Below are 112,502 nucleotides of genomic sequence, written 5' to 3'. Positions count from 1 at the left end.
CCCTGCCGGGCAAGGGCGCCGATCACCAGCGAGGTGGAGTTCGCGTCGCTGGCCCCGCCCGCGGTGTAGCCCCAGCCGCCGTCCTTGTTCTGTACGGACTTCAGCCAGCGCACCGAGTTGTTCACGATGTCCCGGTGCCCGCCCACCTCGACGAGCGCCTGGACGGCGGCCGCGGTGGCATTGGTGTCCAGCACGGTCTTCTCGGTGCACGGCTGGGAGACATCGGGCCGGTACGAGGCGTAGGCGCCGTTGCCGCACTGCTGGGCGATCAGCCAGTCCACCGACTTCGTGGCGGGCGTGACGCCCTCGACCCGCTGGGCGAGGAAGGCCAGCGACTGCCGCCAGACACCGTCGTACGTGGGGTCCTTCGTGCCGTACAGCCCGGAAGGCAGTGCGACGGACGGCGAGGGCGACGGGGACGGCGCTGCGACCGCGACCGGGGCAGCGGCCGCACAGAGCATGGTGGCGGTGGCGGCGAGCGTTGCTGCGCTGCGGCGTACGGTCATGGCGGGCGGGGCCTCTCCTGCGGGGGAACCGGGCACAGGCACGCTCACGCACCAGGCTCCGGCTCCGTATACCTCGACGGTGCCGACCACCGGGGTTCCGGTGGTGCGAGCCGGTCACGACCGCGGACAGGGCATTCCGACTCACCGTCTCCCACGACGGTTCACGGCTGCGTGGTCAGTGCCGGATTTGCACCGGCTTCCCCCTGAACGGGCATGATGACGACTCGCACACTCTACCGGGCGGGTTCGGACGGTCTCCGAGCCGGGAGGAGCGCCGCCCCCGTCCTCCCGCCCACCGGCGCGGGAGTCCCCGTCACACCGCGATGTACGTCACCGGCCCGCTCCCCGCCACCGCCTCCGCGCGCCCCAGCTTCACCAGCCGCCGCAGATGGGCCTCGGCCTCCGAGACGGCGATGTTCCGTGATCCGTGCGGGATCTGCTCCCAGGGCCGGTTCCACTCCATCCGCTCGGCCAGCTGCCACGGCGTCAGCGGGGTCGCCAGCAGCTTGAGCAGCCCGGTCAGCCGCTCCTCGTGATGGTCCAGGAGTTCCTGTACGCGCCCTGCGGCATCCGCGAACGCGTACTGATGGGCGGGCAGTACTTCGGCGACCCCGAGCCTGCCGATGCGCTCCAGTGAGTCGAGGTAGTCCCCGAGAGGGTCGGTCACGGTCGCGTGGTCCGGGTCCTCGTACAGCCCGATGTGCGGGCTGATCCCCGGCAGCAGATGATCCCCGGAGAAGAGCCGGCCGCGGCCCGGCAGATTCCTCGGATGCTCCTCCTCCAGATGCAGGCAGACATGGCCGGGTGTGTGCCCCGGCGTCCAGATGGCCCGCAGTTTGCGGCCGGCCAGACCGAGGAGTTCACCGGGAACGATCTCCCGGTCCGGAAGTGCGGCCCGCAGTCCGGGCAGCGTGCGCATCCGGCCCCCCTTGGCCGCGGCCGCCCGCAACGGCGCCAGGTGCTCCTCGGGCGCACCGACCGCGGTGAGCTTCGCCGAGAGATACGTCAGCCAGGTACCCGGCCGGGACTCACGGGTCCGCCGCACGATCGCGGTGTCCGCCGCATGCATGGCGATCCAGGCCCCGGACGCCTCGCGCACCTGCCCGGAGAGGCCGTGGTGATCGGGGTGATGGTGGGTGATGACCACACCGTGGATGTCGCCGACATCCACACCTGCGGCGGCGAGTCCGGCGTTGAGCGTGTCCCACGCCTCCGGATCGTCCCAGCCCGTGTCGATCAGGACCGGCCCGCGATCGGTGTCGAGGACATGCACAAGGGTGTGACCGAGCGGATTGTCCGGGATGGGGACCTTGATGCTGTGCACGCCGCCGCCGTGGTCGGTCACCTGCGTCATGGGCTCCCCATCTCTCTCCGCGGCCTGGTCGGCGTACCGACGTACGACTGTGCGGTGCGCCGCGCCCACTGTAACGAGAACTTGTTCCAGTAGTAGCCCCGGTCGACCATCTATTCGCTCGGAGGTGCTTCTCGGCTGTGCGGCGGCCCGGGCCGATCGGTCGGCGGCCCGGGTGGGCGCTGTCGCAGCCGTGGACTCCTGGAACTGGAACTGGTATCAGTTCTGACACAGAGTCAGACAATGAGTCGGGTAACGCGCCGGGTCGCGGGAGGCAGCAGCCATGACCGAGCTTGTCGAACACGGAAAACTGTTCATCGGCGGGGAGTTGGTCGATCCGCTGGGCCGGGATGTCATCGAGGTCATCTCCCCGCACACCGAACAGGTCATCGGCCGGGTCCCGCACGCCTGCGAGGCGGATGTGGACCGGGCGGTCGCCGCCGCCCGGCGGGCCTTCGACGAGGGACCCTGGCCGCGGGCGTCCCTCGACGAGCGGATCGAGGTGATCACCCGGATCAAGGACGCGTTCGCCGTACGGTACGAGGAGATCGCCCGGGTCATCAGCTCGGAGAACGGCACCCCGTACACGTCCGGCGTCATGGTGCAGGCGCTTGCCGCGATGATGGTGTGGGACGCGGCGATCACCGTCGCCCGCAGCTTCCCGTACGAGGAGCGGCGGGACGGGGTGCTCGGGCCGCTGCTGGTGCGCCGGGAGCCGGTGGGGGTGGTCGCGGCCGTGGTGCCGTGGAACGTTCCGCAGTTCACCGCCGCCGCCAAGCTCGCGCCCGCGCTGCTGGCCGGCTGCTCCGCCGTGCTCAAGGTCTCGCCCGAATCCCCGCTGGACGCCTACATCCTGGCCGAGATCGCCGCCGAGGCCGGGCTGCCGGAGGGGGTGCTGTCGATCCTTCCCGCCGACCGCGAGGTCAGCGAGTACCTGGTCGGGCATCCGGGCGTCGACAAGGTGTCGTTCACCGGGTCCGTGGCCGCGGGGCGCCGGGTGATGGAGGTCGCCTCGCGCAACCTCACCCGGGTCACGCTGGAGCTGGGCGGGAAGTCCGCCGCCGTGATCCTCCCCGACGCCGATCTGGACACGGCCGTCGCGGGCATCGTCCCCTTCGCCTGGATGATCAACGGCCAGGCGTGCGTGGCCCAGACCCGCATCCTCGTTCCGCGCTCCCGCTACGACGAGATGGCCGAGGCGTTCGCCGCCGCGGCGGGTGCGCTGAAGGTCGGCGACCCGCTCGACCCCGCCACCGAACTCGGCCCCCTCGTCGCGCAGCGCCAGCAGCGGCGCTCGCTCGACTACATCCGGATCGGCCAGCACGAGGGCGCCAAGATCCTTACCGGCGGCGGTCGTCCGGCGTCCCAGGAACGGGGCTGGTACGTCGAGCCGACCCTCTTCGGAGACGTCGACAACTCCATGCGCATCGCCCGCGAGGAGATCTTCGGCCCCGTCATCTGCCTCCTGCCGTACGGCGACGAGGCCGAGGCCGTACGGATCGCCAACGACTCCGACTACGGGCTCAGCGGCAGCGTCTGGACCGCCGACACCGAACGCGGCATCGACATCGCCCGCCGGGTCAGGACGGGCACGTACAGCGTGAACACCTTCAGCCTCGACATGCTCGGCCCGTTCGGTGGCTACAAGAACTCCGGTCTGGGACGGGAGTTCGGCCCCGAGGGATACGCCGAGTACTTCGAGCACAAGATGATCCATCTGCCGGCCGGATACGAGGGGGCGTGATGGGGGACCGCTGGACCGTGGAGGTCGACCGCGGGGTCTGCATCGGTTCCGGGATGTGCGTGAACCATGCCCCGGGCGAATTCGCGCTGGATTCCGCCCGGCAGTCCCACCCGGCAGCCCCGGAGACCGACGTCAATGAGAAGGTCCTCGCCGCGGCCGAGGGATGCCCGGTCGAGGCGATCACGATCACGCTGACCGGATCGGGGGAGGTCGTCTTCCCGCCGGAGGAGTAGCGGGAGGAGCAGACGGGAGGGTGGGGAGGGCGACGGTCAGAAGTCGATCCGCATGACGACCCGCGGTCAGCGGGGCGGGAACGGGGCCAGGCAACGGTCCCATTCGTCCGCCGCCCGCCGCAGTCCTTCAGCGGTGGTCCTGATCTCGATCACGCACGCATCAGAGCTCTTGCCGCCCGCCCGCCATGCAGGCGCTGCTTCGTAGCAGAGGTGCACTCGCAGTGCCCCGGCGCCATCGCCCCCTGCGGCGTGACTGAAGGACAGAACGGGTTCGAGGAAGGAGAGATCCGGCAGTGTGCCCGTCAGCGTCCGTCCGCCCGCGGCCCGCAGCCACGGCGAGATCTGGCGTGCCTCTTCGGTCAGCAGGCATGGGTCGGTGAAGGACCAACTGGCCTCGGGCGTGGTCACCTCGCCTTCGACGACCAGCCAGTTGTCGTCGTACCGGTCGCCGATGACCGCCGGGAACCGGTAGCGCAGCGGGCGCAATTCGATGCGATGTTCCTGATCCGTGAGCAGCACCGCCCAAGGGTGCCACGCACCGTCGCGCACACCAACGTGAATGAATGCGGAACAAGCCGAATGTCAGGCGCCGTGTATCGCAGGCAGGGCTTCACCTCGTACGTGGTCGGCAGCGTTGCGGGCCGGGAAGTTGCCCCGCACATACCCCGGCTCTTCACCGGCTGCAGTCCGCCTACGTCGCGCACCCGCTGTCCGCGATCACGAAGTATCCCGCCGGTGACTCCTTCAGGGTGTGCGTGACGAAGACGTTGTACAGGCCCATGTTCTCGTTCGAGCCGTTGGCGTACACATGGCCGCCCGTGGTGTGCGCCCTTCCCGCGGTCACCTGTGCGTAGTTGGTCGCTGTGAAGCACTGCCCGGCTGTGGAGCCGGTCGTGGTCGCCGTCACCTGGGGCGAGGTGGTGCCGGGCGTGCCCGATCCGTCGATCGCTGCCACCGTGTACCGGTAGGCGGTACCGGCTGTGAGGCCCGTGTCCGTGTACGTCGTGGCGGTGGGGGAGGCGACCTTCGTGCCGTTGCGGTGGACCGCGTACGAGGCGGCGTCCGGGACGGCGTTCCACGACAGTGAAACGCTGTTCGCCGTGACGGCTGTGACCTGCAGGCCGGACGGGGCGGGGAGTTGGCCGCCGCCGGGTGTGCCCTGGTCCAGGCCCCAGAAGACGCCCGTGTAGTACGTCGAGCAGACGGCGTTCAGGAAGTACGCGGCCGTCGTGCCGCACTGGTCGGTGCCCGAGCCGGGGCTCACTGCCAGGCCGTGGCCCATGCCGGAGACGGAGTACGTCTCCACGGCGGGCTTGCCGGAGGCGTCGTTGTAGATGCTGCGTGTCGTGTTGCCGGGGAGGGTGTCCGTGGACGACGGGGTCTGGCCGATGCCCCAGACGTTTGTCCACTGGTCGCGCAGGGCCGTGGCGTTGGCGGGATACACCGTGTAGTCGGACGTGCCCTGCCAGATCGCCACGCGGGGCCAGGGGCCCGAGTAGCCGGGGTAGGAGCCGCGTACCTTGTCGCCCCACTGCGCGGGCGTCAGCTTCTGCGGGCCCGTCTGACAGCCGGACGCGGCCGCCTGGCTCGTCGCGCACTGGGCGGGCAGGCCCGAGGCCACGGAGCCGCCCGCGAACACGTCCGGGTACGCGGCCAGCAGGTCGGCGGTCATGCCGCCGCCCGCCGAGAGGCCGGTGACGTACACCCGGCGGGCGTCCGAGCCGTGACTCTGCTTCGCGTGCTCCACCATCTGCACGATCGAGGCGGCCTCGCCCTTGCCCCTGCTGTCCTCGGCCGGGTCGAACCAGCCGAAGCAGGACAGCGAGTTGTTGGCGGACGTGGTCTGCGGGAAGACCACGGCGAAACCCCACAGATCGGCGTACTTCGACCAGCCCGAGTTCGTGTAGTAGTCGTTGGCCGTCTGCGTACAGCCGTGCAGGGCGATCACCAGCGGTGCGTTCGCGGGCAGACCTGCGGGCGCGTACTCGTACATCTGCAGATTGCCGGGGTTCGTGCCGAAGCCGGTGACCTGCTGCAGCCCTCCGGCGGCAGCGGCCGGCGGGGCGGCCCCCACGGTACTCAGCGTCGCCGCGACGAGGGCGAGAGCGGCCGTGGACGCGACGCGCCGGAGCAGGCGGCGCAGGATCGATGGGCGCACGGGGCCTCCTTGTTCGGAACGTGCGGGCATGCGGACTGCTGCCGGAACCTACGAGTCCGGGCCGCCCCGGCCCATGGCGCGGGCTGACATCCCTCGGGCCCCGCCGGTGTGCGGCGCCGCCCTTGCGCCGCGAGCACCGGCGGGGAGCGGGCGTCGACACCGAGTGCGCTCGAAGATGCGGACTCCCGGCCGGCAACGCCCGCACCCGAGAAGGTCTGTCGGAAGGGAAACAGGTACGGGCCACCGCACGATCGGCACGGACCCGAAGACCTGCCGCGAGGTGAGCGTGTTCTCCCGGACCGCGTCCGGTTGTCCGACTCGGTCCGGCTCCGGCTCGCGCGCCGCGTCGGCGCCCCACTCACCTGCCTGAACGAGGCGCGCTACGGCATCGTGCGGGGCGTCACCGGCTCCGCCCGCTCCATGCCGCAGGCCCGTACACGGGGGCTGCCCGCCATCGGAGCGTAGGTGCGGGACCCGCGACCGGCCTCCTCAGACCTCGACCCCCGTCGCGAGTTCCTGTCGTACCCGTGCCGCGGCGCCGACCGGTACGGCGTCGGCTCCCAGGGCGGCTCTGACCAGCCGGACAGGGTGCCCGCTGACCGGCGGGTCGGCTGCCAGCGATGCCAGGATGAGGGGTTCCAGCAGGGGCCAGGCGCGGCTGACCCCGCCGCCGACCACCACCGTGGTGATGTCCACGACGCCCGCTGTCATCACGATCGCCCGGGCGATCCCGGCACCGGCGGCTTCGTACACCGCGAGGGCGTCCTGGTCACCGCGGTCGGCTGCCTGTGCGACCTCGCGGGCGGTCAGTCGGCGGCCGGTACGGTCCGCGTAACGGGCGCCGATGGAACGGCCGGAGGCCAGGGTCTCCAGATGGCCCCGACCGCCGCACGAGCAGAGCAGATCACCGAAGCCGGGGATGTGCCCGATCTCGCCGGCCGCGCCGTGCGGCCCGGCGAACAGCGCGCCGCCGGTCCACAGCGCGCCGCCGACCCCGGTGCCCAGGGTCATCCCGAGGACGTCCGACTCGCCGCGCACGGCGCCGCCGGACACCTCCCCGTAGAGGAAGGCGTTGACGTCGTTGTCCAGGAACGCCGGGACACCCAGCGCCTCCTCGACGGCGTCCGTCACCGCGAAGCCGGCCCAGCCGGTGAAGGAGTCGCTGGCCACCAGGATGTGGCCGGTGGCGGAGTCCACCACGCCGGCCGCGCCGACCCCGCAACCGGCGAGCCGGCCGGGGGTGCGCTCCAGCAGCGGGGCCAGCGCGCCCAGGGCCGCGTCGATCATGGCCCGGCCGCCGTCGGTCGCCGGGGTCGCCACCTCCGCGCGGTCCAGCACGGTGAGGTCCTCGGCGCAGACCACCACCTGGGTCGTGGTACCGCCGATGTCCACTCCGGCGAAGAGCGTACGGTCACGGAAGCTCATACCTGCGCCTCCGTCCGGCCGGCCGCGAGGGTGGCCAGGCGTTCGGCTCTGCGGCCGCGCTGGATCACCGGGTCGGGCACCGGCACGGCGGCCAGCAGCCGGCGGGTGTAGTCCGTCTCCGGGTGCAGCAGGGTTGCCCCGGTGGGGCCCTGCTCCTCGATCCGGCCGGCCCGCATCACCACGACGCGCTGCGCGAAGTGCTGTACGACGGCCAGATCGTGGGAGACGAAGAGACAGGCGAAGCCCAGCTCGTGCTGGAGCTCGGAGATCACTTCGAGCACCGCCTCCTGCACGCTCACATCGAGCGCGCTGGTGGGCTCGTCGGCGACCAGCAGCCGGGGCTCCAGGACCAGCGCGCGGGCCAGGCTGACCCGCTGGCGCTGTCCGCCGGACAGCTCCCGGGGGGCGCGCCGGGCGAGTTCACGCGGCAGCCGGACCCGGTCGAGAACGTCGGCGACCTTGCTCTGGCGGTCCTTGGCGGAGAGCTCGCGGCGGTGCACCCTGAGCGGCTCGGCGACGCATTCGCCGACCGTCATCCGGGCGTCCAGCGAGGCCACCGGGTCCTGGAGGACCACACCGATACCGGCCCGCAGCGCCCGGCGGGCCCGGGACCGGGTGCGGCCCAGGTCCGTGCCGAACAGCGAGACGGTGCCGGAACTCGGCGGGATCAGACCGAGTGCGACCCGGGACGCGGTCGACTTGCCGGAGCCCGACTCGCCCACCAGGCCCAGGGTCTCCCCGGCGTGTACGGCGAGCGAGACCCCGTCCAGGGCGCGCACGGCACCCTTGCCACGGCCGAACACCACGGAGATGTCGCGGAGTTCGACCACCGGGTCGGTGTCCGGGCGGGCGGCGGCGGGCGCGGCCGGCCGGCCCGCCTCGGCGACCGACAGCCGGGGCACCGCGGCCAGCAGCCGCTTGGTGTAGTCGTGGGACGGGCGCAGCAGTACGTCCTCGACCGGTCCGGTCTCCACGATCTCGCCGTGGTACATCACGGCGACCCGGTCGGCGAAGTCCGCGACCACGCCCATGTTGTGGGTGACCAGCAGGACGCCGGTGCCGGTCTCGACGGCGAGCCGGCGCAGCAGGTCGAGGATCTCGGCCTGCACCGTGACGTCCAGCGCGGTGGTCGGCTCGTCGGCTATCAGCAGGGCCGGTTCGTTGGCGATGGCCATGGCGATGACCACCCGCTGGCGCTGTCCGCCGGAGAGCTGGAAGGGGTAGGCGGTGGCCCGCCTCTCCGGCTCGGGGATGCCGACCTTGCGGAGGAGTTCGACGGCTTCGGCGGCGGCCTCCTTGGCGGAGATCTTGCGGTGGTTGCGGATCACCTCGGCGATCTGCCTGCCGATCCGGGTCAGCGGGTCGAGCGCGGTGGCCGGTTCCTGGAACACCATGGAGACGGTCCGGCCGCGCAGCGCCGCCAGGTCGGCCTCACGGGCACCGACCACCTGGTGGCCGGCGACGGTGGCGCTGCCGGTGGCACGGGCGTTGCCGGCCAGCAGGCCCATCGCGGCCAGCGCGATGGTGGACTTGCCGGAACCCGACTCGCCGACGAGGGCGAGCGTCTCGCCGGGGCGGACGTGCAGGGAGACACCCTGGACGGCCGGTACCTCGCCGGTCTCGGTGGTGAAGACGACACCGAGGTCGTCGAGTTCGAGAATCGGCCCGGCCGGCGGGGCGGCGGAGCCCTGGGTGGCGGTCATCCGCGTCCCCTCACGTCGAATGCGTCGCGGAGTCCGTCCCCGATCGCGTTGAACGCCCACACCACCAGGATGATGGCCAGGCCCGGCGGCAGGATGAGCCACCAGTAGCCGGAGTAGGCGGCGGTGAGACCGGCCGAGAGCATGCCGCCCCAGTCGGTGGCCGGCGGCTGGACACCCAGGCCCAGGTAGGAGACATAGGCGACCAGCAGGATGGCGTCGGCGATCTGGAAGGTGGCCGCGACGATGATGGTCGAGACCGAGTTCGGCAGGATGTGCCGGGTGATCGCCCGGGCGTGCGTCCCGCCGATGGCCCGCAGGGTCAGGACGTAGTCGCGGTTCTTCAGGGTGAGCGTCTCGGCCCTGATCAGCCGGGACGGCACCAGCCAGGAGACGAAGCCCAGGAGGACGATCAGTCCGGTCAGGCCCGGGGTCGTGATGGCGGAGACCACCAGCAGGATGAAGAGTGCCGGGATGGCGATCCCCGCATCCACGATCCGCATCATCACTGCGTCGACCCAGCCGCCCGCGTAGCCGGCGACGGCGCCCCACAGGGTGCCGATCACGGTGGCCAGGATGCCTGCGGCGAGACCGACGATCAGCGACACCTTGCCGCCGTACATCAGCCGGCCCAGCTCGTCGTGGCCGACCGCGTCGGTGCCGAGCCAGTGCGAGCCGCTGGGGGCGAGGTTGACCTGCTGGAGCATCGTGTGGGTCTGGTCGGTGGAGTACACCAGCGGACCGACGAAGCAGAGCAGGAAGAAGAGGACCACGACGCCGAGCCCGACCACGGCGAGCCGGTTGCGCAGGAAGCGCCGGACGGCGAGCCGGGTGCCGGACGCCGTGGCGGCGGCGGTGGCCGTGCCGGGCGCCTGGCCCGGCTGGATGGCGGCGCTCATGCCCGGCCTGCCTTCACTCGGGGGTCGATGATCCGCTGGACGATGTCGGCGAGCAGCGTGCCGACCACCGTGGCGGCCGCGATGACCAGTACGCAGCCCAGCAGCACCGGGTAGTCGGAGGACTGCGCGGCGGTCCAGAAGAGCAGCCCCATACCGGGGTAGTTGAAGAGCTGCTCGACCACCAGGGCGCCGCCGAACAGCACCGGCACGTAGTAGCCGAGCATGGCGACCACCGGCGTCAGCGAGTTGCGGAACACATGCCGCCACAGGATGGCGCGGGAGCGGGAACCGCCGGCCCGCGCCGTCCTGACGTAGTCCTCGGAGAGGTTCTCCAGGGTGGCCGCCCGCATGTAGCGGCTGAACACCGCGATCATCGAGGCGGCACCGGCGACGACCGGCAGCACCAGCGCCTGCGGTTCGGAGAACACCTGGGCGAGCGTGTCCCCCTGCGGGGCCTGGGACGGGAACCACGGCAGCGCCTGGCTGAACACCAGCACCAGGATCAGCCCGAGGAAGTACACGGGCGTGGAGTAGGCGATGAAGCTCAGCGTGGTGATGACGTAGTCGACCGGCTTGTTGCGCCGGACGGCCTGCCACATGCCCAGCGGGATGGCCAGCACGAGGCCGACGATCGCCGACAGGGCGGTGAGGAGCAGGGTCTTGGCCAGCCGCTCGGTGATGAGCTGGGAGACCGGCTCATTGAGGGTGTACGAGGTTCCGAGGTCGCCGTGCAGCAGCTGGTTCAGGTAGTAGAAGTACTGCACGGGAAGGGGCTTGTCGAGGCCCTGCTCGTGGTTGAAGGATGCGATCTGCTGCGCTGTGGCCTGCGGACCGAGGATCCCGCGAGCGGGACCCCCGGGCAGGGCGTGCAGCAGACCGAAGACCACGATCGTCACGATGACGATCACCACGACGGCTTGGAGGACCCGCCTGATCAGGTACGAGGAAGTGCTCATGTGTTTTCCGGTCGCTTCGGCTCAGTGGTACGCGGGGTCACCGGCCGGGCTCACTTGGTCGTCCACTTCCACATGGCGGGGTGGAAGTTGGCGAGCGAGTCCTGGGCGAAGCCGCCCAGCCCCTTCTTGACCACGGAGACCTGGTAGTCCGGCTCCGGCAGCCAGATGACCGGGAGGTCCTTGGCCAGGGCCGCGCTGTACTTCTGCACCGCCTCGTCGGAGGAGGAGGTGGTGGTCTGGGTGATCAGCTTGTCCACGGCGGGGTTGGAGTAGCTGCCGAAGTTGGAGCCGCCGCCGGTGGCGAAGAGCGAGTCACCGCTCGGGTAGGCCGGGAAGTACCAGCTGCCCGCGGTGCCGAAGAACGACAGCTGCCACTTGCAGCCGGCCTGGTCGGCCTTGCACTGGCCGGCCTGCGAGAGGACCGAGTTGACCGGGGCGGTCTTGATGGTGAAGTCGATGCCGGTCTTGGCGAACGACGACTGCAGGGCGCTCATCATGTTGTCGGTCACGGTCGAACCGGACTGCGAGAGCACCTGCATCCGGAACTTGGTGCCCTTGTCCACGCCGGCGCCGCACTGGTTGTCGCCGGTGCCCGGCGCGGTGCACACCATGGTGCCGTTCTGCTCGGTCCAGCCGTGGCCGGTCAGCAGCTGCTTCGCCTTGGCGGTGGAGAACGGGTACGGGTTGTTCTTCTGCTCCGACGAGACGAAGGACGAGCTCTGGCCCTGCGGGATCGGGCCGTAGGTGGAGACCGCGGTGCCGTTGAAGACGACCTTGGAGAGGGTGGTCTGATCCACAGACATCTGGATCGCCTGGCGGGCGTAGAGCTGCTTGAACACCGCGCCCATGGCGGGGTTGTTGAAGTTGTAGGGCATGTAGGTGATGGCCCAGCCGGACCACGGCTTCACCGTGTAGCCCTTTGCGGCGAAGGACGACTCCTGGCTGAGGTTGGTCGCGTTGATGTAGCCGTAGTCGACCGTGCCTGCCCGGAGCGCGTTCTCCTCGGCGTCCGTGGTGGTGAACGGCAGCAGGTTCACGGTCTTGATGTTGGCCTTGCCGCCGCCGTCGTACTTGGCGTTGGCCACCAGCTGGACCTTGCCGGCCGTGGAGAACGACTTGATGGTGTACGGGCCGCTGACCGTCTTCCAGAGCGGGTCGGTGGCGTAACCGGAGATCTTCTTGGCGGCGTCGTTCAGGTACGCCCAGACCTTCTTGGCGTCCGCGGCGGTGCGGTCGAGGTCCGACACCGTGCCCGAGTCGCTGGTCTTGTCCCAGACGTGCTGCGGCATCGGGCGGATCATGCTCAACTCGTTGGCGAGCATCCACTGCTGGTTGTACGCCTGATCGAAGGTGATGGTGAAGTGCGTGTCGTCGACGACCTTCAGCGAGGTCCAGTTGTCCGGCGCCTTGCCCGGGCTGTAGCTGGCCCAGTCGGCCTTGTTGGCCTTGACCAGGTTGAACCAGAACTCCACGTCGCGGGAGGTGATCTGCTTGCCGTCGCTCCAGTGCCGGTCGCCGAGCGTGATCGTGACGCTCTTGCTGTCCTTGGCGAAGTCGGCGGCGGTGGCGAGCGAGTTGTCCTTGTTCCAGCCGACCTTGCCGGTGGAGCCGTCGTACGCGATCAGCGGCTCCCAGAGGGACTGGGATATGGAGGAGTTGTTGGTGTTCAGGTGCGCGGCGGTGCCGACCGGGAGGATCCAGTTCGGCGTGAAGTTGGCCGGCAGCGCGTAGTTGATGGTGTCCGACGAGCCGGAGGCGGACGACGAGGTACCGCCCCCGGAACAACCGGTCAGCAGAGCACCCGCGGTGACAGCGGCGCCCGCGACAAGGGCCCAGCGGCGGCTGTTCGCCGTGTGAGCAAGGAACATGACTCTCCTCAGAGTGAAAGGACCCGTATGTCCGGGACCGGCACTGCGTTCACGACAGCTAACGCCGGACACACTGAAGAAACAAACAAGAATTAGTAAAAAGTAAGTTACTGCGCCTCCGGAAAAAGCCCTCCTGTCTCGATTACCTCTCCCCATTGGGGGGATTTGGGTGGATTGAATAGGTTTCAGCTGGGGGCTACTTCCTTCGTGAAGCTGTTCCCCCGCGCCGAGCGCGGGCGTATTGTCCTCGCCACACACACAGTTGCGGAAGTTACTTCGTACATGACTGAAATAAGTGCATGGGACCGCAGGGCCGCAAAAGGCACTCCAGCCCTCGCCGCGCGGGTCCTGGAACTCGTCGCATCGGGCCAGGCCTCGTCACGCGCCGAACTCGCCGGACTGCTGGGGGCCGCCGCCTCCACCATCTCTCTCACCGTGGCCCATCTGGTGGAGCGCGGGCTGATCGCCGAGGAGGGCACCCAGTCCTCCACCGGCGGGCGCCCCCGCAAAGTGCTGAGACTGGGAAGCAACGACGAGTTCGCGGTCGCCGCAGACCTCGGCGGCCGACACGCCCGGATCGGTGTGGTGCTGCCCGGCGGCGGTCTGACCGATGTCTCGACCGTCCCCTTCGTGATCGCCGACGGCCCCGAGGCGGCTCTGCCCCGGCTCGCCGAAACCCTGGAGGCGCTGGCCGAGCAGCGCGGACGTGGCCGGCTGCGCGGGGTCGGGCTCTCGCTGCCCGGGCCGGTGGACATCGCGTCGGGGTCGGTCGTCCTGCCGTCGCGGATGCCGGGCTGGAACCGTTTCCCGGTCACCTCCTGGCTGGAGGAACGCTTCGGCGTCCCGGCCGCCGTGGACAACGACGCCAACTGCATGGCGGTCGGCGAGCACACCGTACGGCCCGCCGGGCACCGGCAGACGATCATGGTGAAGATCGGCTCCGCGATCGGCGCCGGCGTCATCGTCGACGGGCGCCTCTACCGGGGCGGCACCGGCGCGGCCGGTGACATCACCCATATCCGGATCGACGCCGGCGCCGACATCCCCTGCTCCTGCGGCAACACCGGCTGCCTGGAAACCGTGGCGTCCGGCGCCGCCCTGGTTCGCATCCTGCGCGAGCGCGGGGCCGACGTCAGCAGCCCCGAGGACGTGGCCCGGCTGGCCATGGACGCCGACCCGGAGGCCACCCGCGCGGTCCGCAGGGCCGGCGACTACCTCGGCCAAGTGCTCGCCGCCAACGTCAACTTCTTCAATCCGGACGCCGTCTACCTCGGCGGCATCCTCTCCACCCTGGAACCGTTCGTCGCCGCCGTGCGCAGCCAGCTCTACGAGAGCTGCCACCCGCTCGTCACCGAACACCTCACCATCGAGCGGGCCAGCCTCGGCGCCGACGCCGGACTGGTCGGCGCCGGGCAGTTCGCCCTGCAGCGCTCCCTGGCCCGCGCCCTGAGCGAGGCCGGCGCCGCCGGCCAATTCCGCGCCCCCGCGCCCCGTCACGTCTGACGCCCCACCCCTACGAGGAGCCATGTCGCAATCCCGCACCGCCGCAGCCCGCCCGGTCATCGCCATCGCCGGACTCGGCATCGAGTCGTCCACCTTCTCTCCCGCCCGCACCCAGGCCCCCGCCTTCCACCCCTCGCGTGGCGCCGAAGTGCTGGACCGCTACCCCTTCCTGGCCCCCGGTGAGGAACTGCGCGAGGCGGCCGACTGGCACGGCGCCCTGGTCGGCAAGTCGCTGCCGGGCGGCACCGTCACCGCCGCCGCCTGGGCCGAGCTGACCGACGAGCTGATCGAACGGCTCGCCGCGCTGCCCCGGCCGGACGGCCTCTGGTTCGACATCCACGGCGCGATGACCGTGGAGGGCATCGACGACGCCGAGGCGGTGCTGCTGGAGCGCATCCGTGCCACCGTCGGCCCCGACGTGATCATCTCCACCTCGATGGACCTGCACGGCAACGTCTCCCGCGAACTCGCCCACGGCAGCGACCTGATCACCTGCTACCGGATGGCACCGCACGAGGACCACATGGAGACCAAGGAGCGGGCCGTCCGCAATCTGGTGGACCTGCTGGCCTCCGGCGCGCCCCGCCCGGTCAAGGCATGGGTGCCGGTGCCGGTGCTGCTGGCCGGCGAGCAGACCTCCACCCGGATCGAGCCGGCGAGGAGCGTGTACGCGGCTGTTGACGAGGTCGAGGCCATGGACGGTGTGATCGACGCCGCGATATGGGTCGGCTACGCCTGGGCCGACGAACCGCGCAACCGGGCCGTGGTGGTGGTCACCGGCACCGACCGGGCCGCCGTCTCGGCCGGTGCCGAGCGCCTGGCCGAGGGCTTCTGGAAGGCCCGCGACGACTTCGACTTCGTCGCCCCGACCGGCACCTTCGACGGCATCCTGGACGAGGCCCTGGACTCCGACCAGCGCCCGTACTTCATCAGCGACACCGGGGACAACCCGACCGCCGGCGGAGCCGGCGACGTGACCTGGGGCCTGACCCGGCTGCTGACCCGCCCGGAGTTCCAGAAGGACGACGGCCCGACCGTCATCTACGCCTCGGTGCCGGGACCGGCTGCCGTCGAGACCGCAGTCGCCGCCGGTGTCGGCGCCACCGTCACGGTCACCGCCGGTGCCGAGGTGGACGACCGGCACGCGGGCCCGGTCACCCTGACCGGCACGGTGCATGCCATCCGGCACGGCGACCGCGACGCCGAGACCGAGGTCGTCATCCGGGTCGGCAGCGTGTACGCGATCCTCACCGAGCTGCGCAAGCCCTACCACCACGAGCACGACTTCACCGACCTGGACCTCGACCCGCGCGGCGCCGACATCGTGATCGTGAAGATCGGCTACCTGGAGCCCGAACTCTTCGACATGTCGGTCGGCTGGAAGATGGCGCTCACCCCCGGCGGTGTGGACCAGGACCTGGTACGCCTGGGCCACCACCGCATCCGCCGCCCGATGTTCCCCTTCGACCGCGAGATGGCCGACCCGGATCTGTCGGCCCGCATCATCCCCGCCTCCGACCAGCCGCTGACCGGGGACGACGAGTGACCGCACGCCCCGCCCTGGAGATCGCCGTCACCTCACCGGCCGGCGCCCGCGTCGCCCGGGAGCACGGCGCCGACCGCGTCGAGCTCTGCGCCGCCCTGGAGCTGGGCGGCCTGACCCCGTCGGCAGCCCTGGTGGAGGCGGTCGCCGTGGAAGGGCTGCCGGTGCAGGTGCTGGTCAGGTGCCGGCCCGGCGACTTCGTCCATGACGCGGAGGAGATCGCGCTCATGGCCGCCGAGGTGCGGTCCGTCATCGCCTCCGGTGCCTCCGGCGTGGTGATCGGCGCGCTGACCGCCGACGGCGCCCTGGACACTGTGGCGGTCGCCCGGCTCGCCGAAGCGGCCCGCGCCCCGGGCCGCCCGGTGGACATCACCCTGCACCGCGCCATCGACCAGTCCGCCGACCCGGTGGCCACCGCCGCACTGCTGCCGTCACTCGGTCTCACCCGGGTCCTCACCTCGGGCGGCGCTCCCGCCGCGGCCGACGGGCTGGCGGCGATCGCCGCGATGGCCGCCGCCGCACCCGGGGTGCAGGTGATGGCCGGCGGCGGCGTGCGCCCCGCCGACATCCCGGCCCTGATCTCGGCCGGCGTCGCCGCTGTCCACCTCTCCGCCAAGGCCAGGGCGCTGCCCCGGCGCGGCGGAAAGTGGATACCGCTCGGCGCCGGGGGCGCGTCGGCCGAGCAGGACACCCACTTCGTCACCGACCCCGAAGTGGTGGCCGAGGCACGACGGGCGGTGGAGGCGGCGGGCTGACCTCGGACCGGGGCACGAGCCGGCGGTACCCGACGGACTCGCCCTGCCCCCTTCTCGGCAGGGGCCCCGGCACCGTGCTCCTCGGTCGCGCGGCCGGACGAGAGCCCGGCCGCGGTGGACCCGGAGCCGGCCGCGGAGCAGCGGGCGGCGCCGGACGCGGCCCGCTGACGGCCCGGGACCGGACCCGCACCATGTACGCCGCCACCATGCCGACGTGCGACGGTGTGTGCACCGACCCCGTGTGACGAGGGCCTCGGTCTCCTTACGGTGACGACCATGGAGACTCCTCAGAGCCCGGACCACGGGCCCGCCCAGCAGGCCGCCCCGCCCACCGTCCCGCCGCCCGCCGCAGGTCCCTCGCCGTCGACCGCGGAACGGCTCCTCGCCGGGCGCACCGCCCTGGTGACCGGCGCCGCCAGCGGTATCGGGCGGGCCTGCGCACAGGCCCTGGCCGCCGCGGGCGCCCATGTCCATGTGGTGGACAAGGCCGCAGACGCCGCGAAGAGCCTGGCGGACGCGATCGGCGGGACGGCGTGGGTGGTCGATCTCTCCGACCCGGACGCGGTGGACACGCTGCCCGCCGACGTGGACGTCGTGGTCAACAACGCAGGGCTCCAGCACGTCGCCCCCGTGCACGCATTCCCGCCGGACCGCTTCGCACTGATCCAGCGCGTCATGGTGGAGGCCCCGTTCCGCATCTTGCGCCGGACCCTGCCGGGCATGTACGAACGCGGCTGGGGACGCGTGGTCAACATCTCGTCCGTGCACGGCCTGCGGGCCAGCCCCTACAAGTCGGCCTATGTGACGGCAAAGCACGCACTGGAGGGACTCAGCAAGGTGGTCGCGCTCGAAGCGGCGGAGCACGGGGTGACGAGCAACTGCGTCAGCCCCGGGTACGTACGCACCCCCCTGGTCGAGAACCAGATCGCGGACCAGGCCCGTACCCACGGCATCTCCGAGGAGGAAGTGGTGGGCCGGGTCATGCTGGAACGCAGCGCGATCAAGCGACTGATCGAACCCGACGACGTCGCCGAGGCCGTGCTGTGGCTGTGCGGACCGCGTACCGGGCACATCACCGGCACCTCGCTCTCCATGGACGGCGGCTGGACCGCCAACTGATCACCCGACCCCTACGAACTGGCCGCCCATGTCTGAACCGTCCGCCTCCGCCGCGCCCCATCTGCGGCGCCTCCTCGACCTGCTGGCCGACGACGCCCCCGCCGAGGCGCTGGGCGCTGTCTCCTCGCAGGCGCGGGCCGCCGGTGTGCCCGCGGGCGATCTGGCGGAGGTGGAGCGGGCCACCGCCACCGCCCTGCGGATCAGGGGCGTCCTGCGGCAGCACCGGCGCCGCGAACTCCAGCTCACCGCGCTCTTCGACACCGCGGGCGACCTGGCCGCATCCCGCGACCTGGACGACGTGCTGAAGGCGATCGTCCGCCGCGCCAGAATGCTGCTCGGCACGGACACGGCGTATCTCACGCTCCCCGACGAGGAGGCGGGGGACACCTATATGCGGGTCACCGACGGGTCGGTGTCGGTGCTCTTCCAGCGATTGCGGCTGGAGCTCGGTCATGGGCTCGGCGGTCTGGTGGCGCAGACCGCGAGCCCGTACGCGACCCCCGACTACCGCACAGACGACCGCTTCCACCACACCCGCAACATCAACGCCGGGGTGCTGGACGAGGGGCTCGTGGCCATCCTGGGTGTGCCCCTGCTTCTCGGCTCAAGCCGCGGCGGTACGGGAAAGGTCATCGGCGTCCTCTTCGCGGCCGACCGTGCCCCCCGCGTCTTCAGCCCCGACGAGGTCGCCCTGCTGTGCTCGCTCGCCGCACATGCCGCGATCGCCATCGACACCGCCCGCGCGCTCGCCGACACCCGGTCCGCGCTGGACGAACTGGCCGAGACCAACGCCGAACTGGCCGAGGCCAATGCGGCCGTACGGGCCCACTCGGCGGCGATGGCGCGCGCCGAGGAGTCCCACGACCGGCTGACCGATCTGGTCCTGCGCGGCCGTGACGTCAAGGATGTCGCCGCGGCGGTCGCGGGGCTGCTGGACTCCCCGCTCACCATTCACGACCCGGGCGGGCGGCCCCTGGCGGCGGTCCGGCCCGACGGTGCGGACTTCGCCGCCGACAGCATGGACGCCGGGTGGCTGGCCGAGACCGCGGAGGAGTCCCGTACGGGCGCCCGCGCCGTGCACCGCGACGGCCGGTGGATCTGCGCGGTCCTCGCCGGACGGGAACTCCTGGCCGGTCTGGTCCTGCACCGGCGCGAACAGCTCGACGACTCCGACCGGCGGCTGTTCGAGCGGGCCTCGGTGGTCACCGGACTCCTTCTGCTGCTGCGGCGCACGGTCGCCGAGACCGAGAACCGGATCCGCGGAGAGCTGATCACCGACCTGCTGACCGACGCGGACCGGGACCCGGCCGGACTCGCCGAACGCGGCCGACGCCTCGGCATCGACCTCGACCGTCCGCATCTGCTGCTGGTGGCCGAGGGCGGAGCGCGGGAGAGGCTGGCCCCTGCCGCGATGCGCTATCTGTTCGGCGGGGACATCCACGGGGTGAGCGCCGAACACGCGGGGAACGTGGTGCTGTTGATAGAGGCCGACGACCCCGGACCGGCTGCCGGTGACGCGGCACGCGCGGCGGCGGCCCAGCTCGGCCAGTTGACCCAGGCTCCCGTCACCGTCGCCGCCACCGGGCCGGCCCGCGGCGCCCGGGAGCTGGCCTCCGCATACGGGGAGGCCGCCCGCTGCCTGCGCGCCATGCGGGTCCTCGGGCGTGCGGGGGAAGGTGCGTGCGTCGACGAACTCGGCTTCCTGGGCGTGGTGTTGGGCAACGCTCAGGACGTCGACGGCTTCGTCACGGCGACACTGGGGCCGCTGCTGGAGTACGACGCGCAGCGCGGCACGCATCTCGTGCGTACGCTCGGTGCCTATTTCGGGTCCGGGGGCAGCCTCATCCGCGCCAAGGACGAACTTCACGTGCACGTCAACACGGTGGTGCAGCGGCTGGACCGGGTGCAGGTGCTGCTGGGGCGGGACTGGAACGAGCCCGGGCGGGCGTTGGAGCTGCAACTCGCCTTGCGGTTGCATTTGTTGGCGGGCGGCCGGGAGCGGTAGAGGCCGTCCGGCCGCCCGGGGGTGCGTTCCGGTGTCTGTGCCCTCAGGCGCCGGACAGGGCCAGCAAGTGGTGTGCGATCACTCCGGCGCCCGCTTCTCCCGTGAGCAGCGTGTAGTGGTTGACGTCCCGGACCGGCACCGGTGTCACCTCCGTGCCCCCGAGGTCGGCCGCTGTCAGGCGGGTCTCGTCGTACAGGCCCTGCTCCTCGTTCATCAGGCCCCGCCGCGCCCACAGCAGTGTCGCCGGCGCCGGCAGCTTCCGTACCGCCGTCAGCACCTCCTCGTCGAAGAGGCCGATGCCGTCGGTGCGTACCGCCTCGATCCGGCAGGTGGAGTGCATGGCGGGTGCGTCCCCGGTCAGGTCGCGCTGGATGTACGCATCCACCTCGGCCGACCACGCACCCGCGAACGCCGGGTGCGCCTGCCAGAAGGAGCGGTAGGCGGCGCGGTCGGGGAAGGTCATCGACAGCCGGTCCATGGCCGGGCCGATCACGGCGGTCATCAGTTCGTCCGGGGAGAGATGGGTGGGGGCGGGGAAGCCGATGCCGCCGTCGACCAGCAGCAGCGGCCCGAACCGTTCCGGGTGCCGTACGGCGGCCAGTGCCGTCACGAACGCGCCCATCGAATGACCGGCCAGCACCACCCGGTCCAGCCCCAGGGCCCCGGTCAGGGCGGCGATGTCATCGGTGTGAGCGGCGATCCCGTACGGCCCCGGCAGGGCCGAACTCCCGGCCCGGCCACGCAGATCCGGGGCGATCAGGGTGATGCGGCCGTCCAGCAGCCTCGCCACCGGGCCCCAGGACAGCGCGTTGGCCGTGATGCCGTGCAGGGCGACGACGACCGGTGCGTCCGGCTCGCGGGCCGGCCACCTGAGTACCGCCAACTCGCCCCCGGTCACGGGGATCTGTACCTCTTCGTACGGAATCACGGGCGTTCGTTCTCCTTCCGGGCCTTCCTGGCCGGGAGTGTTTCGGTGGCGGCGGGCCTGCGGCGTACCGCCGCCAGCCGGGACGGCAGCCGGGCCAGGCCGCCCGGCAGCAGGTGTACCACGGCCACGAACAGCACCCCGAGCAGGAACAGCGGCTGGGAGAGCGGTACCCGCAGCACCCCGGGCAGATCGGCGACCGCGCCCGACCCGGCCAGATCGCCGAGCCGGTGATCGGCCCAGGTGTAGAGGATGCCGCCGACCATCGGGCCCCAGCGGGTGCCCGATCCGCCCAGCACCACCATCACCAGCAGCGAGAGGGTGAAGTCCGAGGTGGTCGTCTGGGGGGTCGAGCCGCCGGTGAGCAGCAGGTGCACCAGACCGCCCAGCGCGGCCAGCGCGCCCGCCAGGACGAAGGCAGTCAGCTTGAAGCCGTACGGCTTCAACCCCAGTACCTCCACCCGGCGTTCGTTCTCCTTGATGCCCTCCCAGACCCGTCCGGTGGGGGAGCGGACCGCCCAGTGGACGACGGCGAGGGTGAGGACCAGATAGGTGAGCGCCACCCAGTAGAGGTTCGCGGTGTGCTCGATGCCCACGAGCCCGGACGGCAGCAGATCCGCGGGGGCGGCCCGGCCCTCCTCGCCGCCGGTGAGACCACCGGGGTTGCGGGAGACCAGGATCGAGCCCGCCTGGGCGAAGGCCAGCGTCACCATGGAGAAGCCGATGCCGGTGACCCGCAGGCTCACCGACCCCAGGACCAACGCGAGCGCGATCCCGAAGCAGAGGCCGAGCAGTGCGGACACGGCGAACGGGAGGCCCGCCTCCAGCAGGAACATGTTGGTGGCGTAGCTGCCCGCGGCGAAGTAGAGCGCATGCCCGAAGGAGAGCAGCCCGGTACGGCCGAGCAGCAGGTCGTAGCCGGTTGCCAGCGCCCCGAAGAGGAGACAGGTGGCGAGGAGTTGGAGGCTGCCGGGGCTGCCGAGCGGCCCGTCCAGGAGTCCGGGCAGCGGCAGTGCGCTGTACGGCGCGACGGCGAGGACCAGCAGTGCGGCGGCGGGCCACCAGCGGCGCAGCAGCCGGGCGGTGTTCCCGGGGCCGGGTGCGACCGTGGGCTTTTCGCCGGTGCGGTCGTGTGTCTCGGTGACGGTGCTCACGCGAGCCTCCCGGTCAGTCCGCGCGGCCGCAGAAGCAGCAGCGCGGCGAGCAGGACGACGGCGGCCAGGTCGCCGAGGCCCGCTGCGGTGTAGTAGTTGGCGAACTGCTGGACCAGGCCGATGACGGCGGATGCCACGGCGGCGCCGGTCACCGAGCCCATGCCCCCGGTGACCACCACGACGAACGCGAAGATCAGCAGCGAGGTGCCCTGGCGGGGGTCGACCGAGCCGAAGTACAGGCCGCCGAGCGCCCCGCCGAGCGCGGCGGCGCAGCCGCCGATCGCGAAGACGAGCGTGAAAGCCTTCCGCACATCGATACCCAGGGCGGTGACCATCGCCCGGTCCTCGACGCCGGCCCGTACGACCAGACCGTGCCGGGTACGGCCGAGGAAGAGCCGCAGTGCGACGAGGACCACGACCGCCGCCGCGACGAGCACCAGCCGGTTGACCGGGACCTGGGCGCCGAGCAGCCCGAAGGTGCCGGACAGCGACTTCGGCCCGGGGAAGGTCCGGGCGTCCGAGCCCCAGATGCCCGACAGCAGCGCCGGGACGGCGAGCCCCACCCCGACCGTGGCGAGCACCTGCTCGCGCGGCCGGGTGTAGAGCGGGCGGACGACGGCGAGTTCCAGCAGCACGGCGGCCGCGGTGCCCACCGCTGTACCGAACAGGACCGCGAGGACGAAGCCCGCTCCGCCCGGGCCGGCGCCGGGCAGATTGCCGGACGCCGCCCACCAGGTGCCGTACGCCCCGATGGAGAGCAGCGCCCCGTGCGCGAAGTTGAGCACATCCATCAGGCCGAAGATCAGTGAAAGTCCCGATGCGATCAGGAAGTAGAGCGCCCCCAGACCGAGTCCGGTCATGGTGAGCAGAACGACGGTGGACATCAGGAATCCGCCTCCACGGAAGGTACTTCGATGGCCGGGCCGTGCCCCACGCCCAGCAGACGACGTGCCGCTTCCGCGTCGCCCAGCAGCTCGGCGGCCGGCCCCTGATGGGCCGTCCGGCCGTCGGCGAGCACCGCACAGTGCTCGGCCAGGCGCCGCACGACGGCGAGGTTCTGCTCCACGAGCAGCACCGGCACCGCCTCGGCGGCCCGCTCCAGCACCTGGGCGACCTCGGTGACCACCTTCGGCGCCAGGCCCTTGGTGGGTTCATCGGCGATGATCAGCCGGTTTCCGTTCAGGAGCGTCCGCCCGATGGCCACCATCTGCTGCTGCCCGCCGGACAATGTGCCCGCCAACTGCTTTTCCCGGCGCTTCAGTTCGGGGAAGAGCTCGTGGACGAGCGGGTACGCGGGCTCGCCCGCGCCGCGCCGCTCGGCCAGGCGCAGATTCTCCGCGACGGTCAGCCCGGCGAAGATGCCCCGGTCCTCGGGGGCGTAACCGATGCCCAGCCGCACCACGGTGTGGGTGGGCATCGACACGGTCTCCTCGCCGTCCAGCCGCACGCTGCCGGTGCGCGGGACGAGGCCGAGGACGCCGCGTACGGTCGTGGTCTTCCCGGCGCCGTTGCGGCCGAGGAGCGCGGTCACCCCGTGCCGGGCGACGTCCAGGTCCACGCCGTGCAGGATGTGCCGGCCGCCGATCAGGACCCGCAGGTCCCGTACGGCGAGCAGGTCCCCTGTCGTCACAACCCCTCCCCGAGATAGGCCTGTTGAACGGTCGGGTCGGCGGTCACCGTCTCCGGGGTGTCCAGCGCCAGCAGCCTTCCGTGGTGCATCACGGCGAGCCGGTCGGCAAGTCCCAGCAGGACGTCCATGTGGTGCTCGACCATCAGGACGGTGCGGCCCTCGTCCCGGTGCAGGGTGCGGATCAGTTCGGTCAGTGCGGGGACCTCCTCCGCGCTCACCCCGGCCATCGGCTCGTCGAGCAGCATCAGCCGCGGCTCGCCCACCAGCAGCACCGCGAGCTCCAGCTTCCGCTTCTCGCCGTGCGACAGCTCGGACGCCGTCGCCCGTGCCCGGTGGCCGAGGCCGGTGCGCTCCAGTACGCCGTTCACCTCGGCGGTGTACGGGGAAGCGCGCCGCCACAGCCGGTACGAGCCGCCCCGGGCCGCCTGGGCGGCCAGCCGGACGTGGTCGGCCACGCTCATCCCGGGCCAGAGGCTGGACGTCTGGAACGTGCGGCCGATGCCGCGCCTCGCCCGTGCGTGCGCGGGGCGTTCCGTTATGTCCGTACCGTCCAGCGCGATCGTGCCCGACGTGGCCATGGTCAGTCCGCTGATCAGGTTGAACAGAGAGGTCTTACCGGCCCCGTTGGGGCCGATGAAGGCGAGGAACTCGCCCTCGTGGACGCTCAGCGTGACGTCCTCGACGATCGTCGCCCCGCCGACGCCCCAGCCGAGCCCGGCCAGTTGAAGCACCGGGGAGGTGTTCCGCCCCCCGCCCCGGCGCTCCGCGGTGGTGTCCGGTACGGCCATCGGTCAGCCCGCCGAGGGCTTGGCGGGCGGCGCCACCTTGTCCATCGGCTCGGTGCTCACCAGCTCCGGCCGGGCACCGGCGCCGTTCCCCTTGAGCTTCGCGACGAACATCGGCTGCACCAGTGCGTGGTCCTCGGCACGGACCTGCTCCTTGCCCTTCACCCCGTCGAAGCTCCAGCCCTCGAGGGCCTTGACCATGGCGGCGGAATCGGTGGCGCCGCCCTCCTCGACGGCGCGCACGACCATCTGCGCCGCGGTGAAACCGTCGGGGGTGAACAGGTCCGGGGTGCCGCCGGCCTTGGTGACCGAGTCGAGCATGGACTTCTCCACGGCGTTGCCGCCGCCCGCGCCGGGGAAGTAGTGCGCCAGGAACGACACCTTGGAACCGGCGTTCCCGAAGACCGGGTACGAGGCCGTTCCGGCGAGACCCGTGACGACCTTGGCCGCCCCCAGCACGCCCTGCTGGTCCAGTGCGGTCCACAGCGCCGGTGCGGTGGAGCCGGCCCAGGCGACGAAGACCAGATCGGGCCCGCCCGCCTTGACCTGCCGGGCGAACGGGGTCAGGTCGGTGGCGCTGGGCGGAGCCAGTACGGAGCCCACCTTCGCGCCCTTGGAGCCGAGGACGGCCTTCACGGCGGCGACATTGGCCTGGCCGAAGGTGGAGTCCTGGGCCAGCACCGTGACCTTCTTGCCCTTGGCCTCGCCGAGCATCGTTCCGGCCGTGAGGATGTCCTGGTAGGACTGCCGGCCCGAGCGGAAGGTGTAGTCGTTGATGCCGGTCACGGCGTCGGTGGCGGCGGGGCCGCTGATGTACAGCACCTTGTTCTGGGCGGCGAGCGGCGCCATCTGGAGGGCCACCCCGGAATCGGTGGTGCCGGCCAGCACCTTGTAGCCCTTGCCGATCAGGTTCTTGGCCGCGGCGACCGCCTTGCCCGGGTCGCCCGCGTCGTCCTGCTCGGTGACCTCGATACGGTGCCCGGCGACCTTGCCGGTGCCTTTCGTCGCGTAGTCCAGGCCCGCCATGAACCCGTCGCGGTACTGCTTCCCGTAGTCCGCCAGCAGTCCCGTACGGGAGTAGACCAGGCCCACCTTCACGCTCTGGTCCTTCGCGTCCTTTCCGGACGCGGAATCGGCCTCGCCCGCCTTCCCGGCGGCGGTGCACCCGACCAGCAGCAGGCCGGCCGAGGCCAGCGTGACGACGGCGGAGAGAGATCTGCGGTGACGGGCGGTGCCTGTGGCTCTGCGACGCATGGTGACCGGCTCCTCGGCGTATTCATGTGATGTCGCCGAACCGTATGAACACCGTGCCGCCGTCGACATGGTGCAAGGAACCCCACCTGACGCGCTGCGCATGTGGGGGCCGCACATGGGCCGGGAAAGCCGAAGCCGCGCCGGGGAACCGGATCGTACGGTTCCCCGGCGCGGCCGGTACGTGGTGCGAGGGTCCTGGGCGGTGGCCCGTCACATCGCGCTGATGCCCTGGACGGTGGCCACGATCACGCCGAGCGCGGCGAACGCGATGCCGACGCTGCCCATCACGATGCCGGCGACCGCCTGGCCGCGGCCGCCGCCCTCGCCACGGTCGGCCATGCGCTTGGCCGAGACGCCGAGGCACAGCGCGATGATCGGCAGGATGATCGGGATGAGCACCAGGCCGAGGATGCCGAGCACCATCGAGGCGGTCGCCTTGCCGCTGGGCAGCGCGGCACCACCGGGGTATCCGTAGCCGGCCGGCGGCTGGGCGCCGTATCCCGGTCCGCCCGGGACCTGCGTCCCCGTCGCGCCGCCTGCGGTGTCTGACTGGTCAGGCATGTCTTCCTCTCCGTCGGTGCTGGTCATGGCCATGATAAGGAGCGGCCTGTGACCCTTTCGGTCAGAACGGTGAGAGGAGTGTGATGAAAACGCCGCGAAACGGGGACCGTGTGTGCTAAGACCGACCGGCAAATGGGGGCGGCGTCGCGGGGCTGGGCACGCGACGCCGCCCCCCATTTGCCGGTCGGTCTAAGGCTGAGGCGCTTCCGCGGGCTTCGTCACGTCGATCAGCCGGCACACCGTCTCGATGTCTATCTTCACCTGGGCGATCGACGCCCGCCCCGACAGCCAGGTGATCAGCGCCGAGTGCCAGGTGTGCTCGATGACCCGGACCGCGGACAGCTGCTCCGGCGTCGGATGCTCCAGGCCCATCGCGTCCAGGATGATCGCCGTCGTGATCCGCGAGACGGTGTCCACCTCCGGGCTGACGCTGCGGTCCGCGAAGGTCAGCGCCCGCACCATCGCATCCGCCAGATGCGGTTCGCGCTGCAGTGCGCGGAACGCCCGCATCAGGGTGTCGGCGACCCGCTGCGCCGCGTCGTCCCCGGCCGGGGGGCGCTTGTGCAGCGTCGTGTGCATGTGCTGGAGCTGGTCCTGCATGGTGGCGACCAGTAGATGGATCTTGGACGGGAAGTAGCGGTACAGCGTGCCCAGGGCGACCTCGGCGGCCTCCGCGACCTCACGCATCTGCACCGCCTCGAATCCGCCCCTGCCGGCGAGCTGGGCGCTGGCGTGCAGGATGCGGCGGCGGCGGGCCTCCTGCCGCTCCGTCAGCGGCGGCGATGCCGGCTTGGCTTCCGCTGTCATGTGTCCCCATCCATGGCTTCTGTCCGCAACCGGAGGGAGGCGCTCGGTCTCCCGGCGGCGCACAGCATGCCAGGGTGGCCGGTCGTGGCGCGAATCACCTGATCCGGCCGTTGCGCCGACGCTACCTGCCGGTAGATTCGTAGCTCATTGAACGATCCAGTCTGAAACTTGTTCTAGATTAGCGTGAGCGGTTACGCTCCGGCGAACACGCAGTGAGAAGGGGGCCGAGTGTGACCGCTGAGGCCATAGAGTCGGGCCCCCGCACGGGCAGCGACGTGTCGGGCAGCCCCGGCGAACGCCCGCTGCGCATCGCACTCCTCACCTACAAGGGCAATCCTTTCTGCGGCGGCCAGGGCGTCTACGTACGCCACCTCGGCCGCGAGCTCGCCCGCCTCGGCCACAGCGTCGAAGTGATCGGCGCCCAGCCCTATCCGGTGCTCGACGAGGGCGTCCCGCTCACCGAACTGCCGAGCCTGGACCTCTACCGCCAGCCCGACCCCTTCCGTACCCCGAAGCGCGGCGAGTACCGGGACTGGATCGACGCCGCCGAGGTCGCCACCATGTGGACCGGCGGCTTCCCGGAACCCCTCACCTTCAGCCTGCGCGTTCGACGCCATCTCGCCGCCCGTCGCGGCGAGTTCGACGTCATCCACGACAACCAGACCCTCGGATACGGGCTGTTGGCGGACCTCGGCGCCCCGCTCGTCACCACGATCCACCACCCCATAACGGTCGACCGGCAGTTGGACCTGGACGCCGCCGAGACCCGTCGTCGGCGCGCATCTGTCCGCCGCTGGTACGCCTTCACCCGCATGCAGAAGCGGGTCGCGCGCCGGCTGCCCTCGGTACTCACCGTCTCCGGCTCCTCCAAGCAGGAGATCGTCGACCATCTCGGGGTGCGGGGGGACCGTATCCACGTCGTGCACATCGGCGCGGACACCGACCTGTGGTCGCCCGACCCGTCGGTCGCCGAGGTTCCCGGCCGGATCGTCACCACCTCCAGCGCCGACGTCCCGCTGAAGGGCCTCGTCCACCTCGTCGAGGCGCTCGCCGAGCTCCGTACCGAGAACCCACAGGCGCACCTCGTGGTCGTCGGCAAGCGGGCCGAGGACGGGCCGGTCGCGCAGGCCATCGAGCGGCACGGACTCCGGGACGCCGTCGAGTTCGTCAAGGGCATCAGCGATGCCGAACTCGTCGACCTGGTGCGCAGCGCCCAGATCGCCTGCGTCCCCTCGCTGTACGAAGGCTTCTCACTGCCCGCTGCCGAGGCCATGGCCACCGGCACGCCCCTCGTCGCCACCACCGGCGGTGCGATCCCCGAGGTCGCGGGCCCGGACGGCGAGACCTGCCTGGCCGTCCCACCCGCCGACGCCGGGGCGCTGGCCGGGGCGCTCGCCCGGCTGCTCGGCGACCCGGAACTGCGGGCCCGGCTCGGCGCCGCGGGCCGCGCCCGGGTGCTCTCCCGGTTCACCTGGAAGCAGGCCGCCATCGGCACCGCCGCCCTCTACCGCGAGGCGATCGCCGCCCGCACCGGTACCGCGCGCCCCGGCGGCCGTCGTTGACACCGCCGCCCGTCCTCGTCGTCCCCGCCCACTGATCCCCCTCGACCGCGAAAGCAGGCATTCGTGCTGACCGTGGACTTCACCCGCTTCCCGCTCGCCGCAGGTGACCGAGTGCTCGACCTGGGCTGCGGCGCCGGACGCCACGCCTTCGAGTGCTACCGGCGCGGCGCCCAGGTCGTGGCACTCGACCGGAACGGCGAGGAGATCCGCGAGGTCGCGAAGTGGTTCGCCGCGATGAAGGAGGCCGGGGAGGCCCCCGAGGGCGCCACCGCCACCGCGATGGAGGGCGACGCACTCAATCTGCCGTTCCCCGACGAGTCCTTCGACGTCGTGATCATCTCCGAGGTGATGGAGCACATCCCCGACGACAAAGGTGTGCTCGCCGAGATGGTCAGGGTCCTCAGGCCCGGCGGACGGATCGCGATCACCGTGCCGCGCTATGGCCCCGAGAAGGTCTGCTGGACGCTCTCCGACGCGTACCACGAGGTCGAGGGCGGTCACATCCGCATCTACCGGGCCGACGAACTGCTCGGCAAGATCCGCGGCGCCGGCCTCAAGCCGTACGGCACCCACCATGCCCACGCCCTGCACGCGCCGTACTGGTGGCTGAAGTGCGCGTTCGGCGTGGACAACGACAAGTCGCTGCCGGTCCGCGCGTACCACAAGCTGCTGGTCTGGGACATCATGAAGAAGCCGGCCGTCACCCGGGTTGCCGAGCAGCTGCTCAACCCGGTCGTCGGCAAGAGCTTCGTGGCGTACGCGACCAAGCCGCACCTGCCCGCGGCCGCCGCTGCCGAGGACCTCTCCAGGGCCGAGGCGTGACCACTCCCGAGCAGACCGAACACCTCGTACTGCCCGGAGTCCTCACCGCCGAGCAGGCCGCCGAGACCGTCGCAGCCCTCCTCGCCGCGCAGTGCGAGGACGGTGCGCTGCCCTGGTTCCGCGGCCACCACCTCGACCCGTGGGACCACACCGAGGCCGCCATGGCCCTCGACGCGGCCGGTGAGCATGCCGCCGCGGAACGTGCGTACGACTGGCTGGCCCGGCATCAGAACGAGGACGGCTCCTGGTACGCCGCGTACCACGACGGAGACCCGGAGCAGCCGACCGACCGCGGTCTGGAGACCAACTTCTGCGCGTACGTGGCCGTCGGTGTCTGGCATCACTACCTCGCCACCGGCGACGACGCGTTCGTCGACCGGATGTGGCCGACGGTCTACGCCGCCGTCGAATTCGTGCTCCGGCTCCAGCAGCCCGGCGGCCAGATCGGCTGGAAGCGCGAAGCCGACGGAACCCCCGTCGAGGACGCGCTGCTGACCGGCTGCTCCTCCATCCACCAGGCACTGCGCTGCGCGCTCGCCATCGCCGAACGGCGCGAAGAGCCGCAGCCCGACTGGGAACTGGCGACCGGTGCGCTGGCCCACGCGATCCGCAACCATCCGGAACGCTTCCTGGACAAGAGCCGCTACTCGATGGACTGGTACTACCCGATCCTCGGCGGCGCGGTCACCGGAGCGGCCGCCAAGGAGCGGATGGAGGAGAGCTGGGACCGCTTCGTGGTCCCCGGCCTCGGGGTGCGCTGTGTGCTGCCCAATCCGTGGGTGACCGGTGGCGAGAGCTGTGAACTCGCCCTGTCGCTCTGGGTGATGGGCGAATCCGACCGGGCGCTGGAGATCCTCCAGTCCATCCGGCATCTGCGCGCCGACGGCGGCATGTACTGGACGGGATACGTCTTCGAGGGCAACCGGGCGTTCTGGCCGGAGGAACTCACCACCTGGACCGCCGGTTCGCTGCTCCTCGCGGTGGCCGCGCTAGGCGGCGACGAGGCGACCACCGCGGTCTTCGGCGGCGAACGGCTGCCGCGCGGGCTGGAACCGGACTGCTGCGGCTAGTGCCGGATGCGGGCGGCCACCGCGTGACCCACGAAGAGGTGGACGACGGCGGCCAGCCCGTATCCGGAGACCACCCGCGCCCACGCCTCGTCGAAGGTGAACAGGTCGTACGACCAGCCGGCCAGCCAGCGTGCGGTGTGCCGGACGACATTCACCAGGTCATTGCCCCGGTTGGCCTCCAGCAGGTACATCAGGATCCACAAGCCGATGACGAAGGCCATGAGGTCGGCCACGACGGCTATGACACGTGCTGCGGTGGTGCTTCTCGTTCCTGTTCGAGGAGACATGGGTTCCGGGTTGCCGTTTTCCGGCGGGAGAAACCCGGACGGCGGCCCCGAGTGGCACGCCGCCCGGGGCCGGGCGAGCCTTGAGGAGAGTGCCCAGAGGCGTCACTCACCGTAGAGATCGTCGTGATGCGCCCGGCCAGGGAGGCCCGCTGTGCCCAGTTCCGCCGTGAACCGTCCCGTACCGCTTCGCCGTCTGCTCGTGTCGCTGCTGCTGTCCTGCGCCGTACTGGCGGGCGCCACCGCGTGCGGCGGCGGCAACGAGAGCAAGACCGCGAGCAGCTCCGCCTCCCCGAGCGGCACGTCCTCGGCCGAGGCGCAGAAGTTCGCCAAGACGCGGTTCGTCGCAAACGCGGGGCTCGCGGCCGGTGCGACATACCAGTGGATCGTGAAGCCGTACCGTGCGGGCACGTTCAAGAAGGGCGCGGACGGACGGACGTTCGCTCTGGTCAAGGCCGGGCTCGCGGGCGGCTTCGCCTACAACCGGCTGAAGGCCGCGGTGGTCAACGCCAAGGGCGACCCGCTGCTGTCGAAGGCGGTCGCGCCGCTGACGGCGGGCATCGAATCGCTCAAGGGGCTCGGCAGCAAGCTCCGCAAGGGCGAGGCGGGCGCGGGCGACATCGGCGCCTTCGAGAGCGTGATCGGCGGCATCAAGGACGCGGGCAAGAGCGCGGGCGCCGAGGTGAAGGACAGGGTGCCCACCAGCTCGCAACTCGGCGGATAACCGATGGGATCCCGGCCCTCGGTCTGACTAGGGTGCGTGTCATGAGCGCACTCCCGCACGACCTCTACTGTGACGAAATCATGGACCGCACCGACGCGTTGAGGGCGGCGATCAAGGACGCAGACCTCAACGCGACCGTCCCGACCTGCCCCGACTGGACGCTGCGCGATCTCGCCGTCCACGTCGGCGGAGCGCACCGCTGGGTGGGCGAGATCGTACGTACCCGGGCCACCGACGTGGTCCCGCACGATCGGGTGCCGGAGTCCAGGCCCGAGGGCGACGACCCTGCCGTGCTGGACGCGTGGCTGGCGGACGGTGCGGCGAGGAGCGTCGAGGCGCTGCGGGCGGCCGGCCCGGACCAGGAGGTCTGGTCCTGGGCGTGGGAGCGGAGCACGGGCTTCTGGGCACGCCGCATGGCGCACGAGACGATCGTCCACCAGGCAGACGCGGCGCTCACCGCGAAGTCCGGCTACGAGGTGGCTCCTGAGCTGGCCGCCGACACCATCGAGGAGTGGCTGGAGATCGTCGCCTTCGTGCAGGCCGGGGGCGACAAGGAGGCCGCCGGACCGCGCGGCGGCGGGCGCTCGATCCATCTGCACGCCACGGACGCGCCGGGTGCCGAATGGCTGATCGAGCTCGGTGAGGACGGCTTCACCTGGCGACGCGCCCACGAGAAGGCGACCGTGACACTGCGGGGCCCGCTCACCGACGTCATGCTGGTCTTCAACCGGCGCCTCGCTCCGGACAGCGACCGGGTCGAGGTGCTGGGGGACGCGGAACTGCTGGACTTCTGGCTGGAGCGCTCGGCGTTCGGCTGAGCCCCCACCGGCAGCTGCCCGCTGGGCGGTCCCCGTCCGCTGTGCGGACGCGGCGGCGCTGAGCCAAGCTGGAGAGGACAGACCGTTGTGTCCGGCGGCCCCTGTGGAGGTGCCGATGGAGCCCGTCCGCGCCCTGAAACGGATCGCCTTCCTGCTGGAACGCGGCAGGGCCGACACCTACCGCGTGCAGGCATTCCGTACGGCCGCCGACGTGGTGGCGGCGATGACGGACGGCGAGGCCGCACAGCGGGTGGCGGACGGCTCGCTGGAGTCGGTCAGGGGCATCGGGCCGAAGACCGCGCAGGTGATACGCGAGGCGGTGGCCGGGGAAGTGCCCGGCTACCTGGAGCGACTGGAGGAGGAGGCCGCTGCCGCCCCGCTCCCTGACGGGGGCCGGAGCCTCCTCGCCCTGCTGCGCGGCGACTGCCATCTGCACTCCGACTGGTCGGACGGCGGCAGCCCGATCGAGGAGATGGGCCGCACGGCGGCGGAGCTGGGCCGTGAGTGGGCGGTCCTCACCGACCACTCGCCCCGGCTGACCGTGGCGAACGGGCTCTCCCCGGAGCGACTGCGCCGGCAGCTGGACGTGATCGCCGGGCTCAACGCGGGCTGGGCGCCGTTCCGGCTGCTCACCGGCATCGAGTGCGACATCCTCCCCGACGGCTCCCTCGACCAGGAGGAGGAACTGCTGGAGCAGCTGGACGTCGTGGTGGTCTCCGTACACTCCGAACTGCGGATGGACGCTGCCCCGATGACCGGACGCCTGCTCGCGGCCGTCCGCCATCCCCGGGCGAACGTCCTCGGGCACTGCACCGGGCGGCTGATCACCGGCCGGGGCCGCCCGGAGTCCCGGTTCGATGCGGACGAGGTATTTGCCGCGTGCGCGGAGGCGGGCACGGCGGTGGAGATCAACAGCCGGCCCGAACGGCTCGATCCGCCCCGCAGGCTGCTGCGCCGCGCCGTCGCCGCGGGCACCCTGTTCTCCATCGACACCGACGCACACGCGCCCGGACAGCTGGACTGGCAGATCCACGGCTGCGCCCGCGCCGAGGAGTGCCACGTACCGGCGGAACGCGTCATCACCACGTGGTCGGCCGACGAACTGCTGGCCTGGTCGCGCGGGGACACGACCCCGGAGCGGGCCCGCTCCGGGGCGGACGGGGCGGTCTGCGCAGCCCCGGGACAGGAGCGGTGAACCCATGACGGCCACAAGCGTGCGAGGCATCGACCACATCGGGGTCACGGTCCCCGACCTGGAGACAGCCACCCTCTTTCTTGCCAGGGCGTTCGGCGCCGAGGTGCTGTACGACAGCCTGCGCCGCCAGGACCACCCGCAGGGCGGGCCGGACGTCGAGCGGCGGCTCGGAGTTCCGGCGGGCACAAAGCAGTTGGCGATCCGGATGCTGGCCCTTCCCGGCGACGGTCCGGGCATCGAGCTGTTCGAGTTCCAGGGCCCCCGCCGGGAACCACCGGTGCTGCCCTGCGACTTCGGCTGGCAGCATGTGGCGCTCTACGCCGACGATCTGGACGCGGCCGTGCGGGACTGTGTCGCCGCGGGAGCCTCGCTGCTCGCGCAGCCGCAGCCGCTGCCGGGCCCCGAAGCGGGGGAGCGCAACCGGTTCGCGTACCTGCGCACCCCATGGGGCAGCACGCTGGTACTCCTGACGTACCCCGACCCCCAGCCCTGGGAGCGCACCGCGCCACGACGGCGGGTGCGTCCCGCGCCGGTCGGCACCGGGGGCTGGCCGACGGACCCGGCTCGGCCTAGTTGAGCTCGGCGAGCACCCGCAGCGTGTGCGGGTCCGGTGCCGTCACCAGCAGATCGGTCACCGGTCCCTTGCGCCACAACTCCATCCGCTCCGCGATCCGTTGACGGGGCCCGACGAGCGAGATCTCATCGGCGAACGCGTCCGGCACGGCCAGCACCGCCTCCTCCTTGCGCCCTTCGAGGAACAACTGCTGGATCCGCCGCGCCTCGTCCTCGAATCCCATCCGCGCCATCAGGTCGGCATGGAAGTTACGCGCCGCGTGCCCCATCCCCCCGATGTAGAAGCCGAGCATCGCCTTCACCGGCAGCAGCCCCTCGGCGACATCGTCACAGACCTGTGCACGGGCCATCGGCGCGACCATGAATCCGTCGGGCAGGTCCGTGAGCGACGCCTCGTACACATCGGTGCGCAACGGTGACCAGTACAGCGGCAGCCAGCCGTCGGCGATCCTCGTCGTCTGCGCGATGTTCTTCGGCCCCTCCGCCCCGAGCAGTACGGGCAGCCGGGACCGCAGCGGATGGGTGATCGGCTTCAGCGGCTTGCCCAGACCGGTGGCGTCCGGACCGTTGTACGGGTGGGAGTGGAAGCGCCCGTCCAGCTCAACGGGCGCCTCACGGCTGAGCACTTGGCGTATGACGTCGACGTACTCGCGGGTCGCGGTCAGCGGGCTCCTCGGGAACGGCCGCCCGTACCAGCCCTCCACCACCTGCGGGCCGGACAGCCCCAGGCCGAGCATCATCCGGCCGCCGGAGAGATGGTCGAGGGTCAGGGCGTGCATGGCGGTCGCCGTCGGGGTGCGCGCCGCCATCTGTGCGATACCGGTGCCCAGCCGGATGCGGGAGGTGTGCGCGGCGATCCAGGTCAGCGGGGTGAACGCGTCGGAGCCCCAGGCCTCCGCCGTCCACACCGAGCCGTACCCCAGCTCCTCCGCCTCCCGGGCGAGCTCCAGATGGGCGGGGTTCGGGCCGCGGCCCCAGTAACCGAGCGCGAGTCCGAGCCGCATTCCGTTGCCTCCCACCATTTCTGACGGTGTGTCAGATCATTGATGCATGGACGGAGAGTACGGCAGCGGCCCCCCGCCCGGAAGGGGCGGGAGGCCGCTGTTCGTGCTACGGAAGCGTGGACTCAGCCGCGCTGGATGCCCGTGGTGTCCTGGAGCACACCACGACGGCCGTCCTGGGTCTGCGCGATGAGGCCCGGACCGCGCTGCTCCACCGCGAGGTACCAGGTGCCGGGCGCCAACTCGGCGATCGGCGACGGCGAACCGTCCTCCCCGTACAGCGGGCGGGCCACCGGCACCGCGAACCAGAACGGCGTGAAGTCACCGGCCGGCGCACCGGCCGCCGGGGCCGGCTGAGCCTGCTGCGGCTCCGGCTGACCGGGCTGCGGGTGACCGGTCTGCGGCTGCGCGCCGTACGGCTGCGGCTGCCCCGGCTGTGCCCCGTACGGCTGCTGCTGGGCGCCGGGGTAGCCGTAGCCCTGGCCGGGCTGCGGCTGGCCGCCGTACGGCGACTGCACGGCCTGCGGGCGCGGGGCGCCCGCCAGCGGGGCCTTGAGTGCGGGGACCAGCGGAGTGGCGATCGCGCCGCCCGCGAGCGCGAGGGTCGCGAGCAGGCCGAGAATCATGCCGGCGCCCGCGTCACTGGCGTCGATGGTCGTCCAGAGGGCCGTCCACAGCGCGAAGACACAGAAGGCGGCTCCGAATTGGCCGAGGTCGAGGCCCACGACCTTGCGGCTCGGCATGGAGCGGCCCACCACGACCAGCGCCGCACCGATGATTCCGGCCAGGAAGACGCTCATCAGGACCCCGAGCGCGTCCCAGGCGTTCGGGGCGTTGTAACTGGAGCAGTTGAGGCCCGCAGGGCAATCGAAGCCGAAGAGGTCGAGGAAAGAGGCGATGAACAGCACCACCGCTGCGCCGATCACCACGCCGTCGCCTCGAGTGAGGGAGCGGATATTCACGTAAAGGTCCTTAGTCGATCGTCTCGTCGGGGCGGTCGTCGCTGCCACCGGTAGGGCGGGCACGGCGCGAAGCTCGGGGGGCGGCTCCCCATCGTACGGATGAATCTATCGTCTGCCCGGTCGGGTTGTGTCCCTGCCCGGACGGTGGACGCACATCCCCCCAATTTCGCCTCAGAACTACCTCTTGCTACCCCTTCAGATAGCTGCTGATGCCATCGGCGATGCCCTGTGCCGCCTTCTGGCGCCAGCTCGCACTGGTGAGCAGGGCGGCATCCTTCGGGTCACGCATATTGCCGCATTCGATGAACACTTTGGGCACGGTCGACAAATTCAGTCCGCCCAGATCCTTGCGGATGTCCAACCCGCTATTTCCGCCTACGTAATTGGAAGGCGCACTTCCGGTATCGCGGACGAAGAGACCTGCGATCCGGGTGCCGAGATCGCGCGACGGTTCGACGATCTTTGAGGTGTCCGCCGCTCCTCCGCGGACCGGCGCGGGGAGGATCACATGGAAGCCGCGGTTGCCGACCGCGGAACCGTCCGCGTGCACCGAGACCACCGCATCGGCCTTGGCGTCGTTGCCGATCCGGGCCCGCTCGTCCACGCAAGGTCCGTACGGGCGGTCGTTGTCGTACGTCAGCACGACCTTCGCGCCCTGCGCCTGCAGGAGCGTACGCAGCCGGTGCGACACGTCGAGGGTGAACCGGGCTTCCGCGTAACCGGAGTTGGTCGAGGTCCCGGTGGTGTCGCACTCCTTGTGCGTGGTGCCGATGTCCACCTGGCGGTTGATCTCGCGGGTGTGCAGACGGTTGTTCGGGTTGTGGCCGGGGTCGATGACGACGGTCTTCCCGGACAGTGGCCCGGACGCCCGGCCGGGCGCGGACTTCGACGGCTTCGCGGACGGGTCGGGGGAGGCGGACGTCTTCGCCGGCACCGGAGTGCTCGTCGACGGCGGGGCCGACGGCGACGCGGCGGTGCTGCCGCTGCTGCCCGGCAGGGCCTGCGTCCCGCCGTCGGCACCGCCCGCGCCGCAGGAAGCGGTACTCAGGCACACGGCTGCGAGCACGGCGGCGGCGAGCAGGGGCCGGCGGCGTGGGGTGGGGGGAACGCTCTCGTCGTACGGCACCCCGCGATGCTATCGGGGCGCCTCGGACCGACCGGTCCGAACACCGGTACCCGACCGGGACCCGGAGACCCGCACCCGACCGGGGCCGTATCCGGCTGCCCTCAGATCCCCGCCCCCGTGCGCCGGAGCACCCGCAGCGAATCCGTCACCGAGACCTCGGTGAACGCGCCCGAGGCCAGCGCCCGCAGATAGACGCGATACGGAGCCTGGCCGCCGTGCGCGGGGTCCGGGAACACATCGTGGATCACCAGCAGCCCGCCGTCGGCGACATGCGGCGCCCAGCCCTCGTAGTCACCGTTCGCGTGCTCGTCGGTGTGGCCGCCGTCGATGAAGACGAAGCCGAGTTTGCCGCCCCAGACGGCCGCGACCTGCGGAGACCGTCCTACCAGTGCCACGACATGGTCTTCGAGACCTGCCGCGTGCAGGGTCCGGCGGAACGTCGGCAGCGTGTCCATCCGGCCGACCTCCGCGTCCACCACGGTCGGGTCGTGGTACTCCCAGCCCGGCTGCTGCTCCTCACTGCCCCGGTGGTGGTCGACGGTGAGAGCCGTCACACCGGCCGCCCGGGCGACATCGGCGAGCAGGATGGTGGAGCGCCCGCAGTAGGTCCCGACCTCCAGGATCGGCAGCCCCAGCGCGGCGGCCGCGACGGCGGCCTCGTACAGCGCGAGTCCTTCGACCACCGGCATGAAGCCCTTGGCGGCCTGGAAGGCGGCGAGAATCTCGGGCTCGGGCTCGGCGACGGACTCGGCGGGCACGGGTTCCTCCTGGTGGGGACGGTTCTGGTGGGTACGCGTTCGACGGCGCCCCATCGTGCCGTACGCCCCCGCCGAAGGCATCGGCGGGGGCGTACGAGGGGTGAGCCCGGGTCGGGGTGTATTCAGGCGGCCTATCGGTCGTGGAGCACCTGTGGTCGTGTGACGGGGACGACGGTGAGCAGGTCGTCCAGCCCCTTGAAGTCGTCGGGGTTCGTGGTGAAGAGCGGAAGCTCCTCGGCGATGGCGATGGACGCGATCATCAAGTCGGCCACTCGGCGCCGCGGTTTGCGGCCGGCACCGATCACGGCAGCACAGACCCTGCCATAGATCCGGGCTGCCTCCGCGTCGAAGGGGATCGGGTCGAACTCGTTCTCGGCGCGCTGAAGGACATCGAGCCGTCGGGCCCGCTCGGCGTATTCGTCGTAGTCGTCCTGCTCTTCGTTCCGCCGCACCTCGTGCGGTCCGGCGGAGAGCTCGGCCAGGGTGACGGCGCTGATCGCCACCTCGGCGGGGAGCTCCTCGGGATTCACCCACCTGCGAAGAATCATGATGTTGGTGTCGAGCAGACCCTGGTCGTACTCAGCGCGCATAGGGATCGTCCGGCCTCTGCTCGGCGGTGGCCTCCTGATCCGCCCGGAAGGCGTCCAGTGAGAGGTCGGGAGAAGTGCGGGACATGGCGGTGAACTCGCCGCGCGGGACGAACCGCCTGCGTCGGCGCAGCGGGATCAGCTCGCCGATGCGATGTCCGTCCCGTGTGACGGTGAAGGCCTGGCCGCCCTGGACAGCGTCCATGATCTCTTTGGATCTGTTGCGCAGGTCGCGTTGAGTGATCTCCTGCTGTGCTGCCATGGCATCCACAGTAACGTGCGGTGCTACCAGGTGCCACTGGATGTCACACCCGGCGCGGAGCCCCGGTGGCCTCGAACACCCAGAGCGGGACGGCCACGGTGAGCACCTTGAACTGAATGGCTACCCCTGAGCGGCGCCCCATCGTGCCGTACGCCCCCGCCGAAGGCATCGGCGGGGGCGTACGAGGGGTGAGCCCGGGTCGGGGCGCCCCCGGCAGGGCTGCGATAGGGAGGTCAGCAGCTCTGCCAGAGCCGGGTCATGACGCGGACGCCGAAGCGCAGGCCCTCCAGCGGGACGCGTTCGTCCACGCCGTGGAAGAGCCGGCCGTAGTCCAGGTCGTGCGGGAGCTTGAGGCCCTTGAAGCCGAAGCAGCGGATGCCGAGGTGGGTGAAGGCCTTGGCGTCGGTGCCGCCGGGGTTGCAGTACGGGACGGGGTGACCGTCCGGGTCCTCGGCGCGTACGGCTTCGCACATGGCGTCGACCAGCGGGCCGTCGAACGTCGTCTCCAGCGCGATGTCGTGGTTGACCCACTCGCGGGTGACCGAGGGGAGCAGGAGCTTGTCGATGGTGTCGATCAGTTCCTGCTCGTGGCCGGGGAGGAAGCGGCCGTCCACCCGGGCGGTCGCCTTTCCGGGGATGACGTTGGTCTGGTAGCCCGCGCTGAACATGGTGGGGTTCGCGGAGTTGCGGAGCACCACCTGCATGAAGTCGGAGACCGGGCCCAGCCTGGCGAGGCTGCCCTCGATGTCGTTCTCGTCGAACTCGACACCGTAGAGGCGGGCGGCCTCTTCGAGCAGGGCGCGGACCGGTTCGATCAGGCGGATCGGGAAGGTCTCGCGGCCGATGCGGGTCAGCGTCTCGGCGAGGTCGGTGACGGCGTTCTCGTCGTTGGGGGACGAGCCGTGGCCGGCCCGGCCGGTGGCGGTGAGCTCCATCCAGGCCATGCCGCGCTGGGCGTTCTCGATCGGGTAGAGGCGACGCGTGTCGTCGATGGCGAAGGAGAAGCCGCCGCCCTCGCCGATCGCCTCGGTGACCCCGGCGAAGAGCTCCGGCCGGTGCTCGACCAGCCAGTGGGCGCCGAACTTCCCGCCCGCCTCCTCGTCGGCGAGGAAGGCGAGGACCAGGTCGCGCGACGGCTTGGTGCCGGTACGGGCGAAGTGGCGGGCGGTGGCCAGCATGACGGCCACCGTGTCCTTCATGTCGATCGCGCCGCGGCCCCAGAGATAGCCGTCGCGGATCTCGCCGGAGAACGGCGGGACCTGCCACTCGGAGGCGTCGGCGGGTACGACGTCCAGATGGCCGTGGACCAGGAGGGCGCCGCGCGCGGGGTCGCTGCCCGCGATACGGGCGATGACATTGGCGCGGCCCGGGGCGGACTCGATCAGTTCGGAGTCGATGCCCACCTCGGCGAGGCGGCCCACCACCCAGTCGGCGCTCGCGCGCTCGTCGCTGGTGGGGTTGGAGGTGTCGAACCTGATCAGTTCGGCGCAGAGATCGATGACCTCGTCCTGGGCCTCGTCGGAGGCCGGGACGAAGGAGGTGGCGGCGCCGGGGGTGGTGGGGTCGGGGGTGGTCATGCTGCTCCCACAGAGGTCGTGGCGCGGGCGGCGGGGGCGGCGGTGTCCTCGTCGTCCAGGGTGGAGGTGCCGTACGGCTTCACCCAGCCCAGCAGGCCGAGGACGCTGTACAGGATGAAGGCGGTGGCCAGCGAGTTCAGGGCCGGTATGCCGCCTTCATAGAACTTGCCGACGCAGAACGCCGCGATCCAGATGGCGATGGACATCGGCACCCAGGTCGGCGAGGACGTCGGCAGGGTCTCGGACTCCCGGGTGTCGTCCAGCGGCTTGCGCATCCGCTTCACGACCCAGTACTCGGCCACGATGATGCCGCCGATCGGCGGGATCGCGACGCCGAGGATGGAGAGGAACTCGGTGAAGTGGGTCATGATCCCGACCGCGGACAGGACCGTGCCGGCGATGCCGAGGACGATCGTGACCGCGCCGCGGTGGATCCGCTTGCCGAAGACGACCTGGAAGAAGTTGACGACGCCGAGCGAGGAGCCGTACAGGTTCCAGTCGTTGATCTTGGCGGTGGACATCAGGACCACGATGACGCCGAAGGCACCCGAGGTGGAGAGCACGATGTGCGACACCTCGTTGCTCTTCACCAGATGGCCGAGCAGCACACCGGTCATGCCGACGATGTACTCGGAGAGGATCATCGACGAGGCACTCTGCAGGAAGACGTGCGAGCCCTTCCTGTTGTAGCGGGTCATCTCGGGGGCGACGATCGCACCGGTCATGAATCCGCCCGCGATGGCGGTCGCGGCGACGGCGAGCGGAATCGTCTGGCCAGGGGCCGGCGAGCGGATCAGATCGCTGATCGAGTGGTCCTTCAGCGTCGAGACGATCGACCAGGCGACCATCGCGAAGAAGAGCGGCGTGACGATCTTGGCGAAGACGGCCATGTACCTGAAGCCGAAGATCACCAGTGCGGTGATGGCGATGCCCGCCAGTACGCACCACATCCAGGACGGGCCGCCGACCAGCGCCGAGACGCTGTTGCCGAAGATCGTGTTCTGGACGCCGAACCAGCCGACCAGGCTGACCGCGATGACGAAGCTGACCAGCGCCGAGCCGTTGCGTCCGAAGCCGACCCAGCGGGTCAGCATCGGGGTCGCCAGGCCCTCGCGCATACCGGCCAGACCGATCGCGAAGATCACGATCTCCAGGATCACCGCGCCGAGCGTGAAGGCGAGGAAGGCGCCCTTGAAGGTCATGCCGACACCGATGGTGGCGCCGAGGGTGAACTGCGAGATCGAGCCGGACTGGGCCAGCCACTGCAGCAGCATGGACCAGAAACCGAACCGCTTGTCACGCGGGACACGGGAGAGCGCGTAGTCGTCGCTGCCGATGCTCTTGGCCTCGGGGGCCACGGCCTCGGCCTGCGGGGCGGCTGCCATCAGGACTCCTGGGGTGTACGGCCGAAGGTCTGCAGGTGAGCCAGCGACCCATAGCGGTTGACGAGGTTGTCGAACTCCACCGCGTCGTGGAAGTCCAGGTGGCCACTGCCGTAGGCCTTGGCGACCTCCACGGCGTAGCGGGCGGCGGACGCGATGTCCGTCTCGTGGCTCGCGCCCGTACCGCAGCCCGGTACCGCGGCGGCCGAGGTGATGGCCAGGCCGACGACCGGGGCGGCCGTCGCGGTGGAGGGCTGCAGGATCGAATTGATGTGGTGTGCACCGTTACCGTACGGGGTGATGTCCTGCGTGGTCACCGGGTACGTGACCAACGGCTCACCGGTCACCACGGCGAGCAGCTCGCCGAGCTGCTCGCCGACCCGGAGCACCCAGCCCTCCTTGACGGTGGGCGACAGGGCGAGGCCCTTGTGGTTGATGATCCGATTGCCCTTGGTGGTGTCGATGGAGAGCACGGCCTCCATCTCGCCGGTCACCTCGTGGCGGTTCATGGTGGCGATGTCCACGGGCGAGCCCATGAACGGCACCGGGTCGTGCGGCTCGGTCGGCGCGTCCGGGCAGATGTGGGTGGCGACGATCACGTCGCCGGGCAGCACATCGCCGCGGCGGCGCATGTCGAGCAGCTTGGCGGCGGTGGCGATCGCGGAGACCGCACCGTCGGCATCGGAGACCATGCCGGTCACCTCGGGCCGGGCGCCGATGCCACCGAGCCGCCCGACCACGCCCAGCGTGCGGGCGCTGCCCCCGGACGTACGCCCTCGGGCGCCCGGGATGCGGACCATCACGAAGTCCGTCGAGCCCCGCTCGCCGGTGACCGTGGTGACCTGCGCCGACGATCCCTCGGCCCCGCTCACGGAGTCGAGGTACTCGGCGACCGTCTTGCCATTGACCTGGGGATCGTCCAGCAGATCGACGATGTCCAGCACGTACTTCAACATGGGGGGCCTTTCTCGCTCATCCAGGCACCCGGGCCGGCGCTCGACGGGGGAAGCGTGGGGCGGGGTGCTGAGGCAACATTCGGGATCGGATAGCGTTGAACGCAACTGTTTCCCGTTATTTGCAATTCAGGTCTGAATGGTGAGATGACGATGGCGGACTTCGATCTGGACCGGCGCACGCCCGCCGGGGCGCTGCAAACCGTCGACCGGGCGCTCCTCGTGCTGCTCGCCTTCGAACGGACCCGGCCCGACTGGGGCGTCACCGAGGTCGCCGAGGAGTTCGGCTGGGACACCTCGGTGGCCCAGCGGCTTCTCGCCACCCTCGCCGGGCGTGGCTTCCTGGTCTCGGACCCGGTCACCCGCCGCTATCGCATCGGCCCCGCCGTGCTGCGTCTGGGCAGGCTCTGGGAGCGTTCCGGATCGCTGGAGCTGCTGGCCGGGCCGGTCCTGGAGGAGCTGCGCCGGGTCACCGGCGACACGGTCCTGTTCTGTCTGCCGGACAGCTTCCACATGCGGTGCGTCGCAGCGGAGGAAGGGGAGGCCGGGCCGCTGCGCTACTACCCGCTGGTCGGCGAGCTCTACCCGGCGCACGCCGGGGCGACCAGCAAGTCGTACTACGCGTATCTGCCCGACGAGCAGCGCCACCGGCTCTTCCGGGGCCGCCCGATGGCCCGCTTCACCGACCGGACGGTCACCGACCCGGACCGGCTGGAGGAGGAGTTCCTCAAGGTTCGCGCCCAGGGGTACGCCTGGACGGTCGGTGAGTACGACACCGGTATCGCGACCGTTGCCGTGCCGGTGTTCCTCGGGCGCGAACCGTACGGGAGCCTCAGCCTCGGCGGCGCCGAGGAGCTCTTCAGCGGGGCGCCGGAGGACCGGCTCGACGCCCTGCGCCACGCGGCCCAACTGCTGGAGAGGCGGCTCACCCAGCCTCCGCAGCGCCCGAAGCCCCGCGCCCGTCGCACGCGCACCACCTGATCCGACGAGAACCCTTCGCCGGAAGAGATCCCTCGCACGAAGCGAAATCTTCGTGCGAAGAGAACCCGAGAGGAACCCTGTGAATCTGCTGCTGCTCTCCAACTCCACCCAGTACGGCTGCGGTTATCTGGAACACGCCCTGGACACCGTCACCGCGTTCCTGCCCTCCGGCGCCCGGCTGGCCTTCGTTCCGTACGCGCTCGCCGATTACACCGCGTACACCGCACGCGTCCACGACGCCCTCGCACCCTCCGGTATCAGCGTCCGAGGGGTCCACGAGAACGCCGACCCGGTCGCCGAACTCGCCGCTTCCGACGCCGTGTTCATAGGCGGCGGCAACTCCTTCCGGCTGCTGAGCGCGCTGTACCGGACCGGTCTGCGGGACGCCGTGATCGAAGCGGTGCGCGACGGGCTGCCGTACATGGGGGCCAGCGCGGGTACGAACATGGCGGCGCCCACCCTCCGTACCACCAACGACATGCCCATCGTGCAGCCGCCGTCCTTCGAGACGCTCGGCCTCGTCCCGTTCCAGATCAACCCGCACTACCTGGACCCGGACCCGGAGAGCACCCACAAGGGCGAGACCCGCGAGGAGCGGCTCACCGAGTTCCTCGAGGAGAACGACGTGCCGGTGCTCGGCCTGCGCGAGGGGTCATGGCTGCGGGTCAACGGGCGCCAGGCCCGGGTGCAGGGCGCCCGCCCCGCCCGGCTGTTCACCCGCGGCGCACAGCCGCAGGAGCTTCCGGTGGGGTCGGACGTCTCTCATCTGCTCACGACGACACCGCGGTTCGACGCTCCGGTGCGCTGACCGTCAGCACCAGATCGGCATCGACCGGCAGCCCGTTGCCCGGGTAGGCCGCCGGGTAGGCGCGCGGCGCGTATCCGGCGGCCGATCCGGCCAGCACGAAGTTGCCGCCGGACGGGGCGGCCAGCATGTAGTGACCGTCCTCGTCCGCCACGGTGAGACCGGCCTGCCGGCCCCGGTGGTCGATCAGCGTGACATTGGCGCGGGCCACCGGCGTACCGTCCGCGTCCAGCACCCGGCCGCGGAAGCCGCCCGAACCGGTGACCGGGCGGGATGCGGAGAGCGCGGGGGCCGAGGCGTCGTCGTCGCTGCTCGCCAGCAGCGCCGGGCGCATCGCATCGCGCTGCGACGGCAGGAACGCGGCCAGCACCAGCCCGACCACCACCGCGCCCGTCGCGATCAGGAACGAGATGCGGAACCCCTCCATCGAGGGCAATGACACCCCGCCCGTCCGCACGGAGGTGTTCGCCAGCACCATGCCGATCACGGCGCTCGACACCGACGTACCGATCGACCGCATCAGGGTGTTCAGACCGTTGGCCGCACCCGTCTCGGACGGATCGACGGCCCCGATGATCAGTGCGGGCAGCGAGGAGTACGCGAGTCCGATACCGGCCCCGAGCACCACCGCGATCACGATGGTCTGCCAGGCGGCGCTCATCAGCCCGAGCCCGGCCCCGTAACCGATCGCGATGATCAGCATGCCGAGCATCAGCGACACCTTGGGGCCGCGGCGGGCGGACAGCCGGGCGTACAGCGGGGCGACGAACATCATCGTCAGGCCGAGCGGCGCCACGCACAGCCCGGCGACCACCATCGACCGGCCGAGTCCGTACCCCGTCGACGTCGGCAGCTGGAGCAGTTGCGGCAGGACGAGCGAGACGGCGTAGAAGGCGACCCCCACCATGATCGAGGCGAGGTTGGTGAGCAGCACCTCGCGCCGGGCCGTGGTCCGCAGATCGACCAGCGGCGCCGGGTTGCGCAGCTCGAAGAGGCCCCACAGGACCAGAATCACCAGGGCGGCGGCGATCAGACCGAGCGTGGTGCCCGAGGTCCAGCCCCAGTCACTGCCCTTGGTGACGGGCAGCAGCAGACAGACCAGGCCGAGCGAGAGTCCGAACGCGCCGACGATGTCGAACCGTCCGGGGGCGCGCAGCGTGGTCTCCGGCACGACGAGGACGGTGAGCACCATCGACAGCACCCCGAGACCGGCCGCGCCGAAGAACAGGGTGTGCCAGTCGGAGTGCTGGGCGACCAGCGCGGCGGCGGGCAGCGCGAGCCCGCCGCCCACCCCGATCGAGGAGCTCATCAACGCCATCGCCGAGCCGAGCTTCTCGCGCGGCAGCTCGTCGCGCATGATGCCGATGCCCAGCGGAATGGCGCCCATGGCGAAGCCCTGGAGCGCGCGTCCCACGATCATGACCACGAGATCGTCGGTGAAGGCGCATATCAGTGAACCGATCACCATCACGGCGAGGCTGGCGAGCAGCATCTTCCGCTTGCCGTGGAGATCGCCGAGCCGCCCCATGATCGGGGTCGCGACGGCCCCTGCCAGCAGGGTCGCGGTCATCACCCAGGTGGCGTTGGACGGATCGGTGTGGAGAAGGGCCGGCAGATCCTTGATGACGGGGACGAGCAGGGTCTGCATCACCGCGACGGTGATACCCGCGAAGGCGAGGACGGGGACGACACCGCCGCCCACCCTGCGCGTCCGCGGATCGGGGAGTTCCCCGGCGTGCTGTTCGGTCGTCGTCTGTGGCATACGTGCGGCCTCCGGGCGGCGTGATCGAGGGTCTGAAGAGGCGTGCGGTTCCTTCGGCGGGCAGCACCGACCGCCAGGTGTGTGCACGGTGAAACCTTCCGCATGTCCGGGGTATTCCGGTGAACGCGGTACGAACGGGACACGGCTGCGCACCCGGCCCTGAGGCGTGCGGCGCTCCGGCCGTCATCGGACCACTCCGCTGACCTTCCGTCAGATTGGAACGTGTTCTACTCTTGCGCCGTTCCAGTGGCTGCGACCGGCGAGGATCCGCATGGGCATCGGAATCACCGAAGAACAGAGGGAGTTGGCGCAGGCCGTACGGGGCTGGCTGGCGCGCGCCGTACCGCCGGAGGAGATACGCAAGCTCCTCGACGCGGACGCCCCCGGTACCCCCGGCGTGCGCCCCGGGCACTGGGACGGCCTTGTGGAACAGGGCCTCCTCTCCGTCCATCTGCCCGAGGAGTACGGGGGCGGGGGCGGCCGGCTCCTCGATCTGGCCGTGGTCCTGGAGGAGGCGGGCCGGGCCGCGCTCCCCGGCCCGTATCTCGCGAGCGCCCTCGCCTCCGCCGTACTGCACGCGTCGGGGGCGGGCGCGCTGGTGCATGACCTCGCGGACGGCACGCGCATCGGCGCCGTCGCGCTCGGCCCCGGCACCCTCACCGCCGTGGAGCACGAGGACGGCCATCTGCTCGACGGGGCGGCCCCGCCCGTCCTCTCCGGCGCCGATGCCGACCTGCTCCTGCTCCCCGCCGAATCGGCGGCAGGCACCGTCTGGTTCGCCGTCGACGCCGCCACGGAAGGGCTGACCGTCCGCCCGCACCGCAGCGCCGACCCGACCCGCCCCACGGCCGAGATACGCGCCGAGGGCGCACTCGTCCCCGCGGAACATGTCGTGCGGGCCGACCTCGCACACGTACGCGACCTCGCCGCCGTCCTCTTCTCCGCCGAAGCGTGTGGAATCGCGGCCCGGGCGCTGGACACCGCGGTCGAATACGCCAAGGTCCGCGAACAGTTCGGCCGCCCCATCGGGCAGTTCCAGGGCATCAAGCACCTCTGTGCCGACATGCTCGTACGGGTCGAGCGGGCCCGCGCGCTGGTGTGGGACGCGGCCCGCAGCGCCGACGAGGAGGCCGAGCCGGACGTACGGTCCATGGTCACCGCCCTCGCCGCATCGGACGCCCTCGACGCCGCGTACGGCTGCGCCAAGGACTGCATCCAGATCCTCGGCGGCATCGGCTTCACCTGGGAGCACGACGCCCATCTGTATCTGCGCCGGGCCCTGGTGGCCCGGCAACTGCTCGGGGCCGGCGACGCCCACCGGCTGCGGGCCGTACGGCTGGCCGAGGGCGGGGCACGTCGCGAACTCACCCTCGAACTCCCCGCCGAGGCCGCAGTCCACCGGGCCGGGGCGCGCGAGGCCGTCGCCGCCGCCCGAGGCCTCGACCCGAAGGCCGCCCGCCGCACCCTCGCCCCGACCGGCTACGCGGCCCCGCACCTCCCCGCTCCCTACGGACTGGGTGCCGGTCCCGTCCAACAACTCGCCATACAGCAGGAGTTGAAGGAACAGGGAGTGAAGCTGAGCGACCTCGGGATCGCCACCTGGGTCGTCCCCTCGCTCATCGCCCACGGGACGGCGCAACAGCAGGACCGCTATCTGCTGCCCACCCTGCGCGGCGAACTCCTCTGGTGCCAGCTGTTCTCCGAACCCGGTGCGGGCTCCGACCTCGCGTCGCTCCGGACCAGGGCCGAGCGGACGGCCGAGGGCTGGCGGATCAACGGGCAGAAGGTGTGGACGAGCGCCGCCCAATGGGCCGACCACGGAATTCTGCTGGCCAGGACCGACCCGGACGCACCCAAGCACCAGGGGATCGGCTACTTCCTCGTCGACATGAAGAACACCGAGGGCATCGACATCCGTCCGCTGAAGGAGATCACCGGCGACTCCCTCTTCAACGAGGTGTACTTCGACAACGTGCTGCTCCCCGCCGACGCCGTCGTCGGCGAGATCGACGACGGCTGGCGGGTCGCCCGCAACACCCTCGGCAACGAACGCGTCCACATGGCCGACCAGATGACCTTCGACACCGGTCTCGAGGCACTGATCGCCCGCTCCGGCGAACTCGACGGCACATACCGGGCCCGTATCGGAGCACTCGCCGCCGAGGCCCACGCACTCGCCTGCATCGGACTGCGGACCACCCTGCAGCAGGTGTCCGGTCTCGAACCCGGCGCGGGAGCCTCCATCCGCAAACTCGTCCAGACCACCCACCAGCAGAAGGTCGCCGAACTGGCCCTCGAACTCCTCGGCCCGGCCGGCGCGGCCGGCGAGGGGGCGGCGGAGCGGGCCGTGCACGGCTTCCTGATGTCCCGCTGTCTGACCATCGCGGGCGGCACCACCCAGGTTCAGCTCAATGTCGTCGCCGAGCGCATCCTCGGCCTCCCGCGCGATTGAAGGGACTTGCTCATGAAGGCGTACATCGTCGGTGTCGGAATGACGAAGTTCGAGAAGCCCGAGACACGCGACTGGCAGTACTGGGACATGGCGAAGGAGGCCGGCACGGCGGCGCTCACCGACGCCTCCCTCGCGTACGAGCAGGTACAGCAGGTCGCCGTCGGCTACTGCTTCCAGGCATCCACCGCCGGTCAGCGCGCCGTGTACGAACTCGGGCTGACCGGAGTGCCCGTCTACAACGTCAACAACAACTGTGCCACCGGCTCCACCGCGCTGATGATGGCCCGGCAGTTCGTCGAGGGCGGCGGCAGCGACTGCGTTCTCGCGCTCGGCTTCGAGAAGATGGCGCGCGGCGCGCTCGGCGGCAAAAGCGCCGACGGCGGTGCTGCCGACTTCAGGACATCCCCCGTCGCCCGGCACTACGGGATCATGGCCGCCGCCCACGGCTTCGAGATGAGCCCGCCCACCGCCCAGATATTCGGCAACGCGGCCCGCGAGCACATGGAGCGGTACGGGACGACCGAGGCACAGCTCGCCGCGGTCGGTGCCAAGAACCACCGGCACTCGGTGAACAACCCGTACGCCCAGTTCCAGGACCCGTACACGGTCGAGGAGATCCTTGCCGCGAAGACCGTCCACCGCCCGCTGACCAAACTCCAGTGCTCACCCACCTCCGACGGGTCGGCCGCCGCCGTCGTCGTATCGGAACGCTTCGTCGAGAGCCATGGCCTGGGCGACCGGGCGGTCGAGATCGTCGCCCAGGCGATGACCACCGACACCGGTGACTCCTTCGCCTCGGGGACCTGCATCGACGCCGTCGGACAGCCGATGTCGCGGGCCGCCGCCCAGCAGGTGTACGAGGCCTCCGGGCTCTCGGCCGCCGACCTCGACGTCATCGAGCTGCACGACTGCTTCTCCATCAACGAACTCCTCACCTACGAGGCGCTCGGGCTGTGCGGTGAGGGCGAGTCCGGGAAACTCGTCGAGTCCGGGGCCACCACGTACGGCGGCCGGTGGGTGGTCAACCCGTCCGGCGGGCTGATCTCCAAGGGACACCCGCTGGGCGCCACCGGAATCGCCCAGGCCGCCGAACTCACCTGGCAGCTGCGGGGAGAGGCGCAGGGCAGGCAGGTGAAGGACGCCCGGGTCGGCCTGGCCCACAACATCGGCCTCGGCGGAGCGGCGGTGGTGACGTTGCTGCGACGTTAGCGGGGAGAGCAGCGCGCGTCGTGCTACGTCGCCGGACCGAGCCCGGGTCGGCCCGAATACCGATGTACGGGGTGCGGGGCGGCTGCGAGTATGACGGTCATGGTTGACGTCACGACGCCCGCACCCCTGCAACAACGGCACAGAACCCGCACCTGGGCGGCGGTGCTCGCCGCCTGTGTCGGACAGTTCCTCGTCGTGCTCGATGTATCCGTCGTCAATGTCGCCCTGCCGTCCATGCGTTCCGACCTCGGGATGACCGCCGCCGGACTGCAATGGGTACTGAACGCCTACTCGATCGCGTTTGCCGGATTCATGCTGCTCGGCGGGCGCGCCGCCGACATATACGGCCGCAAGCGGATGTTCCTCATAGGCCTCGGCCTGTTCACCGCGGCCTCCCTGGCCGGCGGGCTCGCCCAGGAGGGCTGGCAGCTGCTGGCCGCCCGCGCCGCGCAGGGGCTCGGTGCCGCCGTACTCGCCCCCGCCACCCTCACCCTGCTCACCACCACCGTTCCCGAGGGCCCGGCCAGGACGAAGGCGATCGGTACCTGGATGGCGGTCGGCGCGGGCGGCGGAGCGGCCGGCGGGCTGATCGGCGGCGTGCTCACCGATCTGCTGTCCTGGCGCTGGGTCCTGCTGATCAATGTGCCGATCGGCGTGCTCGTCCTGGCCGGCGCGGCGGTCTGGCTCGCCGAGGGCCGGGCGGGCGACCGGCGGCGGATCGACTTCCTCGGCGCGGTCCTCGTCACGGCGGGCCTCGCCTCCGTCGCGTACGGCATCGTCCAGATCGAGGAGTCGGGCTGGACGGCGGCGGCGACCCTGGTGCCGCTGCTCGGCGGGGTGGCCCTGCTGATCGCCTTCGTGGTGGTGGAGGCCAGGACCACGGAGCCACTGATGCCGCTCAGGGTGCTCGGGGCGCGGGCGGTGACCTCGGCGAACGCGGCGATGTTCGTGATCGGTTCCGCGACCTTCTCGATGTGGTACTTCATGACCGTGTACGCCCAGACGGTGCTGGGTTACACGCCGCTCCAGGCCGGGCTCGCCCTGATGCCCACGTCGTTGGCCGTCGTCCTCGGCTCGAAGTGCGCGCCCCGCGTCATGGCCAGGGTCGGCGCGAAGAACCTGGCGCTCATCGGTACGGCCGTCGCCGCCGCGGGTTTCGGCTGGCAGTCCACGATGGGTGCCGATGGCTCGTACCTCACCTCGGTCTGTCTGCCCGGCGTCCTGATGATGGCCGGTGCGGGCCTGGCATCCACCCCGCTCGCCTCCCTCGCCATCACGGGGGCGGCCCACGGGGAGGCCGGTCTGGTCTCCGGCCTCGTCAACACCTCCCGCACGATGGGCGGTGCGCTCGGTCTCGCCGTGCTCTCCACCGTCGCCGCCGCACGCACCGCGGGCGGCACGGGGCCCGAGGAGCTCACGGCCGGGTACGCGCTGGCGTTCCGGACAGCCGGCACGGTACTGCTGGGCGGACTGCTGCTGATGGCGCTGTGGCTGCCGCGCCATCGGTCCGACCGGCTCTAGACGTATTGCCCTGTCGTCGAACTGCCGTCTGCCGCACGACGCCCGGCACGCACGCCCGACAGGACCTGGGAGGCCGCGAAGCCTCGCCTACAGCCAGCCCTGCTGCCGAGCCGCCCGCACCGCCTCCATCCGGTTGCGTGTCCCCGTCTTGCCGATCGCGGACGACAGATAGTTCCGCACCGTCGACTCGGACAGATGCAGCTTCGCCGCGATGTCGGCGACCGTCGCCCCGTCCACCGAGGCGTTCAGCGCGTCCCGCTCCCGCGCGGTCAGCGGGCTCGGTCCGGCGCTGAGCGCGGCGGCGGCCAGCGCCTGGTCGATGACCGTCTCACCGCTCAGCACCCGGCGGATCGCGGCGGCGAGCTCCTCGACAGGGCCGTCCTTGACCAGGAACCCCGCCGCCCCGGCCTCCATCGCCCGGCGCAGATAGCCGGGACGGGCGAACGTGGTGAGGATCAGCACCCGGCAGTCCGGCACCTCCTCGCGCAGATCAGCGGCGGCGTCCAGACCGCTGCGGCCCGGGAGCTCGATGTCCAGGAGCGCCACATCCGGGCGGGACAGCAGCGCGGCATCCACGATCTCGTCCCCGGCGCCCACCTGGGCCACGACCTCGATGTCGGGTTCCAGGCCGAGCAGCAGGGCGAGCGCGCCCCGCATCATGCCCTGGTCCTCGGCGAGGAGGACCCTTACGGAGGGTGCCGGTCGGTGGTCTGCGGGCATCTCGTCGGCCATTGAAACAGGCTACGACCAACGGGCCCGCTCGGAGCGGTACTGAGGACATGGGCCGCTCGTACAACGTGTTCCCTCAACTTCGCCAGGTACGTCAACAACGTCTATTCTCATTCGAGTTACGCCGTTGACCAGGCGCTGAGAGCGGGGGAGTCGCACCACCATGAGCGGTACGAAGGGGGACGGACGCGACGACAGCGTCGACGGGGCTGTCAAGCCGCTCGCGGTGAGCGACCCCGCGCGCATCGGTCCGTATCTGCTGCTCGGGCGGCTCGGTGCCGGCGGCATGGGGCGGGTGTTCCTCGCACGGTCCGACAGCGGTCGGACCGTAGCCGTGAAGGTGGTGCACGAAGAACACGTGTCCGACGAGCAGTTCAGGGCGCGGTTCCGGCGGGAGATCGCGGCGGCGCGGAAGGTCGGTGAGCGGTACACGGCGCCGGTGCTCGACGCGGGCCCGGACGACGAACAGCCGTGGGTCGCCACGGGGTATGTGCCCGGGCTCTCGCTCGAACAGGTCGTGCGGCTGTACGGGCCGTTGCCGGCCGCGTCCGTGCACACCCTCGCCGACGGGTTGCTGAAGGCCCTCAAGGACATTCACGGCGCCGGGATCGTGCACCGCGACCTGAAGCCGTCCAACGTGATGCTCACCGTGGACGGCACGAAGGTCATCGACTTCGGGATCGCGCGGGCGCTCGAGACCTCCGTCGAGTCCTTGTTGACCAGTACGGGGATGGTCATCGGCTCTCCCGGGTTCATGTCGCCGGAGCAGGTGCGCGGGCAGCGCGCGGGGACCAGGAGCGATGTGTTCACCCTCGGCTGCGTGCTGACGTATGCGGCGACCGGGCAGCTGCCGTTCGGGCAGGGGGCGAGCAATCAGCACGCGGTGATGTTCCAGATCGTGGAGGGCGAGCCCGACCTGACGCGTGTCGAGGACGCCGCGCTGCGGGCGCTCATCGCCCGGTGTCTGGCGAAGGGTGTCGACCAACGGCCTGACGTCGACCAGCTTTTGGAGGACCCCGAGCGGCCGCGCCCCCGCGCCGCGCGCGGCGCCTGGCTGCCTGCCGGCGTCGTCGCGCACCTCGCGCAGCAGTCCGCACGGCTGCTCGACGCCGAGGCGGCGCCGCTGCGTGAGGAGCCCGTGGACCTGGCGACCGTCGGGCTGCGGCCGAAGGGCGGGCCTCCCGAAGTCGTTCCGGCGGACAACGAGACCACGACGCGCCGACGGGAGCACGAACGGCGGCCCCGCCGCCGCAGGCTCATCGTTCTGCCCATCGTTGCCGTCATCACCGTCGGCGGCGGAACGGCCGTCCTGCTCCAGCCCTACATGGGCGGCGGGGAGGGGACGCACGCCCAGTCACCGGGCAGCAGCGCGAGTGCCACTCCTGGCGGAAGCAACTCGCCGAGCGCACCAAGAAGTTCACCTTCCGAGAAAGCGAACGGGAAGGGCGGGGGCGACGGCAAGGGCAAGGGCGGCGAGAAGGGCCAGGGCGACAAGGGCGGCCCGTCGCCGAACACCCTGGAGAGCAGCGGCAGTTCATCCGTCGGCGACAGCGGCTCCGGCAGCGGCGGCACCGGAACCAGCGGCGGGTCCGGCTCCTCGGGGTCGTCCGGCTCTGCCGGGGCGTCCGGCTCTTCGGGCTCGGACGGCGGAGATTCATCCGCCTCCGGCGGTTCTTCCTCCGGCGGCTCGCCCTCCGGCGGTTCGTCCTCCGGCTCGCGACCGCCCGCCTTGAAGAGCTACAAGGCTGTGTACACCAACTCCTGTGTCGGCGCGTGCAACATGCCGATCAAGGTGAGCTGGTCGGCGATCTCCCGAGCGACCCGGTACGACATTCACTTCACCAACAAGGGCAGCAACTTCACCGAGAAGAACGTCGACACCATCTACTCGACCGGCAGCACCAGCTACACGATCACGGGTCCGTACTCCGGTGACAAGATCTGTGTCACGGTGCGCGCGGCCAACAAGTCCGGCGCCTCCGCCTGGGCAGAGACCTTGTGCGACACGGTGCCCTACTGACCTCGATCGTTCGTGGCGGGTGGTCGGACCTTCCGGCGGCCCGTTCCGGTCCCATACGGTATCCGCGAGGGTGAGGATCGCGGCGGTCACCGCGCCCGAGATGAAGGTGCCGTATCCGATCGCCCACGGGTCCGAGCCGCCGTTCCCGCGCCACACGGCGATGAGGCTGGCGACCACGGCGAGGGAGAGCAGGCCGACGGCCAACTGCCGGTGGCGCAGGACGGTGCCGCAGGCCAGCGAGAGCAGCGGGAAGAACAGCAGCCAGCTCCCGCCGTAGCTGATCGCGAGGCCGAACGTGACGGCGGCCATTGCCGTGAGCAGCCAGTACGACACCGGGCTCTCGCGCTTCCTCTTGTCGAAGCCGCGGAACACCACCGAGATGTAGAGGGAGTTGAAGGTGAACAGCCCGAGACCGCCGAGCCAGGGGTTGGGGGTCTCGCCCTGGAAGAGATTGGAGAAGGCGCCCATGCCCATCAGCAGCCAGGGCAGCAGGGTGTACGGTCCGGGCGGGCCGGGGCGCCGGTCGTCGCACCGTCTGCGCCCTTCCCGCCGCGTGCCCGTCCGCGTACCCGCTCGGTTCCTGGCCATGTTCACTCCTGCCACACGGTCGTCTCGTGTCACACGGTCCTCGCGGACCGACGGTACGAGATCACGGCGTACGTACCGAACAGCAGGAGCCATGCGCAGAGCACGGCGATCGTGCCGCTGCCGGGCGCGTGTCCGTCGGTGGTCGCCCAGCCCAGGTCGGCGAACCGGTTGGCGGGGGTGAACCGGCCGATCGAACGCAGCCATCCGGGAAGCAGCTCCAGCGGGAGCCACAGCCCGCCGACGATCGCGAAGCCCATCAGGCAGGCCACGTTGACGACCCCGGTGCCCTGCGGAGTGAGCCGGTAGCCGTTGCCGAGGCCGAGCAGGGTGAACGGGAGCGCCCCGATCCACAGCAGCAGCGTCAGGGCGGTCCATTGCCAGGCGGCCAGCCGTACCCCGTTGAGCAGTCCGCCGGCCAGCAGCACCGCGAGGATCGTCGGCAGTACGGTCACCGAACCGCTGATCGCCCGGCCCACGACCGCGTGCGAAGGGGCGAGCGGAGTGACCCGCAGCTGCTGCAGCCAGCCGAGGGTCCTGTCGGAGGCGACCCCCGTACCGATCGACATGGCGGAACCCAGTGCTCCGTACGCGGCCATGCCGACCATCGAGGCCGTCTTCCAGTCGTCGGCAGCGCCACCGCCGATGTTGGTGAAGAGCAGGTACATCATCACCGGCATCCCGGTCCCGAAGATCAGGAAGAAGCCGTCACGCAGGGTCCGGCGGACCTCCAGCACGATGTAGCGGAACATCACGCGATCTCCTTCTCGGTATCGGTCGAGGCTGCCCCGGCGGCCGGTGCGGTAAGGGCGAGGAAGGCGTCCTCCAGCGTGGCCCGGGAGACCTGGAGGCCATGGATCAGGCCGAGGCGGGCCAGCTCCACGACGGTGGCGTCCGAGTCGTCCGTGTGCAGCAGCGCCCGGTCCCCGGTCACCTCGACGGTGACGACGCCGGGCAGCAGCTCCAGGCCCTCGGTCGGCCGGCCCGCCAGGTCGAAGGAGACGAGGCTGCTGCCGGCCGAGCCCCTGATGGTGTCGCCGCTCCCGTCCGCGACGATCCGGCCCCGGTCGATGACGACGATCCGGTCGGCGTTCTCGTCGGCCTCCTCCAGGTAGTAGGTGGAGAACAGGACGGTGTTGCCGCGCCGGGCGTAGGCCCGCATCGACTCCCAGAACGTCCGGCGTGCCTCCACGTCCAGGGCGGCGGTCGGTTCGTCCAGGACGATCAGCTCCGGGTTGCCGGCCAGCGCGACGGCGAAACGGACGCGCTGGGTCTGGCCACCGGAGAGCTTGTCGACGCGCCGGTCCGCGTACCCGGTGACGCCCGCCAGGGAGAGCGCCTCGGCCACCGGCATCGGCCGCGGGTAGGTCGAGGCGACGAAGGTGATCAGCTCGCGGACGGTGACCCGCTGGATGGGCCGCCCGTCCTGGAGCATGGCGCCGACCAGACCGGCCCGGACCGCCTGCTCGGCGGTCCGGCCCAGCACCCGCACACTGCCGGACTCCGGCTCGTCCAGCCCCAGCAGGAGGGCGATGGTGGTGGACTTGCCCGCGCCGTTGCGGCCGAGCAGGGCGACGGTCTCGCCGCGGCCGATGGACAGGTCGATCCCGTCCACGGCCCGTACGGTCCGGCCCGCCCGGCCGAAGGTCTTGACCGCCCCGGTGAGGTCCACCGCGGCCGGATTCCCCGTTGTCTGCTTCATGGCCACGACGGTACGGAAGGGGGCCCGAGGCCCGGCAGGGGTGTGCGTACGGTCTTCGCGATGACATTTGTCATGGGTGAGCGGCGTCCGGCAATGGATCTGACGCCACGTCAGCAGTGGTCTTCACAACTGCTGGGCACTGCGTTATACATGGGGTCATCGGCTAGAACGCGTTCTAGAACGGGCGTGGCGGCCGGTCCCGCGCGACCTCGGTGCGGCCGACGGTGCGGACGGCCGCGCCGAGGTCTTCCCACCATCAAGGAGCAGCTTCCCCATGCCCATTGATGCCGAAAAGGCTGTCGCTGCCGAACCCCGGTCCACCCGGATCAGCTGGGACCACAAGGACGTCCAGCTCTACCACCTGGGGATCGGTGCGGGCGCCGATCCCGACCGGACCGACCCCGCCACCGACCCGGGCGAGCTGCTCTACACCCTGGAGTCCCGGCTCCAAGTGCTGCCCTCCTTCGCCACCGTCGCCGGAGCGGGCGCGGGCGTCGTCGGCGGACTCTCCTCGCCCGGCATCGACGTCGACCTGGCCGCCGTCCTGCACGGCGGGCAGAGCGTGCGGGTGTACCGGCCGATCCCCGTGACGGGCAGCGCCGTACAGACCTCGAAGGTCGCCGCCGTGTACGACAAGGGCAAGGCGGCCGTGCTGGTGCTGCGCACCGAGGCCGCCGACGACGAGGGCCCGCTGTGGACCAACGACGCCCAGATCTTCGTCCGGGGCGAGGGCGGCTTCGGTGGCGAACGCGGCCCCTCCGAGCGGGTCGCGTATCCCGCCGTCGCCCCCGACCGCGTGGTGGAGCGGCCGATCCGACCGGACCAGGCACTGCTGTACCGCCTCTCCGGGGACTGGAACCCGCTCCACGCCGACCCCGAGTTCGCCAGGCTCGCCGGCTTCGACCGGCCGATCCTGCACGGGCTGTGCACCTACGGCATGACGCTCAAGGCCGTCACCGACACGGTGCTCGGCGGCGATGTCACCCGTATCCGCTCCTACCGCACCCGTTTCGTCGGCGTCGTCTTCCCCGGCGAGACCCTCCGTATCCGGATGTGGACCGGAAAGGACCACGTCCGGGTCGAGGTGCGAGCCGTCGAGCGGGACGACGCCCCGGTCCTCGGCGACACCTTCGTCGAACACTCCTGAACCAACTCCAAGAGGTCCACAGGCCCATGAGGGGAGCCGCACCATGCGCGCAGCCGTACTGCACGAGATCGGTCAGGACAAACTGGAAGTCCTCGACGACGTCGAGGCGGTGGGCTTCGGCCCCGGCAAGGTCAGGCTCCGCATCAGGGCCACCGGACTGTGCCACTCCGATGTCTCCGCGATGAGCGGCGTGCTGCCGCAGCCCGCCCCCTTCATCCCGGGCCACGAGGGCGCGGGCGAGGTCGTCGACATCGGCGACGGTGTCACCGGGCTGACCGCGGGGGACCGGGTGCTGGTCTGCTGGCTGCCCGCATGCGGGGCGTGTCCGTCCTGCAGGCGCGGCCAGACCCAGCTCTGCCTGGCCGGCTTCATGAACGCGGGAACGCCCAACTTCAAGCGCCCCGGGGGAGATGTCTTCGGCTTCGCTGGCACGGGCACCTTCACCGAGGAGGTCGTCGTCGACGCGGGCTGCGCGGTGCCGATCCCCGACGACGTACCGTACGAGATCGCCGCCCTGATCGGCTGCGGGGTGACCACCGGGCTGGGTGCGGCCATCAACACCGCACAGGTGGAGGCCGGTTCGTCGGTCGCCGTCATCGGCTGCGGCGGAGTGGGCATCTCCACGATCCAGGGCGCCAGGGTGCAGGGCGCCGCCCAGATCGTGGCCGTGGACCCGGTCGCATCGCGGCGCGAGGCGGCACTGCGGTTCGGCGCGACCGAGGCGGTGTCCCCGGACGAACTCGGCGACGCCAAGCAGCGGATCACCGCGGGCGAGGGCTTCGACTACGTCTTCGAAGTCGTCGGCAAGTCGGCCACCGCCCGCACGGCGTACGAGAACACCCGGCGCGGTGGCACCCTCTGCGTCGTCGGCGCGGGCGCGATGGACGACAACTTCCAGGTCAACATGTTCGAGCTGTTCTTCGACGAGAAGCGGATCCTGCCCTCCATGTACGGCGGAGGCGATGTGCTCCGGTCGTACGAACGGGCCATCGCGCTCTGGCGGGCCGGCCGGATCGACCTCGAATCGATGATCACCCACCGGGTGCGGCTCGACGGCATCAACGACGCCCTCGACCAGATGAGGACCGGCGAGTCGCTGCGCACCTGCATCGAACTCTGACCCTCACGTTGCTCCCACCCTGCTCCCACCTGAGAGGAATGCGAGATTCCGATGTCACTTCCCCTGGAGGGCATGTCCGCGATCGTCACGGGCGCAGGCCGCGGCCTCGGACGTGCCGAAGCACTGGAACTGGCGCGGCTCGGCGCGTCCGTCGTCGTCAACGACTACGGGCAGCCGGGCCGCGACGGCTCCGGCGAGGCGTCCGCGGCCCCCGCCGAGGAGGTCGCCGAGGAGATCCGGGCGGCGGGCGGCCGGGCGGTCGCACACCTCGGCGACGTCTCCGACCACGAGCAGGCCCGCGCCCTGGTGGAGCTGGCCGTCGACACATACGGAAAGCTCGACATCCTGGTCAACAACGCGGGCATCCTGCGCGACCGGATGGTCTTCTCGATGACCGAGGACGAGTGGGACTCCGTCATCAGGGTCCACCTCAAGGGCCACTTCAACACCACACACTTCGCCGCATCCCACTGGCGCGCCCGCTCCAAGGAGTCCGGCGGCCCGGTCTACGGCCGGATCGTCAACACTTCGTCGGAGGCTTTCCTGGCCGGTTCGGCGGGTCAGCCGAACTACGCGGCGGCCAAGGGCGGCATCGTCGGCCTCACCACCTCCACGGCCCTGGCCCTGGCCAAGTACGGCGTCACCGCCAACGCCATCTGCCCGCGGGCCCGCACCCGGATGACCGAGGACGTCTTCGCGGGCTTCCAGGAACCGACGGACGGCCGGCTCGACGCGCTCGCCCCCGAGCATGTCTCTCCACTGGTCGGCTATCTGGCCTCCCCGGCGGCCGCCAAGGTCAACGGGCAACTGCTCGTCGTGCACGGCGGGATGGTCGCGATCGTCGAACGTCCCAGGGTGGCGGCGAAGTTCGACTCGTCGAAGGAGACGTTCTCCTTCGACGAGCTGGACGAGCTGATTTCCCCGTACTACGAGGACCGACCGACGGGCGAGACCTTCGCCGCGGCGGAGGTGCTCGGTCTCAAACGGGGCTGACCGCAACGGAAACGGGTGGGGCCCCGGCAGCGATCGGCTGCCGGGGCCCCACCCGTCCCTCGTTGATGTTCCGCGCGGTCAGGCCGCCCTGCTGTCCCCCTCGGAGGGGCGGCGGTGGCGGCCGTGCGGCTGTGCTGACGCGTCGTCCGTCGACACACCCCCTCGGTGCTTTCCGGAGCCGCCGGCTTCGCCCCGTTCCGCGTCCGCCCCCGGCGGACGCGTCTGGGTCGTGTCGGTTCGGGCTTCAGACATGTGGGAAGTCACCCCGTTGTGATCGCTTACGTGTGTGTCACCAGGGCTGATCACGCCACCGCAACATGGCACGGTCACCATCGACGACCGTCGCACACGGCTGCGCAGCCCAGGCCCAGGATTTTAACCAGGCACCATGCGCCCCATGAGAGGCGCCTGCCCCAGTGGAATCGGCTTGCACATCGGAAGAGGCGCAGCGGCGGCGGACGGTTGCATACCGCTTTCCGCGCCCACCTCCGCCGCCGGTCCCGTGCCGCGTTCCCCGTCCACCGGTGCCTCCAGCAGTGCCACCCCGCACGCCACGTTCTCGTTGGCGTACGGAAGTCTGAGTGCGCCGTCCCGGGTCCACACCCCGCGACCGGCCTGCCACCCCTCGGGGACGGCGAGTTGATGCAGCCGGCGCCCCGCCGGGCGCCACACCCCGAGCCAGCTGCCGGCCGCCGCGTCGATCCGCAGGGCCACCGCGCAGCTCTCCGGCATCAGCATCTGCCCCGGCTGTACAGCGAACGGTGTCACCGCCAGATCCGCCGGGCGCAGGCACTCCGGGAAACGCACCGGCAGACAGCTGCCCAGCACCCCCCACCCGAGCCGGTCGTGCCCCGGCGCGTTCGAGCGGATGAGCAGCAGCCCGCTGTCCGCGTCGGCGAGCAGCAGCCGGTCGTTGCTCTCCGGTGCGATCTGCAGCAGCGGTGTCACCTCGCCGCCCCGCTCCAGGTCCACGGCGACCGCCTTGACCGGCCCGCCGCCCGGCATCTCCCGGTCCAGGGCCAGCATCCGCCCCGCCCGGTCCAGCCAGACCCCGCCGGTGCAGCGCCCCGGCACCTCCGCGACCAGCTCGGGCCCGAAGGTGCCGCCCGCCACCAGCCAGAGGGCGGTGGAGCGCGCACCGACCGACAGGGCGTACGCGCTCGCACCGTCCGGTGACGGCGGCAGCAGGGACAGATCCGCGCATCCGATGGTGCCGAGCGGCAGTTCACCGGTGCCGGGGCCGGTCGGATAGAGCAGCGAGAACGCATTCCGGTCCGCGATCCGTCGCCGGATCAGTACCCGTCCGTCGGCCAGCGGCAGCACCTGGGAGTCCGGCTCCTCCGGCTGATCGAGGGGGAGCGGCACGGCGTACGGCTCGTGCCCGTCGAGCGTCCAGCGCTCCACGCACCACGCCTGCGCGGTGTCGCCGGACGCCTCCGCGGCGACGTTGCGGAGGGTGAGCCGGGCCGCGTACGAACCGTCCGCGGCGATCGTGAGCGCGGACGGGGCGAGGGCCGCCCCGGCGGGCACGCCCGATTCACCCGGCGCACCGCCCTGCTCGGGCACGCCGTCCCCGCCGCCCGCTCCGTCCTTGCCGGGCACGCCGAACCCGGCCGGCTCCCCGGGTGCGTCCGGCTCGTCGTCCTCCAGGACCGCATCCCCGGCGGCCTCGGCCGCCCCCGCGGTCTCGTTCTCCATGGCACAGGCAGTCATGGACTGGTCACCTCCGGCAACCGAAGCTAGTTTTCGTACTTCCTGCCGGACAACACGAGACCCACCGCTTCACACATAAGGGTGGCGCTGCCCGGATTCGCCTGAGGGCGAGGGGGTGCCTGTGCTCGGCGTGAGGCGGGTGAGTAAGGTAAGGCATCCCTAAGCGATCTCTGTGTGACCTTGAACTGGAGCAAGTGATGTCCCTTCGTCGCCGCGGTACTGCCGCAGTCGGCCTGGCAGTGGCTGCCGCCCTCTCCCTCTCGGCCTGCGGGAGCGACGACGGAGGCTCGGGCGGCTCGGCCAAGTCCGAGGGCGGCGGTGACAAGAAGGCGGCCGTCGCGACGGGTGGCAAGGACTTCGCCGACGCCGCGAAGAAGACGGCGGAGTACGGCACCGACGCCAAGGCCGGCCAGTTCCCCCGGACCCTCACCCACGCCATGGGCAAGACGGAGATCAAGTCCGCCCCCAAGCGCGTCGTCGTGCTGGACGTCGGCGAGTTCGACAATGTCGTCTCGCTGGGTGTGAAGCCGGTCGGCTACGCACCCAGCGAGGGCGACGCGGCCATCCCCTCGTACCTGAAGAAGGACGCGGGCAACCCGAAGAACGTGGGCACGATCAACAACCTCAACCTTGAGGCGATCGCCGGCCTGAAGCCCGACCTGATCCTCGGCAGCCAGCTTCGCGCCGCCGACAAGTACGACGCGCTCTCCAAGATCGCGCCGACCGTGTTCTCCATCCGCCCGGGCTTCACCTGGAAGGAGAACTACCTCCTCAACGCCGCGGCGCTGGACAAGACGGCCAAGGCGAAGAGCGAGCTCGGCGCCTACGAGGCGAAGGCGAAGAAGCTCGGCGAGGACATCGGCCCGGACAAGCCGACCATCTCCATGGTCCGCTACCTGCCGGACCGGATCCGCCTCTACGCCAAGGCGTCCTTCATCGGCACCATCCTCGACGACGCCGGTCTGCCGCGGCCGAAGAACCAGCAGATCAACGACCTCGCCGCGGAGATCAGCCCGGAGAAGATCGACGAGGCCGACGCCGACTGGATCTTCACCGGCGTCTACGGCGACGTGAAGGCCACCAAGCGCGACACCGCCCAGTCCAACCCGCTGTGGAAGAACCTCAAGGCGGTCAAGGACGGCCGGGCCAAGGACGTCTCCGACGAGACCTGGTACCTCGGCCTCGGTGTCACGGCCGCGAACCTGGTCCTCGACGACCTCCGCGCCGACCTCGTGAAGTAACGATTCCCTGGGTCCTGTCGCCGGACTGCCGCCCGACGCGCGGCGTCCGGGCGACGACGGCGGTCCGGCGACAGGACCCAGCAGGCTGTGGCCCGTCCCTACGGGTCGCCGAAGCCATGGGTGACGGGGCACGGAGGGCAGGTAGCCTTTCCTTGTGCCCCGTCTGTCTGAAGTCCTCGCCGAGCTCGACGCTCTCTGGCCGCCCGAGCGGGCCGAAGGCTGGGACGCGGTCGGCACCGTCTGCGGAGACCCCGCATCGCAGGTCGACCGTGTGCTCTTCGCCGTCGACCCCGTCCAGGAGATCGTCGACGAGGCACTCGGGCTCGGCGCCCAGCTGATCGTCACCCACCACCCGCTCTATCTGCGGGGTACGACGACGGTCGCGGCCGACACCTTCAAGGGCCGGGTCGTGCACACCCTCATCAAGCACGACGTCGCACTGCACGTCGCCCACACCAACGCCGACACCGCCGATCCGGGCGTCTCCGACGCCCTCGCCGGTGCGCTCGATCTGCGTGTCGAGGGACCCCTGGTCCCGGACCCGGCCGACCCCAAGGGTCGTCGCGGCCTCGGCCGGATCTGTGTGCTCGACCACCCCGAGAGCCTGGCCGACTTCGCCGCCCGCGCCGCGGCCCGACTGCCCGCCACCGCGCAGGGCATCCGGCTCGCGGGCGACCCGACGGCGACGGTGCGCTCCGTCGCGGTCAGCGGCGGCTCCGGCGACAGCCTCTTCGACGCGGTGCGCGCTGCCGGTGTCGATGCCTTCCTCACCGCCGACCTGCGCCACCACCCGGCCTCCGAAGCCATCCAGCACTCCCCGCTCGGCCTGGTCGACGCCGCACACTGGGCCACCGAATGGCCCTGGTGCGAGCAGGCCGCGGCGCAGCTCGACGCGATTTCCGACCGCCACGGATGGGGCCTGCGGGTCCATGTCTCGAAGCAGGTCACCGACCCCTGGACCACCACCACCCACCACTCTTCTGGAGCCCCCAACTGAACGCCGCGCCCGCCGACCAGATCCGACTCCTCGACGTCCAGGCCCTCGACGTACGCCTGTCGCAGCTTGCGCACCGGCGCAAGTCGCTGCCCGAGCACACCGAGATCGAGTCGCTCACCAGCGACCTCGCGCAACTGCGTGACCTGCTGGTCGCCTCGCAGACCGAGGAGAGCGACACCGCCCGCGAGCAGACCAAGGCGGAGCAGGACGTCGACCAGGTGCGCCAGCGCGCCGCTCGCGACCAGCAGCGCCTCGGCTCGGGTGCGGTCACCTCGCCCAAGGACCTGGAGAGCCTCCAGCGTGAGATCACCTCGCTCGCCAAGCGCCAGGGCGACCTGGAGGACGTCGTCCTCGAAGTGATGGAGCGCCGCGAGTCCGCCCAGGAGCGCGTGACCGAGCTGTCCGACCGGGTCTCCGCCGTCCAGGCCAAGGCCGACGACGCGACCGCCCGCCGTGACGCCGCGACCAAGGAGCTCGACGAGGAGACCGCGACCGTCACCAAGGAGCGCGAGCTCGTCGCCGGGTCCGTCCCCGCGGACCTGCTGAAGCTGTACGACAAGCTCCGCGTCCAGCAGGGCGGGGTCGGCGCAGCCCGCCTCTACCAGCGCCGCTGCGAGGGCTGCCGTCTCGAACTGAACATCACCGAGGTCAACGACGTGAAGGCGGCCTCCCCGGACACCGTCCTGCGCTGCGAGAACTGCCGCCGCATCCTGGTCCGTACGGCGGAGTCGGGCCTGTAATGACCCAGCCGCGCCAGTTCGTCATCGAGGCCGACGGCGGTTCCCGGGGCAACCCCGGGCCTGCCGGTTACGGTGCGGTCGTCATCGACCCGGTGACGGGGGAGACCCTTGCCGAGGCCGCCGAGTACATCGGCGTCGCGACGAACAACGTCGCCGAGTACAAGGGCCTCATCGCGGGTCTGAAGGCGGCGAAGGCGCTGGTGCCGGATGCCTCGGCGGACGGTGCGCTCCAGGTGCGGGTCCGGATGGACTCCAAGCTGGTCGTGGAACAGATGTCGGGCCGTTGGAAGATCAAGCACCCCGACATGAAGCCGCTCGCGGCGGAGGCCGCCAGGATTCTGCCGGCCGCCGCCGTGACGTACGAGTGGATCCCGCGCGAGAAGAACAAGCACGCGGACCGGCTCGCCAACGAGGCGATGGACGCGGGCAAGCGGGGCAAGCAGTGGGAGCCGTCGTCGTCGACAGCCGCACTCGACATCCCCCGGCCCTCGACGACCGCCGGCCTGCCGCCCGTCTCCGGCCCGCCCGGTGACGCGGCAGCGGGCGCGGCCAGGGCCCGCGCGGCCCTGTCCTCCCGGCCGGGAGCGGCGACAGGCACGGCGCCGGCAGTCGCCCCCACGCCTACGGCATCGCCCACCGCACCCCAGGTGGGCTGGGCCGCGGCGCCCGATCTCGGGGCGCCCGCCACCTTCGTACTGCTCCGGCACGGCGAGACGGCCCTCACCCCCGAGAAGCGGTTCTCGGGCAGCGGCGGCAGCGATCCCGAACTCTCGGCGACCGGCCGCCACCAGGCCGAACGCATCGCCCAGTCGCTGGCCGCCCGCGGCACGATCGAGGAGGTCGTCAGCTCCCCGCTGCGCCGCTGCCGCGAAACAGCGGCCGTAGTGGCGGCCCGGCTCGGCCTGGAGGTCCGGATCGAGGACGGCCTGCGCGAGACGGACTTCGGTGCCTGGGAGGGCCTGACGTTCGCCGAGGTGCGTGAGCGGTACGGCCCCGACCTGGACGCCTGGCTCGCCTCCGCGAAGGCGGCCCCCACCGGGGGCGGCGAGAGCTTCGCCGAGGTCGCCCGCCGCGTCGCGGCCACCCGGGACCGCCTCACCGCCCGCTACGCGGGCCGCACAGTGCTCCTGGTCACCCATGTGACGCCGATCAAGACCCTGGTCCGGCTGGCGCTGGGCGCCCCGCCCGAAGCCATGTTCCGTATGGAACTCTCGGCGGCCTCGGTCTCCGCGGTGGCGTACTACTCGGACGGGAACGTGTCACTCAGGCTGCTGAACGACACATCGCACCTGCGGTAGGGAACGGGCCCCCGTGTGAGCGTGCGGCGCCCCTGCCGCTTCCCCGGGTGGCGGGGTGGCCCGCACCCCGGTCGGCACCCACCGGAGCCTCGGTTCCGGCAAGCGGCGGGCAGGGGGAAATCAGCCGCGCAGCGCCGCCGCCTCGCTCGCCAGCCGCTCCACCCGCGCCCAGTCCTTCGCCGCCACCGCGTCCGCCGGGACCATCCAACTGCCGCCCACGCAGCCGACGTTGCGCAGCCCCAGATAGGACGGTGCGGAGGCGAGCGAGATGCCGCCCGTGGGGCAGAACCGGGCCTGCGGCAGCGGCGAGGAGAGTGCCTTCAGATACGCTGTGCCGCCCGCCGCCTCGGCCGGGAAGAACTTCATCTCGGTGACCCCGCGCTCCAGCAGCGCGACCACCTCGGACGTCGTCGAGACGCCCGGCAGGAACGGCACCCCCGACGCCTTCATCGCGTCCAGCAGTGTGTCCGTCCAGCCGGGGCTGACCAGGAACCGGGCCCCCGCGGCGACGGTGTCGGAGACGTTCTGCACGGAGATCACCGTGCCGGCCCCGACCACCGCGTCCGGCACCTCGGCCGCGATGGCCTTGATCGCGTCCAGCGCCGCGGCGGTGCGCAGCGTCACCTCGATGGCCGGGAGCCCGCCCGCGACCAGGGCCCGGGCGAGCGGCACCGCGTCGGCGGCGTCCTCCAGGACGACAACGGGGACGACGGGGGCAAGGTCCAGCACAGAGGAGGTCATGGGCTCATCTTGCCGCGCCCACCGCACACTACGCAACGAGCGTTGCACATGCTGCAACGAGATGACTGTGCGGTTCAGTGAATCTCGGTCACCACGACATCGAGCGACCACGGCCGACCGGCCCGCGCGGGGGCCTCTGCCTCCACCACGTACCCGAGCTCCCGCAATGTCTCCACCAGCTCCGCGGGCCCCTTCGGCCGCGCGTCCGCCAGCAGCAGATCGCGGACCATCCGCCCCTTCGTCGCCTTGTTGAAGTGGCTGACCACGGAGCGCTTCTCGACCCCGTTCACCATCTGCGAGTGCAGCACCCGCACGCTCGCCGTGCGCCCGGCCACCTCGCCCTTCGGCCTCCAGGCCGCGGTGTACGCGGAGGACCGCAGGTCCAGGACGAGCCCGTCCCCGGCCGCCTCCGGCATGACCTCCGCCATCGGGTCACGCCAGTGCGCCCCGAGCGCGCCCAGCCCCGGCAGCTTCACCCCCATCGAGCATCGGTACGAAGGAATCCGGTCGCCCACCCGCACGGCGCCCCAGAGCCCGGAGAAGACCAGCAACGACTTTCCGGCCCGCCGCTTGGCCGCCGTGTCCAGAGAGGCCAGATCCAGGGCGTCGTACAGCACCCCCGTGTAGATCTCCCCGGCCGGACGCGTCCCCACCGTCCGCAGCTCGACGTTCTTCGCGATCTCGCCGCGCAGCCCCTCGCTCAGCCCGAGCACCTCGCGGGCCTTCTCCTCGTCCGCCGCACACAGCTCGACCAGCTCGTCGACGACCGCGGCCCGCGCCGCAGCCAGCCCCGGCAGCGACAGCGACTCCGGCTTCAGGGGTGTTCCGCGCCCCGACGCGGCCTTTCCTTCGGAGGGCGGCAACAGCACGAGCACGGCGTTTCTCCTTCGTACGTACGCACAGGTGAACGGGCTCAGAAGGCCCTGGGTCCCGTCGTCGAACTGCCGTCTGCCGTGCGACGACGGCAGACGGCAGTTCGACGACAGGACCCGGCACCAGCGTACGGGGACTCCGGCATCGCACTGGGGCCCGTCCGGCGGATCAGGGCCGGGCAGGCACTCGCCGCCGGGATGCCGCCCGGCCCGCCCCGCCATACGCTCGGTCCATGCCCCGCCGCCATCTCCATATGACCGGGTCGGCCGATACCCCGCTGAGGGCGGCCCTGTGCAAGCTGCGCACCGAGCTCGAACTGCCCGGCAGCTTCCCGCCCGGCGTCCTCGCCGAGGCGTCGCAGGCGGCGGGGGCCCCGGCGGTGTCGGCCCACAAGGACGCGACGGACCTGCCGCTCTTCACCATCGACCCGCCCACATCCACCGACCTCGACCAGGCCATGCACCTCGAACGCCGTCGCCACGGCTTCCGTGTGCACTACGCCATCGCCGATGTCGCCGCCTTCGTACGCCCCGGCGGCGCACTCGACACCGAGGCCCATCGCCGGGTGACGACCCTCTACTTCCCCGACGGCAAGGTGCCGCTCCACCCCACCCTGCTCTCCGAGGGCGCCGCCAGCCTCCTCCCCGGACAGACCCGCCCCGCCCTCCTCTGGCAGATCGACCTGGACTCCGAGGGCAGCGCCGTCACCACCTCGGTGCGCCGGGCCCTCGTCCGCAGCCGGGCCAAGCTCGACTACGCGGGCGTCCAGCGGCAGATCGACACCGGCACCGCCGAGGAGCCCCTGGCGCTGCTCCAGGACATCGGACGGCTCCGCGAGGAGCAGGAGGTCGCCCGGGGCGGGATCTCCCTCAACGTGCCGGAGCAGGAGATCGTCGAGCGCGATGGCACGTACGGCCTGGAATACCGTGCCCCCCTGCCCGCCGACGGCTGGAACGCCCAGATCTCCCTCCTGACCGGCATGGCCGCCGCCCATCTCATGGCGGAGACCGGTACCGGCATCCTGCGGACCCTGCCGGTGGCACCCGACGGCGCCGTGGCCCGGCTCCGGCGCTCGGCCGAGGCGCTGCACATCGACTGGCCGCACCATGTCCCGTACGCCCAGGTCGTCCGTTCCCTCGACCCGGGGAGGGCCAACCACGCCGCTTTCCTCCAGGAGTGCACCACCCTGCTGCGCGGCGCCGGCTACACCGTCTTCGAACACGGCGAACTCCCCACCCCCGCCGTTCACGCCGCCGTCGCCGACCTCTACACGCACTGCACCGCCCCGCTGCGCCGCCTCGTCGACCGGTACGCGGCCGAGCTGTGCCTCGCCGCAGTCGCGGAACAGGACCCGCCCGAGTGGGTCCTCACCGCGCTGCCCCGACTGCCGAAGGAGATGGCGGACGGAACCGGACGAGCCAACACGGTGGAGCGCGAGTGTGTCGACGTGGTCGAGGCAGCGCTGCTCAAGGACCGGATCGGCGAGGTCTTCGACGCCTACGTGGTCGACGTGAAGGAGCAGGAGCCCACCACGGGCACCGTCCACATCGACGACCCGGCCGTCGTCGCCCGGGTCGAGGGCGGAACGGCGAAGCTACCGCTGGGGGAGCGGCTCCGGGTCAGGCTCGCCCAGGCGGATCCTGGCTCGGCGAAGGTCCTCTTCGCCCCCGCGTGAGCGCGGCCACGGCGGCACCCGGATCATCCGCATGGAACCGCACTGTCCGCGCCCACCCCCGCTTCCCGAGCGGCCGCACGAACGCCACCGGAGAGACCAGCTCCACGGTCACCGTCGTCTGACCGCCCACGACGAGGTCGAGCACCCCGTCCGCCCCCGGCCGCACCGGCCCGCCCTCGGGATAACGCCGCTCGACCCGCGCACCGGCGACCGCCCCGGCGGGAACCCGCAGGTCGAACAGCCCGCCGTAGCGAAGCCGCAGCGCTCCGTCGGCGTCCACCACATGCGGCCGGGTCACACACGCGGCATGGAGGGCGAGCACCAGGACCACCCCGTACACATCGAGCACGAGCAGAACCCCGTGCACGACCGGCCACGGGATCAGCAGCGCCAGCATCACCGTCTCGACCAGAGCGACGAAGACCAGGCCGTACATCATGGCCGTCTGCGGCCCGGTGTACGGGACGGCAACGGCCCCCTCCGGCACGCCATGACGCCGCCGCAGCACCCACAGCCCGAGACTGCGCAGGGCGCGCACCTCGTGCGCGACGAGACGGCGCACCTTCTCGGGCACGACGGTGCGGAGCGCCGCACCCAACGCCTCCCGCCGCCCGGCACCCGCGCGCCGGCCCACGAGCCAGAGCCGCCACAGGACCACGCCCTCGAACCCGAGCGCGGCGACCACCAGGGCCTCGGCACCGAGCAGAACCGCACCCGGTATCCGGACCCCCGCCAGCAGGCAGCCGCCCAGACCCAATTCGACAGCCGGCGCAGCCCCCACGGCATACCGCGCAATCCGCACGCTCATCCTGTTCCCCTCTCCGCCACGCGTGCCGTCAGGGCCGCCATCACCCGGCGCACCACCTCGGCCTGTGCGGGCGCGTAGTCGTCGAGCAGGGCCTGACCGACCCCCGTCAGGACCGGCCCGCCGGGGATGGCCGCCAGCACCTCGTCCGGCACGGCGGCGGCCAGATCGGCGGCGAGCGGGACGATCCGCGGATCGTCCAGCGGCGCCGCGGCCAGTGCGTCCAGCCGCTCGTACAGCGCGTGCACGGCCGGGTCCTCGGCCAGGGGCCGCAGCGCGGCGTAGACCTCACTGCCGACACCCGTCGTGTCCAGCAGCACCAGGTGCTCGCGATCCTTGGCAGCCATCGGGGAATCGGTGGCCGGAGCCGCGCCCAGCAGCTCGGCCAGCGCGGGCGACACGGGCTCCTCGGCGCTCACCGGCCCGTCCAGCAACCGGGCCAGCCGACGCCGCTGCTCCCGGATCTCGTTCTCCTGCCGGGCCAGATCGGCATCCAACTCGACGAGCACTTCGACGAGTTCGCGCCCGGCGTCATCGGCGAGGACGTCCCGTACCTCGTCCAGACCGAGCCCGAGCTCGGTGAGCCGCCGGATCCGGGCCAGCACCACGGCGTCGCGCACGCTGTAGGCGCGGTAGCCGTTGGCCCGGCGCCCGGGCTCGGGAAGCAGTCCGATGTGGTGGTAGTGCCGGATCGCCCGCGAGGTGACCCCGACGAGCGCGGCGATCTCTCCGATGCGCATGAGTCCAGTAGAAACGTTGACGCAACGGCAGGGTCAAGTGCTCACCGCACCCGTCCGCATCTGACAACTTCGCGCCCTCCTGTGCCACGATCGAAGGAAGTGATCCCATCTCACGGACGGCTGATCCACTGATGTCCCAGTCTGGCGAGCGACCGAGGAAGGGGCGTGACATGACTGCCATGCCGCACGAACCGCTCACGCAGGCGGACGTCCTGCTGGAGGGCTTCCTGGCGCTGGATACGCCGGAGGGCTTCCGGGCCGAGCTGATCGAGGGGGAGATTGTCGTGACGCCGCCGCCGGACGGGGACCACGAGGACTACATCAGCCTGATTCTGGAGCAAGTGATCACCCGCTCTCGCACCAAGATGCAGTTTTCCGGGAACAAGGGACTCAAGCTGAAGAGCGGCTGCCGCTGCCCCAGGAACCACGTCATTCCCGACGGCACCTTCGCCCCCACCGAACTGCGTCTGTACCGGGGAGCGGACCCCTGGATGCCGTGCGAGGGGGTGGCCCTCGTCGTCGAGGTCACCTCGTCCAAGCCTCGGGCCGACCGCACGGACAAGCGTCACTGCTACGCCCGCGGACCCGTCCCGCTCTATCTCCTGGTCGACCGTGAGCAGTCTTCGGTGACGCTGTTCAGCGACCCGGAGGGGGACGACTACCGTCAGCACTGCACGATCCCGTTCGGCAAGCCGCTTTCCCTTCCCGCTCCGTTCGCCTTCGACCTGGAGACCGAGGCGTTCATCTGAGCGCCCCGTCCGGCGGCTCCCGCCAGGCGGGTAGCATGGTCGGCACGGCAGACGAGCCGGGCGGACGGCCGCGTGGGGATCCTCGGATCCCCCCGAGGAACGTCCGGGCTCCACAGGGCAGGGTGATGGCTAACGGCCACCCGGGGTGACCCGCGGGACAGTGCCACAGAAAACAGACCGCCGGGGACTTCGGTCCTCGGTAAGGGTGAAACGGTGGTGTAAGAGACCACCAGCGCCTGAGGTGACTCAGGCGGCTAGGTAAACCCCACCCGGAGCAAGGTCAAGAGGGGTCGTCGCGAGACGGCCCTGCGCGAATGTTCGAGGGCTGCCCGCCCGAGTTCGCGGGTAGACCGCACGAGGCCGGCAGCAATGCCGGTCCTAGATGGATGGCCGTCTCCCCGGCCGCCGCGAGGCGACCGGGCGACAGAACCCGGCGTACAGCCCGACTCGTCTGCCGCTTCACCGGCGCCCTGTCTGCCGTCATGCTCATGCTGACTGGCCAGGCTGCGGGCATGAGTGACGTGTACGCCGTGGACCTCGCCCTGGACCTCCTGGCCTCCGTACCGAGTGCCGTGCTCGCCGATCTGCGGTGGCATCTCGGCATCGAGGACACGGCGGATGACATGACAGACGAGATCGGTGCTGACCGATCGGCAGTCGGCGCAGTCCTTCAGGAGACGCCGAACTGCCCTTCCGTATGGAGTGGTCCGGCAGTCGACGTCACCTTCGATGCTGTCGCAGAACTCAGTCCTCGCTCTTGCGCCAGTCCTTCGTGGGCCGGCCTTCTTCGTCCCATCGGCGGTCCGCCAGCATGGTCAGACCGTCGTCGGCGAACACCACCTCGGCAGCGAGCGTGCCGTTGGGGTGCCACTCCCTGGACACCCCTACCGGGCGCCCCTCGCGGGCCGTTGCCTCGGACCGGAGCGTGCCGTCCTTGTACCACTCACGGCTGGGACCGTGCTGCACTCCGGCCAGGTAGGAATCCAGGCTGACAACAGCATCCCCCAGACGCTCCTCGACCTCACCGGTGAAAAGTTCTCCCCGGTACAACAGGCGCTGTCCCTGATCCATATCGACCTCGGGGTCGTCGATGTCGATTCGTGTCACGTCGGCCATCAGGGAATCCAATTGTCGTTGGTCGGCGGGTTGCCGGTGAACCTGCCCTGCAAGCTGTCCACGCCATCCAGCATAATGTTGCAGTTTGCGCAGAAAGCCGCGGGGCGCCCGGGGAGTTCGGTCTTCATGTGCGGCAGGTACGGGAACTCGACCGATGCACGGAGCTCGGAGAGCGCCGCCTCGCCGTCGGGGAGCCCCAACTTCTTCCGCTCCCAAAGCAGTTCGTTGGCGGCCTTGACCTCGGCATGTCCGAGTGGGTGATCCGGCGCCGGTGCGGAGTCTGCGATCGACTCGTATCGTGCGGCAATGGTCGGGTGGACGCGGTCGGCAGGGATGATGTTGTCGAACTTCCCGTTGATTCCCTCGAAGACCATCCCCGTTCGCAGGTCCATGACCGATCCGACACAGGCACCCACCTGTTTCCTGGGGAAGGTGCCGAGTTCCTTGGCTTCCTTGTATGCGGCGCCGCGCTGGAAGGAAAGGTCCTTGAGGAAATGCTCGAAATTGCGACCGTCGACATGGGTGATCAGACCGTCCGCATCTCGTGTCAGGCGGCTTTCCGGCAGCTGGCCGAGGAACTTGTTGCCCGGACCAGGGGGCGGAAGCGGTTCATCCCCGATCCGGACCGGGTCCGCAGCACGCCGAGCGGCGTCGTCGGCGAGTGAACCTCCGGGCTCTCGAATGTCCCTCTCGCTGTGGTGCGTGCCGTCGTCCGCGTGGTCGTGGGGAGACGTTCCCTCGGGGTCGTGTCCGCCCGGGCCGGGATCGTGGCTGTCGCCGTTGCCGTGATGTGCGCCGTCGTCGGACCCGTGGTGCGGCGCGCGCTCGTCCGCTCCGTGGTGTACGCCGTCGTCGGCATGACTGTTGGGGCCGTGGTCGCTGTGGTGGGCCGGCGTCGGGTCGTGCGGTCCACCGGGACCGCCGCCGTGTCCTCCGGTGTGATGGGTGGGCGGTTCATGTCCGGCGGTGGGGCCGTGGCCGAGGTCGTCGGCGTGAGTGCCGGGTACGTGGTTGGTGCCGCCGCTGGGGAGGTTGTCGCCGGCGTGGCCGGTGGGCATGTTGTCGCCGAGGCTGCTGCCGGGGAGGTTGTCGCCGGTGTGGGCGGTGGGGCCGTTGAGGTCGTCTCCGATACGGCCGACGTCTCCGAGGTCGTTGCCGAGGCTGTCGCCCAGGTGGATGGGGGTGCCTGCGTTGTCGCCGATGTGGGCGGCGTTGTCGGCAGTGTGCGCGCCGACGCCGGCCAGGACCGGTTCCCTGTCGGGCGAGCCGATGTGCGGGGTGTCCGCGCCCGTGTCCGGGTGGATGTCCGGGGAGCCCTCGGGCCGGGCGTCTTCTGCCTTCTGGAGGACGTTGCCGTTCTCGTCGAGGAGGTTGTACTCGCTGTCGAAGTAGCGTGCCGGTTCACCAGGGCCGGTGGGCAGCTTCGTGGTGCCCTCGGGCAGGACGGGGGCACCGTCGGGGAACTTGACGTTGCCGTCGGGGAGTTTGACCCCGCCCTCGGGGATGGCCGCGCCTTCGGGGAGGTGGACGGTGCCGTCGGGGAGCCCTCTCCTGATCACCCGAGCTGAACGCCGCCTCCATCCCCGACTGACCACCCAGGAGAGCCGACAGCGAACCGTTCAACGCCGCCGTGATCTCGTCCGACCGCCCCTTGAACGAATCGAACGCCGCACGCCCCGCACCGTTGAACTTCCCCTCCAACGGCGCCGCGGCCTGCACCAGCTGACGAATCAACGTCCCCAGATCCGTACTCGACCCACGCGACTTCGACGACAGCGTCGAAAGAACCTGCGCCCCCATGTCGAACTTCATCCAGTCCCCCTGCCAAGCCGATCGAATCGTCTACGGGTTCATGCGTATCAACTCCGGGATCGCGGATGCAATCGCAAGGAACTCCTGTGACACACGCGTGACAGCCGGACGGGGTGTGATGTGCCGGGCCACATCATGGGAGACGATCTCGTTCGGTCCGTCCTCGGGAAAGGTTCTCCATGTCCGATCGCGCCTACGGAAACCGCGGTTCTCTGCTCGCGGTGAGCGACCTTCACGTCGGGATGGCGGACAATCGCCCCATCGTCGAGTCCCTGAGGCCGGATTCGGACGAGGACTGGGTCATCGTCGCTGGCGATGTCGCGGAGAAGGTCGAGGACGTGGAGTGGGCGCTGCGGCTGCTCGCCGGCCGGTACGCCCGGGTGATCTGGACCCCCGGGAACCATGAGCTGTGGACGACCAAGCACGACCCGGTCCAACTGCGGGGACGGGAACGGTACGAGCATCTGGTCGAGCTGTGCCGGAGCCTCGGGGTGTCCACTCCGGAGGACCCGTATCCGCTGTGGCCCGGCCCCGAAGGGCCGGTGGCCGTCGCACCCGTGTTCCTGCTGTACGACTACAGCTTCCGGGCACCGGGCACGACGACCAAGGAGGAGTCCCTGGCGTACGCGCACGAGACGGGGGTGGTGTGCACCGACGAGTTCCTGCTGCACCCGGACCCGTACCCGAGCCGTGACGCCTGGTGCCGGGCGCGAGTGGTGGAGACCGAGCGGCGTCTCACCGCGCACGATCCGGGGATTCCGCTGGTCATCGCCGGTCACTGGCCCCTGGTCCGCGAACCGATGGCCGTCCTGAGGTATCCCGAGTTCGCCCAGTGGTGCGGCACGGAACTCACCGCCGACTGGCACCGGCGCTTCCATGTGGCGGCCATGGTCTACGGCCATCTGCACATCCCCCGTACGACCTGGTACGACGGGGTGCGCTTCGAGGAGGTCTCCATCGGATACCCGAGGGAATGGCGCAAGCGGGGCCACCCCAAGGGGCTCCTGCGGCGGATCCTTCCGTACGACGACGGCGTCACCGGGCCGTCGCCGGTCAGCGATGGCCCAGCACGTTGATCACCCGGCCGTCGGGATCGCGGACGAAGAAGCGGCGTACGCCCCATTCCTCGTCGTGCAACGGGTACACGATCTCTGCGCCGCCTTCCTGCGTGGCGGTGTGGGCCGCGTCCACGTCCTCCACGTCCATGCTCATGTCCGGTGTGACCGGCGCGGTTGCGTCGGCCTCCACGATGCTGATCTGGGCCGAGGGGTGGGAAGGAGAGGCGAGCGTCATGATCCAGCCGTGGTTCATGACCTCCTGGAGGCCCAGCAAGCCGTAGAACTCCGCGTTCCGCTTCATCGCGGCGGCAACGGCGGTGGTGTTGGCATCCGGCTCGGCCCCGGGGCCGGTGCCGGTCCGGATGTTGGGGACGATCCTGCGGACGGACATCGGCAACTCCTGTCTCGGGACTGACGCTGTGCCACCCGGCCCCGTCGCGGATCAGATGACCGGGGGCCGTCCCAGTTTCGTCATCCGCCACACCGTGCGCCACCGCATGGGCTGTCGCCGCCCGCACGGTGTACGGAGCCCCTCGGCGAAGCCGCCGGCCCAGGCGCGCAACCCCGTCGCCGACCGGGTGCGGGCCACGGTCAGGAGGATCCAGGTGCCCAGGTAGGCCGGGACCAGGGGGAGGGGCAGATTACGGCGGGCCAGCCAGACCCGGTTGCGGGCCGTCATCCGGTAGTAGACGGAGTGCCTGGCAGGGGAGGTCTTGGGGTGCTGGAGCAGCAGATCGGGCTCGTACAGGATCTTCCAGCCTGCGTCGAGCGCCCGCCAGGACAGGTCCGTCTCCTCGTGGGTGAAGAAGAACTCCGCGGGCCAGGGTCCCGTCTGGGCGAGCATCTTCATGGAGAAGGCGTGGCCGCCGCCCAGGAACGCGGTGACCGGGCCGCGCCGCATCGGGTCGGCGGCGCGCAGGCGCGGGACGTGGCGGCGCTGGGTCTCGCCGTGTTCGTCGGCGATCCGGAAGCCGACGATGCCGAGCCGCGGGTCGGCGGCGTACAGCTCCTGGACCTTGCGGAACACCCCGTCGTCGACCAGGAGCCCGTCGTCGTCGAGCTCGATGACGACATCCACATCGCCGAACTCCGCCAGCTTGCGCAGAGCGACGTTACGGCCGCCGGGACAGCCCAGGTTCTCGTCGAGTTCGATCGCCGTCACACCGCCTGACAGGTCGGACAGACCGGGAAATGCGGTGAAGTCCGGGAGCGGTGAGCCGTTGCCCACGACGACGAGCCGGGCCGGCCGGACGTCCTGTCCGGCCACCGAGGCCAGCAGGGCCTCGACCTGCTGCGGGCGATCGCCCATGGTGACGATGGATACGGCGATGCGCGGTTGGGACACGGTCGGCACTCCTGGTCTCGCTGGGTGCCCGCGATCGTAGCCGCAACTCTTCGTCGCCCGATGTTCAGCCGATCGTCGCTGCCGTGTCATGCCCCGTGACTCCTCGGCAGGGGCTCCACCCGTCAGCCGGGTGCGCCGGCCTGGCTGGGGACTGATCCGAGGGTGCCGAACAGGCGCTCGCCCCGGTCCTCGGCCATGTCGAGCGTGGCCAGCACGGCAGGGGTCGAGATGCTCGGCAGTACGTAATGCAGAAGGACCGAGATCCGCCGCCCCAAGTCCTCCCGCTTGCACAGGGCTTGAGACATCACCTGAATGCCGGAGAAGGATCCCGCCAGCATTTCGGCGGTCTCGCGGGCGTCGACGTGCGGCAGGAGTTCACCCTGGTTCTTCGCGGCGGTCAGCAGATTTTCGAGCCGGTCTATCCAGGCACGGAACGGGGTGCCCCGGTCGAGGCCTTCCACCGCCTGATCCATGGCCAGCCCGACGCTGGCGCGTACCAGTGGCTCATGCAGGAGCCGGTGGGCGAGCAGCATGCCCTGATCGACCAATTCCTGAAGCTTCGTCAGCTGGGCGGGAAGTGGATCGCTGTCCAGCTGTACGTCCATCACCCCGAGTGCAAGGTCTTCCTTCGAGGTGAAATGGAAGTAGAGCGCTCCCTTTGTCACTCCGGCCCGCGCAAGAATTTCACTGATGGTGGCGCTGCTGTAACCGCGTTCGTCGAAGACGGCGGCGGCTGCCACCAGGATTGACCGTCGAGTCTGGATCGCGCGCGCCTGCTGTGCCATCAGCTACGAGTCTCTCTCAGTCGTGGCGTGGTCAGTGCCACTGGGATAAGGCTGGATAGGAAAACCGGACTGTCAGTATCTTACTGCGAGGGCGGCCCGCCCTCCCGGTATGGATCCTCTGGGAGGAAAATTCATGGTTCAGCTCACCTCGCACAGCGCATCGGTGCCCGTCAAGGACGGAGGTGCCGCAGAATTCATCGCAACCCCCAAAGGGGGCGAGGCGGCATCCTGGGGCAGACATGGGGAAGCGGACTTCCCGAGACACCTGGTCCACCGGTCCGACGCCGAGGACGTCTTTCCCACCGGCTGGACCCCGCAGACCGACACCCAGTTCTCGGTATCGGCCCGTTGGCCGCATACGCACCGCTTCTTCGCCCCCGTGTCGGGCCGTTACCAGGACCCACTGCTGATCGCGGAGACCATGCGGCAGACGACGATGCTCCTGGGACATGCGGCGTTCGACGTCCCGGTCGGGGACCAGTTCGTGATGTGGGAGCTCGCGTACGTCTCCGAGCCCGATCGGCTGCTCCTGGGCGAGGCGCCCTGGGACATCACGGTCGATGTGACCTGCTCCCGGATCCGGCGGCGCGGCCGGAGCATCGGCTCCATGCATGTCGAGCTGCTCCTGCACCGCCTCGGCACCGTCCTCGCCCGAGGCGGAGGACGTATCAGCTGCACCTCGGCCAGGGTGTACAACAGGCTGCGGGGCGACCGGCAGGAAGTGATCGGCGTCCCGATACCCCTCCTGCCCGCCGTCGCACCGGCCGAGGTGGGCAGGACCGATGTACGCGATGTCGTACTGGCGCCGGGTCCGCAGCGGAACGTCTGGCAGCTGCGGCTCGACACCGCACATCCGACATTGTTCGCCCGGCCCAACGACCATGTGCCGGGCATTCTGCTGCTGGAGGCGGCCCGCCAGGCGGCCGTCGCCGTCACCCCCGGTCATGACTTCCTCCCGGCATCGGTGAAGACCGACTTCCTCCGGTACGTGGAACTCGACCGGCCCTGCTGGATCGAGGCCCGTCCCGTCCCGGCCGGCGACCGCAGTACGACCGGGGTGCACGTGTCGGCGATCCAGGACGGCGAGCCGGTCTTCACCTGCACCCTCGGCTCCCCGAGCGGCCTGCACGGCACAGCGGGGAATCAGGGGAGCCGGGTGGGCGACCGGCAGAATGACCAGTCATGACACTGCGCATACTCATCACCGGCGCGACCGGTTTCATCGGCAGCCATGTGGTGGCCGCGGCCAGGGCCACTCCTGATGTCCGGCTGCGGCTGATGACCCACCGGACAGCTCTCACCGCATCGGCAACGGCAGGCGCCGGGCCAGGTATCGAGACGGTGTACGGGGACCTCGCCGACCCCGCAACGCTGCGCGGCAGCTGCGAGGGCATCGACGCGGTGATCCACTGCGCCTCACGGATCGGCGGCGACGAACCGACCGCCCGGTCCGTAAATGATCAAGGAACTCGTGCCCTGACCGAAGAGGCGGCCCGCTGCGGAGTCACCCGGATCGTCCACCTGAGCACGGCATCCGTCTACGGTCGGGGCCCGTTCACCCGGCTGCGGCCCGGACAGGCCGAGCCGGACCCCGCCTCGGCCACCAGCCTGACCCGCGCCGCCGCCGAACAGCATGTCCTGGCCGCCGGCGGCGTCGTCGTGCGCCCGCACATCGTGTACGGGGCCGGGGACCGATGGGCCGTGCCCGGCCTGGTCGCGCTCGTCCGGCAGCTCTCGGCCGGACTGACCGGGTGCGAGGCCCGGCACTCGATGATCGACGTACAGACGCTGGGGCGGGCGCTGCTGGGTGCGGCACTGTCGTCGAAGGAGCCGGCCGGGGTCTACCACGTCAACCACCCCGAACCGGTGAGTTGTTCGCAGCTGCTGTCCACAGTCGTCGACGAGCTGCGGCTGCCCTGGGGAGCCACCGGAATCGATGTGGACACGGCCCGCGAGCGGCTCGCCGACGTCCCGTACGCGCTGCACCACCTCGGCATGCTCGCCGTGGACCACTGGTTCACCGACGAACGGGTCGGCCAGGACTTCGACTGGGAGCCGGGCGAAGGGTTCGCGACCGCGTTCACCCGGCACGCGCCGTGGTATCGCCGGCACCTCAGCGGCTGACGGTGCCGCGGCGCCCCCTTGTCAGGCCTCGATCCGGGTTCCCGTACCGCTCACCCGCACCCGCGTGTCGCCCGCCCGCAGTTCGACCGTGAGCGTGCCGGGGCGGCCCATGTCCTCGCCCTGGTGAAGGGTGAGGACCGCGGTGTCCGGGACGAGGCCCAGGGCGCGCACATAGGCGCCGAAGGCGGCCGCCGCCGCGCCCGTGGCGGGGTCCTCCACCACGCCGCCGACCGGGAACGGGTCGCGGACGTGGAAGACGTCCGGCGCCGCCCGCCACACCAGCTGCAGGGTCGTCAGGTCCAGCCGGTGCATCAGGGCTTCGAGGCGCGCGAAGTCGTAACCGAGGTCGGCGAGCCGCTCACGGGTCGCGGCGGCCAGCACCAGGTGGCGGGCGCCCGCGAAGGCGATCCGGGGCGGCAGGGCGGGGTCGAGATCGGCGGCCGGCCAGTCCAGGGCGGCGAGCGCCTCCGCCAGGTCGTCCGGAGCGATGTCCATGACGTCCGGCTCGACGCTGGTGAGCGTGGCGCGGAGCTCGCCGCCCTCCTGGGTGACGGTGACCGGGACCGTACCCGCGGGCGTGCTGAACACCAGATCACCGGGGCCGTCGCGCTCGGCGAGTGCGAGGGCCGTCGCCACGGTGGCATGGCCGCAGAACGGGACCTCCGCCTTCGGGCTGAAGTAGCGGATCGTGTATCCCCGCGCGGCCGACGGCCCTTCGTCTCCCGGCTCGTCCCGCCCGGTCAGAAAGGCCGATTCGCTGTAACCCAGCTCCGCCGCGACGGCGAGCATCGCCGCGTCGTCGAGATCGGACGCGTCAAGGACGACCCCTGCCGGATTGCCGCCTTCCGGGTCGGCGGAGAAGGCGGTGTAGCGCAGGATCTCGGTATCTGAATTCTGGCTCATGCCGCAGGTCAACCCTGCCGCGGCCGGGGGCATTCCCGTTCCGGCCGGCCGGATGGCGCCCCGAGCCCCGGTGGCCCGGTTCAGTGGCAGTTCCTGGTGCCCTTGCCCTACTTCGTCCAGGAGCGGGAGTCCTGGAGCTTGCCGGTCGGCTTGATCGGCCGCGCCTTGTCACGGGCGTCTGTTCGTTTCGTGGGTGGGATGGCCGGCCTCGTGGCCGTGGCCCCGTCAGCCGCGGCCCACGTACGGCATCGCCGTCGCCAGGACCGTCGCGAACTGCATGTTCGCCTCCAGGGGCAGCTCCGCCATATGGAGCACCGTCCGGGCCACGTCCGCCGCCGCCATCACCGGCTCCACCGCCAGTTCACCATTGGCCTGAAGGGTGCCGGCCCGCATCCGCTCCGTCATGTCCGTGGCGGCGTTGCCGACGTCGATCTGCCCGCACGCGATCCGGTACGGACGGCCGTCCAGGGACAGCGACTTCGTCAGGCCCGTCATGGCGTGCTTGGTCGCGGTGTAGGCGACCGAATGCGGGCGTGGTGCGTGGGCGGAGACGGAGCCGTTGTTGATGATCCGGCCGCCCTGTGGGTCCTGCGCCTTCATCAGCCGGTACGCGGCCTGAGCGCAGAGGAAGGCGCCCGTCACATTCACGTCCACCACCGAGCGCCAGTCCTCCACTGACAGGTCCTCGACCGGGACGGAACGCGGGCCGAACGTGCCCGCGTTGTTGAAGAGCAGATCGAGTCGGCCGAAGCACTCCCGCGCCGAGGAGAAGAGCGCGTCCACGTCCTCGGGCCGTGACACATCGGTGGGGACGGTGATCACCCGGGCGTTCTCCCCGGCCAGCGCGGCGGTCTCGGCAAGGGGTTCCGGGCGCCGGCCCGCGAGCGCCACCGACCAGCCGGTGCCGGTCAGGGCGAGAGCCACCGCGCGGCCGATTCCGGATCCCGCACCCGTCACGACCGCCGTCTTCGGGCCGGAATTCAACAGTTTGTTGCTCATGACGCCGCAGCGTACGCCTTCCCGTTCTGCGGGCCGCGTAAGGCCGGACGGGGTCAAGGCGGCGTATGCGGCGGCGGGTTCACGTCTCGGAGGGCCGGTATTGATGATCATGGTCTCCGTCGCGTATGCGCACTTTGCCGTGGGCATCCATTCCCGCTGTATTCCTCATCCGCGCGACGCCGGAGCGACGCGAACACGACAGCCGCTCGATGTGCTGGTCCGGTGCACTGCCCGAGTACACCACCAGCCAGGGGAGGGACAGATGACGCATTCATCGCACCAGCAGGAGCTGCGCGACGCCGCCAGGCACCTCGGACGCCGCCGCTTCCTCACCGTCACCGGCGCCGCCGCCGCGCTCGCCTTCTCGGTCAACCTGCCGGCCGCGGGCACCGCGAGCGCCGCCGAGCTGGACGCCCGGAAGATCGGCGAGGACCCGTTCACCCTCGGCGTCGCCTCCGGCGACCCGCTGCCCGACTCGGTCCTGCTGTGGACGAGACTCGCGCCCCGTCCCTACGAGAGCGGCAGCGGACTGCCCCGGGCCCGGGTCCAGGTGCGCTGGGAACTCGCCCGCGACGAGCGCTTCTCCCGCATCGTCCGGCGCGGATCGGCCACCGCCCACCCGGAGTTCGACCACAGCGTCCACGTCGAGGTCAAGGGCCTCGAAGCGGACCGCGTCTTCTACTACCGCTTCCGTGCCGGGAACTGGACCAGCCCCGTCGGGCGGACCCGCACCGCACCCGCCCGTGGCGCCCGCAACAGCGTGCTGAGCCTGGCCGCCGTCTCCTGCCAGGCCTACCACGACGGCTACTTCACCGCGTACAGGCACCTTGCCGAGGAGGATGTCGACGTCGTCTTCCACCTCGGCGACTACCTCTACGAGTACGCCGTCAACGCGAGTGGCGGGGCCCGTAATTACACCGACCGCACGCTCCCTGCCCACTTCAACAAGGAGACGGTCACGCTGGAGGACTACCGGCTGCGGTACGGCCTCTACAAGCGTGACCCCGACCTGCGCGCCGCCCACGCCGCGCACCCCTTCGTCGTCACCTGGGACGACCACGAGACCGAGAACAACTACGCGGGCGGCACCCCCGAGAACGACGTACCACCGGAGGAGTTCCTGCTGCGCCGCGCCGCCGCCTACCGGGCGTACTGGGAGAACCAGCCGCTGCGCACCCCGCAGCGGCCGGTCGGCCCGGACATGAAGCTCTACCGGCGCCTGCACTTCGGCACCCTCGCCCAGTTCGACATCCTCGACACCCGCCAGTACCGCAGCGACCAGGCCTACGGCGACGGCTGGCAGAAGCCCGGACCGGAGTCCGAGGACCCCTCGCGCACCCTGACCGGCACCACTCAGGAGCGCTGGCTGCTGAACGGCTGGCGGGCCTCGCGGGCCACCTGGAACGTCGTACCGCAGCAGGTCACCTTCGCTCAGCGGCGCGATGTACCGACCGACGCCTTCAAACTCTCCATGGACGCGTGGGACGGCTACCCCGCCTCCCGGGACCGGGTCCTGAAGGGGGCCGAGGCCGCCGGGATCGACAACCTGATGGTGCTCACCGGCGACGTGCACGTCGGCTACGCCTTCGACCTGAAGAAGGACTTCGACGACCCGACCTCCCGCACCGTCGGCACGGAGATCGTCGCCACCTCCGTCACCAGCGGCAAGAACGGCTCGGACAGGCCGGCCGGCTGGAACAACCAGATGCAGGCCAACCCGCACATGAAGTTCTTCAACGGCCGTCGCGGATACGCCGTCATCACGCTGGGCGCGCAGCGGGCGCGCGCCGACTACCGCACGGTGTCCGCCGTCACCACGCCCGGCGCGCCCCTCGCGACGGCCGGATCGTTCGTCACGGAGGTGGGCAACCAGGGCCTCACGCCCGCTTAGGCCCCGCCCCACGGACGGGCGCCGGTCGGACGAGGCCGTCGGCCGGGTAGCGGACGCCGATGCGGTCACGTACCGCGTCGAGCGTCCGCATCACCGCAAGGGAACCGTCCAGCGGCACCAGCGGCGACTCCGTCTCGCCCGCCCGCAGCGCCCGTGCCACCTCGGCCTGTTCGAACTGCATCCCGCGCAGCCCCTCGCCCGCCGCCCCCGCGGTGAACTCCTCCGGCTCGTGCCCCTCCCGGTGCAGCACGAACCACTCCGGGTAGAAGAAGCCGCGCGGGAAGTCGATCCGCCCCTTCGTGCCCGTGACCGAGGCGGTCAGCGGCGTGTCCGCGACGATCGAACAGTTCAGCAGCGCCGAGGCGCCCGCCTCCGACCAGCCCAGCAGCATCGCGGTATGCAGATCGACGCCCTCGGGGGAGAGCAGCGCGTCGGCCTGCACCCGGTCCGGCTCGCCCAGCAGCAGGTGCGCGAACGACACCGGATAGACCCCGAGGTCCAGCAGCGCGCCGCCGCCCAGCGCCGGGTCGCGCAGCCGGTGCTTGGGACCGAAAGGACCCGCGAGCCCGAAGTCGGCCTGCACGGTACGGATATCGCCGATGGCGCCGTCCCGCACCAGCTCCGTCATGCGCCGGATGACCGGGTTGCAGTACGTCCACATGGCCTCCATCAGGAAGAGGCCGCGGTCCCGGGCGAGCTTCACCAGCTCGTCCGCCTCCCGAGCGTTGAGCGTGAACGCCTTCTCGCACAGCACGTGCTTTCCGGCCTCCAGACAGAGCGCGGCCGCCTCCCGGTGCGCCGAGTGCGGTGTCGCGACGTATACCACATCGACCTCGTCGTCGGCGGCGAGATCGGCCCAGCTGCCGTACGCCCGGGGTATCCCGAACCGCTGCGCGAACGCCTGCGCCGAGGCGTCCGTACGGGACGCGACGGCCACCACCTCCGCGTCCGGCATCGCCCGCAGGTCCTCGGTGAACGTCGCGGCGATGCCGCCGGTCGCCAGTACACCCCAACGCAAGGGCCCGCTCATGCCTGTCATGACTGCTCCCCAAAAAGGTCTCGACCAGTGCGGCTGAGCTGAGAGCATAGAGGCGGATTCAACTACATGGAGATGAGAATGCCGGAGAGCGGCGCAAGCCGGGCCCAGCAGGAACGCACACACATATCGACCACCGGGACCGGGGCCGAGGAGCCCACGGCCACCGGCACACCTCCCGGGAATCCGGCCGCCACCGACGCGGCCCGGCGCACCGGACTCCTCGTCACCCTGGTCCTCGGTGGCCTCACCGCACTGCCGCCGCTCTCCATGGACATGTACCTCCCGGCCCTGCCCGCGGTCACCGAGTCCCTGCAGGCCCCCGCCGCGACCGTGCAGCTCACCCTCACCGCCTGCCTCACCGGTATGGCGCTCGGGCAGGTCGTCGTCGGACCGATGAGCGACCGGTGGGGCAGGCGCCGGCCACTGCTCCTCGGCATGATCATCTATGTCGTCGCCACCGCGATCTGCGTCTTCGCCCCCACCACGGAACTCCTCATCGGCTTCCGCCTCCTGCAGGGCCTGGCCGGTGCGGCGGGGATCGTCATCGCCCGTGCCGTGGTGCGCGACATGTACGACGGCGTGGAGATGGCCAGGTTCTTCTCCACTCTGATGCTGATCTCCGGCGTCGCGCCGATCATCGCACCGCTGATCGGCGGACAGGTGCTGCGGTTCACCGACTGGCGGGGGATCTTCGCCGTCCTCACCGTCGTCGGCGTGGTGCTCACCCTGGTCGTCTGGAAGTGGCTGCACGAGACCCTGCCGCCGCAGGACCGGCACACCGGTGGCATCGGCGACGCGCTGCGCACCATGCGCGGGCTGCTCACCGACCGGGTCTTCACCGGCTACATGATCGCGGGCAGCCTCGCCTTCGCCGCCCTCTTCTCGTACGTGAGCGCCTCGCCGTTCGTCGTGCAGGAGATCTACGGGGCCTCGCCCCAGACATTCAGCCTGCTCTTCGGCATCAACTCGGTCGGCCTGATCGTCGTGGGCCAGATCAACGGCAGGATGCTGGTCGGCCGGATCAGCCTGGACAAGGCGCTCGCCTTCGGACTCTCGGTCATCGTGCTGGCCGCGGCCGCGCTGCTGCTGATGACGTCCGGGGTCTTCGGGCACGTGGGCCTGGTCCCGGTCGCGGCCGGGCTCTTCGTGCTGATGTCGGCGATGGGGCTCGCGATGCCCAATACGAACGCACAGGCCCTGATGCGTACGAAGCACGCCGCTGGATCCGCCTCCGCACTGCTCGGTACGTCGTCGTTCCTGATCGGCGCCGTCGCCTCGCCGCTCGTCGGGATCGCGGGCGAGGGGACGGCCGTTCCGATGGCTGTCGTGCAGCTGGTGTGCGCGGTGGGTGCGATGGCCTGCTTCCTGGGGTTGTGCCGGCCCTGGCAGCGGGTTTCCTAGTGCCGTGCCGGGCGTCGCGAGCCGGTGAACCTTTCCGGTCGCAGCCCTAGCGGGGGCCGGGTTCAGCCCCGGGGCTCGCCGCTGATCAGGTCCGGGCCGAGGTGGCGGGAGGCGACGGAGACGATCGCCGGTACCGCGCGCTCACGCGCCGGCTCGACCACGAAGCGGCCGAAGGCCTCGGACGGAAGCAGAGCCGGCTTCGCGGGCGCGATGAAGGCGTCGGTCCGGATTCCCTCAGTTCGCGCTCGGGTAGCCGATCAGATGCGGGCGGTCCTTCTCGTCCGTCCAGCGGAACAGGCCGACACCGTCCGATGTCACCGCGCCCGGAACCCGCTGGTTCGAGGGCAGGGCACCCGTCGTGCCGCTCCTGATCGCCACCGCGACGGGGGTTCCGCCGCCGGCCAGCACGTCGGCCGCGTTGCGGGCGTTCGCCGCGCCGTACGCGATGCCCTCGTCGGTCACGGACGCGAGCGTCAGCGGCTTCGTGCCGTCCGCCCCCTCGAAGCAGAACCCCCGCTTCGTCGACAGGTCGAAGGCGAGCGGACCGGCCACCAGGAAGTTGCCCGAGGGGGCGGCGACCAGCTGCGGGTACTGGCCCGGCTTGATCGCAGGCTTGCTGCACTCCACCGAGGAGAGGGGCTTGCCCGTCTCCATGTCCTGCACCACCCACAGATCATGGGTGGCGGCGCGCTTCGCCCCCTTGGCGAGCTGCCACTTCGTCAGCACCAGGCCCGGGACCACCGATGTGGGGATTCCGCTGAGCCGGTCGGTGCCCTTGGGAGCGACATTGCGGCTGAACCAGCCACCCTGCACCCAGAATTCCTTGGCCCCGCTGACCAGCAGACCCTTCTTCGTCAGTCCGCGCACCTCGGTGAGCTGCTTGCAGGTCGTGCAACCCTTCGGGTACTTGAGCGCGGGGGCAGTGATCTCCGACACCCGGCCGGTCACCGGGTCGACCACCGCGCTGTTCGTCCGGCCGTCGCTGATGAGGATGCCGGGGCCGGTGGCGGTGACCGTGGGTACGGAGTTCCACGGCACCTCGACGCGCCGCCGGGAGCCGTCCTGCACGTTGTAGACATCCAGCGAGACGATCGTGTCGGCGGGGGTCAGCGCGTTCTCGCCGACCTTCCCGTACGACCATGTGACGAAGTACTCGTGGTCGTCCACGGTGACCGGGAGGAGCCTCGGGAAGTGCTGCGGGGACGGGGGCCGCCAGCTCTCCCCGTGCCAGCCGGCCTCCCCGGTCTCCGAGTCGATGGTGCGCAGCTGGTACTTGGTGTCCGAGACCCGCACGAGATAGGCGAGGCTGCCCGTCGTCCGGGAGAGCGCGTAGTCGGGCGAGGTGCCGACGAGCTCCCAGCCGTGCTCGGTCGCGAACACGGAGGGGACGGTGAGCTGTGTCACCGGGGCCGCGCTCGCCTTGGCCTGCTTCTTCGGCTTGTCGGAGCTCTTCTCGCCGCTGCCGCAGGTGGCCAGCAGAAGAAGCATGGCAAGCACGAGCACTCCGCCGACCAGAACCAGGCGCACGATCTTCTGTCTCATGGTTTCCCTCGATGGGCGATCCCGACCTCGCGCCGGTCAGCGTAGCAACTTGCGTAGGTGCCGGGGCAGTTCGCATGGGCTGCTGTTCGTTACGGGTGCCGGGGCGGAAGCGGGTCCGCCGCCTTTGCCTACAATTCGTCGGTGAACGCCACCCTCCCCACTGCGGAAGCCCTGCGCGCGGCGCTGGCCGGACTGCTCGACGGGCTGCCGCCCAAGCAGGCCGCCCAGGCTGTCGACCGGCTCATCGCCAACTACCGCGGGACCACCCCCACGGACGCCCCGGTGCTGCGCGACCGTTCGGACGTCGCCGCGTACGCCGCTTACCGGATGCCCGCGACCTTCGAAGCGGTACGGTCCGCGCTCGCCGCACTCCAGGAGGCCGCCCCGGACTGGGTACCCGCCACGCACACCGACATCGGCGGCGGCACCGGAGCGGCGAGCTGGGCCGTGGCGGGGGCCTGGGAGGGGCCGAGGACGACCGTCCTGGACTGGGCCGAGCCCGCACTCGCCCTCGGCCGGGAGCTGGCCGCGATCTCCGGCATCCCCGCCCTGCGCACTGCCGAGTGGCGCCGGGCCCGGATCGGCACCGGCCTCGAACTCGCCCCCACGGACCTGATCACCGTCTCGTACGTACTCAAGGAGCTGACGGCGGAGGCCCGTGCCGGCCTCGTCGACACCGCGGCGGCCGCCGCACAGGCGGTCGTGGTCGTCGAGCCGGGCACCCCCGACGGCTACGCCCGGATCATCGAGGCCCGCGACCGGCTGATCGCCGCCGGGCTGAAGGTCGCCGCGCCCTGCCCGCACAACGACGCATGCCCCATCGAGCCGGGCACGGACTGGTGCCACTTCTCGGCCCGGGTCAGCCGCTCCTCGCTGCACCGGCAGGTCAAGGGCGGCTCGCTGCCGTACGAGGACGAGAAGTTCAGCTATGTCGTGGCGACCCGCTTCCGGACGGAACCCGTCCGTGCCCGGGTCACCCGCAAGCCGCAGATCCGCAAGGGGCAGGTGCTGCTGGACCTGTGCACCCGTGACGAGGCCCTGCAGCGCTCCACGGTCACCAAGCGGCACGGCGAGCTGTACCGGGCCGCCCGGGACATCGCGTGGGGCGACGAGTGGCCGCCGCACGACGTGGGTGGGTCCGGTGCCTGAGAGCGGCTGACGCCCGAGGCTGCCGGACCTCCGGCTACCCGCGCAGCTCCTGCGTGCAGCACTTCACGCTGCCGCCGCCCTTCAGCAGCTCGCCCAGATCCATCGGCACCGGTTCGAAGCCGCGCGCCCGCAACGGGTCGAAGAGCCCCGTGGCGGCCTGTGGCAGCAGCACATGGAGCCCGTCGCTCACCGCGTTGAGGCCGAGCGCCGCCGCATCCGGCTCCTCGGCGATCAGCGCGTCGGGGAAGAGCCGCGCCAGCACCGACCGGCTGCCCGGCGAGAAGGCGCCCGGGTAGTACATGATCTCGTCGCCCGCGTCGTCGAGCACGGACAGCGCCGTGTCCAGGTGGTAGTAGCGCGGGTCGACCAGATCGAGCCCGATCACCGGGCGCCCGAAGAACTCCTGCGCCTCGTCGTGCGAGAGGGGGCTGGACCGGAAGCCCCGCCCGGCCAGGATGTACGAAGCGGTGACCGCGAAGTCGCCTTCGCCCTCGTTGACGTGGGCCGGTTCATGGATCTCGGTGAAGCCGTTGTCCCGGAACCACTCGCGATGGGCCCCGGCCTCCTCGTACCGCTCCTGGTACGCGAACCGGGCGCCGAGCACCCGGCCGTCGATGACGGTGGCGCCGTTGGCGGCGAAGACCATGTCGGGCAGCTCGGGGCGGGGGGTGAGCAGCTCCACGGTGTGTCCGAGGGTGCGGTAGCGGTCGCGCAGGTCCTCCCACTGGGTCTGGGCCAGGGGGAGATCCACAGGCTTGCTGGGGTCCATCCACGGGTTGATGGAGTACGTCACCCTGAAGTGGGCCGGGGCGCACATCAGGTAACGGCGGGGTGTGGCTTCACGAGGCAAAGAAGGCTCCTCACGAAAAGCAGGGGTCACCTGCCGGTGGACTTCGCACGGGTGCGTGCGTGAGCCCATGGTCCACTTTCCGGGGCCCGCGCGCAGTGATCCGATCGGGTGGTTCCGCACGGTGATGAGACGACACGTATCGACACGTGCCGCTGCTAGATTTGCCGGCATGGTAGCGAACCGGCCACCCGACTCCAGTCGCCGCAGCGAGCGCTCGCGCCGTGCGATCTATGACGCGGCGCTCGGCCTGGTCGGCGAGGTGGGCTACCCCAGGACCACCGTCGAGGCCATCGCCGCGCGGGCCGGCGTCGGGAAGCAGACGATCTACCGGTGGTGGCCCTCCAAGGCGGCCGTCCTCCTGGAGGCCTTCGTCGCTCTCGGTGACCGGGCCGCCGAGGAGAACGGCGCGGGTGACGCGCAGGGGATTCCGGACACCGGTGATCTCGCGGCCGACCTCAAAGTCGTTCTGCGGGCCACCGTCGACGAGCTGACCGACCCCGCCTTCGAAGCGCCGACCAGGGCACTGGCCGCCGAGGGGATCGTCGACCCGCAGCTCGGCGCCGAATTCGTCCAGAAGCTGCTCGATCCTTCACTCCGGCTGTACGTCGCACGGTTGCGCGCCGCGCAGGAGGCGGGTCAGGTGCGCGCCGACATCGACCCGCGGATCGCCCTGGAACTCCTCGTGGGCCCGCTCACCCACCGTTGGCTGCTGCGCACCCTCCCGCTCACCCATGAGTACGCGGACGCGATCGTCGACTACACCGTGCGTGGGCTGGCACACCCCTGAGACGCACCCGTCATTTCATGACAAGAGGCGGCATAATGCCCAGCTCATGGCGTCGTCCCCCGTACCCCGCTTCGGGACTCTGGCCACCCGAGGCGCAGGATGGTGGGACCATGGACAGGAGCAACGCTGAGGTAAGGGGATAGATGGGCGCCGATTTCGGCCGTTATCGCGGCTCAGAGAGCAAAATTTCCCAATGGCTCCGCCGCCGACCCAAACCGCAGCAGAGCGAGGTCGACGACACCGCCCGGGAGGCGCTGCTCCTCGCTGTCGCCGAAGCCGGAATGCCGATCGCGCCCGCCGCCCATCCGGTCGGCTACCGATGTTCGTGCGAACGCATCGGCTGTCCCACCCCCGCCCGGCACCCCATCTCCTTCGCCTGGCAGACGCAGTCCACCACCGACCGCGCCCAGATCGAGCGCTGGGCCCGCAGCCAGCCGCAGGCCAACTTCATCACTGCGACCGGCATGATCCACGACGTTCTCGACGTGCCGCTGTCCGCGGGCAGTCAGGCACTGGAACGGCTCCTCGCCGCAGGCATCGACGTCGGCCCCGTCGCCCGGTCCGGCGACGACCGGATGCTCTTCTTCACCGCCACCCGCGGTACGCCCGAGGACGAGGACGAGTGGTGGCCGTGCGAGCTGGACTGCCATCCCGAGACCATGGACGAGCATCCGGGACTGCGGTGGCACTGCCGCGGCAGCTACGTACTCCTGCCGCCGGCCAGGCTGCCCGGTGAGCTGGATGTGCAGTGGGTGCAGGGGCCGGAGAACCCGCTGCCCGATCCGCTGACGCTGCTGGAGACACTCACCGACTCGTGTGCGCAGTACGCGGACGCGGCGGACCAGAGCGATCTGGACCACGACTCGGTGGCGTGGCCGCTGAGCCGCTAGCTCGATGACCGGGGCCGTCCGGTGGCTGCTTCGTCCTCAATCGCCGGACGGGCTTGATTCCGCCCCGGTCACGACCCCTTCGCCGCCGTCAGGCCCGGCAGCCGGTTCAGTACGACCACCTTGCCGTCCCCCGCGCCCTTCTTCGGAACGAACACCAGCTGGCTGGAGACCCGCTCCTTGGTGAGAGTGGACTTCACCTCACCGGTCAGCAGCGCCTCCACATCCGCGTTCAGCGGCGGACGCAGGCCCTTTGCCGCGGTCTGCCGTTCGAAGTGCTTGCTGCTGAAGAAGACCAGCGCCCCGCCGTCGTCCGTCTTCAGGCCGAGCGGGGCGAACGTACCGCTGTCCAGCGGCTGGTCGATGTACTGGTACGAGAATCCCGCCCGACGGGTGGTGCGGCGGGCGTCCCGCCAGCCCGAAGTGGAGGTGCCGGGGGCGAAGACGTCCGGGGTGCCTTTTTGCAGGTACTCCGTGTACTGGGTGCTCAAGTCCTCCGGTGCCACGGCCGGTTCGGAGCTGTCCGCGGCCACCGGCTCGGCCAGGCCGTCGCTGTCCTTCGCGAAGCCGGGCAGCTGGGACGGTGCGACGACCGACAGATAGGAGGCCTTCCACCCCGCGCCCGGCCCGGACTTGACGAAGACGACCAGCCAGCGGGTGTCCAGCTTTCCGCTGTCCTCGTCGCGGTTGGAGTCGGTGTCCGCGAGGAACCACCGGGGCCAGCCGGCCTTCTTCGGGATGAGATACCTGGCGTCGGTCAGCTCCAACGGCGTGTGGTTCGCATTGCCGTCCGGATTGTTCTTCTGTCGCGCCTTCAGCCCGGCCTGATTGATCGCGCCGAGCGGGCCCGTGACCCGGTCCGCGTCCAGAGCCGGATCGTAGGCCTTGTCTGCCGCGTTGTACGCGGTGGTGAAGGCCTTCAGGGCCTGTGCGGCTTCAGACCTGGTTGCCGCCGGCACCACTTCCAGCTCGCCGTGCACCGTCACGCACCCGCTCGCCGTCATGGACAGCACCGTCGCCGTCGCGAGCCCCGTCGCCAGCCGAATCGGCCTCAGGCTTCTCATCCGTTGCTTTCTGCGCCTTCTGATCCGTCGCCCCCACTGACCGTCCGAACCCTACCGGGGCGAGGAACAGCGCGAGAGTGGGGATCAGATACAGCGCCCACACCGTGATCTGAAGAACGGTCGGGTCGGGCTGGAAGTTGAACGTGCCCTTCAGCAGCGTGCCGTACCAGCTGTCCGGCGGAATCGTGGCGCTGATGTCGAACGCCCGATTGTGGATACCGCCGAGGAACTCGGCTTCCTGCAGGTCATGGACGCCGTACGCGAGCACGCCCGCGGCGACGATCACCAGCATGCCGCCGGTCCAGGTGAAGAACTTCGACAGATTGATCCTCAGCGCACCGCGGTAGAACAGCCAGCCCAGCACGACGGCGGCCGCGATGCCGAGGAACGCACCGATCATCGGGTGCCAGCCGTCATCCGCCGCATGCACCGCACGCCACACGAACAGCGAGGTCTCCAGGCCCTCCCGGCCCACCGCGAGGAGCGCCGTGGCGACCAGCGCGCCGGTGCCCATCGCGAGTGCCGCGTCGAGCTTGCCGTGCAGTTCCGTCTTCAGATGCCGCGCGGTGCGCCGCATCCAGAAGACCATCCAGGTGACCAGACCGACCGAGACGATCGACAGCGAACCGCCGAGCGCCTCCTGGGCCTTGAACGTCATCTCCTGCGAACCGAATTCGAGGCCGGCGCCGAACGCCAGGCTGACGACGATCGCGATACCGACGCCGATCCAGATCGGCACCAGTTTGTTCTTGTTGCCGGTCTTCACCAGATAGGCGATGAGGATGCAGACGACCAGGCTGGCCTCAAGGCCTTCGCGCAGGCCGATCAGGAAGTTGCTGAACACGTTTCGGTTCTCCTTTTCTGCTTCGAGTACCCAAGGGGGATTGGCAACCGGGAGGCGGCGTCGCCCAATTGCCGGTCCCTCTACGAGAACAGCGCCCGGCCCCACCAGTCGTCCTTGTCACGGACGCCCGGCGGGACGGCGAAGTGTGCCGAACCCACGTGCTGGATGTACTCGTTGAGTGCGTCGTGCGCCGCGAGGCGGCGCTGCAGCGGAATGAATGCCTTGCGGACATCGCGCTGGTAGGCGAGGAAGAACAGCCCGGCGTCGAGCCGGCCGAGGCCGTCCGTACCGTCGGTGAAGGAGTAGCCGCGGCGCAGGATCGTCGCACCGTCGTTGCTGTCCGGGTGGGCGAGCCGCACATGCGCGGTCGGCAGCATCGCCTTCAGGAACGGCTCGTCGCGCTCCTTGGCCTTGCCGACCGGTGCGCCCTCGCCCTTGTCCCGGCCGAAGACGTCCTCCTGCTCCTGGAGCGGGGCGCGGTCCCAGGTCTCGATGTGCATCCGGATGCGCCGGGCCACCAGGTACGAACCCCCGGTCATCCAGCCCGCCTTGTCCTTCTCGCCGACCCACACATGCTTGTCGAGGGCGGCGGTGTCGGTGCCGGAGATGTTCCGGGTGCCGTCCTTGAAGCCCATCATGTTGCGCGGGGTCTGGGCATCGGGCGTCGTCGAGGACGTCTTGCCGAAGCCCAGCTGGGACCAGCGGATCGCGGTACGGCCCATGCCGATCCTGGCGAGGTTGCGGATGGCGTGCACCGCGACCTGCGGGTCGTCCGCACACGCCTGGACACAGAGATCGCCGCCGCTGCGGGCCGCGTCGAGGTTGTCGCCGGGGAACTTCGGCAGATCGACGAGCGCCTCGGGACGCTTGTCCTCCAGACCGAACCGGCCCTTGGCGAAGAGCGAGGGGCCGAAGCCGATGGTGAGCGTGAGCCGGGACGGCTTGAGCCCCAGTGCCTCGCCCGTGTCGTCCGGCGGGGCCTCGGCGAGACCGCCGTAGGCGCCGTCGCCGACCGCGTGACCGGCCGTCATCCGCTCGGCCGCCCGCGTCCACTCCTTGAGCAGCGCGATCAGTTCGGCGCGGTCCTTCGTCGTCACGTCGAACGCGGCGAAGTGCAGCCTGTCCTGTACGGCGGTGGCGATACCCGCCTGGTGCGCACCGTGGAACGGCACGGCCGCACCGCTGTCCGCGGCCGGCACTGCGTCGCTCTCCGTACGCACCGCGGCGACCGCGCCACCGGCCGCGACAGCGCCCAGCGCAAGACCGGCGCCGCCCCAGCCGAGCAGTGCCCGACGGGACGGGGCACGGCCACCGGTCCCGGCGGTTGCCCCGGCGGCGTCGTCCACGGCGGTGTTCTGCGTCTCCTCCGACATCCCGAAGTCTCCCCGCTCGTTACTTCGTCACCGCGGCGGCGAGCTTGGACAGCGGCTCGGCCAATGCGTTGACGGCGTCCGAAAGCTCCTTGCGGTCCGCCTTGCCGACCTTCTCGTACGAGGTGAACTCGTAGGAGGTCTTGTCCTTGCGGTACTTGTCCAGCAGCGTGTTCAGTGCTGCGAACTGCTTGTCCAGGGACGCCGTCAGCGCCGGGTCGTTCTTCGACGCGATCGGCTTCAGCAGCTCGTAGGACTTCTCCGCGCCCTCGACGTTGCCCTTGAAGTCGATCAGGTCGGTGTGGCTGTAGCGCTCTTCCTCGCCGGTGACCTTGCCGGTCGCGACCTCGTCGAGAAGTTCCTTGGCGCCGTTGGCCATGGAGGTCGGAGTGATCTCAGCCGTGCCGACCCGCTTCTGCCAGTCGAGCAGGTCCTTGTAGAGGACCGGTGCGAGGGCCTTCTCCTCGGCGCCCAGCTTCTTGTCCTGCCACAGCGCCTTCTCCAGGCGGTGCCAGCCCGTCCACTTCTGGCCGTCCTCCAGGCCGTCCTCGCGGAGGTCGACCTTCGGGTCGATGTCGCCGAAGGACTCGGCGACCGGCTCGGTGCGTTCCCAGCCGAGACGGGAGTCGGCGTAGATCTTCTTGGCGGCCTCGATGTCACCGGCGGCGACGGCGTCGGTGAAGGCCTTGGCCTTCGGCAGCGTCTCGTCGGCCTGGGCCTGGACGTACGTGCGGTAGGCGGCGACGGCCTTGTCCATCTCGGGGCTGCGCTTGGCCGTGTTGGCGCCGGTGACCTCGATCTTCTGCCGGATGCCGTTGCCCTTCATGCCGGGCTTGCAGACGACGTTGTACGAGCCGGCCTTCACCTCGGCCGTGATGTTGGCCTTGGTGCCGGGGCCGATGTTCTCGCGCTCGGCGGCGATGCGGTCGTCCGGGAACAGGACGTAGACCTCGGTGACCTTCGAGCCCTTGTTCTGCACGGCCAGTTCGATGTGGCCGGCCGGCAGCTTCTTCTTCGAGACCTCGCACGAGTCGTCCTTGGCGACGACCTGTACGGCTCCGTCGCCCTTGCCGTCGCTCTTCTCGGCACAGCCCGTGACAGCGGTCAGGGCGGCCACGGTCGCGGCAGCGGTGACGACGGAGGAACGAACGGCTCGCATGAGGGCTCCACAAGAAGAAGGAGAAGAAGGAGAAGATCGGACAAAGACAGGTGAGGCGGACCTAACTTAACCGAGGCTTACCTCACCGATGCCCACTCGTGCAGTGATTCAACTCTCATCCGCGTAATGCGGGAACGAGGCGGTCACGGATGATTCATGGACGACCCATGGATAGGTCAAGCGATGGTCAAGTCGTTCTGGTCGGTACGACGAGGGGCGCCCCGGTCCGCGGATGCGGGAACACCTCGACCGGCTGCCGGTAGACCTCGCCGAGCAGTTCGCCCGTGAACACCTCGGCGGGCGGGCCCGCCACCGCGATCCGCCCGTCGTGCAGCACGGCAGCCCGGTCCGCGTGAGCCGCGGCCAGCCCCAGATCGTGCAGCACGACGACGACCGCGTCACCGGCGGCGGCCCGATCCCGGCAGATCCGCAGCACCAGTTCCTGGTGACGCAGATCGAGCGCGGCGGTCGGCTCGTCCAGCAGCAGCAGCGGGGCGCGCTGCGCCAGCACCCTGGCCAGCGCGACCCGGGCCCGTTCGCCGCCGGACAGCGCGGAGAAGGGGCGCCCGGCGAACTCGGTCACCTCGGTGGCCGCCATCGCCGCGGCGACCGCCGGATCGTCCTCGTCCGCCCGCTCCGTCCCGGCCCACGGTGCCCGCCCCATCCGTACGACGTCCTCCACCGGGAAGGGGAACGACAGCGCGGCGGACTGCGGCAGCACCGCCCGGCGCAGGGCCAGTTCGGGGGTCGACCAGTCGGTGACCGGGCGTGAGTCGATCCGTATCTCACCGCTCTCGGCGGGCAGATCGGCGGCCAGCGCCGCCAGCAGGGTCGATTTCCCGGCCCCGTTGGGCCCGACGAGCGCCAGCACCTCACCCGCGTACGCGGTCAGTTCGATGGAGTCGAGCACCGGTCGCCGCCCCAGCCGCACCCGCAGCCCGCGCGCCTCGGAGACGGGGGAGCCGGGGGAGACGGGAACGGGCAGCTGCCGGCCCCGTACCCGGAAAGGGTTCTTCAAGGCCCTCATACCCAACCACCTTGCCTGCGACGGGTCCTGCGCAGCAGCCAGAAGAAGAACGGGCTGCCGAAGAGTGCGGTCAGCACGCCGAGCGGCAGCTCGGCGGGATCGGCGACGGTACGGGCCGCGAGATCGCCCGCCACCAGCACCAGGGCGCCGCCGAGCGCGCTGCCGGGGACGAGAAAGCGGTGCCCGGGACCGTTCGCCATGCGCAGCAGATGCGGAACCAGCAGCCCCACGAACGAGATGATCCCGGCGACCGCCACCGCGGCCGCGGTCAGCAGCGCCACGACGAGGACGAGCACGAGCCGCAGCCGCTCGACATCGACCCCCAGATGCCGGGCCGGCCGCTCGCCCAGCGCGAGGAGGTCCAGCTTTCGCGCGTAGAACGGCGCGACGAGCAGCCCGAGCACTGCGCAGGGCAGCACGGCGAGCACCTTGGGCCAGGTCGCCTGGGCCAGCGAACCCAGCTGCCAGAAGGTGATCTGCGAGATCTGCGCGTTGTCGGCGAAGAAGATGAACAGCCCGATCAGCGCACCCGCGAAGGCGTTGACCGCGATCCCGGTGAGGATCAACGTCACGACCTCGGTCCGCCCGTCCGACCGCGACAGCGCGTACACCAGCAGTACGGTCGCGAGCCCGGCGGCGAACGCGCAGAGGGTGATGGTCCAGTTGCCGAAGAAATTCAGCCCGAGCGCGATCGAGGCGACCGCGCCCACCGCCGCACCGGAGGAGATCCCGATCACCCCGGGCTCGGCGAGCGGATTGCCGAACACACCCTGCATCAGGGCGCCCGCGCAGCCCAGTGACGCCCCGACGAGCAGGGCGAGGACGACCCTCGGCAGCCGTACGTTCCACAGCACGCTCTCACCGACCCGGTCCAGCGCGGCTCCACCGAGACCGAGCCGGTGCTGGACGGAGCCGAGGACGTCGCCGAGCGGAATGCTGTACGCGCCGAGCCCGGCGGAGAGCAGAGCGCACACCACGAGCGCCGCGAGCAGCCCTGCGGTCAGGGCGAAGGGGGCGGAGCGCCGGGGCTTCGGTGCCGTCGGCGGCTGAGGCTCCGGTTTCATGGGAGCGCCCGGCCGGGTGCGTTCCTCGTACGAGGTGGTCACCGGCCCGCCCCGTCCTTCGGGTGGAGCTGCGCGACCAGTTCGCTCAGCACCCGGTCCGTGCGCGGCCCGTAGTTCAGCAGCACGCCGTCGTCGATGGAGACGATCCGCCGGTCCATCCCGGCCGGGGTCTCGGCGATGCCAGGGATCTTCACCACACCGTCGACGCCGCCCACCGATTCGAGTCCCTTGCGCATCACCAGGATGGCGTCGGGGGCGGCCTTGGCGAGGGCCTCGCTGGTGATGGCGGTGAAGTCCTTCTTCAGCCCGGACGCCTTGCCCGCGTCGACGGCTCCCGCCGCTTCGAGGAGCGAACTCGCACCGGACTCCCGGCCGCCCAGCAGATATACGGAGGCCGAGCCGCGCAGATAGAGGAAGGCGACCCGGGGCTTCTTCTGCCCGTCCGCCGGGGCGGGTACGGACTTCTGTACGGCGTCGATACGCGACTGGGTGCGCGACTTCAGTGCGGTGCCCGAGTCCGGCACGCCCAGGGCCGCCGCCACGGCGGCGATCCGGCGGCCGGCATCGGCGAGTTCCTTGGCCGGTTCGACGACGACGAGCGGAATGCCGGCATCCCGGATCTGGCCGATTGCCTCGGCGGGGCCGGTCGTGGTGTCCGCGAGGACGACGGTCGGCCTCAGCGACAGCACGCTCTCCGCGGAGACGTCATGGGCGCGGGTCACCACCGGGAGTTTCGCCGCCTGTTCGAAGGTGGCGGTGATGTCGCGGGCCACGACCTGCTTGCCGAGGCCGAGAGTGAAGACGATCTCGCTCAGGCCGCCGGTGAGCGGAATGATCCGGTCCGTCGAGGCGACGGTGACTTCGGCGCCGTCCGCCGACTTCACCGTGACCGGCAACTGCGGCTTCGGAGCGGTGGTCAGGGGCTCGACGCGGTCGGCCGCGGCGTTCCTGGAACCGGCGGCAGGAGTCCCCGTATCCGTACCGCCGCCGCAGCCCGTCAGGACGAGGGCCAGGGCGACGACGGCCGTCAGTGCACCCAGCGGTCCACGGGTCCTGACCGGCCCACGCCTCGGCCGCCGGGCGTCCGGGCCCGACGGGGCGAAGTCCTGCAAGAAGCGCACTGGGGCACCGTCCTGTCGTTCTGCGGTGAGCAGTTGGCAATGTTTTGCGAGCAATGTGATGGAAGGGGTGCCATCACAAGATCTCCATAGCTTAGGTTAGCCTTACCTGACTTTCCAGATCTCGGAGGGGTCCTCATGCTGTCGTCCAGACCTGCCCGCGCACCAGGACGGGCCCTGACCGTCGCGCTTCTCGCGGTGCTGCTGGGGGCCCTGCTCCCGCCCACCGCCGCGCAAGCGGCGAGCCGCACGGTCCAGGGCGGCAGGCTGGACTGGGGCATCAAGTCCTCCTTCCAGAGCTACGTCACGGGCCCCATCGCGAACGGAAGCTGGAGCCTGACCGGTGGCGCCGCCACGGTCGGCGGCAGTCAGTTCCGTTTCCACTCCGCCACCGGTTCCTACGACCCGGCGACCGGCGCATTCGGCTCCGGCTTCTCGGGCGGGGTCCGCTTCGTCGGCCACAAGAAGCCCGGCGGCGGCTACGAACTGGACCTCACCATCAGCCGGCCCACCGTCCGCATCACGGGCGGCACCGGCACCGTCCTTGCCGACACGGTCGGCAAGGACCGGGGGAGCGGCCGCGTCACCTCGGCCTCCCAGGTGCCGCTCGCGACGCTCGGTCTGTCCGGGATCGACATGAAGGGCGGTTCCACCCCCATCGCCCTCAACAACGTCCCGGCAACACTGACTTCCCAGGGCGCGAAGGCGTTCGCCGGTTACTACACGGCCGGCACACCGCTCGACCCGGTCAGCCTCTCCGTGGACACCTCCGCCCCGGCCGGGAAGCCGGCCGCCTCCAGGTCCCCCGAGAAGCCGGCGGAGCCGAAGAAGGCCGAGCGGGCCGCGGGCCGCTTCGAGGACGCCGCCGTCGACTGGGGTGTGCGCCGGACCTTCCGCGAGTACGTCACGGGCTCCATCGGCAAGGGGAAGTGGACCCTCGCCGACGGCGCCCAGGACGGCGGGGCGCTCTTCCGTTTCCCGCGCGGCAAGGGCACGTACGACCCGAAGGGGCAGACCCTGGACGCCGACTTCGCGGGCAGCGTCCGCTTCACGGGAGCCGACGGACTCGATCTGAAACTGTCGGCGGTCGCGGTCCGGGTGGAGGCGGGCAAGGGCACGCTCTCGGCGGACGTCCTGAGCGACGGCTACCGGCACACGGCCGTGCCGCTCGTCACCTTCACCGCAAAGGACTTCACGGCGAAGGACGGTCTCGCCGTCCTCACCGAGGTCCCCGCCACCCTCACCGCCGACGGCGCCAAGGCGTTCGGCCCGCTCTACGGAGCGGGCACCGCAATGGACCCGCTCTCGCTGGCCGTCGCCGTCGATGCCGAGGCCGAACTGCCCGCCCTGCCCGACCTGGGCAGTGGTCCCGACCCGTCCGACCCGCCCGCGGAGAAGACCACCACCGCGGCATCGGTGTCCGACTCCGGTTCCGGTTCCCGCACCGGGCTGTATCTCGGCATCGGCGGCGCGGGCGTGCTCGCCGCCGCGGCAGGCGCGCTGTACCTCACCCGCCGCCGCGGCACCCAGCAGAACAACAGCTAGCCCACCCCCCGTTTCATTCCTGAGGAGATCACCGACCATGGCAGCAACCCGCCGTCCCGCAGCCCTCGCCGCCGCCGTCGCCACGGCAGCCGCACTCGGCGCGACCGTGTTCGCCCTTCCGGCGCTCGCCGCCGACGGCACCGCCCCCGACGGGGCGGCAGCCGCGGCGCCGAAGCCGGAGTTGAAGGACGGCACGCTGGAATGGGGCGTCAAGGAGTCCTTCCGCAGGTACCTCGCCTCGTCGTTCTCCGGCGGGAAGATCACCGTCAAGGACGGTGCCACGCAGGCGCCCGACAACGGTGTGTTCACCTTCGTCAACGGCAAGGGCACCTATGACACGGCCACGCACGGCACCGACAACGCCTTCGAGGGCGGCGTCAACTTCTACGCACACGGGGGCGTTCTCGACATCACGCTCTCGGACGTGAAGCTCTCCACGACCGGCACCGGCGGCGCGATCACCGTCGATGTCGCGACCCCGGAAGGCACCCGGAACGATGTGGCGTTCGCGGCTCTCGACCTGTCGGCGGTGAAGCCGGACCGGGGTGCGGGCGGCGCGATGGTCTTCAAGGACATCCCGGCGACGCTCACGAAGGCGGGCTCCGAGGCGTTCAACGGCCAGTACAAGGAGGGGGACGCGCTCGACCCGGCCACGCTCTCGGTGAAGGCGGTCTCGGCCCCGACCACCGAGCCCACCCAGAAGCCGACCACCGAGCCGACCGGGAAGCCCACCGGGAAGCCGACCACCGAGCCGACCGGGAAGCCGACTTCGACCGCGTCCCCGTCCCCCTCGGCCACGGTCACCGACAAGCCGGCTGCCGCCGAGCAGGGCGCGATCGTCGACGGCACCCTGGACTGGGGCGTCAAGAAGTCCTTCCGTACGTACGTCACGGGCCCGATCGCCCGCGGAAAGGTCGAGACGACGGCCGGCGCCACCGCATCCGGCGACGGCTACCGCTTCCCGGACGCCACCGGTCACTTCGACGCCGACAAGCAGACCCTCGACGCGGACTTCGACGGCAAGGTCAGCTTCCTGGGCCACCAGGAGAACGGCGCCTACACCCTCGACCTCTCCCTCACCGGCATGGAGATCCAGGTGAACGGGACGAAGGGCACCCTGATCGCGGACGTCTCCACCAAGGACCGCGAGACCAAGAAGGTCAGCACCTACACCGGCCTGGCCGTCGCAGAACTGAAGCTGCCCAAGGGCGAACTCGCGGCCAGGAACGGCGTGGTGACCCTCTCGGCCGTCCCGGCGACCCTCACCGCCGACGGCACCGAGGCCTTCGGCGGCATGTACCGGGCGGGCGAGCAGCTCGACGCGCTGACCGTCGCGGTCGCCCTCGACAAGGACGCCGCGCTCCCGGGCGGCGCGGGCTCCACCGGCTCCGCCGGCTCCATGGGCTCCACGGGTCCGGCGGGAGGCTCCACGGCCACCGGCGGTGGCAGTGTGGGCGGCGGCTCGGTCGGTGGCTCGGGCTCTCTCGCAGCCACCGGTTCCGACGTCCCGGCCGGTGCCCTGATCGCCGCCGCGGGTGTCGTCGTGGCGACCGGCGCCGGAGCGGTGATCGCCGCCCGCCGTCGCCGTAACGCCTGATCCGTCCGGACCGCCCGACGGCACCGCCCGGGTGACGGCCCGGTTCTACGGCCTTCACCCGGGCGGTGTTTGAATGCCCACGTGAGCGACAGCGACTTCGACGTACCCGCAGGCATCGACGTACTGCGCGTGTTCTGCGGCCCCGACGGCCGGCACGGCAACGCCCTCGGGGTCGTACGTGACGGGCGTACGTACCCCGACGAGGCGTCCCGGCAGGAACTGGCCCGCCGGCTCGGCTTCAGCGAGACCGTGTTCGTCGACGACCCCGAGCGCGGGCACGTCGACATCCACACCCCCGGACTCCGCCTCCCCTTCGCCGGGCATCCGCTCGTCGGCGCCGCATGGCTGCTCGATCTGGAGATCCTGGAGCTGCCGGTCGGGGAGATCTTCGCCCGTCAGGACGGGGAGTTCACCTGGATCACCGCCCGCCCCGAGTGGGCGCCGCCGCGCAAACTGGAGCGGTACGCATCCGTCGCCGAGGTCGAGGCGCTGACCGGGCCGCCCCCGGGCGAGGGCTGGCTGTACGTATGGGCCTGGGAGGACGAGGCGGCGGGCCGGGTCAGGGCGCGGGCGTTCCCGCGACGAATCGATGAGCGCGGTGTCAGCCGCTCCGGTGGAGCCGGGGCCTGCACCGGGGGCATCGTGGAGGACGAGGCGACGGGCGCGGCTGCCCTGCTGCTCAGCGACCGGCTCGGCCGCGCCCTCAACATCACCCAAGGACGCGGCTCCCAGATCCTCACAGCACCCGCGCCGGACGGCACGGTGGAGATCGGGGGCCGCGTCACGCTGGCGTTTCGGTCGAGCCCTTCCGGCGATTGACGACAGAGCGGCACGGCGGACCGGGCCGACCGACCGACCCCGGTCGCCCCCTCCTCCCGCACCGCCACCGCGTCAAGCGCTGAGCGGGAACACCTCGCCCAACTCCCGGAACACCGCCGTGTTCAGCGCGAACGCCTGCTTGCACTCGGCGACGATGCGCTGCTTCTCCAGGTCGTCCGCGTTCACCGCGTCCAGCAGTTCGCGGTAACTCCGCTTGAAAGAGGCGGGGTTGGATATCTCCTCGAAGACATAGAACCGGACCCCGTCACCCTTGCGTGTGAAGCCCCAGGTCTTCTCCGCCTTGTCGCGGATGATCTGGCCGCCCGAGAGGTCGCCGAGATAGCGGGTGTAGTGGTGTGCGATGTAACCGGCGGGCCAGGTGCGGGCGCACTCGGCGACCCGCGCGGCGTACGCGGCCGTGGCGGGCAGCGGCGCCAGGCCCTCGCGCCAGCCGGTACCTCGCAGGTGGGCCAGATCGCGCTCCAGTTCGGTGGTGCGCATCAGCTGGGGCTGTATGAACGGACCGGCGACCGGGTCGTTCCGCAACGCCTGGGCCCCTTCTTCCAGCGCCCGGTACACGAACCACAGCTGCTCGGTGTAACGCGTGTACGCGTCCACTCCGAGGCGTCCGCCCAGCAGGTCGCTCATGAAGGTCGAGGTCTCCGCCTCGGTGTGCTGCTCGTGCGACGCGGTGCGGATGAGCGTCGAGAAGGGCGTGGCGGCGGCGGTTGCGTCCAAGGCGGGCCTCCGGGGGCCGAGGGGGACGGGAAGTCCGGAAAGGGACAGAAACATCGGCAGCGACTGCGTACGGCAGTGGCTGTCGACTTCTCCGATCTTCTTACTTAGGCTTACCTAAGTCAACAGCTTCCCGACAGGCTGTCGGTAAAAACGATACGCCCGGTTCCGCTTCCGCGCGGGTGCAGCGGACGCGGCGGGAGCAGCGGGGGAACACGCGAAAGCGGCCGCCCGGGGGCGGCCGCTTTCGCAGGGAGCTGTCTGCGTGTTCACGGGAGCGTCAGGATCTCGGCGCCCGTCTCCGTCACCACCAGCGTGTGCTCGAACTGAGCGGTGCGCTTGCGGTCCTTCGTCACCACGGTCCACCCGTCGTCCCACATGTCGTAGTCATGGCTGCCCAGCGTCAGCATCGGCTCGATGGTGAACGTCATCCCGGGCTGCATCACGGTGGTCGCGCGCGGGCTGTCGTAGTGCGGAATGATCAGACCGGAGTGGAACGAGGAATTGATCCCGTGCCCGGTGAAGTCCCGCACCACCCCGTACCCGAAGCGCTTCGCGTACGACTCGATGACCCGCCCGATCACATTGACCTGCCGGCCCGGCCGGACCGCCTTGATGGCCCGGTTCAGCGACTCCTCGGTGCGCTCCACGAGCAGCCGGGACTCCTCGTCCACGTTGCCGCAGAAGTAGGTGGCGTTGTTGTCGCCGTGCACACCGTTGATGTACGCCGTGACGTCGAGGTTCACGATGTCGCCGTCGCGCAGCACCGTGGAGTCCGGGATGCCGTGGCAGATCACCTCGTTGAGCGAGGAGCAGAGCGACTTGGGGAATCCGCGGTAGCCGAGCGTCGACGGATAGGCGCCGTGATCGCACATGAACTCATGGGCGACCCGGTCGAGTTCGTCCGTCGTGACGCCCGGGGCGATGTGCTTCGCGGCCTCCGCCATCGCCTGCGCGGCGATGCGCCCCGCGATGCGCATGCGCTCGATGGTGTCGGCGTCCTGGATCTCCGGTCCGGTGTACGGGGCAGGGGCCGGCTTGCCCACGTATTCGGGGCGCCGGATGTTTCCGGGTACGGAACGGATGGGAGTGATCTCCCCGGGTACGAGCAGCGACTGGCCAGACATGTCAGCGAGTCTAACCAGCGTGCTTGGGGCAGCATGGCCCCGAGGGAAGGAGCCGATGATGGCCCTGTTCAAGAAGCGCACGGTCGGCAAGCCGGGCGAGTGGTACTACTGCCTGCAGCATCAGAAGGTCGAGGAGGGCCCCGAGTGCCCGGCCAAGGACCGTTTCGGGCCGTATGCCTCCCGTGAGGAGGCGGAGCACGCGATGCAGACCGCGCAGGAGCGGAATCTTGAGTGGGAGACGGATCCCAAGTGGCACGACCGGGCCACGCCGCCCGACCCGGAGGCGTGACCGGGGGCTCCGTCCGGGGGCTCCGTCCGGGGGCTCCGCCCCCGGACGCCGCTCCTCAGACGCCGGCGGGACGGGACTCTCCGGCCGCGCGCCTGCGTACCGCGTCCTCGTCCGTCCCGGAGTCGTACGTCAGCAGCTTCGGCAGTGCTGCGGTGAGCAGTGCGACCGAGGCCACGCACGCCACACCCCCGCTCCAGATCGCGGATCGGGTCCCCGTCCAGCCCGCCATCGCACCGGCCCGCACCTGGCCCAGCTGCGGGCCGACGCTGTACGAGAGCACCTCGATGCCCGCCAGCCGGCCCCGCAGCTCCTCCGGGATGGTCTGGTTCCAGATCGTGGAGCGGCCCAGACCGCTGAGCATGTCCCCCGCGCCCGCCACCGCCAGGCAGACCAGCACCGGCCACACGTTGCTGAACCATCCGGCCGCCGCGATCGCCAGCCCCCAGGCCGCCGCCCCGAACACGACGAACAGCCCGTGCCGTCGTACCCGTGACGTCCAGCCGCTGGTCAGGCCGAGGACCAGCGAGCCGACCGACCCCGCCGCGTACATCAGGCCCAGCGACCACTCGGCATCCAGCTCGTCCGCGAGGAACGGGAAGATCGTGTTCGGGAAGGCGAAGAACATCGCCGCCAGATCGACCGCGTACGTCCCCAGCAGCACCGGGCGGCTCCAGGCATACCTCGCCCCCTCGGCGATGCCGCGCAGCGACGGTTTCCGGCTGTCCGGGGCGGGCGGCGCGGGCGCCAGTCGCAGACACAGGAGCACGGAGGCGGTGAACGTGACCACCGTGACCGTGTATGCCGTGGCGTGCCCGGCATAGGCCACCACCAGTCCTGCCACCGCCGGGCCGGTGATCGCGCCGAACTGCCAGCGCAGCGAGTTCAGTGCGGCGGCCGCGGTCAGCTGGTCGTGCGGCACGATCCGGGCCATCAGCGAATCCAGTGCGGGCCGCTGGAGCCCGGCGAGCGCGGAGACCCCGCCCGCGACCAGATAGAGCGGCCAGAGCATCGGGTCGGGCAGTGCGGCGTTCACCAGGAGTACGAGGGCGAGCAGCCCCAGCCCCGCCTCGGTGCCCAGGATCACCTTGCGGCGGTCCGCGGAGTCCGCGAGCGCCCCGCCGTACAGACCGAAGACGACCAGCGGCACCAGTTCGACCGCACCCATCGCACCGACGGCCAGCGGCGAACCCGTCAGCTCCTTGATCTGGAGCGGCAGCGCGATCAGCGCCATGAAGCTGCCGAAGTAGGTCACCAGGCCCTGGATCCACAGCAGCCGGAAGTCGGCCGAGGAACGCAGGGGCGAGAGATCGGGCAGCAGAGCGGAGAGCCGGGCTGCCGGGGAGGGAGCTGAGGTCACGAGGGCTCATGGTCCGGCGCCGTAGGTGCCCCCTGCAACAGATTTTCGCGGCGGTCGGCCGCTCCCGCCACGGCCCCCGGACTTCTCACCATCGGGGCGGTGGCGGCGCCGTCAGTAGATCGGCGAGCCGGGACAGCCGGTCCCGGAAGCGGCGGCCGCGCGGCGCGGGGGTGCTGTTCTCCCCGGCCGCCGCGCTCACCAGATGCTGCACGGTGTCCAGATCGACATCGTCGTCGCCGGTCACCGCGAGGGTCTCGTGCGCGAGCCCCCGAACCTCCGGGTCGCCGTCGTCCAGCGAGAGCACCGTCGCCCCGGCCCGGCGGGCGTCGTGCACCCGCTCCAGCAGCCCGGCGCCGGGCCGCTCCGGGGCCACCAGGAGCAGCGTCTCGCCCCGCCCGGCCGCCTCGATCCTGCACAGACCGACGGCCAGATGCGCCGGATCGCCCGGCTCCACCCGGTGGCGTACCAGGGTGGGGGTCAGCTCGGGCAGCCCGGACCAGGTCGACTCGTCGACCAGATGGGCCGCCAGATGCCACGGCTCGTACACCGCAGTCCCCACCAGCAGCAGCCCGCCGCCGTGCGGGACGACGGACGACCTGAGCGCCCCGGCGAACCGCCGGGTCGCCTCGGGCCACTCGGTCCCGGCGAGCACTTCACGCAGCAGGGCGACGCGTACGGCATCCATGGCCCGGCATCTTGCCCCAGGGCCCGGCCCCGTCAACGGCGAACGACGGCGGAACCATCCGAACGGGCCCGGCGGAGCGATCCGGATCGCTCCGCCGACGACGGGGCGTTCCCCTCCGACGCGGGCAGTAGTGTCGAGGCCATGACTACGAATGACAGTGGCAGCGCACCCAAGCCCCCTGCCAAGGACCCCTGGGACCTCCCCGATGTGTCCGGGCTGACCGTCGGCGTGCTCGGCGGTACCGGACCGCAGGGCCGCGGGCTCGCCTACCGTTTCGCCCGCGCCGGGCAGAAAGTGATCATCGGCTCCCGTGCCGCCGACCGCGCGCAGACCGCGGCCGGCGAGCTGGGCCACGGCGTCGAGGGCGCGGAGAACGCCGAGTGCGCCCGGCGCAGCGACGTCGTGATCGTCGCCGTGCCGTGGGACGGCCACGCCAAGACCCTGGAGTCGCTGCGCGACGAGCTCGCGGGCAAGCTCGTCATCGACTGCGTCAACCCGCTCGGCTTCGACAAGAAGGGCGCCTACGCCCTGAAGCCCGAGGAGGGCAGCGCCGCCGAGCAGGCCGCCGTCCTGCTGCCGGAGTCCCGGGTCACCGCCGCCTTCCACCACCTCTCGGCGGTGCTCCTTCAGGACGAGGCGATCGAGGAGATCGACACCGATGTGCTGGTGCTGGGCGAGGCCCGCGCCGACACCGACCTGGTACAGGCGCTGGCGGGCCGGATTCCCGGCATGCGCGGCATCTTCGCCGGGCGGCTGCGCAACGCCCACCAGGTCGAGTCCCTGGTCGCCAACCTGATCTCGGTCAACCGCCGCTACAAGGCGCATGCGGGTCTGCGTACCACCGACGTCTGAGCCGGACACGTTCCCGGCACACCCTGCGGCGGGCAGAAAGGGGCATGGGGGACACTGGACGGGACCGTGCATCACCCCGGACAGGAGCCGCCCCTCATGCCCCGCCTCGCTCTCTACGCCATCGCCGTCTGCGTCCTGGCCGTCGTCGCGGCCGTGATCTCGTTCGTCCAGGGCAGCTGGCTCGGGATCGTCTGGGTGCTGCTGGCCGGGCTCTCGTCCAACATGGCGTGGTTCTACCTGCGCCGGCAGCGCGCACGGACCGCCGGCTGAGCGGTGGATCAGAGGCCGACCGTGCAGACCGGGTCGGCCGACCGCCAGAAGCGGTAGGTGTCGAAACCGCAGTACGCGGTGAAGTCGCTGATGCCAAGTGCCCGCAACAGGGAATGGATTGAGTCGAAGAACACGTGGTTGACCTCGGGAATCCACAGGATCCCGAAGACCGCGATCAGCCCGAACGGGGCGAACGGCTCGACCTGCCGTCGGATCCGGTACGAGAGCCAGGGCTCGATCACCCCGTAGCCGTCCAGCCCCGGCACCGGGACGAAGTTGAGGATCGCCGCGGTGACCTGGAGCAGTGCCAGGAAACCCAGCGCGTACTGGAAGACGGCCGGGACGCCGCCCAACGCGTGCAGCCAGAACGGCGCCGTGCAGACGAACGCGAACAGCACATTCGTCAGCGGACCGGCCGCCGAGATGAGGCTGTGCTTCCAGCGCCCGCTGATCCGGCCCCGCTCGATGAAGACCGCACCACCGGGCAGACCGATACCGCCCATGATCACGAACAGCACCGGCAGCACGATGCTCAGCAGCGCATGCGTATAAGCGAACGGATTGAGCGTCAAATAGCCCTTGGACCCGATGGAGATGTCCCCGCTGTGGAGCGCGGTACGGGCATGCGCGTACTCATGCAGACAGAGCGACACCACCCAGGCCGCCGTCACGAAGAGGAAGAGCGGGATTCCGGGCCGCTGCGTGAAGTCCGTCCACACCGCCCAGCCCGATACCGCCATCACGGCGACGATCCCGAGGAAGACCGGGCTGATCCGCCGGTCGCTGCGGGCTGCTGCGGTGGGCATCGGCGAACTCCTGGTGGCTGGCCGGAAGGGGGACGGGGCGGCGGTCGGCGAGAGCGACCGTACAGGCGACACGTCACAAACGTCTCGCGTCGGGGCGATGGTTCCGTGAAGGGTGGGAGCATGACGAACGATCCCGGCACACAGCGAACACGGGTACGGACGAACGTGTGTCCGCTTCTCGATCCCGGTCACGGAGAATAGGCCCGTGCGCTACTGCATCCTCGGGACGACCCAGGCACTCCGCGACGACGGCACGGCCGTCGCCATCGGCGGGGCGCGGCTGCGCGCCCTGCTCTCCGTCCTCGCTCTGCGTCCCGGCCGCACCGTTCCGGCCGCCGTGCTCGTCGACGAGGTGTGGGACGGCGACCCGCCGGCCGACGCGGTGGGCGCCCTGCAGGCACTCGTCGGCCGTCTCCGGCGCGCCCTCGGCCATGCCGCGATCACCTCGGCGGAGAGCGGCTACCGCCTCGCCGCCGAGCCGGACGCGGTCGACCTGTACCGCTTCGAGCGGCTCGCGGGGGAGGGGGCGCGGGCACTGGAGGAGGGCGACGCGGCGAAGGCCCGGGCCGTGCTCGACGACGCGCTCGCCCTGTGGCGCGGACCTGCCCTGGCCGATCTGCCCGACCGCGGCGCCGTCGCGGCCCGCTGGGCGGCCCGGCGCCTGGACGCCCGCCGCAGCAGGATCGCCGCGGCCCTCGCGCTCGGCCGCGCGGAGGAGGCCCTGCCCGAACTGGTCGCGCTCTGCGCCGAGCACCCGATCGACGAATCCCTCCAGGCGCTGCGGCTGCGGGCCCTGCGCGATGCCGGGCGCACGGCACAGGCGCTGGCCGCGTACGACGAGGTGCGCACCGTGCTCGCCGACCGCCTCGGCACCGACCCCGGAGCCGAACTGCGCTCCCTGCACGCAGAGTTGCTCCGCCAGGCCCCGGCGCAACCGGTCGCGGCGGCAGCTGCGGCCGAGCCGCACCGGCTCTCCCTCACCCGAACCTCCACCGTCCCGCAGGGAAACCTCCGGGCCAGGCTCACCAGCTTCGTCGGGCGCGAGGACGACATGGAGGCCCTGCGCGAGGACCTCTCGCACGCCCGGCTCGTCACCCTCCTGGGCCCCGGTGGCGCGGGCAAGACCCGGCTCTCCCAGGAGGTCGCCGAATCCGTCGGGCCCGCCTGGCCGGACGGCGTCTGGCTGGCCGAACTCGCCCCCGTCGACGACCCCGAGGCCGTACCGGAGGCCGTGCTGACCGCACTCGGCGCCCGCGAGACCGTGCTGCGCGGAGCGGGTGCCGAGGAACTCCGGGTAGCCGAGGGGAACGCGGGCGACCCGCTCGTACGCCTCACCGAGCACTGCTCCCGGCGCCGCATGCTGCTGCTCCTGGACAACTGCGAGCACCTCGTCGGGGCCGCCGCCGCCCTCGCCGACCATCTGCTCGCCCACTGCCCGGACGTCACCGTGCTCGCGACCAGCCGTGAACCCCTCGGGGTACCGGGCGAGTTCGTCCGACCCGTCGACCCGCTGCCCGACCCGATGGCGCTCCGGCTGCTCGCCGACCGCGGTGCCGCCGCGAGGCCCGGCTTCCGGATCGACGCGGACGAGGAGACAGCGGCTGCCGCCGCCGAGATCTGCCGCCGCCTCGACGGACTGCCGCTCGCCATCGAACTCGCCGCAGCCCGGCTGCGGATGCTCACCCCGCGCCAGATCGCCGACCGGCTCGACGACCGGTTCCGCCTGCTCACCAGCGGGGCCCGTACCGTACTGCCCCGTCAGCAGACCCTGCGCGCCGTCGTCGACTGGTCCTGGGACCTCCTCGACGCCTCCGAACGCGCCGTCCTGCGCCGTCTGTCGGTCTTCGCCGGTGGCTGCACCCTGGCCGCGGCCGAGGCCGTCTGCGCGGACGGGCCGCAGGACGCGCGCGAGGTCGCCGGGCTGCTCGGCTCGCTCGTCGACAAGTCGCTCGTCATCGCCGCGCCCGCCGTCCACGGCGAGATGCGCTACCGGCTGCTGGAGACCGTCGGTGAATACGCCGCCGAACAGCTCGACGGGGCCGGGGAGCGGAACGCCGTGGAGCGCCGCCATCTGGTGTACTTCCGGGAGCTGGCCCGTACCACGGACCCCGAACTGCGCGGCGCCGGACAGCGGCCCGCCATCGACCTCCTCCAGCGCGAGTACGAGAACATCCGCACCGCCCTGCGCCGTGCCGTCGCCGCCCGCGACGAGCAGGAGGCGCTCTGCCTCGTGCTGTCGCTCTGCTGGTACTGGCAGATGCGCGATCTGCGCACCGATGCCCTCCAGTGGGCCGACGCGGCCGCCGCGCTGGGCCCCGACCCCTTCGCGCCGCCCGCCGAGCCCGTGCCGTCCCTCCACGAACGCTGCACCGACGCGCCGCCGCCCATGTCGCCCGAACTGCTTCAGGAGGCGCGGCGCCAGGTGGCCCTGGTCCAGCTGGTCAACATGGACCACTCCAAGGACGTGTGGGCCGACGAGAAGGGCATGGCCCGGCTGCGCGTCATCGCGGACACCTACCGGGCGGGCCAGCCGCAGACCTGCCGCACCCCCGCGTCGCTCTGGTTCTTCGCTGTCATGATCACCGGGGGGCCCGGTGATCTACGGGAACTGCTGGACGAAACGGTCCGCGCCAGTCGTGAGTACGGCTACGAGTGGGAGTTGGCCGGAGCCCTCCAGATGCGGGCGAACGTGCTGGCCAACCGGTCCGAATGGGCGGGCGACGCGGGGACGGACGCGGACGAGAGCCTGGAGATCTTCAGCCGGCTCGGCGACGACTGGGGCGTCGCCGAAGCGCTCTCCTCCCGGGGTGAAGCCAACGAGAGACGGGGCGATTACCCCCGCGCGGCCGAGGACTTCCGGGCCGCCATCGGCTACGCGAAGAAGCTCGGCGCCCAGTCCCAGGTGTCGGTCCTGCGCGCCAGATACGCGTGCGTGCTCACCGAACTGGGCCGTGGTGACGAGGGCGAGGCGATCCTGCGAGAGGTGCTCGCCGCGGGGCGTCAGGCGGGGCACGAGGCGATGCCCGCCGCCCGGCTCTATCTCGCCATGTGGCTCGGCCGCACCAACCGTACAGGCGAAGCGCGCGAGCAACTGGCTCTGTTGCGCGAGGAGTTCCATTCCGAGACGATGGCGATCTTCGAAGGGTTCGTGCTGGGCGCACTGGCCTGGCTGGACAACCAGGACGGGCTGTACGCCGAAGCCCTGCCCGGGAGTCTGGAGGCGCTGACGCGGTCCCAGGACCGGCTGTCGCAGATGGTGGCGCCCCAGATGTCCGTCATCCATCTCGTCACCCTCGCACGGGCGTTGGGCGGGCTCGGCGGCGAGCACCGGGCCGCGCTCGCGGCCCGGCTGCTGGGGGCCGGCAAGGGGCTGCTGCCCAAGGGCCATGTGCCGACATCGATGGAGCGGCACGACTACGCCCGGGCGGAGGAACTGGCCGTCGCCGTCCTCGGCCGGGCCGCCTACGATGCCGCGTACGCCGAGGGCGACGGCCTCTCCCTGGAGGAGGCCACCGCTCTCGCCGACGCGTACCGGGACTGACCGCACCCCGGCCGGAGTGCCGCTCAGGACTTCTTGCGGAACTTGGCGACCGCGAGCGGCGCCATCACCGCGGTGATCACCGCGGCCCAGCCGAGCGTCACCCACACCGAGTGGGCGACCGGTCCGCCCATCATCAGGCCGCGCGCCGCGTCCGCCAGATTGGACAGCGGGTTGTAGTCGGTGAACGTCTGGAGCCAGCCGGGCATCGTCTTGGTCGGGGCGAAGATCGAGGAGCCGAACTGGAGCGGCATCAGCACGATCATACCCATTCCCTGAACCGCCTGGGCCGTCTTCATGGCCAGCCCGAGCAGGATGAAGATCCACATGATGGCGGCACCGAACACCGCCGACAGGGCGACCGCCTCGATCAGCCCGAGAACGGAGGTCTGCAGCTCCATACCGAGCGCGAA

At 70.9% G+C, this 112,502-nt stretch carries 106 protein-coding genes, 1 other RNA gene, 1 pseudogene and 1 riboswitch (2 of these 109 running past the window's edge); of the genes and pseudogenes, 47 read left to right on the top strand and 61 right to left on the bottom strand.

The window, feature by feature from the left end; all coding sequences use genetic code 11:
* Positions 1-506, bottom strand: partial view of a prenyltransferase/squalene oxidase repeat-containing protein gene (locus GA0115254_RS26090; RefSeq protein WP_093897716.1) — the 5' portion only. The gene continues 769 nt to the left of window position 1, outside the view; 506 of the gene's 1,275 nt are visible here — the first part of the coding sequence; its start codon is at positions 504-506; its stop codon lies beyond the left edge, outside the window.
* Positions 507-613: 107 nt separating this feature from the next.
* A riboswitch (cobalamin riboswitch) is annotated at positions 614-749 on the bottom strand.
* 70 nt (positions 750-819) lie between these two features.
* A complete protein-coding gene (locus GA0115254_RS26085) occupies positions 820-1,860 on the bottom strand; it encodes an MBL fold metallo-hydrolase (RefSeq protein ID WP_093897715.1) in 1,041 nt (346 codons plus the stop codon).
* A 280-nt stretch (positions 1,861-2,140) separates the two neighbouring features.
* On the opposite strand from GA0115254_RS26085, the gene GA0115254_RS26080 reads away from it, so the two are divergent.
* Together GA0115254_RS26080 and GA0115254_RS26075 are read left to right on the top strand one after the other, a co-directional pair.
* Positions 2,141-3,601 (top strand): aldehyde dehydrogenase, encoded by a 1,461-nt coding sequence (locus GA0115254_RS26080; protein WP_093897714.1) that lies wholly within the window; start codon positions 2,141-2,143, stop codon positions 3,599-3,601.
* Positions 3,601-3,834, top strand: coding sequence for a ferredoxin (locus GA0115254_RS26075; RefSeq protein ID WP_093897713.1), 234 nt, complete (start codon positions 3,601-3,603; stop codon positions 3,832-3,834). Before GA0115254_RS26080 ends, GA0115254_RS26075 begins: the two co-directional genes overlap by 1 nt.
* A gap of 66 nt (positions 3,835-3,900) precedes the next feature.
* On the opposite strand, the gene GA0115254_RS26070 is transcribed toward GA0115254_RS26075, so the two are convergent.
* Both GA0115254_RS26070 and GA0115254_RS26065 read right to left on the bottom strand, forming a co-directional pair.
* On the bottom strand, positions 3,901-4,353 hold the full coding sequence (locus GA0115254_RS26070) for a WapI family immunity protein (protein WP_093897712.1): 453 nt from the start codon (positions 4,351-4,353) through the stop codon (positions 3,901-3,903).
* A gap of 172 nt (positions 4,354-4,525) precedes the next feature.
* On the bottom strand, positions 4,526-5,992 hold the full coding sequence (locus GA0115254_RS26065; protein ID WP_093897711.1) for an extracellular catalytic domain type 1 short-chain-length polyhydroxyalkanoate depolymerase: 1,467 nt from the start codon (positions 5,990-5,992) through the stop codon (positions 4,526-4,528).
* Positions 5,993-6,301: 309 nt separating this feature from the next.
* On the opposite strand from GA0115254_RS26065, the gene GA0115254_RS43365 reads away from it, so the two are divergent.
* Positions 6,302-6,457: a hypothetical protein gene (locus GA0115254_RS43365; RefSeq protein ID WP_176740288.1), complete on the top strand. Its 156-nt coding sequence runs from the start codon at positions 6,302-6,304 to the stop codon at positions 6,455-6,457.
* A gap of 24 nt (positions 6,458-6,481) precedes the next feature.
* Here the strand turns inward: GA0115254_RS43365 and GA0115254_RS26055 are convergent, their stop codons facing one another.
* The 5 genes from GA0115254_RS26055 to GA0115254_RS26035 are packed head-to-tail and all read right to left on the bottom strand — an operon-like array spanning position 6,482 to position 12,840.
* A complete protein-coding gene (locus GA0115254_RS26055; protein WP_093897709.1) occupies positions 6,482-7,417 on the bottom strand; it encodes an ROK family protein in 936 nt (311 codons plus the stop codon).
* Complete coding sequence (locus GA0115254_RS26050) at positions 7,414-9,120, bottom strand: dipeptide ABC transporter ATP-binding protein (protein ID WP_093897708.1); 1,707 nt, start codon at positions 9,118-9,120, stop codon at positions 7,414-7,416. Before GA0115254_RS26050 ends, GA0115254_RS26055 begins: the two co-directional genes overlap by 4 nt.
* Entirely contained in the window at positions 9,117-10,016 is a 900-nt protein-coding gene (locus GA0115254_RS26045) for an ABC transporter permease (protein WP_093897707.1), read from the bottom strand. The genes GA0115254_RS26050 and GA0115254_RS26045 overlap by 4 nt, the downstream gene beginning before the upstream one ends.
* A complete protein-coding gene (locus tag GA0115254_RS26040) occupies positions 10,013-10,972 on the bottom strand; it encodes an ABC transporter permease (RefSeq protein ID WP_093897706.1) in 960 nt (319 codons plus the stop codon). Before GA0115254_RS26040 ends, GA0115254_RS26045 begins: the two co-directional genes overlap by 4 nt.
* 50 nt (positions 10,973-11,022) lie before the next feature.
* Positions 11,023-12,840, bottom strand: a complete 1,818-nt coding sequence (locus GA0115254_RS26035; RefSeq protein WP_093897705.1) for a peptide ABC transporter substrate-binding protein — start codon at positions 12,838-12,840, stop codon at positions 11,023-11,025.
* A gap of 282 nt (positions 12,841-13,122) precedes the next feature.
* On the opposite strand from GA0115254_RS26035, the gene GA0115254_RS26030 reads away from it, so the two are divergent.
* The 5 genes from GA0115254_RS26030 to GA0115254_RS26010 all read left to right on the top strand — a co-directional run bounded on the left by GA0115254_RS26030 (position 13,123) and on the right by GA0115254_RS26010 (position 19,765).
* Entirely contained in the window at positions 13,123-14,343 is a 1,221-nt protein-coding gene (locus GA0115254_RS26030; RefSeq protein ID WP_093897704.1) for an ROK family transcriptional regulator, read from the top strand.
* A 22-nt stretch (positions 14,344-14,365) separates the two neighbouring features.
* Positions 14,366-15,889, top strand: a complete 1,524-nt coding sequence (locus GA0115254_RS26025) for a M81 family metallopeptidase (RefSeq protein WP_093897703.1) — start codon at positions 14,366-14,368, stop codon at positions 15,887-15,889.
* The gene (locus tag GA0115254_RS26020; protein ID WP_093897702.1) at positions 15,886-16,641 is read left to right on the top strand and encodes a copper homeostasis protein CutC; all 756 of its coding nucleotides are present in this window, start codon (positions 15,886-15,888) and stop codon (positions 16,639-16,641) included. Before GA0115254_RS26025 ends, GA0115254_RS26020 begins: the two co-directional genes overlap by 4 nt.
* Before the next feature lie 276 nt (positions 16,642-16,917).
* Complete coding sequence (locus tag GA0115254_RS26015; protein WP_093897701.1) at positions 16,918-17,760, top strand: 3-hydroxybutyrate dehydrogenase; 843 nt, start codon at positions 16,918-16,920, stop codon at positions 17,758-17,760.
* A gap of 28 nt (positions 17,761-17,788) precedes the next feature.
* A complete protein-coding gene (locus tag GA0115254_RS26010) occupies positions 17,789-19,765 on the top strand; it encodes a helix-turn-helix domain-containing protein (protein WP_093897700.1) in 1,977 nt (658 codons plus the stop codon).
* A 43-nt stretch (positions 19,766-19,808) separates the two neighbouring features.
* Here GA0115254_RS26010 and GA0115254_RS26005 read toward each other — a convergent pair whose 3' ends face one another.
* The 8 genes from GA0115254_RS26005 to GA0115254_RS25970 form a co-directional block, all read right to left on the bottom strand.
* Entirely contained in the window at positions 19,809-20,693 is an 885-nt protein-coding gene (locus GA0115254_RS26005; protein ID WP_093897699.1) for an alpha/beta fold hydrolase, read from the bottom strand.
* Positions 20,690-21,844: a branched-chain amino acid ABC transporter permease gene (locus GA0115254_RS26000; protein ID WP_256102770.1), complete on the bottom strand. Its 1,155-nt coding sequence runs from the start codon at positions 21,842-21,844 to the stop codon at positions 20,690-20,692. Before GA0115254_RS26000 ends, GA0115254_RS26005 begins: the two co-directional genes overlap by 4 nt.
* Complete coding sequence (locus GA0115254_RS25995) at positions 21,841-22,728, bottom strand: branched-chain amino acid ABC transporter permease (RefSeq protein ID WP_093897698.1); 888 nt, start codon at positions 22,726-22,728, stop codon at positions 21,841-21,843. Before GA0115254_RS25995 ends, GA0115254_RS26000 begins: the two co-directional genes overlap by 4 nt.
* The gene (locus GA0115254_RS25990) at positions 22,728-23,474 is read right to left on the bottom strand and encodes an ABC transporter ATP-binding protein (RefSeq protein ID WP_093897697.1); all 747 of its coding nucleotides are present in this window, start codon (positions 23,472-23,474) and stop codon (positions 22,728-22,730) included. Before GA0115254_RS25990 ends, GA0115254_RS25995 begins: the two co-directional genes overlap by 1 nt.
* Positions 23,471-24,262, bottom strand: coding sequence for an ABC transporter ATP-binding protein (locus GA0115254_RS25985; protein ID WP_093897696.1), 792 nt, complete (start codon positions 24,260-24,262; stop codon positions 23,471-23,473). Before GA0115254_RS25985 ends, GA0115254_RS25990 begins: the two co-directional genes overlap by 4 nt.
* 3 nt (positions 24,263-24,265) lie before the next feature.
* Positions 24,266-25,513 (bottom strand): substrate-binding domain-containing protein, encoded by a 1,248-nt coding sequence (locus GA0115254_RS25980; RefSeq protein ID WP_093897695.1) that lies wholly within the window; start codon positions 25,511-25,513, stop codon positions 24,266-24,268.
* A 210-nt stretch (positions 25,514-25,723) separates the two neighbouring features.
* Positions 25,724-26,074, bottom strand: coding sequence for a DUF4190 domain-containing protein (locus GA0115254_RS25975; RefSeq protein WP_093897744.1), 351 nt, complete (start codon positions 26,072-26,074; stop codon positions 25,724-25,726).
* A 189-nt stretch (positions 26,075-26,263) separates the two neighbouring features.
* On the bottom strand, positions 26,264-26,881 hold the full coding sequence (locus tag GA0115254_RS25970; protein WP_093897694.1) for a TetR family transcriptional regulator: 618 nt from the start codon (positions 26,879-26,881) through the stop codon (positions 26,264-26,266).
* Between the two features lie 230 nt (positions 26,882-27,111).
* Between GA0115254_RS25970 and GA0115254_RS25965 the strand changes: the two genes are divergently transcribed.
* From GA0115254_RS25965 to GA0115254_RS25955, 3 genes are all read left to right on the top strand, one after another.
* The gene (locus GA0115254_RS25965) at positions 27,112-28,443 is read left to right on the top strand and encodes a glycosyltransferase family 4 protein (RefSeq protein ID WP_093897693.1); all 1,332 of its coding nucleotides are present in this window, start codon (positions 27,112-27,114) and stop codon (positions 28,441-28,443) included.
* Between the two features lie 63 nt (positions 28,444-28,506).
* Positions 28,507-29,265: a class I SAM-dependent methyltransferase gene (locus GA0115254_RS25960; RefSeq protein ID WP_093897692.1), complete on the top strand. Its 759-nt coding sequence runs from the start codon at positions 28,507-28,509 to the stop codon at positions 29,263-29,265.
* Positions 29,262-30,335 (top strand): prenyltransferase/squalene oxidase repeat-containing protein, encoded by a 1,074-nt coding sequence (locus GA0115254_RS25955; RefSeq protein WP_093897691.1) that lies wholly within the window; start codon positions 29,262-29,264, stop codon positions 30,333-30,335. Before GA0115254_RS25960 ends, GA0115254_RS25955 begins: the two co-directional genes overlap by 4 nt.
* Here GA0115254_RS25955 and GA0115254_RS25950 read toward each other — a convergent pair.
* Positions 30,332-30,622: a hypothetical protein gene (locus tag GA0115254_RS25950; RefSeq protein WP_093897690.1), complete on the bottom strand. Its 291-nt coding sequence runs from the start codon at positions 30,620-30,622 to the stop codon at positions 30,332-30,334. The two genes, GA0115254_RS25955 and GA0115254_RS25950, sit on opposite strands and share 4 nt — an antisense overlap.
* Before the next feature lie 166 nt (positions 30,623-30,788).
* Here GA0115254_RS25950 and GA0115254_RS25945 point away from each other — a divergent pair, with 166 nt between their 5' ends.
* The 4 genes from GA0115254_RS25945 (at position 30,789) to GA0115254_RS25930 (ending at position 33,933) form a co-directional block, all read left to right on the top strand.
* On the top strand, positions 30,789-31,343 hold the full coding sequence (locus GA0115254_RS25945) for a hypothetical protein (RefSeq protein WP_093897743.1): 555 nt from the start codon (positions 30,789-30,791) through the stop codon (positions 31,341-31,343).
* Between the two features lie 41 nt (positions 31,344-31,384).
* Positions 31,385-32,161, top strand: a complete 777-nt coding sequence (locus tag GA0115254_RS25940; RefSeq protein ID WP_093897689.1) for a maleylpyruvate isomerase family mycothiol-dependent enzyme — start codon at positions 31,385-31,387, stop codon at positions 32,159-32,161.
* A gap of 115 nt (positions 32,162-32,276) precedes the next feature.
* Positions 32,277-33,356, top strand: coding sequence for a PHP domain-containing protein (locus tag GA0115254_RS25935; protein WP_093897688.1), 1,080 nt, complete (start codon positions 32,277-32,279; stop codon positions 33,354-33,356).
* Between the two features lie 4 nt (positions 33,357-33,360).
* Complete coding sequence (locus tag GA0115254_RS25930; RefSeq protein ID WP_093897687.1) at positions 33,361-33,933, top strand: VOC family protein; 573 nt, start codon at positions 33,361-33,363, stop codon at positions 33,931-33,933.
* Here the strand turns inward: GA0115254_RS25930 and GA0115254_RS25925 are convergent.
* The 10 genes from GA0115254_RS25925 to GA0115254_RS25885 form a co-directional block, all read right to left on the bottom strand.
* Entirely contained in the window at positions 33,926-34,933 is a 1,008-nt protein-coding gene (locus GA0115254_RS25925) for an LLM class F420-dependent oxidoreductase (RefSeq protein ID WP_093897742.1), read from the bottom strand. The genes GA0115254_RS25930 and GA0115254_RS25925 overlap by 8 nt on opposite strands.
* 122 nt (positions 34,934-35,055) lie before the next feature.
* Complete coding sequence (locus tag GA0115254_RS25920) at positions 35,056-35,892, bottom strand: hypothetical protein (RefSeq protein WP_093897686.1); 837 nt, start codon at positions 35,890-35,892, stop codon at positions 35,056-35,058.
* Between the two features lie 187 nt (positions 35,893-36,079).
* On the bottom strand, positions 36,080-37,018 hold the full coding sequence (locus GA0115254_RS25915) for an N-acetylmuramoyl-L-alanine amidase (RefSeq protein ID WP_093897685.1): 939 nt from the start codon (positions 37,016-37,018) through the stop codon (positions 36,080-36,082).
* Positions 37,019-37,119: 101 nt separating this feature from the next.
* Positions 37,120-37,776 (bottom strand): class I SAM-dependent methyltransferase, encoded by a 657-nt coding sequence (locus GA0115254_RS25910; RefSeq protein WP_093897684.1) that lies wholly within the window; start codon positions 37,774-37,776, stop codon positions 37,120-37,122.
* Positions 37,777-37,907: 131 nt separating this feature from the next.
* A complete protein-coding gene (locus GA0115254_RS25905) occupies positions 37,908-38,366 on the bottom strand; it encodes a type II toxin-antitoxin system VapC family toxin (RefSeq protein WP_093897683.1) in 459 nt (152 codons plus the stop codon).
* Positions 38,356-38,625, bottom strand: a complete 270-nt coding sequence (locus GA0115254_RS25900; protein ID WP_176740287.1) for a type II toxin-antitoxin system Phd/YefM family antitoxin — start codon at positions 38,623-38,625, stop codon at positions 38,356-38,358. The genes GA0115254_RS25905 and GA0115254_RS25900 overlap by 11 nt, the downstream gene beginning before the upstream one ends.
* Positions 38,626-38,668: 43 nt before the next feature.
* Complete coding sequence (locus GA0115254_RS46455) at positions 38,669-38,794, bottom strand: hypothetical protein (protein ID WP_256102769.1); 126 nt, start codon at positions 38,792-38,794, stop codon at positions 38,669-38,671.
* Positions 38,795-38,858: 64 nt separating this feature from the next.
* Complete coding sequence (locus tag GA0115254_RS25895) at positions 38,859-40,202, bottom strand: M20/M25/M40 family metallo-hydrolase (RefSeq protein WP_093897681.1); 1,344 nt, start codon at positions 40,200-40,202, stop codon at positions 38,859-38,861.
* Complete coding sequence (locus tag GA0115254_RS25890; RefSeq protein WP_093897680.1) at positions 40,199-41,587, bottom strand: cytosine permease; 1,389 nt, start codon at positions 41,585-41,587, stop codon at positions 40,199-40,201. Before GA0115254_RS25890 ends, GA0115254_RS25895 begins: the two co-directional genes overlap by 4 nt.
* Positions 41,587-42,540, bottom strand: coding sequence for a DUF1177 domain-containing protein (locus tag GA0115254_RS25885; protein WP_093897679.1), 954 nt, complete (start codon positions 42,538-42,540; stop codon positions 41,587-41,589). The genes GA0115254_RS25890 and GA0115254_RS25885 overlap by 1 nt, the downstream gene beginning before the upstream one ends.
* 150 nt (positions 42,541-42,690) lie before the next feature.
* Between GA0115254_RS25885 and GA0115254_RS25880 the strand changes: the two genes are divergently transcribed.
* Both GA0115254_RS25880 and pepE read left to right on the top strand, forming a co-directional pair.
* Entirely contained in the window at positions 42,691-43,518 is an 828-nt protein-coding gene (locus GA0115254_RS25880; protein WP_093897741.1) for an IclR family transcriptional regulator, read from the top strand.
* Between the two features lie 79 nt (positions 43,519-43,597).
* Positions 43,598-44,326 carry a dipeptidase PepE gene (gene pepE / locus GA0115254_RS25875; protein ID WP_093897678.1) on the top strand — a complete coding sequence of 243 codons (729 nt, stop codon included), beginning with the start codon at positions 43,598-43,600 and terminating at the stop codon, positions 44,324-44,326.
* On the opposite strand, the gene GA0115254_RS25870 is transcribed toward pepE, so the two are convergent.
* Positions 44,289-46,085, bottom strand: coding sequence for an MFS transporter (locus GA0115254_RS25870; RefSeq protein ID WP_093897677.1), 1,797 nt, complete (start codon positions 46,083-46,085; stop codon positions 44,289-44,291). The genes pepE and GA0115254_RS25870 overlap by 38 nt on opposite strands.
* Before the next feature lie 271 nt (positions 46,086-46,356).
* On the opposite strand from GA0115254_RS25870, the gene GA0115254_RS25865 reads away from it, so the two are divergent.
* The 3 genes from GA0115254_RS25865 (at position 46,357) to GA0115254_RS25855 (ending at position 51,267) form a co-directional block, all read left to right on the top strand.
* Positions 46,357-48,537, top strand: a complete 2,181-nt coding sequence (locus GA0115254_RS25865; protein WP_093897676.1) for an acyl-CoA dehydrogenase — start codon at positions 46,357-46,359, stop codon at positions 48,535-48,537.
* Positions 48,538-48,549: 12 nt separating this feature from the next.
* The gene (locus tag GA0115254_RS25860) at positions 48,550-49,746 is read left to right on the top strand and encodes a lipid-transfer protein (RefSeq protein ID WP_093897675.1); all 1,197 of its coding nucleotides are present in this window, start codon (positions 48,550-48,552) and stop codon (positions 49,744-49,746) included.
* 90 nt (positions 49,747-49,836) lie between these two features.
* On the top strand, positions 49,837-51,267 hold the full coding sequence (locus tag GA0115254_RS25855) for a DHA2 family efflux MFS transporter permease subunit (protein WP_176740286.1): 1,431 nt from the start codon (positions 49,837-49,839) through the stop codon (positions 51,265-51,267).
* A gap of 87 nt (positions 51,268-51,354) precedes the next feature.
* Here GA0115254_RS25855 and GA0115254_RS25850 read toward each other — a convergent pair whose 3' ends face one another.
* On the bottom strand, positions 51,355-51,987 hold the full coding sequence (locus GA0115254_RS25850; RefSeq protein ID WP_093897739.1) for a response regulator transcription factor: 633 nt from the start codon (positions 51,985-51,987) through the stop codon (positions 51,355-51,357).
* Positions 51,988-52,159: 172 nt separating this feature from the next.
* Between GA0115254_RS25850 and GA0115254_RS25845 the strand changes: the two genes are divergently transcribed.
* Positions 52,160-54,016, top strand: coding sequence for a serine/threonine-protein kinase (locus tag GA0115254_RS25845; RefSeq protein WP_093897674.1), 1,857 nt, complete (start codon positions 52,160-52,162; stop codon positions 54,014-54,016).
* A gap of 70 nt (positions 54,017-54,086) precedes the next feature.
* Complete coding sequence (locus GA0115254_RS47765; protein ID WP_176740285.1) at positions 54,087-54,293, top strand: hypothetical protein; 207 nt, start codon at positions 54,087-54,089, stop codon at positions 54,291-54,293.
* 340 nt (positions 54,294-54,633) lie between these two features.
* On the opposite strand, the gene GA0115254_RS25835 is transcribed toward GA0115254_RS47765, so the two are convergent.
* Together GA0115254_RS25835 and GA0115254_RS25830 are read right to left on the bottom strand one after the other, a co-directional pair.
* Positions 54,634-55,353, bottom strand: a complete 720-nt coding sequence (locus GA0115254_RS25835) for an ABC transporter permease (RefSeq protein ID WP_093897673.1) — start codon at positions 55,351-55,353, stop codon at positions 54,634-54,636.
* The gene (locus GA0115254_RS25830) at positions 55,353-56,273 is read right to left on the bottom strand and encodes an ABC transporter ATP-binding protein (RefSeq protein WP_093897672.1); all 921 of its coding nucleotides are present in this window, start codon (positions 56,271-56,273) and stop codon (positions 55,353-55,355) included. The genes GA0115254_RS25835 and GA0115254_RS25830 overlap by 1 nt, the downstream gene beginning before the upstream one ends.
* Before the next feature lie 304 nt (positions 56,274-56,577).
* On the opposite strand from GA0115254_RS25830, the gene GA0115254_RS25825 reads away from it, so the two are divergent.
* The 3 genes from GA0115254_RS25825 to GA0115254_RS25815 are packed head-to-tail and all read left to right on the top strand — an operon-like array spanning position 56,578 to position 59,563.
* Entirely contained in the window at positions 56,578-57,450 is an 873-nt protein-coding gene (locus tag GA0115254_RS25825; protein ID WP_093897671.1) for a MaoC/PaaZ C-terminal domain-containing protein, read from the top strand.
* A gap of 43 nt (positions 57,451-57,493) precedes the next feature.
* Positions 57,494-58,570 carry a Zn-dependent alcohol dehydrogenase gene (locus tag GA0115254_RS25820; protein WP_093897670.1) on the top strand — a complete coding sequence of 359 codons (1,077 nt, stop codon included), beginning with the start codon at positions 57,494-57,496 and terminating at the stop codon, positions 58,568-58,570.
* A gap of 51 nt (positions 58,571-58,621) precedes the next feature.
* Positions 58,622-59,563: a 3-oxoacyl-ACP reductase gene (locus GA0115254_RS25815; protein WP_093897669.1), complete on the top strand. Its 942-nt coding sequence runs from the start codon at positions 58,622-58,624 to the stop codon at positions 59,561-59,563.
* Between the two features lie 375 nt (positions 59,564-59,938).
* Here GA0115254_RS25815 and GA0115254_RS25810 read toward each other — a convergent pair whose 3' ends face one another.
* Positions 59,939-61,276, bottom strand: a complete 1,338-nt coding sequence (locus GA0115254_RS25810; protein WP_093897668.1) for a hypothetical protein — start codon at positions 61,274-61,276, stop codon at positions 59,939-59,941.
* A gap of 197 nt (positions 61,277-61,473) precedes the next feature.
* Between GA0115254_RS25810 and GA0115254_RS25805 the strand changes: the two genes are divergently transcribed.
* The 4 genes from GA0115254_RS25805 to GA0115254_RS25790 all read left to right on the top strand — a co-directional run bounded on the left by GA0115254_RS25805 (position 61,474) and on the right by GA0115254_RS25790 (position 65,552).
* Positions 61,474-62,517 (top strand): ABC transporter substrate-binding protein, encoded by a 1,044-nt coding sequence (locus GA0115254_RS25805; RefSeq protein ID WP_093897667.1) that lies wholly within the window; start codon positions 61,474-61,476, stop codon positions 62,515-62,517.
* Positions 62,518-62,671: 154 nt separating this feature from the next.
* Positions 62,672-63,514, top strand: a complete 843-nt coding sequence (locus tag GA0115254_RS25800) for a Nif3-like dinuclear metal center hexameric protein (RefSeq protein ID WP_093897666.1) — start codon at positions 62,672-62,674, stop codon at positions 63,512-63,514.
* Complete coding sequence (locus tag GA0115254_RS25795) at positions 63,511-64,254, top strand: zinc ribbon domain-containing protein (RefSeq protein ID WP_218105580.1); 744 nt, start codon at positions 63,511-63,513, stop codon at positions 64,252-64,254. Before GA0115254_RS25800 ends, GA0115254_RS25795 begins: the two co-directional genes overlap by 4 nt.
* Positions 64,254-65,552: a bifunctional RNase H/acid phosphatase gene (locus GA0115254_RS25790; protein ID WP_093897664.1), complete on the top strand. Its 1,299-nt coding sequence runs from the start codon at positions 64,254-64,256 to the stop codon at positions 65,550-65,552. The genes GA0115254_RS25795 and GA0115254_RS25790 overlap by 1 nt, the downstream gene beginning before the upstream one ends.
* Positions 65,553-65,672: 120 nt before the next feature.
* Here GA0115254_RS25790 and eda read toward each other — a convergent pair whose 3' ends face one another.
* On the bottom strand, positions 65,673-66,293 hold the full coding sequence (eda, locus tag GA0115254_RS25785) for a bifunctional 4-hydroxy-2-oxoglutarate aldolase/2-dehydro-3-deoxy-phosphogluconate aldolase (RefSeq protein ID WP_093897663.1): 621 nt from the start codon (positions 66,291-66,293) through the stop codon (positions 65,673-65,675).
* A gap of 74 nt (positions 66,294-66,367) precedes the next feature.
* A complete protein-coding gene (gene yaaA / locus GA0115254_RS25780) occupies positions 66,368-67,168 on the bottom strand; it encodes a peroxide stress protein YaaA (RefSeq protein WP_093897662.1) in 801 nt (266 codons plus the stop codon).
* A gap of 230 nt (positions 67,169-67,398) precedes the next feature.
* On the opposite strand from yaaA, the gene GA0115254_RS25775 reads away from it, so the two are divergent.
* Positions 67,399-68,841 carry an RNB domain-containing ribonuclease gene (locus GA0115254_RS25775; RefSeq protein WP_256102768.1) on the top strand — a complete coding sequence of 481 codons (1,443 nt, stop codon included), beginning with the start codon at positions 67,399-67,401 and terminating at the stop codon, positions 68,839-68,841.
* On the opposite strand, the gene GA0115254_RS25770 is transcribed toward GA0115254_RS25775, so the two are convergent.
* Both GA0115254_RS25770 and GA0115254_RS25765 read right to left on the bottom strand, forming a co-directional pair.
* Entirely contained in the window at positions 68,786-69,649 is an 864-nt protein-coding gene (locus GA0115254_RS25770; RefSeq protein ID WP_093897661.1) for a hypothetical protein, read from the bottom strand. The two genes, GA0115254_RS25775 and GA0115254_RS25770, sit on opposite strands and share 56 nt — an antisense overlap.
* Complete coding sequence (locus tag GA0115254_RS25765) at positions 69,646-70,386, bottom strand: MerR family transcriptional regulator (protein ID WP_093897660.1); 741 nt, start codon at positions 70,384-70,386, stop codon at positions 69,646-69,648. Before GA0115254_RS25765 ends, GA0115254_RS25770 begins: the two co-directional genes overlap by 4 nt.
* A gap of 179 nt (positions 70,387-70,565) precedes the next feature.
* Between GA0115254_RS25765 and GA0115254_RS25760 the strand changes: the two genes are divergently transcribed.
* Positions 70,566-71,135, top strand: coding sequence for a Uma2 family endonuclease (locus tag GA0115254_RS25760; RefSeq protein ID WP_093897737.1), 570 nt, complete (start codon positions 70,566-70,568; stop codon positions 71,133-71,135).
* Between the two features lie 52 nt (positions 71,136-71,187).
* Positions 71,188-71,589, top strand: an RNA gene (rnpB, locus tag GA0115254_RS25755) — RNase P RNA component class A.
* A 290-nt stretch (positions 71,590-71,879) separates the two neighbouring features.
* Here rnpB and GA0115254_RS25750 read toward each other — a convergent pair.
* The 3 genes and pseudogenes from GA0115254_RS25750 to GA0115254_RS46445 form a co-directional block, all read right to left on the bottom strand.
* The gene (locus tag GA0115254_RS25750) at positions 71,880-72,251 is read right to left on the bottom strand and encodes a toxin-antitoxin system YwqK family antitoxin (protein ID WP_093897659.1); all 372 of its coding nucleotides are present in this window, start codon (positions 72,249-72,251) and stop codon (positions 71,880-71,882) included.
* Positions 72,251-73,810 carry a hypothetical protein gene (locus GA0115254_RS25745; protein WP_093897658.1) on the bottom strand — a complete coding sequence of 520 codons (1,560 nt, stop codon included), beginning with the start codon at positions 73,808-73,810 and terminating at the stop codon, positions 72,251-72,253. Before GA0115254_RS25745 ends, GA0115254_RS25750 begins: the two co-directional genes overlap by 1 nt.
* Positions 73,797-74,063, bottom strand: a pseudogene (locus tag GA0115254_RS46445) (hypothetical protein); the annotation flags it as partial. The gene GA0115254_RS25745 and the pseudogene GA0115254_RS46445, both read right to left, overlap by 14 nt.
* Before the next feature lie 179 nt (positions 74,064-74,242).
* Between GA0115254_RS46445 and GA0115254_RS25735 the strand changes: the two are divergent.
* Complete coding sequence (locus GA0115254_RS25735) at positions 74,243-75,139, top strand: metallophosphoesterase family protein (RefSeq protein ID WP_093897657.1); 897 nt, start codon at positions 74,243-74,245, stop codon at positions 75,137-75,139.
* Here GA0115254_RS25735 and GA0115254_RS25730 read toward each other — a convergent pair.
* The 3 genes from GA0115254_RS25730 to GA0115254_RS25720 all read right to left on the bottom strand — a co-directional run bounded on the left by GA0115254_RS25730 (position 75,117) and on the right by GA0115254_RS25720 (position 77,251).
* The gene (locus GA0115254_RS25730; protein ID WP_370740942.1) at positions 75,117-75,422 is read right to left on the bottom strand and encodes a VOC family protein; all 306 of its coding nucleotides are present in this window, start codon (positions 75,420-75,422) and stop codon (positions 75,117-75,119) included. The two genes, GA0115254_RS25735 and GA0115254_RS25730, sit on opposite strands and share 23 nt — an antisense overlap.
* Positions 75,423-75,563: 141 nt before the next feature.
* Complete coding sequence (locus tag GA0115254_RS25725; protein WP_093897655.1) at positions 75,564-76,466, bottom strand: glycosyltransferase family 2 protein; 903 nt, start codon at positions 76,464-76,466, stop codon at positions 75,564-75,566.
* A gap of 122 nt (positions 76,467-76,588) precedes the next feature.
* On the bottom strand, positions 76,589-77,251 hold the full coding sequence (locus GA0115254_RS25720; protein WP_093897654.1) for a ScbR family autoregulator-binding transcription factor: 663 nt from the start codon (positions 77,249-77,251) through the stop codon (positions 76,589-76,591).
* A 133-nt stretch (positions 77,252-77,384) separates the two neighbouring features.
* Here GA0115254_RS25720 and GA0115254_RS25715 point away from each other — a divergent pair, with 133 nt between their 5' ends.
* Positions 77,385-78,437: a ScbA/BarX family gamma-butyrolactone biosynthesis protein gene (locus GA0115254_RS25715; protein ID WP_093897653.1), complete on the top strand. Its 1,053-nt coding sequence runs from the start codon at positions 77,385-77,387 to the stop codon at positions 78,435-78,437.
* Complete coding sequence (locus GA0115254_RS25710) at positions 78,434-79,375, top strand: NAD-dependent epimerase/dehydratase family protein (protein WP_093897652.1); 942 nt, start codon at positions 78,434-78,436, stop codon at positions 79,373-79,375. Before GA0115254_RS25715 ends, GA0115254_RS25710 begins: the two co-directional genes overlap by 4 nt.
* Positions 79,376-79,396: 21 nt before the next feature.
* Here the strand turns inward: GA0115254_RS25710 and GA0115254_RS25705 are convergent, their stop codons facing one another.
* A complete protein-coding gene (locus tag GA0115254_RS25705; protein WP_093897651.1) occupies positions 79,397-80,278 on the bottom strand; it encodes a PhzF family phenazine biosynthesis protein in 882 nt (293 codons plus the stop codon).
* A gap of 225 nt (positions 80,279-80,503) precedes the next feature.
* Positions 80,504-81,277, bottom strand: a complete 774-nt coding sequence (locus tag GA0115254_RS25700) for an SDR family oxidoreductase (RefSeq protein WP_093897650.1) — start codon at positions 81,275-81,277, stop codon at positions 80,504-80,506.
* Between the two features lie 262 nt (positions 81,278-81,539).
* On the opposite strand from GA0115254_RS25700, the gene GA0115254_RS25695 reads away from it, so the two are divergent.
* On the top strand, positions 81,540-83,168 hold the full coding sequence (locus tag GA0115254_RS25695; protein WP_093897649.1) for an alkaline phosphatase D family protein: 1,629 nt from the start codon (positions 81,540-81,542) through the stop codon (positions 83,166-83,168).
* Here the strand turns inward: GA0115254_RS25695 and GA0115254_RS25690 are convergent.
* On the bottom strand, positions 83,155-84,198 hold the full coding sequence (locus GA0115254_RS25690) for a Gfo/Idh/MocA family protein (RefSeq protein WP_093897736.1): 1,044 nt from the start codon (positions 84,196-84,198) through the stop codon (positions 83,155-83,157). The genes GA0115254_RS25695 and GA0115254_RS25690 overlap by 14 nt on opposite strands.
* An 87-nt stretch (positions 84,199-84,285) precedes the next feature.
* On the opposite strand from GA0115254_RS25690, the gene GA0115254_RS25685 reads away from it, so the two are divergent.
* On the top strand, positions 84,286-85,608 hold the full coding sequence (locus GA0115254_RS25685) for a multidrug effflux MFS transporter (RefSeq protein ID WP_093897648.1): 1,323 nt from the start codon (positions 84,286-84,288) through the stop codon (positions 85,606-85,608).
* 234 nt (positions 85,609-85,842) lie between these two features.
* On the opposite strand, the gene GA0115254_RS25680 is transcribed toward GA0115254_RS25685, so the two are convergent.
* Complete coding sequence (locus tag GA0115254_RS25680; protein ID WP_093897647.1) at positions 85,843-87,150, bottom strand: hypothetical protein; 1,308 nt, start codon at positions 87,148-87,150, stop codon at positions 85,843-85,845.
* Positions 87,151-87,291: 141 nt separating this feature from the next.
* Between GA0115254_RS25680 and GA0115254_RS25675 the strand changes: the two genes are divergently transcribed.
* Positions 87,292-88,299: a small ribosomal subunit Rsm22 family protein gene (locus GA0115254_RS25675; protein ID WP_093897646.1), complete on the top strand. Its 1,008-nt coding sequence runs from the start codon at positions 87,292-87,294 to the stop codon at positions 88,297-88,299.
* Positions 88,300-88,333: 34 nt separating this feature from the next.
* On the opposite strand, the gene ddaH is transcribed toward GA0115254_RS25675, so the two are convergent.
* Positions 88,334-89,218, bottom strand: coding sequence for a dimethylargininase (ddaH, locus tag GA0115254_RS25670; protein WP_370740940.1), 885 nt, complete (start codon positions 89,216-89,218; stop codon positions 88,334-88,336).
* Positions 89,219-89,318: 100 nt separating this feature from the next.
* Here ddaH and GA0115254_RS25665 point away from each other — a divergent pair, with 100 nt between their 5' ends.
* Positions 89,319-89,936, top strand: coding sequence for a TetR/AcrR family transcriptional regulator (locus GA0115254_RS25665; protein WP_093897644.1), 618 nt, complete (start codon positions 89,319-89,321; stop codon positions 89,934-89,936).
* A 143-nt stretch (positions 89,937-90,079) separates the two neighbouring features.
* Entirely contained in the window at positions 90,080-90,826 is a 747-nt protein-coding gene (locus GA0115254_RS25660; RefSeq protein WP_093897643.1) for a bifunctional DNA primase/polymerase, read from the top strand.
* Between the two features lie 68 nt (positions 90,827-90,894).
* Here GA0115254_RS25660 and GA0115254_RS25655 read toward each other — a convergent pair whose 3' ends face one another.
* The 7 genes from GA0115254_RS25655 to GA0115254_RS25625 form a co-directional block, all read right to left on the bottom strand.
* Positions 90,895-91,827: an SCO2278 family lipoprotein gene (locus GA0115254_RS25655; RefSeq protein ID WP_093897642.1), complete on the bottom strand. Its 933-nt coding sequence runs from the start codon at positions 91,825-91,827 to the stop codon at positions 90,895-90,897.
* Positions 91,760-92,731 (bottom strand): iron uptake transporter permease EfeU, encoded by a 972-nt coding sequence (gene efeU, locus GA0115254_RS25650; RefSeq protein ID WP_093897641.1) that lies wholly within the window; start codon positions 92,729-92,731, stop codon positions 91,760-91,762. The genes GA0115254_RS25655 and efeU overlap by 68 nt, the downstream gene beginning before the upstream one ends.
* Positions 92,732-92,811: 80 nt before the next feature.
* The gene (efeB, locus tag GA0115254_RS25645; protein ID WP_256102767.1) at positions 92,812-94,104 is read right to left on the bottom strand and encodes an iron uptake transporter deferrochelatase/peroxidase subunit; all 1,293 of its coding nucleotides are present in this window, start codon (positions 94,102-94,104) and stop codon (positions 92,812-92,814) included.
* Between the two features lie 19 nt (positions 94,105-94,123).
* A complete protein-coding gene (gene efeO, locus GA0115254_RS25640) occupies positions 94,124-95,260 on the bottom strand; it encodes an iron uptake system protein EfeO (protein ID WP_093897640.1) in 1,137 nt (378 codons plus the stop codon).
* A gap of 187 nt (positions 95,261-95,447) precedes the next feature.
* Positions 95,448-96,287, bottom strand: coding sequence for a heme ABC transporter ATP-binding protein (locus GA0115254_RS25635; protein WP_093897639.1), 840 nt, complete (start codon positions 96,285-96,287; stop codon positions 95,448-95,450).
* On the bottom strand, positions 96,284-97,351 hold the full coding sequence (locus GA0115254_RS25630; RefSeq protein WP_093897734.1) for a FecCD family ABC transporter permease: 1,068 nt from the start codon (positions 97,349-97,351) through the stop codon (positions 96,284-96,286). Before GA0115254_RS25630 ends, GA0115254_RS25635 begins: the two co-directional genes overlap by 4 nt.
* Before the next feature lie 38 nt (positions 97,352-97,389).
* Entirely contained in the window at positions 97,390-98,472 is a 1,083-nt protein-coding gene (locus GA0115254_RS25625; RefSeq protein WP_093897638.1) for a heme/hemin ABC transporter substrate-binding protein, read from the bottom strand.
* Positions 98,473-98,607: 135 nt separating this feature from the next.
* Here GA0115254_RS25625 and GA0115254_RS25620 point away from each other — a divergent pair, with 135 nt between their 5' ends.
* The 3 genes from GA0115254_RS25620 to GA0115254_RS25610 all read left to right on the top strand — a co-directional run bounded on the left by GA0115254_RS25620 (position 98,608) and on the right by GA0115254_RS25610 (position 102,430).
* Positions 98,608-100,014, top strand: coding sequence for an HtaA domain-containing protein (locus GA0115254_RS25620; protein ID WP_093897637.1), 1,407 nt, complete (start codon positions 98,608-98,610; stop codon positions 100,012-100,014).
* A 37-nt stretch (positions 100,015-100,051) separates the two neighbouring features.
* Positions 100,052-101,611 (top strand): HtaA domain-containing protein, encoded by a 1,560-nt coding sequence (locus GA0115254_RS25615; protein ID WP_093897636.1) that lies wholly within the window; start codon positions 100,052-100,054, stop codon positions 101,609-101,611.
* Positions 101,612-101,692: 81 nt separating this feature from the next.
* On the top strand, positions 101,693-102,430 hold the full coding sequence (locus tag GA0115254_RS25610) for a PhzF family phenazine biosynthesis protein (protein ID WP_256102766.1): 738 nt from the start codon (positions 101,693-101,695) through the stop codon (positions 102,428-102,430).
* A gap of 72 nt (positions 102,431-102,502) precedes the next feature.
* Here GA0115254_RS25610 and GA0115254_RS25605 read toward each other — a convergent pair whose 3' ends face one another.
* Both GA0115254_RS25605 and map read right to left on the bottom strand, forming a co-directional pair.
* On the bottom strand, positions 102,503-103,168 hold the full coding sequence (locus GA0115254_RS25605; RefSeq protein ID WP_093897634.1) for a biliverdin-producing heme oxygenase: 666 nt from the start codon (positions 103,166-103,168) through the stop codon (positions 102,503-102,505).
* A gap of 266 nt (positions 103,169-103,434) precedes the next feature.
* Positions 103,435-104,292 carry a type I methionyl aminopeptidase gene (gene map / locus GA0115254_RS25600; protein WP_093897633.1) on the bottom strand — a complete coding sequence of 286 codons (858 nt, stop codon included), beginning with the start codon at positions 104,290-104,292 and terminating at the stop codon, positions 103,435-103,437.
* 58 nt (positions 104,293-104,350) lie between these two features.
* Here map and GA0115254_RS25595 point away from each other — a divergent pair, with 58 nt between their 5' ends.
* Entirely contained in the window at positions 104,351-104,581 is a 231-nt protein-coding gene (locus GA0115254_RS25595) for a hypothetical protein (protein WP_176740283.1), read from the top strand.
* Positions 104,582-104,636: 55 nt separating this feature from the next.
* On the opposite strand, the gene GA0115254_RS25590 is transcribed toward GA0115254_RS25595, so the two are convergent.
* On the bottom strand, positions 104,637-105,938 hold the full coding sequence (locus GA0115254_RS25590) for an MFS transporter (protein WP_093897631.1): 1,302 nt from the start codon (positions 105,936-105,938) through the stop codon (positions 104,637-104,639).
* A gap of 85 nt (positions 105,939-106,023) precedes the next feature.
* Positions 106,024-106,623 (bottom strand): hypothetical protein, encoded by a 600-nt coding sequence (locus tag GA0115254_RS25585; RefSeq protein WP_093897630.1) that lies wholly within the window; start codon positions 106,621-106,623, stop codon positions 106,024-106,026.
* Positions 106,624-106,764: 141 nt separating this feature from the next.
* On the opposite strand from GA0115254_RS25585, the gene npdG reads away from it, so the two are divergent.
* Together npdG and GA0115254_RS44695 are read left to right on the top strand one after the other, a co-directional pair.
* A complete protein-coding gene (npdG, locus tag GA0115254_RS25580; RefSeq protein WP_093897629.1) occupies positions 106,765-107,475 on the top strand; it encodes an NADPH-dependent F420 reductase in 711 nt (236 codons plus the stop codon).
* A 96-nt stretch (positions 107,476-107,571) separates the two neighbouring features.
* A complete protein-coding gene (locus tag GA0115254_RS44695) occupies positions 107,572-107,745 on the top strand; it encodes a hypothetical protein (RefSeq protein WP_176740282.1) in 174 nt (57 codons plus the stop codon).
* An 8-nt stretch (positions 107,746-107,753) separates the two neighbouring features.
* Here GA0115254_RS44695 and GA0115254_RS25575 read toward each other — a convergent pair whose 3' ends face one another.
* Positions 107,754-108,551: a site-2 protease family protein gene (locus GA0115254_RS25575; protein WP_093897628.1), complete on the bottom strand. Its 798-nt coding sequence runs from the start codon at positions 108,549-108,551 to the stop codon at positions 107,754-107,756.
* Positions 108,552-108,756: 205 nt separating this feature from the next.
* Between GA0115254_RS25575 and GA0115254_RS25570 the strand changes: the two genes are divergently transcribed.
* The gene (locus GA0115254_RS25570) at positions 108,757-112,092 is read left to right on the top strand and encodes a BTAD domain-containing putative transcriptional regulator (protein WP_093897627.1); all 3,336 of its coding nucleotides are present in this window, start codon (positions 108,757-108,759) and stop codon (positions 112,090-112,092) included.
* Between the two features lie 23 nt (positions 112,093-112,115).
* Here the strand turns inward: GA0115254_RS25570 and GA0115254_RS25565 are convergent, their stop codons facing one another.
* Positions 112,116-112,502, bottom strand: partial view of an ABC transporter permease gene (locus GA0115254_RS25565; protein WP_093897626.1) — the 3' portion only. It continues 462 nt past the right edge of the window; 387 of the gene's 849 nt are visible here — the last part of the coding sequence; its start codon lies off the right edge, out of view — the gene reads right to left on this strand; its stop codon occupies positions 112,116-112,118.

It is taken from the genome of Streptomyces sp. Ncost-T10-10d (assembly GCF_900091955.1).
Taxonomy (GTDB): domain Bacteria; phylum Actinomycetota; class Actinomycetes; order Streptomycetales; family Streptomycetaceae; genus Streptomyces.
This window is presented reverse-complemented; position numbering and strand designations above follow the sequence as displayed.

Coding starts and splice junctions, on each gene's coding strand:
- GA0115254_RS26085 (WP_093897715.1), bottom strand. CDS start 1,860: ATGACGCAGGTGACCGACCACGGCGGCGGCGTGCACAGCATCAAGGTC.
- GA0115254_RS26080 (WP_093897714.1), top strand. CDS start 2,141: ATGACCGAGCTTGTCGAACACGGAAAACTGTTCATCGGCGGGGAGTTG.
- GA0115254_RS26075 (WP_093897713.1), top strand. CDS start 3,601: ATGGGGGACCGCTGGACCGTGGAGGTCGACCGCGGGGTCTGCATCGGT.
- GA0115254_RS26055 (WP_093897709.1), bottom strand. CDS start 7,417: ATGAGCTTCCGTGACCGTACGCTCTTCGCCGGAGTGGACATCGGCGGT.
- GA0115254_RS26050 (WP_093897708.1), bottom strand. CDS start 9,120: ATGACCGCCACCCAGGGCTCCGCCGCCCCGCCGGCCGGGCCGATTCTC.
- GA0115254_RS26045 (WP_093897707.1), bottom strand. CDS start 10,016: ATGAGCGCCGCCATCCAGCCGGGCCAGGCGCCCGGCACGGCCACCGCC.
- GA0115254_RS26040 (WP_093897706.1), bottom strand. CDS start 10,972: ATGAGCACTTCCTCGTACCTGATCAGGCGGGTCCTCCAAGCCGTCGTG.
- GA0115254_RS26035 (WP_093897705.1), bottom strand. CDS start 12,840: ATGTTCCTTGCTCACACGGCGAACAGCCGCCGCTGGGCCCTTGTCGCG.
- GA0115254_RS26030 (WP_093897704.1), top strand. CDS start 13,123: ATGACTGAAATAAGTGCATGGGACCGCAGGGCCGCAAAAGGCACTCCA.
- GA0115254_RS26025 (WP_093897703.1), top strand. CDS start 14,366: ATGTCGCAATCCCGCACCGCCGCAGCCCGCCCGGTCATCGCCATCGCC.
- GA0115254_RS26015 (WP_093897701.1), top strand. CDS start 16,918: ATGGAGACTCCTCAGAGCCCGGACCACGGGCCCGCCCAGCAGGCCGCC.
- GA0115254_RS26010 (WP_093897700.1), top strand. CDS start 17,789: ATGTCTGAACCGTCCGCCTCCGCCGCGCCCCATCTGCGGCGCCTCCTC.
- GA0115254_RS25995 (WP_093897698.1), bottom strand. CDS start 22,728: ATGTCCACCGTCGTTCTGCTCACCATGACCGGACTCGGTCTGGGGGCG.
- GA0115254_RS25985 (WP_093897696.1), bottom strand. CDS start 24,262: ATGGCCGTACCGGACACCACCGCGGAGCGCCGGGGCGGGGGGCGGAAC.
- GA0115254_RS25980 (WP_093897695.1), bottom strand. CDS start 25,513: ATGCGTCGCAGAGCCACAGGCACCGCCCGTCACCGCAGATCTCTCTCC.
- GA0115254_RS25975 (WP_093897744.1), bottom strand. CDS start 26,074: ATGCCTGACCAGTCAGACACCGCAGGCGGCGCGACGGGGACGCAGGTC.
- GA0115254_RS25970 (WP_093897694.1), bottom strand. CDS start 26,881: ATGACAGCGGAAGCCAAGCCGGCATCGCCGCCGCTGACGGAGCGGCAG.
- GA0115254_RS25950 (WP_093897690.1), bottom strand. CDS start 30,622: ATGTCTCCTCGAACAGGAACGAGAAGCACCACCGCAGCACGTGTCATA.
- GA0115254_RS25940 (WP_093897689.1), top strand. CDS start 31,385: ATGAGCGCACTCCCGCACGACCTCTACTGTGACGAAATCATGGACCGC.
- GA0115254_RS25935 (WP_093897688.1), top strand. CDS start 32,277: ATGGAGCCCGTCCGCGCCCTGAAACGGATCGCCTTCCTGCTGGAACGC.
- GA0115254_RS25930 (WP_093897687.1), top strand. CDS start 33,361: ATGACGGCCACAAGCGTGCGAGGCATCGACCACATCGGGGTCACGGTC.
- GA0115254_RS25925 (WP_093897742.1), bottom strand. CDS start 34,933: ATGCGGCTCGGACTCGCGCTCGGTTACTGGGGCCGCGGCCCGAACCCC.
- GA0115254_RS25905 (WP_093897683.1), bottom strand. CDS start 38,366: ATGCGCGCTGAGTACGACCAGGGTCTGCTCGACACCAACATCATGATT.
- GA0115254_RS25900 (WP_176740287.1), bottom strand. CDS start 38,625: ATGGCAGCACAGCAGGAGATCACTCAACGCGACCTGCGCAACAGATCC.
- GA0115254_RS46455 (WP_256102769.1), bottom strand. CDS start 38,794: ATGCCTTCGGCGGGGGCGTACGGCACGATGGGGCGCCGCTCAGGGGTA.
- GA0115254_RS25895 (WP_093897681.1), bottom strand. CDS start 40,202: ATGACCACCCCCGACCCCACCACCCCCGGCGCCGCCACCTCCTTCGTC.
- GA0115254_RS25890 (WP_093897680.1), bottom strand. CDS start 41,587: ATGGCAGCCGCCCCGCAGGCCGAGGCCGTGGCCCCCGAGGCCAAGAGC.
- GA0115254_RS25885 (WP_093897679.1), bottom strand. CDS start 42,540: ATGTTGAAGTACGTGCTGGACATCGTCGATCTGCTGGACGATCCCCAG.
- GA0115254_RS25880 (WP_093897741.1), top strand. CDS start 42,691: ATGGCGGACTTCGATCTGGACCGGCGCACGCCCGCCGGGGCGCTGCAA.
- GA0115254_RS25870 (WP_093897677.1), bottom strand. CDS start 46,085: ATGCCACAGACGACGACCGAACAGCACGCCGGGGAACTCCCCGATCCG.
- GA0115254_RS25865 (WP_093897676.1), top strand. CDS start 46,357: ATGGGCATCGGAATCACCGAAGAACAGAGGGAGTTGGCGCAGGCCGTA.
- GA0115254_RS25860 (WP_093897675.1), top strand. CDS start 48,550: ATGAAGGCGTACATCGTCGGTGTCGGAATGACGAAGTTCGAGAAGCCC.
- GA0115254_RS25855 (WP_176740286.1), top strand. CDS start 49,837: ATGACGGTCATGGTTGACGTCACGACGCCCGCACCCCTGCAACAACGG.
- GA0115254_RS25850 (WP_093897739.1), bottom strand. CDS start 51,987: ATGCCCGCAGACCACCGACCGGCACCCTCCGTAAGGGTCCTCCTCGCC.
- GA0115254_RS25845 (WP_093897674.1), top strand. CDS start 52,160: ATGAGCGGTACGAAGGGGGACGGACGCGACGACAGCGTCGACGGGGCT.
- GA0115254_RS25835 (WP_093897673.1), bottom strand. CDS start 55,353: ATGTTCCGCTACATCGTGCTGGAGGTCCGCCGGACCCTGCGTGACGGC.
- GA0115254_RS25825 (WP_093897671.1), top strand. CDS start 56,578: ATGCCCATTGATGCCGAAAAGGCTGTCGCTGCCGAACCCCGGTCCACC.
- GA0115254_RS25820 (WP_093897670.1), top strand. CDS start 57,494: ATGCGCGCAGCCGTACTGCACGAGATCGGTCAGGACAAACTGGAAGTC.
- GA0115254_RS25815 (WP_093897669.1), top strand. CDS start 58,622: ATGTCACTTCCCCTGGAGGGCATGTCCGCGATCGTCACGGGCGCAGGC.
- GA0115254_RS25810 (WP_093897668.1), bottom strand. CDS start 61,276: ATGACTGCCTGTGCCATGGAGAACGAGACCGCGGGGGCGGCCGAGGCC.
- GA0115254_RS25805 (WP_093897667.1), top strand. CDS start 61,474: ATGTCCCTTCGTCGCCGCGGTACTGCCGCAGTCGGCCTGGCAGTGGCT.
- GA0115254_RS25790 (WP_093897664.1), top strand. CDS start 64,254: ATGACCCAGCCGCGCCAGTTCGTCATCGAGGCCGACGGCGGTTCCCGG.
- eda (WP_093897663.1), bottom strand. CDS start 66,293: ATGACCTCCTCTGTGCTGGACCTTGCCCCCGTCGTCCCCGTTGTCGTC.
- GA0115254_RS25775 (WP_256102768.1), top strand. CDS start 67,399: ATGCCCCGCCGCCATCTCCATATGACCGGGTCGGCCGATACCCCGCTG.
- GA0115254_RS25770 (WP_093897661.1), bottom strand. CDS start 69,649: ATGAGCGTGCGGATTGCGCGGTATGCCGTGGGGGCTGCGCCGGCTGTC.
- GA0115254_RS25765 (WP_093897660.1), bottom strand. CDS start 70,386: ATGCGCATCGGAGAGATCGCCGCGCTCGTCGGGGTCACCTCGCGGGCG.
- GA0115254_RS25760 (WP_093897737.1), top strand. CDS start 70,566: ATGCCGCACGAACCGCTCACGCAGGCGGACGTCCTGCTGGAGGGCTTC.
- GA0115254_RS25750 (WP_093897659.1), bottom strand. CDS start 72,251: ATGGCCGACGTGACACGAATCGACATCGACGACCCCGAGGTCGATATG.
- GA0115254_RS25735 (WP_093897657.1), top strand. CDS start 74,243: ATGTCCGATCGCGCCTACGGAAACCGCGGTTCTCTGCTCGCGGTGAGC.
- GA0115254_RS25730 (WP_370740942.1), bottom strand. CDS start 75,422: ATGAAGCGGAACGCGGAGTTCTACGGCTTGCTGGGCCTCCAGGAGGTC.
- GA0115254_RS25720 (WP_093897654.1), bottom strand. CDS start 77,251: ATGGCACAGCAGGCGCGCGCGATCCAGACTCGACGGTCAATCCTGGTG.
- GA0115254_RS25715 (WP_093897653.1), top strand. CDS start 77,385: ATGGTTCAGCTCACCTCGCACAGCGCATCGGTGCCCGTCAAGGACGGA.
- GA0115254_RS25710 (WP_093897652.1), top strand. CDS start 78,434: ATGACACTGCGCATACTCATCACCGGCGCGACCGGTTTCATCGGCAGC.
- GA0115254_RS25705 (WP_093897651.1), bottom strand. CDS start 80,278: ATGAGCCAGAATTCAGATACCGAGATCCTGCGCTACACCGCCTTCTCC.
- GA0115254_RS25700 (WP_093897650.1), bottom strand. CDS start 81,277: ATGAGCAACAAACTGTTGAATTCCGGCCCGAAGACGGCGGTCGTGACG.
- GA0115254_RS25695 (WP_093897649.1), top strand. CDS start 81,540: ATGACGCATTCATCGCACCAGCAGGAGCTGCGCGACGCCGCCAGGCAC.
- GA0115254_RS25690 (WP_093897736.1), bottom strand. CDS start 84,198: ATGAGCGGGCCCTTGCGTTGGGGTGTACTGGCGACCGGCGGCATCGCC.
- GA0115254_RS25685 (WP_093897648.1), top strand. CDS start 84,286: ATGCCGGAGAGCGGCGCAAGCCGGGCCCAGCAGGAACGCACACACATA.
- GA0115254_RS25680 (WP_093897647.1), bottom strand. CDS start 87,150: ATGAGACAGAAGATCGTGCGCCTGGTTCTGGTCGGCGGAGTGCTCGTG.
- ddaH (WP_370740940.1), bottom strand. CDS start 89,218: ATGGGCTCACGCACGCACCCGTGCGAAGTCCACCGGCAGGTGACCCCT.
- GA0115254_RS25665 (WP_093897644.1), top strand. CDS start 89,319: ATGGTAGCGAACCGGCCACCCGACTCCAGTCGCCGCAGCGAGCGCTCG.
- GA0115254_RS25660 (WP_093897643.1), top strand. CDS start 90,080: ATGGGCGCCGATTTCGGCCGTTATCGCGGCTCAGAGAGCAAAATTTCC.
- GA0115254_RS25655 (WP_093897642.1), bottom strand. CDS start 91,827: ATGACGGCGAGCGGGTGCGTGACGGTGCACGGCGAGCTGGAAGTGGTG.
- efeB (WP_256102767.1), bottom strand. CDS start 94,104: ATGTCGGAGGAGACGCAGAACACCGCCGTGGACGACGCCGCCGGGGCA.
- efeO (WP_093897640.1), bottom strand. CDS start 95,260: ATGCGAGCCGTTCGTTCCTCCGTCGTCACCGCTGCCGCGACCGTGGCC.
- GA0115254_RS25635 (WP_093897639.1), bottom strand. CDS start 96,287: ATGAGGGCCTTGAAGAACCCTTTCCGGGTACGGGGCCGGCAGCTGCCC.
- GA0115254_RS25630 (WP_093897734.1), bottom strand. CDS start 97,351: ATGAAACCGGAGCCTCAGCCGCCGACGGCACCGAAGCCCCGGCGCTCC.
- GA0115254_RS25620 (WP_093897637.1), top strand. CDS start 98,608: ATGCTGTCGTCCAGACCTGCCCGCGCACCAGGACGGGCCCTGACCGTC.
- GA0115254_RS25615 (WP_093897636.1), top strand. CDS start 100,052: ATGGCAGCAACCCGCCGTCCCGCAGCCCTCGCCGCCGCCGTCGCCACG.
- map (WP_093897633.1), bottom strand. CDS start 104,292: ATGTCTGGCCAGTCGCTGCTCGTACCCGGGGAGATCACTCCCATCCGT.
- GA0115254_RS25595 (WP_176740283.1), top strand. CDS start 104,351: ATGGCCCTGTTCAAGAAGCGCACGGTCGGCAAGCCGGGCGAGTGGTAC.
- GA0115254_RS25585 (WP_093897630.1), bottom strand. CDS start 106,623: ATGGATGCCGTACGCGTCGCCCTGCTGCGTGAAGTGCTCGCCGGGACC.
- npdG (WP_093897629.1), top strand. CDS start 106,765: ATGACTACGAATGACAGTGGCAGCGCACCCAAGCCCCCTGCCAAGGAC.
- GA0115254_RS44695 (WP_176740282.1), top strand. CDS start 107,572: ATGCCCCGCCTCGCTCTCTACGCCATCGCCGTCTGCGTCCTGGCCGTC.
- GA0115254_RS25575 (WP_093897628.1), bottom strand. CDS start 108,551: ATGCCCACCGCAGCAGCCCGCAGCGACCGGCGGATCAGCCCGGTCTTC.